Source organism: Natronobacterium haloterrestre (assembly GCF_900112205.1).
GTDB classification, from domain to species: Archaea; Halobacteriota; Halobacteria; order Halobacteriales; family Natrialbaceae; genus Natronobacterium; species Natronobacterium haloterrestre.
Window position 1 is genome coordinate 1 of record NZ_FOKW01000008.1, and the last position, 114,812, is coordinate 114,812.

103 protein-coding genes, 1 tRNA gene and 2 pseudogenes (1 of these 106 running past the window's edge) are annotated in these 114,812 nt (G+C 66.0%); 51 read left to right on the plus strand and 55 right to left on the minus strand.

Annotated elements, in window-relative coordinates; genetic code table 11:
* Positions 1-97: 97 nt before the first annotated feature.
* A pseudogene (locus BM113_RS14940) lies at positions 98-298 on the plus strand (DUF7521 family protein); the annotation flags it as partial.
* A gap of 61 nt (positions 299-359) precedes the next feature.
* Here the strand turns inward: BM113_RS14940 and BM113_RS14945 are convergent.
* Entirely contained in the window at positions 360-1,460 is a 1,101-nt protein-coding gene (locus BM113_RS14945; protein ID WP_089788863.1) for a M48 family metalloprotease, read from the minus strand.
* A gap of 149 nt (positions 1,461-1,609) precedes the next feature.
* Here BM113_RS14945 and BM113_RS14950 point away from each other — a divergent pair, with 149 nt between their 5' ends.
* Complete coding sequence (locus BM113_RS14950; RefSeq protein WP_089788864.1) at positions 1,610-3,139, plus strand: replication factor C large subunit; 1,530 nt, start codon at positions 1,610-1,612, stop codon at positions 3,137-3,139.
* A 76-nt stretch (positions 3,140-3,215) separates the two neighbouring features.
* Positions 3,216-3,428: a hypothetical protein gene (locus BM113_RS14955; RefSeq protein ID WP_089789072.1), complete on the plus strand. Its 213-nt coding sequence runs from the start codon at positions 3,216-3,218 to the stop codon at positions 3,426-3,428.
* A 58-nt stretch (positions 3,429-3,486) separates the two neighbouring features.
* Here the strand turns inward: BM113_RS14955 and BM113_RS14960 are convergent, their stop codons facing one another.
* Together BM113_RS14960 and BM113_RS21940 are read right to left on the minus strand one after the other, a co-directional pair.
* Positions 3,487-4,713 (minus strand): aminotransferase class I/II-fold pyridoxal phosphate-dependent enzyme, encoded by a 1,227-nt coding sequence (locus tag BM113_RS14960; RefSeq protein WP_089789073.1) that lies wholly within the window; start codon positions 4,711-4,713, stop codon positions 3,487-3,489.
* Positions 4,714-4,909: 196 nt separating this feature from the next.
* Positions 4,910-5,701: a twin-arginine translocation signal domain-containing protein gene (locus BM113_RS21940; protein ID WP_143095846.1), complete on the minus strand. Its 792-nt coding sequence runs from the start codon at positions 5,699-5,701 to the stop codon at positions 4,910-4,912.
* Between the two features lie 489 nt (positions 5,702-6,190).
* On the opposite strand from BM113_RS21940, the gene BM113_RS14970 reads away from it, so the two are divergent.
* Complete coding sequence (locus tag BM113_RS14970; protein ID WP_089788866.1) at positions 6,191-7,153, plus strand: hypothetical protein; 963 nt, start codon at positions 6,191-6,193, stop codon at positions 7,151-7,153.
* A gap of 295 nt (positions 7,154-7,448) precedes the next feature.
* Here the strand turns inward: BM113_RS14970 and BM113_RS14975 are convergent, their stop codons facing one another.
* From BM113_RS14975 to sucC, 3 genes are all read right to left on the minus strand, one after another.
* On the minus strand, positions 7,449-7,898 hold the full coding sequence (locus BM113_RS14975; RefSeq protein ID WP_089788867.1) for a universal stress protein: 450 nt from the start codon (positions 7,896-7,898) through the stop codon (positions 7,449-7,451).
* Positions 7,899-8,076: 178 nt separating this feature from the next.
* Complete coding sequence (gene sucD / locus BM113_RS14980) at positions 8,077-8,949, minus strand: succinate--CoA ligase subunit alpha (protein WP_089788868.1); 873 nt, start codon at positions 8,947-8,949, stop codon at positions 8,077-8,079.
* A complete protein-coding gene (gene sucC, locus BM113_RS14985) occupies positions 8,946-10,097 on the minus strand; it encodes an ADP-forming succinate--CoA ligase subunit beta (protein ID WP_089788869.1) in 1,152 nt (383 codons plus the stop codon). Before sucC ends, sucD begins: the two co-directional genes overlap by 4 nt.
* Before the next feature lie 304 nt (positions 10,098-10,401).
* Here sucC and BM113_RS14990 point away from each other — a divergent pair, with 304 nt between their 5' ends.
* Entirely contained in the window at positions 10,402-11,274 is an 873-nt protein-coding gene (locus BM113_RS14990; RefSeq protein WP_089788870.1) for a UbiA family prenyltransferase, read from the plus strand.
* A 21-nt stretch (positions 11,275-11,295) separates the two neighbouring features.
* On the opposite strand, the gene BM113_RS14995 is transcribed toward BM113_RS14990, so the two are convergent.
* Entirely contained in the window at positions 11,296-11,523 is a 228-nt protein-coding gene (locus tag BM113_RS14995) for a DUF5795 family protein (protein WP_089788871.1), read from the minus strand.
* Between the two features lie 174 nt (positions 11,524-11,697).
* Here BM113_RS14995 and BM113_RS15000 point away from each other — a divergent pair, with 174 nt between their 5' ends.
* Positions 11,698-12,015, plus strand: coding sequence for a hypothetical protein (locus BM113_RS15000; RefSeq protein WP_089788872.1), 318 nt, complete (start codon positions 11,698-11,700; stop codon positions 12,013-12,015).
* A gap of 72 nt (positions 12,016-12,087) precedes the next feature.
* Here the strand turns inward: BM113_RS15000 and BM113_RS15005 are convergent, their stop codons facing one another.
* On the minus strand, positions 12,088-12,342 hold the full coding sequence (locus tag BM113_RS15005) for a DdfA family disk-determining factor (RefSeq protein WP_089788873.1): 255 nt from the start codon (positions 12,340-12,342) through the stop codon (positions 12,088-12,090).
* Positions 12,343-12,574: 232 nt separating this feature from the next.
* On the opposite strand from BM113_RS15005, the gene BM113_RS15010 reads away from it, so the two are divergent.
* On the plus strand, positions 12,575-12,784 hold the full coding sequence (locus BM113_RS15010) for a DUF7979 domain-containing protein (RefSeq protein ID WP_089788874.1): 210 nt from the start codon (positions 12,575-12,577) through the stop codon (positions 12,782-12,784).
* A 210-nt stretch (positions 12,785-12,994) separates the two neighbouring features.
* The gene (locus tag BM113_RS15015) at positions 12,995-13,399 is read left to right on the plus strand and encodes an SPW repeat domain-containing protein (protein ID WP_089788875.1); all 405 of its coding nucleotides are present in this window, start codon (positions 12,995-12,997) and stop codon (positions 13,397-13,399) included.
* A gap of 213 nt (positions 13,400-13,612) precedes the next feature.
* Here the strand turns inward: BM113_RS15015 and BM113_RS15020 are convergent.
* Positions 13,613-13,687: transfer RNA gene (locus tag BM113_RS15020), tRNA-Glu, on the minus strand.
* 278 nt (positions 13,688-13,965) lie between these two features.
* Here BM113_RS15020 and BM113_RS15025 point away from each other — a divergent pair.
* Positions 13,966-14,703 carry a fumarylacetoacetate hydrolase family protein gene (locus tag BM113_RS15025; RefSeq protein ID WP_089788876.1) on the plus strand — a complete coding sequence of 246 codons (738 nt, stop codon included), beginning with the start codon at positions 13,966-13,968 and terminating at the stop codon, positions 14,701-14,703.
* Between the two features lie 41 nt (positions 14,704-14,744).
* Here BM113_RS15025 and BM113_RS15030 read toward each other — a convergent pair whose 3' ends face one another.
* Both BM113_RS15030 and BM113_RS15035 read right to left on the minus strand, forming a co-directional pair.
* Entirely contained in the window at positions 14,745-15,845 is a 1,101-nt protein-coding gene (locus BM113_RS15030; RefSeq protein ID WP_089788877.1) for a CNNM domain-containing protein, read from the minus strand.
* A 147-nt stretch (positions 15,846-15,992) separates the two neighbouring features.
* Positions 15,993-16,280, minus strand: coding sequence for a DUF357 domain-containing protein (locus BM113_RS15035; RefSeq protein ID WP_007143520.1), 288 nt, complete (start codon positions 16,278-16,280; stop codon positions 15,993-15,995).
* A gap of 182 nt (positions 16,281-16,462) precedes the next feature.
* On the opposite strand from BM113_RS15035, the gene grxC reads away from it, so the two are divergent.
* On the plus strand, positions 16,463-17,836 hold the full coding sequence (gene grxC, locus BM113_RS15040; protein ID WP_089788878.1) for a glutaredoxin 3: 1,374 nt from the start codon (positions 16,463-16,465) through the stop codon (positions 17,834-17,836).
* 48 nt (positions 17,837-17,884) lie between these two features.
* Here the strand turns inward: grxC and BM113_RS21945 are convergent, their stop codons facing one another.
* Together BM113_RS21945 and BM113_RS15050 are read right to left on the minus strand one after the other, a co-directional pair.
* Positions 17,885-18,469 (minus strand): DUF4352 domain-containing protein, encoded by a 585-nt coding sequence (locus tag BM113_RS21945; RefSeq protein WP_143095847.1) that lies wholly within the window; start codon positions 18,467-18,469, stop codon positions 17,885-17,887.
* A 903-nt stretch (positions 18,470-19,372) separates the two neighbouring features.
* A complete protein-coding gene (locus tag BM113_RS15050) occupies positions 19,373-22,021 on the minus strand; it encodes a BGTF surface domain-containing protein (RefSeq protein WP_089788880.1) in 2,649 nt (882 codons plus the stop codon).
* 427 nt (positions 22,022-22,448) lie between these two features.
* Between BM113_RS15050 and BM113_RS15055 the strand changes: the two genes are divergently transcribed.
* From BM113_RS15055 to BM113_RS15110, 12 genes and pseudogenes are all read left to right on the plus strand, one after another.
* Positions 22,449-24,044: a COG1361 S-layer family protein gene (locus BM113_RS15055; protein ID WP_089788881.1), complete on the plus strand. Its 1,596-nt coding sequence runs from the start codon at positions 22,449-22,451 to the stop codon at positions 24,042-24,044.
* 10 nt (positions 24,045-24,054) lie between these two features.
* Entirely contained in the window at positions 24,055-26,985 is a 2,931-nt protein-coding gene (locus BM113_RS15060; protein WP_089788882.1) for an efflux RND transporter permease subunit, read from the plus strand.
* A 106-nt stretch (positions 26,986-27,091) separates the two neighbouring features.
* On the plus strand, positions 27,092-28,267 hold the full coding sequence (locus BM113_RS15065) for a sugar phosphate nucleotidyltransferase (RefSeq protein ID WP_089788883.1): 1,176 nt from the start codon (positions 27,092-27,094) through the stop codon (positions 28,265-28,267).
* A 3-nt stretch (positions 28,268-28,270) separates the two neighbouring features.
* Positions 28,271-30,073 (plus strand): glutamine--fructose-6-phosphate transaminase (isomerizing), encoded by a 1,803-nt coding sequence (glmS, locus tag BM113_RS15070; RefSeq protein ID WP_089788884.1) that lies wholly within the window; start codon positions 28,271-28,273, stop codon positions 30,071-30,073.
* 866 nt (positions 30,074-30,939) lie between these two features.
* On the plus strand, positions 30,940-31,518 hold the full coding sequence (locus BM113_RS15075) for a VanZ family protein (protein ID WP_089788885.1): 579 nt from the start codon (positions 30,940-30,942) through the stop codon (positions 31,516-31,518).
* Between the two features lie 28 nt (positions 31,519-31,546).
* The gene (locus tag BM113_RS15080) at positions 31,547-32,173 is read left to right on the plus strand and encodes an OB-like fold-containing membrane protein (RefSeq protein ID WP_089788886.1); all 627 of its coding nucleotides are present in this window, start codon (positions 31,547-31,549) and stop codon (positions 32,171-32,173) included.
* 6 nt (positions 32,174-32,179) lie between these two features.
* Positions 32,180-32,665, plus strand: a complete 486-nt coding sequence (locus BM113_RS15085; protein WP_089788887.1) for a metal-dependent hydrolase — start codon at positions 32,180-32,182, stop codon at positions 32,663-32,665.
* A gap of 112 nt (positions 32,666-32,777) precedes the next feature.
* Complete coding sequence (gene aglF / locus BM113_RS15090) at positions 32,778-33,542, plus strand: UTP--glucose-1-phosphate uridylyltransferase AglF (RefSeq protein ID WP_089788888.1); 765 nt, start codon at positions 32,778-32,780, stop codon at positions 33,540-33,542.
* A 154-nt stretch (positions 33,543-33,696) separates the two neighbouring features.
* Entirely contained in the window at positions 33,697-34,755 is a 1,059-nt protein-coding gene (locus tag BM113_RS15095) for a DUF4330 family protein (protein WP_089788889.1), read from the plus strand.
* 340 nt (positions 34,756-35,095) lie between these two features.
* A complete protein-coding gene (locus tag BM113_RS22665) occupies positions 35,096-35,623 on the plus strand; it encodes a hypothetical protein (RefSeq protein WP_245758071.1) in 528 nt (175 codons plus the stop codon).
* A gap of 601 nt (positions 35,624-36,224) precedes the next feature.
* Positions 36,225-37,421, plus strand: a pseudogene (locus BM113_RS23030) (Cdc6/Cdc18 family protein).
* Positions 37,422-37,863: 442 nt separating this feature from the next.
* Positions 37,864-40,860 (plus strand): DUF1508 domain-containing protein, encoded by a 2,997-nt coding sequence (locus BM113_RS15110; RefSeq protein ID WP_245758073.1) that lies wholly within the window; start codon positions 37,864-37,866, stop codon positions 40,858-40,860.
* Between the two features lie 34 nt (positions 40,861-40,894).
* Here BM113_RS15110 and BM113_RS15115 read toward each other — a convergent pair whose 3' ends face one another.
* From BM113_RS15115 to BM113_RS15130, 4 genes are all read right to left on the minus strand, one after another.
* Positions 40,895-41,689 carry a VOC family protein gene (locus tag BM113_RS15115; RefSeq protein WP_007143505.1) on the minus strand — a complete coding sequence of 265 codons (795 nt, stop codon included), beginning with the start codon at positions 41,687-41,689 and terminating at the stop codon, positions 40,895-40,897.
* A 101-nt stretch (positions 41,690-41,790) separates the two neighbouring features.
* Positions 41,791-43,578, minus strand: a complete 1,788-nt coding sequence (locus BM113_RS15120) for a Na+/H+ antiporter NhaC family protein (protein ID WP_089788891.1) — start codon at positions 43,576-43,578, stop codon at positions 41,791-41,793.
* A 135-nt stretch (positions 43,579-43,713) separates the two neighbouring features.
* On the minus strand, positions 43,714-44,826 hold the full coding sequence (locus tag BM113_RS15125) for an OBG GTPase family GTP-binding protein (RefSeq protein WP_089788892.1): 1,113 nt from the start codon (positions 44,824-44,826) through the stop codon (positions 43,714-43,716).
* Positions 44,827-44,960: 134 nt separating this feature from the next.
* Entirely contained in the window at positions 44,961-45,383 is a 423-nt protein-coding gene (locus BM113_RS15130; RefSeq protein WP_089789075.1) for a nucleoside deaminase, read from the minus strand.
* A 271-nt stretch (positions 45,384-45,654) separates the two neighbouring features.
* Between BM113_RS15130 and BM113_RS15135 the strand changes: the two genes are divergently transcribed.
* Together BM113_RS15135 and BM113_RS15140 are read left to right on the plus strand one after the other, a co-directional pair.
* Positions 45,655-45,858 carry a VNG_1110C family protein gene (locus tag BM113_RS15135; protein ID WP_089788893.1) on the plus strand — a complete coding sequence of 68 codons (204 nt, stop codon included), beginning with the start codon at positions 45,655-45,657 and terminating at the stop codon, positions 45,856-45,858.
* Positions 45,859-46,056: 198 nt separating this feature from the next.
* Complete coding sequence (locus tag BM113_RS15140) at positions 46,057-48,054, plus strand: hypothetical protein (protein WP_089788894.1); 1,998 nt, start codon at positions 46,057-46,059, stop codon at positions 48,052-48,054.
* A 110-nt stretch (positions 48,055-48,164) separates the two neighbouring features.
* Here the strand turns inward: BM113_RS15140 and BM113_RS15145 are convergent, their stop codons facing one another.
* Positions 48,165-49,472, minus strand: a complete 1,308-nt coding sequence (locus tag BM113_RS15145; RefSeq protein WP_089788895.1) for a tRNA(Ile)(2)-agmatinylcytidine synthase — start codon at positions 49,470-49,472, stop codon at positions 48,165-48,167.
* Between the two features lie 198 nt (positions 49,473-49,670).
* Here BM113_RS15145 and BM113_RS15150 point away from each other — a divergent pair, with 198 nt between their 5' ends.
* A complete protein-coding gene (locus tag BM113_RS15150) occupies positions 49,671-50,654 on the plus strand; it encodes a transcriptional regulator (protein ID WP_089788896.1) in 984 nt (327 codons plus the stop codon).
* A gap of 204 nt (positions 50,655-50,858) precedes the next feature.
* Here the strand turns inward: BM113_RS15150 and BM113_RS15155 are convergent, their stop codons facing one another.
* Together BM113_RS15155 and BM113_RS15160 are read right to left on the minus strand one after the other, a co-directional pair.
* Positions 50,859-51,104, minus strand: coding sequence for a glutathione S-transferase N-terminal domain-containing protein (locus tag BM113_RS15155; protein ID WP_089788897.1), 246 nt, complete (start codon positions 51,102-51,104; stop codon positions 50,859-50,861).
* A gap of 86 nt (positions 51,105-51,190) precedes the next feature.
* A complete protein-coding gene (locus tag BM113_RS15160; protein WP_089788898.1) occupies positions 51,191-52,618 on the minus strand; it encodes an NCS2 family permease in 1,428 nt (475 codons plus the stop codon).
* Positions 52,619-52,871: 253 nt separating this feature from the next.
* Between BM113_RS15160 and BM113_RS15165 the strand changes: the two genes are divergently transcribed.
* On the plus strand, positions 52,872-53,534 hold the full coding sequence (locus tag BM113_RS15165; protein ID WP_089788899.1) for a potassium channel family protein: 663 nt from the start codon (positions 52,872-52,874) through the stop codon (positions 53,532-53,534).
* Positions 53,535-53,766: 232 nt separating this feature from the next.
* Here BM113_RS15165 and BM113_RS15170 read toward each other — a convergent pair whose 3' ends face one another.
* From BM113_RS15170 to BM113_RS15180, 3 genes are all read right to left on the minus strand, one after another.
* Positions 53,767-54,843: a DNA methyltransferase gene (locus tag BM113_RS15170; RefSeq protein ID WP_089788900.1), complete on the minus strand. Its 1,077-nt coding sequence runs from the start codon at positions 54,841-54,843 to the stop codon at positions 53,767-53,769.
* 140 nt (positions 54,844-54,983) lie between these two features.
* Positions 54,984-55,259 (minus strand): DUF7513 family protein, encoded by a 276-nt coding sequence (locus tag BM113_RS15175; protein WP_089788901.1) that lies wholly within the window; start codon positions 55,257-55,259, stop codon positions 54,984-54,986.
* A complete protein-coding gene (locus BM113_RS15180; RefSeq protein WP_177209188.1) occupies positions 55,256-56,827 on the minus strand; it encodes a Na+/H+ antiporter NhaC family protein in 1,572 nt (523 codons plus the stop codon). The genes BM113_RS15175 and BM113_RS15180 overlap by 4 nt, the downstream gene beginning before the upstream one ends.
* Positions 56,828-56,991: 164 nt before the next feature.
* On the opposite strand from BM113_RS15180, the gene BM113_RS15185 reads away from it, so the two are divergent.
* Both BM113_RS15185 and BM113_RS15190 read left to right on the plus strand, forming a co-directional pair.
* Positions 56,992-57,975 carry a calcium/sodium antiporter gene (locus tag BM113_RS15185; protein ID WP_089788903.1) on the plus strand — a complete coding sequence of 328 codons (984 nt, stop codon included), beginning with the start codon at positions 56,992-56,994 and terminating at the stop codon, positions 57,973-57,975.
* Between the two features lie 202 nt (positions 57,976-58,177).
* Complete coding sequence (locus tag BM113_RS15190; protein ID WP_089788904.1) at positions 58,178-59,182, plus strand: glutathione S-transferase family protein; 1,005 nt, start codon at positions 58,178-58,180, stop codon at positions 59,180-59,182.
* A 224-nt stretch (positions 59,183-59,406) separates the two neighbouring features.
* On the opposite strand, the gene BM113_RS15195 is transcribed toward BM113_RS15190, so the two are convergent.
* The 3 genes from BM113_RS15195 to BM113_RS15205 form a co-directional block, all read right to left on the minus strand.
* Entirely contained in the window at positions 59,407-59,706 is a 300-nt protein-coding gene (locus BM113_RS15195) for a DUF7535 family protein (RefSeq protein WP_089788905.1), read from the minus strand.
* Between the two features lie 66 nt (positions 59,707-59,772).
* Entirely contained in the window at positions 59,773-60,585 is an 813-nt protein-coding gene (locus BM113_RS15200) for an NAD-dependent epimerase/dehydratase family protein (protein WP_089788906.1), read from the minus strand.
* Between the two features lie 443 nt (positions 60,586-61,028).
* Entirely contained in the window at positions 61,029-63,353 is a 2,325-nt protein-coding gene (locus BM113_RS15205) for an IGHMBP2 family helicase (protein ID WP_089788907.1), read from the minus strand.
* Positions 63,354-63,470: 117 nt separating this feature from the next.
* Between BM113_RS15205 and BM113_RS15210 the strand changes: the two genes are divergently transcribed.
* Together BM113_RS15210 and BM113_RS15215 are read left to right on the plus strand one after the other, a co-directional pair.
* A complete protein-coding gene (locus BM113_RS15210; RefSeq protein ID WP_089788908.1) occupies positions 63,471-63,851 on the plus strand; it encodes a 2Fe-2S iron-sulfur cluster-binding protein in 381 nt (126 codons plus the stop codon).
* Positions 63,852-63,919: 68 nt separating this feature from the next.
* The gene (locus BM113_RS15215; RefSeq protein WP_089788909.1) at positions 63,920-64,357 is read left to right on the plus strand and encodes a thiol-disulfide oxidoreductase DCC family protein; all 438 of its coding nucleotides are present in this window, start codon (positions 63,920-63,922) and stop codon (positions 64,355-64,357) included.
* A gap of 13 nt (positions 64,358-64,370) precedes the next feature.
* Here the strand turns inward: BM113_RS15215 and BM113_RS15220 are convergent, their stop codons facing one another.
* On the minus strand, positions 64,371-65,747 hold the full coding sequence (locus BM113_RS15220) for a nicotinate phosphoribosyltransferase (RefSeq protein ID WP_089788910.1): 1,377 nt from the start codon (positions 65,745-65,747) through the stop codon (positions 64,371-64,373).
* Between the two features lie 151 nt (positions 65,748-65,898).
* Here BM113_RS15220 and dps point away from each other — a divergent pair, with 151 nt between their 5' ends.
* Together dps and BM113_RS15230 are read left to right on the plus strand one after the other, a co-directional pair.
* Positions 65,899-66,555 carry a DNA protection during starvation protein gene (dps, locus tag BM113_RS15225; protein ID WP_089788911.1) on the plus strand — a complete coding sequence of 219 codons (657 nt, stop codon included), beginning with the start codon at positions 65,899-65,901 and terminating at the stop codon, positions 66,553-66,555.
* A 141-nt stretch (positions 66,556-66,696) separates the two neighbouring features.
* Positions 66,697-67,170, plus strand: a complete 474-nt coding sequence (locus tag BM113_RS15230) for an SRPBCC domain-containing protein (protein WP_089788912.1) — start codon at positions 66,697-66,699, stop codon at positions 67,168-67,170.
* On the opposite strand, the gene BM113_RS15235 is transcribed toward BM113_RS15230, so the two are convergent.
* The gene (locus BM113_RS15235) at positions 67,167-67,826 is read right to left on the minus strand and encodes an HAD family hydrolase (protein WP_089789076.1); all 660 of its coding nucleotides are present in this window, start codon (positions 67,824-67,826) and stop codon (positions 67,167-67,169) included. The two genes, BM113_RS15230 and BM113_RS15235, sit on opposite strands and share 4 nt — an antisense overlap.
* Positions 67,827-68,073: 247 nt before the next feature.
* Here BM113_RS15235 and BM113_RS15240 point away from each other — a divergent pair, with 247 nt between their 5' ends.
* Complete coding sequence (locus BM113_RS15240) at positions 68,074-68,736, plus strand: DUF6735 family protein (protein WP_089788913.1); 663 nt, start codon at positions 68,074-68,076, stop codon at positions 68,734-68,736.
* Between the two features lie 20 nt (positions 68,737-68,756).
* Here BM113_RS15240 and BM113_RS15245 read toward each other — a convergent pair whose 3' ends face one another.
* Positions 68,757-70,580 carry a MutS-related protein gene (locus BM113_RS15245; RefSeq protein WP_089789077.1) on the minus strand — a complete coding sequence of 608 codons (1,824 nt, stop codon included), beginning with the start codon at positions 70,578-70,580 and terminating at the stop codon, positions 68,757-68,759.
* A 125-nt stretch (positions 70,581-70,705) separates the two neighbouring features.
* On the opposite strand from BM113_RS15245, the gene BM113_RS15250 reads away from it, so the two are divergent.
* Positions 70,706-72,346 carry a long-chain fatty acid--CoA ligase gene (locus BM113_RS15250; RefSeq protein ID WP_089788914.1) on the plus strand — a complete coding sequence of 547 codons (1,641 nt, stop codon included), beginning with the start codon at positions 70,706-70,708 and terminating at the stop codon, positions 72,344-72,346.
* A gap of 37 nt (positions 72,347-72,383) precedes the next feature.
* Here BM113_RS15250 and BM113_RS15255 read toward each other — a convergent pair whose 3' ends face one another.
* A complete protein-coding gene (locus tag BM113_RS15255; RefSeq protein ID WP_089788915.1) occupies positions 72,384-72,938 on the minus strand; it encodes a molybdopterin-dependent oxidoreductase in 555 nt (184 codons plus the stop codon).
* 111 nt (positions 72,939-73,049) lie between these two features.
* Here BM113_RS15255 and BM113_RS15260 point away from each other — a divergent pair, with 111 nt between their 5' ends.
* Positions 73,050-73,835 carry an MOSC domain-containing protein gene (locus tag BM113_RS15260; protein ID WP_089789078.1) on the plus strand — a complete coding sequence of 262 codons (786 nt, stop codon included), beginning with the start codon at positions 73,050-73,052 and terminating at the stop codon, positions 73,833-73,835.
* Between the two features lie 60 nt (positions 73,836-73,895).
* Here BM113_RS15260 and BM113_RS15265 read toward each other — a convergent pair whose 3' ends face one another.
* Positions 73,896-74,243: a rhodanese-like domain-containing protein gene (locus BM113_RS15265; RefSeq protein ID WP_089788916.1), complete on the minus strand. Its 348-nt coding sequence runs from the start codon at positions 74,241-74,243 to the stop codon at positions 73,896-73,898.
* Between the two features lie 9 nt (positions 74,244-74,252).
* Positions 74,253-74,552 carry a sulfurtransferase TusA family protein gene (locus tag BM113_RS15270; RefSeq protein ID WP_089788917.1) on the minus strand — a complete coding sequence of 100 codons (300 nt, stop codon included), beginning with the start codon at positions 74,550-74,552 and terminating at the stop codon, positions 74,253-74,255.
* 246 nt (positions 74,553-74,798) lie between these two features.
* Here BM113_RS15270 and BM113_RS15275 point away from each other — a divergent pair, with 246 nt between their 5' ends.
* Positions 74,799-75,902, plus strand: coding sequence for a PLP-dependent cysteine synthase family protein (locus tag BM113_RS15275; RefSeq protein ID WP_089788918.1), 1,104 nt, complete (start codon positions 74,799-74,801; stop codon positions 75,900-75,902).
* 7 nt (positions 75,903-75,909) lie between these two features.
* Here BM113_RS15275 and BM113_RS15280 read toward each other — a convergent pair whose 3' ends face one another.
* Positions 75,910-77,190, minus strand: a complete 1,281-nt coding sequence (locus BM113_RS15280; protein ID WP_089788919.1) for an RNA ligase — start codon at positions 77,188-77,190, stop codon at positions 75,910-75,912.
* 119 nt (positions 77,191-77,309) lie between these two features.
* Here BM113_RS15280 and BM113_RS15285 point away from each other — a divergent pair, with 119 nt between their 5' ends.
* The 3 genes from BM113_RS15285 (at position 77,310) to BM113_RS15295 (ending at position 79,321) form a co-directional block, all read left to right on the plus strand.
* On the plus strand, positions 77,310-77,753 hold the full coding sequence (locus tag BM113_RS15285; RefSeq protein ID WP_007143472.1) for a hypothetical protein: 444 nt from the start codon (positions 77,310-77,312) through the stop codon (positions 77,751-77,753).
* Between the two features lie 167 nt (positions 77,754-77,920).
* Complete coding sequence (locus BM113_RS15290) at positions 77,921-78,595, plus strand: HTH domain-containing protein (protein ID WP_089788920.1); 675 nt, start codon at positions 77,921-77,923, stop codon at positions 78,593-78,595.
* A 51-nt stretch (positions 78,596-78,646) separates the two neighbouring features.
* Complete coding sequence (locus BM113_RS15295) at positions 78,647-79,321, plus strand: RNA ligase partner protein (protein WP_089788921.1); 675 nt, start codon at positions 78,647-78,649, stop codon at positions 79,319-79,321.
* A 43-nt stretch (positions 79,322-79,364) separates the two neighbouring features.
* Here the strand turns inward: BM113_RS15295 and BM113_RS15300 are convergent, their stop codons facing one another.
* From BM113_RS15300 to BM113_RS15315, 4 genes are all read right to left on the minus strand, one after another.
* Positions 79,365-79,940 (minus strand): diadenylate cyclase, encoded by a 576-nt coding sequence (locus BM113_RS15300; protein WP_007143469.1) that lies wholly within the window; start codon positions 79,938-79,940, stop codon positions 79,365-79,367.
* A 162-nt stretch (positions 79,941-80,102) separates the two neighbouring features.
* Positions 80,103-80,369 carry an elongation factor 1-beta gene (locus tag BM113_RS15305; protein ID WP_007143468.1) on the minus strand — a complete coding sequence of 89 codons (267 nt, stop codon included), beginning with the start codon at positions 80,367-80,369 and terminating at the stop codon, positions 80,103-80,105.
* A gap of 6 nt (positions 80,370-80,375) precedes the next feature.
* Positions 80,376-80,555 carry an HVO_2753 family zinc finger protein gene (locus tag BM113_RS15310; protein ID WP_007143467.1) on the minus strand — a complete coding sequence of 60 codons (180 nt, stop codon included), beginning with the start codon at positions 80,553-80,555 and terminating at the stop codon, positions 80,376-80,378.
* A gap of 371 nt (positions 80,556-80,926) precedes the next feature.
* Complete coding sequence (locus BM113_RS15315; RefSeq protein ID WP_089788922.1) at positions 80,927-82,774, minus strand: cation:proton antiporter domain-containing protein; 1,848 nt, start codon at positions 82,772-82,774, stop codon at positions 80,927-80,929.
* A gap of 101 nt (positions 82,775-82,875) precedes the next feature.
* Here BM113_RS15315 and nreA point away from each other — a divergent pair, with 101 nt between their 5' ends.
* Entirely contained in the window at positions 82,876-84,216 is a 1,341-nt protein-coding gene (gene nreA / locus BM113_RS15320; protein ID WP_089788923.1) for a DNA repair protein NreA, read from the plus strand.
* Positions 84,217-84,455: 239 nt separating this feature from the next.
* Complete coding sequence (gene arcD, locus BM113_RS15330; protein ID WP_089788925.1) at positions 84,456-85,892, plus strand: arginine/ornithine antiporter ArcD; 1,437 nt, start codon at positions 84,456-84,458, stop codon at positions 85,890-85,892.
* Positions 85,893-86,299: 407 nt separating this feature from the next.
* Here arcD and BM113_RS15335 read toward each other — a convergent pair whose 3' ends face one another.
* Entirely contained in the window at positions 86,300-87,442 is a 1,143-nt protein-coding gene (locus BM113_RS15335; RefSeq protein ID WP_089788926.1) for an AI-2E family transporter, read from the minus strand.
* A 185-nt stretch (positions 87,443-87,627) separates the two neighbouring features.
* Positions 87,628-88,092: a DUF302 domain-containing protein gene (locus tag BM113_RS15340; RefSeq protein ID WP_089788927.1), complete on the minus strand. Its 465-nt coding sequence runs from the start codon at positions 88,090-88,092 to the stop codon at positions 87,628-87,630.
* 167 nt (positions 88,093-88,259) lie between these two features.
* Between BM113_RS15340 and BM113_RS15345 the strand changes: the two genes are divergently transcribed.
* Both BM113_RS15345 and BM113_RS15350 read left to right on the plus strand, forming a co-directional pair.
* The gene (locus tag BM113_RS15345; RefSeq protein ID WP_089788928.1) at positions 88,260-88,589 is read left to right on the plus strand and encodes a hypothetical protein; all 330 of its coding nucleotides are present in this window, start codon (positions 88,260-88,262) and stop codon (positions 88,587-88,589) included.
* A gap of 71 nt (positions 88,590-88,660) precedes the next feature.
* Positions 88,661-89,821: a DUF7345 domain-containing protein gene (locus BM113_RS15350; RefSeq protein ID WP_089788929.1), complete on the plus strand. Its 1,161-nt coding sequence runs from the start codon at positions 88,661-88,663 to the stop codon at positions 89,819-89,821.
* 79 nt (positions 89,822-89,900) lie between these two features.
* Here the strand turns inward: BM113_RS15350 and BM113_RS15355 are convergent, their stop codons facing one another.
* On the minus strand, positions 89,901-90,848 hold the full coding sequence (locus tag BM113_RS15355) for a bile acid:sodium symporter family protein (RefSeq protein WP_089788930.1): 948 nt from the start codon (positions 90,846-90,848) through the stop codon (positions 89,901-89,903).
* Between the two features lie 312 nt (positions 90,849-91,160).
* On the opposite strand from BM113_RS15355, the gene BM113_RS15360 reads away from it, so the two are divergent.
* Positions 91,161-92,072 carry a hypothetical protein gene (locus tag BM113_RS15360; protein ID WP_089788931.1) on the plus strand — a complete coding sequence of 304 codons (912 nt, stop codon included), beginning with the start codon at positions 91,161-91,163 and terminating at the stop codon, positions 92,070-92,072.
* A 131-nt stretch (positions 92,073-92,203) separates the two neighbouring features.
* Here BM113_RS15360 and BM113_RS15365 read toward each other — a convergent pair whose 3' ends face one another.
* From BM113_RS15365 to speB, 4 genes are read right to left on the minus strand one after another with little or no spacing between them, the layout of a single operon-like run.
* On the minus strand, positions 92,204-92,908 hold the full coding sequence (locus BM113_RS15365) for a CPBP family intramembrane glutamic endopeptidase (protein WP_089788932.1): 705 nt from the start codon (positions 92,906-92,908) through the stop codon (positions 92,204-92,206).
* A 6-nt stretch (positions 92,909-92,914) separates the two neighbouring features.
* Complete coding sequence (locus BM113_RS15370) at positions 92,915-93,199, minus strand: DUF5789 family protein (RefSeq protein WP_007143457.1); 285 nt, start codon at positions 93,197-93,199, stop codon at positions 92,915-92,917.
* 55 nt (positions 93,200-93,254) lie between these two features.
* Complete coding sequence (locus tag BM113_RS15375) at positions 93,255-94,433, minus strand: pyridoxal phosphate-dependent aminotransferase (RefSeq protein WP_089788933.1); 1,179 nt, start codon at positions 94,431-94,433, stop codon at positions 93,255-93,257.
* 5 nt (positions 94,434-94,438) lie between these two features.
* A complete protein-coding gene (gene speB / locus BM113_RS15380; RefSeq protein ID WP_089788934.1) occupies positions 94,439-95,473 on the minus strand; it encodes an agmatinase in 1,035 nt (344 codons plus the stop codon).
* A gap of 251 nt (positions 95,474-95,724) precedes the next feature.
* Here speB and BM113_RS15385 point away from each other — a divergent pair, with 251 nt between their 5' ends.
* Positions 95,725-96,831, plus strand: a complete 1,107-nt coding sequence (locus BM113_RS15385; protein WP_089788935.1) for a DUF128 domain-containing protein — start codon at positions 95,725-95,727, stop codon at positions 96,829-96,831.
* On the opposite strand, the gene BM113_RS15390 is transcribed toward BM113_RS15385, so the two are convergent.
* Genes BM113_RS15390 through BM113_RS15405 form a run of 4 tightly spaced genes read right to left on the minus strand, consistent with a single transcriptional unit; the run spans position 96,828 to position 101,758 of the window.
* Entirely contained in the window at positions 96,828-97,655 is an 828-nt protein-coding gene (locus BM113_RS15390; RefSeq protein WP_089788936.1) for a nitrilase-related carbon-nitrogen hydrolase, read from the minus strand. The two genes, BM113_RS15385 and BM113_RS15390, sit on opposite strands and share 4 nt — an antisense overlap.
* Complete coding sequence (locus tag BM113_RS15395; protein WP_177209189.1) at positions 97,652-99,553, minus strand: ABC transporter permease subunit; 1,902 nt, start codon at positions 99,551-99,553, stop codon at positions 97,652-97,654. The genes BM113_RS15390 and BM113_RS15395 overlap by 4 nt, the downstream gene beginning before the upstream one ends.
* The gene (locus tag BM113_RS15400; protein ID WP_089788937.1) at positions 99,554-100,654 is read right to left on the minus strand and encodes an ABC transporter ATP-binding protein; all 1,101 of its coding nucleotides are present in this window, start codon (positions 100,652-100,654) and stop codon (positions 99,554-99,556) included.
* 3 nt (positions 100,655-100,657) lie between these two features.
* Positions 100,658-101,758 carry an extracellular solute-binding protein gene (locus BM113_RS15405; RefSeq protein WP_089788938.1) on the minus strand — a complete coding sequence of 367 codons (1,101 nt, stop codon included), beginning with the start codon at positions 101,756-101,758 and terminating at the stop codon, positions 100,658-100,660.
* 219 nt (positions 101,759-101,977) lie between these two features.
* Between BM113_RS15405 and BM113_RS15410 the strand changes: the two genes are divergently transcribed.
* Positions 101,978-102,946 (plus strand): cell division protein CdpA domain-containing protein, encoded by a 969-nt coding sequence (locus BM113_RS15410; protein ID WP_089788939.1) that lies wholly within the window; start codon positions 101,978-101,980, stop codon positions 102,944-102,946.
* A 53-nt stretch (positions 102,947-102,999) separates the two neighbouring features.
* Entirely contained in the window at positions 103,000-103,914 is a 915-nt protein-coding gene (locus BM113_RS15415) for a phosphatase PAP2 family protein (RefSeq protein ID WP_089788940.1), read from the plus strand.
* A 129-nt stretch (positions 103,915-104,043) separates the two neighbouring features.
* Here BM113_RS15415 and BM113_RS15420 read toward each other — a convergent pair whose 3' ends face one another.
* The gene (locus BM113_RS15420; protein ID WP_089788941.1) at positions 104,044-104,529 is read right to left on the minus strand and encodes a metal-dependent hydrolase; all 486 of its coding nucleotides are present in this window, start codon (positions 104,527-104,529) and stop codon (positions 104,044-104,046) included.
* A gap of 161 nt (positions 104,530-104,690) precedes the next feature.
* The gene (locus tag BM113_RS15425) at positions 104,691-105,233 is read right to left on the minus strand and encodes a CinA family protein (protein ID WP_089788942.1); all 543 of its coding nucleotides are present in this window, start codon (positions 105,231-105,233) and stop codon (positions 104,691-104,693) included.
* Between the two features lie 153 nt (positions 105,234-105,386).
* Between BM113_RS15425 and BM113_RS15430 the strand changes: the two genes are divergently transcribed.
* A complete protein-coding gene (locus BM113_RS15430; RefSeq protein WP_089788943.1) occupies positions 105,387-106,487 on the plus strand; it encodes a pyridoxal phosphate-dependent aminotransferase in 1,101 nt (366 codons plus the stop codon).
* An 18-nt stretch (positions 106,488-106,505) separates the two neighbouring features.
* Here BM113_RS15430 and BM113_RS15435 read toward each other — a convergent pair whose 3' ends face one another.
* Entirely contained in the window at positions 106,506-106,703 is a 198-nt protein-coding gene (locus BM113_RS15435; RefSeq protein ID WP_245758074.1) for a DUF7501 family protein, read from the minus strand.
* 143 nt (positions 106,704-106,846) lie between these two features.
* Here BM113_RS15435 and BM113_RS15440 point away from each other — a divergent pair, with 143 nt between their 5' ends.
* The 3 genes from BM113_RS15440 (at position 106,847) to BM113_RS15450 (ending at position 110,323) form a co-directional block, all read left to right on the plus strand.
* Positions 106,847-108,034, plus strand: coding sequence for an ArsA family ATPase (locus tag BM113_RS15440; RefSeq protein WP_089788945.1), 1,188 nt, complete (start codon positions 106,847-106,849; stop codon positions 108,032-108,034).
* Between the two features lie 191 nt (positions 108,035-108,225).
* Entirely contained in the window at positions 108,226-109,842 is a 1,617-nt protein-coding gene (locus tag BM113_RS15445; protein WP_089788946.1) for an MATE family efflux transporter, read from the plus strand.
* A 163-nt stretch (positions 109,843-110,005) separates the two neighbouring features.
* A complete protein-coding gene (locus BM113_RS15450; RefSeq protein WP_089788947.1) occupies positions 110,006-110,323 on the plus strand; it encodes a helix-turn-helix domain-containing protein in 318 nt (105 codons plus the stop codon).
* Positions 110,324-110,477: 154 nt separating this feature from the next.
* On the opposite strand, the gene BM113_RS15455 is transcribed toward BM113_RS15450, so the two are convergent.
* The 4 genes from BM113_RS15455 to BM113_RS15470 all read right to left on the minus strand — a co-directional run.
* Positions 110,478-111,806, minus strand: a complete 1,329-nt coding sequence (locus tag BM113_RS15455) for an FAD-dependent oxidoreductase (protein ID WP_089788948.1) — start codon at positions 111,804-111,806, stop codon at positions 110,478-110,480.
* A 348-nt stretch (positions 111,807-112,154) separates the two neighbouring features.
* Positions 112,155-113,084, minus strand: coding sequence for an SDR family oxidoreductase (locus tag BM113_RS15460; protein WP_089788949.1), 930 nt, complete (start codon positions 113,082-113,084; stop codon positions 112,155-112,157).
* Between the two features lie 60 nt (positions 113,085-113,144).
* Positions 113,145-113,978: an endonuclease V gene (locus tag BM113_RS15465; protein WP_089788950.1), complete on the minus strand. Its 834-nt coding sequence runs from the start codon at positions 113,976-113,978 to the stop codon at positions 113,145-113,147.
* Positions 113,979-114,102: 124 nt separating this feature from the next.
* Positions 114,103-114,812 carry the 3' portion of a rhomboid family intramembrane serine protease gene (locus BM113_RS15470; RefSeq protein ID WP_089788951.1) on the minus strand. It continues 256 nt past the right edge of the window, so the window shows 710 of its 966 coding nt (coding positions 257-966); its start codon lies off the right edge, out of view; it ends in the stop codon at positions 114,103-114,105.

Here is a 114,812-nt window from a genome sequence, read left to right on the forward strand (position 1 = left end):
AGACGCTCAGAAGATCCACAAGCAACGACCGATCCTTCAAGAACAGCTCGCTACCACCATCCAACCGACCGCTGAGGCTTAGCTAAAGACCAATGCCCTCATCAGTTTCCAGTCCTACCGCAAACAGCCCTCGAAGCGCCTCGAGTCGGCGTTCATCGGGTTCGCGTTCCTCAGCATGGGCGTCGGGCTCACGACGATCGTCTCGCAACTGCCCTCTCCCTCGACCCCGTTTTACATCGTGGAGACGGTCCCGTTCATCGTCGGGTTCGGCATGCTCTATCTCTCGCTGTATCGCTGACGCTCGTCGTCGTTTCGGATTGTTCTCCTCGTCCGTCACGATTGTGTCCGACGATCAGTCATCAGTCGCCGCCGATCGTCGCGGACGCCCGGAGTCGCTCGATCCGTACGGCCAGCGGCGGGTTCGTTCCGAACCAGGCGCGTTTCGGTGACGTCTCGAGATCGAACCCCGACTCGTCGGCGACCCGCTCGAACGCGTCGGCCAGCGTTCCCGGCCCGACCCGCTCGGCAGCACGTGCGTCCGCGCGCAACCGGAGCCGTCGGGAGAGGGCGAACCCGACGAAACCCAGTACTGCCGTCGCTCCGATTCCGGCGGGCAGTTGCAGTTCGCCGGTCAGGCCCGCCAACAGTGGCACGGCGGCACACACGAAGACGGCCGCGGAGACCAACCGCTCGCAGTGGGCTGCCTGCTCCCGCCGAGCCGCGACGACGCCGGTCAGGGCCTCGTCTGCGAGCCCCGACAGCGCACCCTCGCCGACGAAGAGCGTTCGGCCGCCGGGCGCTCCCAGCACTTCGACGCCAGCGTACCGATCGCCGGCCTCGACGACGCGTACGCGTCGTGGCTCGAGGTCCACCGCCTCGAGGATGCCCTCGAGACGGCCCCGCTCGGGGCCGGTGGGCGGTCGCGTCCCGATCGTCAGGTCTCGGAGGAAGGGACTACCCGCCCAGAGGCCCGCGAAAAACACCAGCAGTAATCCGGCGAGTGCGAACGCCCCGGCCTCGATCGCCGGCTCGAGCAGGGAGGCGAAAAGCAGGGTAACGACGAACAGGCCGGACACGTACCGGAAATAGTGGTTTCGGGCGCGAGACGGAGCGTCCATCCCGGGCAGGTCGTACTGGCGGACGATCCCGGCGACCGTTCCCGCCGCGACACACCCTGCGGCGACCCCGCCGGCGACGGCAGCGAGGACCACGGTGCCGACGCCGTCGCCGCGGAGTAGGTCCCCGACGCTCGCGCCGGCATCGACGACGACCCAGACGGCGATTCCGACGACCGCTGACGGACCGACCGCCACGACGTTCGCTCCGCGAACGGCCCGTTCGTCGCTCCAGTTGCGAGCCAGACGGCCGTAACTGTAGCCGAGACCGACGCCGAGAACCGAGGCAGTTCCGACGCCGAACGCAAGGAGGAGCCACAGGAAAGACGTGATCAGCAGGGACATATATCCGAACTTTTCAGTTAAATACAATATATTTTCGGTCGAGCGCTCGGTGAATCGCGTGGGCCCACGAGCACGCGGCGGTGCGGTCGGCGAGCGCGAAGAGTGACGCTCCGCAACCACTAAACGCGGCTCGCACCAACCACGTCCCAATGAGCGACTGGACCGAGAAGTACCGCCCGACGACCCTGTCGGAGGTACGCGGAAACAACAAGGCCCGAGACCAACTGAAGGAGTGGGCCGAGACGTGGGACGAGCACCGGGACGCGGTGATCGTCCACGGCAGCCCCGGCGTCGGGAAGACCTCCGCCGCCCACGCGCTGGCCAACGACATGGGCTGGCCGGTCATGGAGTTGAACGCCAGCGACAACCGCCAGGCCGACGTCATCGAGCGCATCGCCGGCGAAGCCTCGAAGAGCGGCACCCTCACGGGCGGCGGTGCGGGCCGCCGACTCGTCGTCCTGGACGAGGCCGACAACTTCCACGGGAACGCCGACTACGGCGGCTCGAGGGAGGTCACGCGGGTCGTCAAGAACGCGAACCAGCCCATCGTCCTCGTGGCCAACGAGTTCTACGACATGAGCCAGTCGCTGCGAAACGCCTGCGAGACGATCGAGTTTCGCGACGTCTCGAAGCGGTCGATCGTTCCGGTCCTGCGGGACATCTGCCGGCGCGAGGGCGTCGAGTTCGAGGAGGAGGCCCTCGAGAAGATCGCCGAGTCGACCAGCGGCGACCTGCGCTCGGCGGTCAACGACCTCCAGGCGGTCGCCGAGGAGGCCGAGCGACTGACCGTCGAGGACGTCGTCACGAGCGAGCGGGACACGACCGAAGGCATCTTCGACTTCCTCGATACGCTGATCAAGGAGGAAGACGCCCAGGGCGCGTTGCAGGCCTCCTACGACGTCGACGAGACACCCGACGAGATGTTGAACTGGATCGAGGACAACGTCCCCAAGGACTACGAGGGGGGCGAACTCGCGGACGCCTACGAGTTCCTCTCGAACGCCGACCGATGGCTCGGCCGCGTTCGTGCCACCCAGGACTACTCGTTCTGGCGGTACGCGAGCGACAACATGACGGCGGGCGTCGCCGCCTCCCGCCGCGAACCCAAGGGCGGCTGGACCCGCTACGGGCCGCCGAGTTACTGGCGAAAACTCGGCAGCAGCAAGGGCAAGCGCAACACCCGTGACGCCATCGCCGAACGAATCGCCGAGCGCGAGGGGACGAGCGTCGCGACGGCCCGCCGCGAGATCCTGCCGTTCCTCTCGGCGATGACCCACCACTGCAAGAACCGCGATCTGACGGTCCGGATGACCGCAATCTACGAACTCGACGAGAACGAAGTCTCGTTCGTCACCGGCAGCGGGAAAGACACCAACAAGGTCCAGTCGATCGTCGAAGACGCGGAGGAGATGCGAACCGAAGCGACCGTCGAGCACTCCGGCAGCGCCTTCTTCGGCGGGGGCGAAAGCGAGGACGGGGACGAAACCGACGACACCGACGAGACGCAAACGAAACCGGAAACCGCCGACTCGAGCGGCCAGGTGACGCTCGCCGACTCGAGCGACTCGAGCGACGGGAGCGACGCCGAGACGGAAACCGGATCGGCGTCCGAATCCCCGGACACTGCCCCGAGTGCAGAACAGGACGAGGATCAGTCGGGGCTAAACGACTTCCTCTAGGGCGAGCTGTCAGTATTATTACCACCGGTAGTCTTACATCGGTCAACGTCGTCACTACGCCACGGTGAACGGCGAGATGACCGACCAGCAGCGATGCCCGCTCTGTCCGAACCGGTACGATCAGCGAACGGATCTCCGAGTGCACCTCGAGGTCGAGCACCGGAAATCCGAGATCGTATCGTGGCTGCTCGACCGCGAGTCCCGGGAAGCGGGGAAGTTGCCGTCCCGCGAGGGCGGGGCCGACGAGTCCGCCGTGCTCGAGCAGGATCGGGCGGCGACGTCCGCTTGACTTCTTTCAGGCACCGAACTCGAGACTCCTCGAGAGCCGACCGGGACCACGGGCCCGGCTACAGAACCCCGACTTCCTCGCCGGCCGCCTGAATCGCCTCCAGGCAGGCGACCACGTCGTCCGGCTCGTGGGTCGCCATCGGCGTGATCCGGAGCCGCCACTGAGCGTCCGGAACCCGGATCGGCTCGACCGCCGGAACGACGACGTCCCGCTCCCGAATGCCGTCGGCGACCGCGACCGCGTCCGAGCGGTCTCCGACCGGGACGGTGAGGATCTGCGAGTCCCCCAGCGCCTCGACGCCCAGCGTCTCGAGGCCATCTCGCAGGTGGGCGACGTTTTCCCAGATCCGTTCGCGCGCGCTTCCATAGCGCGCGCGGTGAAGCGCCTCGCTCGCGGCCGCGGCCGCCGTCGGCGCGAGGCCGTACGCGGCGGCGAACGATCGGCAGTCCCGTACCAGACACTCGATCAGAGCATCGCTCCCGGCGACGTACCCGCCCTGGCTGGCCAGCGCGGTCGAGAGCGACCCCAACTGGACGTGGATCCGATCCTCGAGGCCCTCGGCCTGAACGACCCCGCCGCCGCCGGCGTAGAGGCCGGTGGCGTGAGTCTCGTCGACCGCGATCCAGGCGCCGAACTCATCGGCGAGGTCACAGATCGCCGACAGCGGTGCGACGGTGCCGTCGACGCCGAAGACGGTGCTGGTGACGATCAGCCACGCGTTCTCGGCGGTCCCGTCCGCCTCGGGTGAACCGGCTGCTCGCGCCCGCTGCTCGAGCGCTGCCTCCAGGCTCCCGGGATCGCAGTGGTCGTACGTCACTCGCTCCGCGCCCGCGAGCCGGCAGCCGTCGACGAGGCTCGCGTGGATCGCCTCGTCGGCGAAGACGACGTCCGGCTCGAGGGCCGTGATCGTTCCGACCGCGGCGGCATACCGCGAGGAGAACGCGAGCACGCGGTCGGTCCCTTCCGTCTCCGCGAGTTGTCGCTCGAGGTCGTGGTGAACCAAGGTGTCCCCGGTTCGGAGGCGGCTCGCGCCGGCCCCGGTGCCGACGGCCGCAGCGGCCTGTCGCACCGCGTTCTGGACCCGCTGGTCGTCCGTCAGCCCCAGGTAGTTGTTCGATCCGAACACGAGCGTCTCCTCGGACTCGAGTACCGGAAGGTCACCGCCGGCCGGTGGGGCGAAGTAGCCGCGTTCCGCCACCCGGTCGGCGGGCGACAGCGCCCGCCTGTGCTCGTCGCCCTCGAGAGACGCCACCCGACCCTCGAGGTCGAACCCGCGGTCTTCCATTCGCGTGAACCGAGTCCGCGGGTTGGTTTTACTCTCACGGTTCCGCTCGAGGGTGAGTGTTCGGCACATACCCCTCGCGATGACCATCGATTCCGCTGGATCAGTAGAACAGAACGGTGATTAACGTCCGCGGCTCGAGACAGAAAAGTCGGAACGATCGGTGGATACCGGGTCCGAGATCGATTCGTATCTTTGTTTATTTTTTGTGCTTTTCGTCCTTTCGGTCTTGTTGACCGAATGGGCCTGCCGGTTCGGATTGGCTCCAGGCGAAGGCATCACCACTGGTAGCGTCGCTCACCGTCTCCGAGTTTTGGACGTTCGTGTTCGACTGGTTCAGATCGACGCTTGTACGAGCATCGCCGGATTCGATGGTCTGGTCGCCGACGTCTACGTCAATATTAATCTGATCCTCCTCTACGACCGGTTCGTCGATTAAATCGTCATCATCGGTGACTCCTTCACCATCTCCTCCGTTCTCACCGTTTTCGCCGTTCTCACCGTTTTCGCCGTTCTCACCGTTTTCGCCGTTCTCACCGTTTTCGCCGTTCTCACCGTTTTCGCCGTTCTCGCCGCACTGGTAGAACGTTGCGTTGCTGATGTCCGGCGCCTCCTCTGGTACGCAGAACGTCGTGGTCCCGTTTACGGGGGCGATGTAACAGTTTTGTCCCGCTTTGAGCGTTATGAAGTCGGCGCCGTCCGGAATCTGTTCTGGGGTAAAACAACGAGGGTTCCCAGGTACGTTGGGCGTACCGACGGGGATGATTAGCTCTCCCGGGCATTCCGTTATGACACAATCGATGCACTGCCCGATCTGTGCGCCTCCTTCGAACTCACCGCAGAATTCGGCCGTGACCGTGTTCTGTGCGCCGGCTGGTGCCGTGCCAAGCAGGCCGACAGCGCCGGCTGCCCCGATTCCTTTCAGTACCTTTCTGCGATCGATTGTCGATTCTCCAGGCGCGTCGTCTCCATTTGGCCCGTCTTCTGTCATGGTTATAGTTTCCGTTGAATTCCGTTTCTCGTTCGGTCCCTCTCCTCTCCTATCGCCTACGTACTCCGACGGAACACGCTCGAGATGGTATCTCCGGCCCAAAATGAAGTCGAGTGGTTGTTCGTCACGTTGGTTCGATATTACGATAAATTACGAAGGCCGTACGAGTCACCGGTCGACTCGAGACGGCAGGTCCGGAATCACCCTCCCCTCTTGCCTGCAAGCGGACCGAAACGACACCCTACAACCAGGAATCGGAGGTATAGAACCCGCCGTCGGACGACTCCGGAGTCCCACGAACAGCTTGTCGTTTCTCTTCTTGTTGCCGATTTTCGAGAGCGTTCGAAAAATTTGAACGTGTGTCCACCCGTATCAGCGGCACTGTCGAAAACGGCCGACACGCTAATATGTATCTACTCTCGCACGCCGGCCGTGCAAAAATTCCAAAAGTTAAATAGCTGTGAAAATGTATTTCAACGAAATCGACCTATGACCGACGGCACAATCGAGGACGACGCGGGGAAGCCCGGTGGCGTGGGCGGTGGTGGGATCGAGTTCGCCTCGAGCGCCGACGAACTGTTCGGCGGCATCGCGGACGAGTCCCTCGGCGATCCGTCGATCGAGGATCGTTCCGGGGGCGGAACGGACGGCGACGGGGGCGATGACGATGCCGACGACGCCGACGACGAGGTCGAAGACCGGACCGCCGCATCGGTCTTCGGCGAACTCAAGGATACGGTCGGGGACGACGCCGATACCGACGGGTTGCTGGAGGGCGAGACGCCGGACGATATCATCGCGAGCGCCGACGAACCGGAACCGGAACCGGAGCCAGCACTGGAGACCGAAGCGGACGACGACATCCTCGCGGACGAAGGGGAACTCGAGGACCTCCTGTTGACGGGCCGAACCGAGGGCCAGGAGTTCCTCTGGGTCGACACCGCGAGCGAGGGCGACGACGAGACCGACGGCGAGTCGGAGGCGAAACTCGACTGGGAGGCAAACGTCGAGACGGCGACGGATACGGAAGCCGAACCGACGCCGGTCGAAAGCGACGGCGACGGCGACGGCAACGGCAACGGCAACGGAAGCGCCGACGGAACCGCCGACGGCGACGAGGGGACGGCAGCGAACGAGCCAGCCTCGAGCGACTCCGATCTCGAGGACACCGCCGAGGAGCGGGCGGAACCGCTCGAGGATACCGGAGACGAAACCCCGAGCGCGGAACCGGAGGAGAGTGAGGGAGAGAACGAAAGCGAGAGCCCCGTGACCGACGCAAGCGTCGAGGCTCCTGACGAATCCTCCGGGACGAACGGCGGGGGTGAGAGGGAAGATGGGGACCACGCAACTGGCGCAACTGATTCCGACGCCGGCCCTGACCCTGATCCCGATCCCGATTCAGCCACCCCCGGACTCTTCCGCCGATTGCTATCGAAACTCAACCCGTTCTGAGTTCCCCGGACGACGCGCTCACGGATCGCTCGGGTGCCACCCGAGCCCCGTTCGGCGTACCGTGTACGATCCCGCACCACACTCCGGACAGCCGGTCCCGCCCGTATCCGCGCCCGAACGCATCGGGCGGTCCGGGATGGTGTGAGTTGCTCCGCACTGATCGCACTCGAGATGGACGGACATCGTGGTTCGATTTCCGACGGACGGCCGGATAGGAGTACTGCCGGAATCGGCCAGGAACGTGGCGCCAGTACGACCCGTTAGAGGCCACTCGGAGCCACGGCTCGTGGCACGATCAGGCGCTGTCGTCTTCGTCCACGTTGACCGTAACGACCGGCACCGGCGAGGACCGGACGACCCGTTCCGCGACGCTCCCGATCAACTCCCGGGAGGAGCCGGTCCGCCCCGAGGTCGCCATGACCACGAGATCGACGTCGTTCTCGTCGACGTACTCGAGGATCGTTTCGTGGGGGACGCCGCGGACGACTGACGTTTCGACCTCGAGGTCGGCCGTCTTCGCCCGGTCGGCGACGGCGGCGACGGCCCGGTCGCCGGCGTCGAACAGCGATCCGTAGATTTCCTCCTCGGTTTCGCTGTCTATGTTGTTGCCGAACGCCGGCGACGACTCGACGACGTACTGGGTGTGCAACGTCGCGTCGTACTGCGTCGCGAGGTCGATCGCGTGCTCGAGGGCGACTTCCGATCGCTCGGAACCGTCTGTCGGCGCGAAGATCGCGTCGTACATAGCCGTGCATTCGGATAAGCGGTTTGAAGGGTTTTCGGCCCCTTTCGCCGACCGACACCGGGGAGTCTCGAGCGGACTCGAGAGGGTAGCACTCGAGCGGAGAACGGAAATCGAGTCGAAAACCGAAACCGCGGACGGGATCGGGGATCGAGGATCGGGCGCTATCGGCGGCGCCGAATCAGGCCAGGAACTCTTCGATGTGGTCGGCGACTTCCTCCGGAGTGTCGCCGACGGGGACGCCCGCGTCGTTCAGCGCCGAGATCTTGCTCTCGGCGGTGCCGGTGCCGGAACCGGAGACGATGGCGCCGGCGTGGCCCATGCGCTTGCCCGGCGGGGCGGTGCGACCGGCGATGAACCCGGCGACGGGCGTGTCGACGTGTTCGTCGATGTACGCGGCGGCCTGTTCTTCGTCCTCGCCGCCGATTTCGCCGCACATGACGATCGCATCGGTCTCGAGGTCGTTCTCGAACAGCTCGAGCGCGTCGATGAAGTTCGTCCCGATGATCGGGTCGCCGCCGATGCCGATGGCGGTGCTCTGGCCGAGGCCGCGCTCGGTGAGGTTGTCGACGACCTGGTAGGTCAGCGTCCCGGAGCGGGAGACGAGGCCGACGTTCCCCTCGGCGAAGATGTTACCGGGGAGGATGCCCAGTTTCGCCTCGCCGGGCGTGATGAGGCCGGGACAGTTCGGGCCGACGAGTCGCGTGTCGGTCTCGGAGAGGCGCTTGTTGACCTTGGCCATGTCCTGGGTCGGGATGCCCTCCGTAATCGCGACGGCCAGATCGAGGTCCGTATCCAGCGCCTCGAAGATGGCGTCGCCCGCGAACGCCGGCGGGACGAAGATGACCGACGTGTCGGCGTTCTCTTCCTCGACGGCCTCGTGGACCGTGTCGTAAACGGGGACGCCGGCGGCCTCCTGGCCGCCCTTGCCGGGGACCGCACCGGCCACGACGTTGGTCCCGTACTCCATCATCTGTTCGGCGTGGAACTTGCCTTCCCCGCCGGTAATACCCTGTACCACGACGCGCGTGTCGTCGTCGACTAGAACGCTCATTGTTCGTTCACCTCCTCGGCGTACTCGACGGTACGCTCGACCGCGTCCTCGAGGGTCTGTTCGACCGTCACGAGGTCCTCGTTCAGAATTTCCATACCTTCCTCCCAGTTGGTGCCCGCCAGTCGGACGACGACCGGTTTGGGAATCTCGTCGAACGCCTCGAGCGCCTCGTTGATACCGCGGGCGACCTCGTCGCCGCGGGTGATGCCGCCGAAGATGTTGAAGACGACGGCGTCGACGTTCTCGTCGGAGAAGACCATATCCAGGGCGTTGGCGATGCGCTCGGCTTTCGCGCCGCCGCCGACGTCCAGGAAGTTGGCGGGTTCGCCGCCGTAGTGGTCGACGAGGTCGAGCGTCGTCATGACGAGGCCCGCGCCGTTGCCGATGATGCCGACGTTACCCGAGAGACGGACGTAGTCGAAGTCGTACTCGTCTGCCTTCCGCTCGAGTTCGTCACCGCCCGCGGCTTCCTCTTCCATCTCCTCGAGGTCGGGGTGTCGGAAGAGGGCGTCCTCGTCGACGTTCATCACGGCGTCGGCCGCGATGACCTCGTCGTCGTCGGTGATCATCAGCGGGTTGATCTCGACGTCGGAGCCGTCCTTGCTTTCCCAGAGGTCGTACAGCGTCTTCAGGATGCTCGAGACGTCGCGGGCGACCGCCCTGTCGACGCCCGCGTCGTAGACGGCCTTGCGGGCCTGGTAGGGGTGCATGCCGAAGGAGGGGTCGATGTGCTCGCGCGCGATCGCGTCGGGGTCCTCCTCGGCGACTTCCTCGATGTTGACCCCGCCTTTGGTCGAGACCATCGCGACGGGCTTGCCCTCGCCGCGGTCCATCGTGATCCCGACGTAGAGTTCGTTCGTGAAGTCGACGGCCTCCTCGACGAGGACCTGGTCCACGTGGTAGCCCTTGAGATCCATCCCCAGAATCGAATCGGCCGCCTCGCGGGCTTCCTCGCTGTTCTCGACGAGTTTGATCCCGCCGGCCTTGCCGCGGCCACCGACGTGTACCTGCGCCTTGACTGCGACTGGATACCCGATCTCGTCGGCCGCGTCAACGACCCCGTCGACGTCGGAGGCGAGTTGTGATGCCGGCGTCGGGATGCCGGCGTCGGCGAAGACCTCCTTCGCCTGATATTCGTGTAGTCTCATATCCATTCGAACGGCCGTTCCGGCCTTGCTTAAATCCTGCCAGTTTCCGCTCGGGACGGAGTAGCATCCGGGCCTCGAGGGGGACGTCTCGGCGGACGATCTACCGTCCACTGTTCCCGCGACCGAAGCGTTTGACTCGAGGGAGTCCATAGCACGTCACACGGACGACGGACCGTCGACCGCCGCGGCGCACGTTCGACGCCGCTCACGAGACGACGGTTCCGGAGGGCCGCGGCTCCACACGTCGATCGGCCACGGTCCGCGCCAGCCACGCCGACCACGTCACACGCCAGGACAACGACCGGTGACCCATCCGACTGTCACGCACCGAACGCGGCGGTTGATCGCCTCCCTCGAGCGCGCACTCCGCGGACTCGTCCACAGTAACCTCTTCATCTCGCTGGCGACGATGAGCGTCGTCGTTACGACGGTCATCCTCGCCGACCTCCCGCTCGAGCCGTTGCCGCTGTTTATCGTCTTCGCGGCGACGCTGTTCGTCTACACCGTCAACCGGTTCACCGACCTCGAGGAGGACGAGGAGAACGTTCCCGACCGGGCGTCGTTCACCAAACGCTACGGCCGGTACCTGCTCGCACTCGGCATCGGGCTGTACGTCGCCGCCATCGCCGTCGCAGTGGTCCTGGGACTGCCGGGAGCAGTCTACCTCCTCCTGCCGCTTGCCGTCGCGCTCCTGTACTCCGTCGGCGGAATCAAGCAGGTCTTCCTGGTGAAGAACCTCTTCGTCGGCTTCGCCTGGGGCGTGATCCCCCTCGGGGTCGGCTACTACTACGGCCAGCTCTGGACCCTGGAGATTCTCGTGATCACGGGATACGTGACCGCGATGATCACCGTCGCCGCGGTGATCTTCGACGTCAAGGACATCGAGGGCGACCGCGAGGAAGGGATCGCGACGGTGCCCAACCGCCTCGGGACGGCCGCGACCAGGCGGTACGCGCAACTCGCCAACGTCGCGATCGCGGCCGCCGTCGTCGCCATCGTCGTCGGCACGTCGCTGTCGCTCGAGTTTCTCGCTTTGCTCGCGATGAACGGCTACGTCGCCGGCTACATTCCCTTCGCTCACCCGGATCGGACCGTGCTGTACTACGGGTTCATCGTCGACGGCGAACACGTGTTCCTGGCCGTCGTAGTCGTGGGACTCGAGTGGCTCGTCTGGTGACGCCGCCGGCGTCAGTCCCGGTCAGTCCCGGTCGGTCTCGCTCCAGTCACAGTCCTGGCACTTCCAGCCGGTGACGAACTCGGTGACAGAGGGCATGTAGCCGACTTTCAGGACGTCGCCGCCGCAGTCTGGGCAATCCCTGTCGGCTTCCTCGATCGATTCGGCCTCCATGACGGAGTCACCCTCGACGAGTTCCGCGAGTTTTTCGGCCGTAACCATACGTCCCTGAACGACGCGATTTTGGCTCACGTTCGCGCTCCGTGCGCGATCACCCTAAGCGTTTCCGGGCCGGGCCGCCTAACGTCGTCCGACCGCGCGACCACGCCCTCCACCGCCTCTGGGACCGGATCGAACGGGGTAACGGAGAAGCGGCCTGTAGCTGCGGGCCCAACGGTATAGGGGGGCCGAAGCCAAGACCTGACCATGGAAACGCGATGGGCGACCGTCGACGGCGTCCGGGTACGCCTACCCGAGAACGTGACGGCCGATCAGTTACGAGACGCCCTCTACAAACCCGAGGACGCCGTCCTGATCGGCGTGACGGGCGACCTCGTAACCGTCGTTCACGAGGAGGAGCGGCCGCTGTCGGAGCTGATCGCCGGTTGTGCCGACACCTACTACTTCAGGCGGGACGGCGAACTCGAGCGCACGGACATTCCCGCCATCTCCGAAATCGAAACGGCGACCGACGATCCGACGCAGGACGAGACGACGTTCCAGCGTCCGGACGTCAACCCCTGAACTGGTAGAATCCGTTCCCCCGTAGGCTTCGTAATCGGAGCGATCGACAGTGGCCGGGCCCCAACCTCTCTACTATTCGCGCTCGACGGTCACGACCGGTTCGTCGTCGAACTCGACGGTGATCCGATAGCCCGCGTAGGGAAACTCGACCCGTCCCGTCCGGGTCGTCCCGGACTCGGTCGTCGAAAAGACGGCCGTCAGCGCGTCGGGATCGACCGCGTCGAACAGCGGCGGTAACTCGGCGGGGTCCGCGTCCTCGAGCGTGGCAACCGCTGTTACGATCCGTTCGCACACCCCGTCGGCATCGTCCTCGAGGGTCTGTCTCATTGCTACGGTTGGCTACGCTCAATCGTTAATATATTTCGGTATCAAAATAACCTTAACTCATCACTTTCGGTTATATCTACTCACCCTATCGATCACCTCCGCGAGTCCTACACTCTTATAGGGAAAACGTATGTCCAATTGAATTCGGTTTCTACAGACTCTAGTAGACGATCGTTATCGACACCGGGAAAATATTGAAGTGTCTGCACACCTTTTCGTGGTACACAATACCATGAGTGTAGATATCACTCTCGAGCGAGTCGACGATGTCCCCGCCGAATCCCGGATCTGCCACTACGACGAACTGGGCGAAGCAGCGAAGGAACGCCTCCCGGCACTGACGGAGGATCCGGGTACCGCCGTCGACGGGACCGTCGCGGATGGATTCCAGGACTGCGACCTCGTCAAGTTCACCGAGTACTACGAAGTTTCCCTGCACTGACTGCGTTCGGTCGAATCCTCGGTTTCATCACCCGCCAGCGACCGCGCAACTCCGCTACTGCGCCACTCCGCTACTCCGCCACTCCGCCACTCCGCCACTCCGCTACTCCGCCACTCCGCTACTCCGCCACTCCGCTACTCCGGAGAAGACGACTCTCACCGGCGTTTACACGGTCGTACCTTTAGTGACCTCGAACGCGTACGTGTAGTCATGACCACGAGCGACTCGCGATCGATCCGCAGGGCCTCGCCGACGGCACAGCGCGCAATCGGGCTCGCGGCCGGCATCGGCGCTTGGACGGTGTTCTCGGGCGTGTTCTTTACCGGCACCGGATGGATCGTCCCGCACAACCTGCTGGTCGGGGTCGCGATCGCGACAACCGCTGCCTTCGCCGCGGCGTTTCCCGGCGGCGGGCCGCTCCCGGTGCCCGGACTCGTCCCGCGGCTCCTGACCGGACTGCTCGGAGCGTGGTTGCTTGCGTCGGCGTTCGTCTTCGGCCTGTCAGGGATTCTGTTCTGGAACAACGTCGTGGTCGGCGCAGTCGTCGCCGTCCTGGGGATCGCAAGCGTCGTCGCGAACCGTGGCACGGCGGACGTCTCCGCGACGGCGACCTGATCGGATACCGTCCGATTTCTCGAGGGTGGAAAAGGACCGAGCCCGGGACAGTACGGTAGCGACAGCCATCGCTACCGAACGCGAATAACAGGGAAGTGTTCCGTCTGGGATTTGACCCACGCGAAGGCGGTCGCCTCGCCACGCTCGGCGCTGCGACTTCTCTCGTTCAAATCAGAATCGCATTCTTGGCTCACGAAATTGTTCGCGAAGAAGTGCTCCGTCTGGGATTTGAACCCAGGTCATCGGCTCGAAAGGCCGAAATGATTGGCCGGACTACACCAACGGAGCGTTCACGTCTTCACGCACCGCACCGGGCGGCGCGTCCTTCGAACGTATTCCTTCGTTGCTCGGGGCTAGTAAAAAGCGTTCCGTTCCGACGCCGTCGTGGGACGGTCTGACGCACCGCGGTCGCCGGCCGCAAACGACGACCCCCTCTACCGGTTGGCCGTCTCCCGGTTCCTTGACCGGTTATCCCTCGAGAACTGGCAACGTGGTCGAACAGCAGCGACCAGAACCGCCGTCTTCTCAACGTTTTTGACCCGCCAAGACGACCGAACAGCCAGACGATGAAATACGTTCGATTCCGCGATCCGGCCGGCGCCGTCCGACGCGGCGAGTACGAGAGCGGCCACGTCCACTTCGCGAACGAGAGCTACAGCCTCGAGGGCGACGAGATCGACGTCCTGCCGCCCTGTGATCCCTCGAAAATCGTCTGTATCGGGCGCAACTACGCGGACCACGCGGACGAGATGGGGTCGGACGTACCCGACCGACCGCTGCTGTTCCTGAAACCGCCGAACGCCCTCGCGGGCCACGGCGACACCGTCACTACGCCTGCCGGCAAGGACCGCATCGACCACGAGGCGGAACTCGCCGTCGTCATCGGCGAGCAGTGCCGCCACGTCCCCGAGGCCGACGCCATGGACGTCGTCGAGGGCTTTACCTGCATGAACGACGTCTCGAACCGCGACGACCAGCGCCAGGAGAAAAACTGGATCCGCGGAAAGGCCTTCGACGGGGCGGCACCGCTCGGGCCAGTACTCGCGACGCCGGACGAGGTACCCGAGGACGCGGCCGTCCGATCGCGGGTCAACGGCGACCTCAAACAGGACGGCTCCCGGGAGCAGTTGATCTTCTCGATCCCCGAACTGATCGCCGAGATCACGACCTACCTCACCCTCGAGCCCGGCGACGTCATCGCGACCGGAACCCCGGAAGGCGTCGGACCGCTGTCCGACGGCGACGAGGTCGAGATCGAGGTCGAGGGCGTCGGGACGCTCGAGCACACGGTTCGAATTCCCTGACCGTCCCCGCTGGAAGTTTCTCCGACGGTCGACCCGCTCAGTCAGTGGCGAGCGCTCTCCTGTGTCCTTCTTCCTTCCTGCTCCCCGTACTCGAGATCGAGGGGATCGTCGATTTCGCCCATTACCGCTTCCAGGGCGTCGGTCGCGGTGAGCAAGCCGACGACCTCCGTTCCGGACTCGTCGTACACCAATGCGAGTTCCTGGTGGTTCTCCTGAAACCGGTCGACCGCTTCGCTGATGGTCACGTCCTCCCGGATCGTCATCGGCGGGGCGGCGACCGCTTCGAATCCGACCTCGCCCCGCCGGAGGTCGTCGAGTCGATCGATAACGGCGGGGACGTAGACGATTCCCCGAAAGTCGGCCGGTTCATCGCCGATCAGCGGAAACCGCGTGTGGGGACTGTGTCCGATCCGATCGAGGTTCTCCCGGAGGGAGACAGCCGTCGAGAGGAAGACGATGTCCTCGCGGTCGGTCATCACGTCGCTGACGGGGATCTCGCCGACGGTGAAGGCGTTGATGATCTCCTCCTTGCGCTCCCTGGAGAGGCCGCCACGGTCGAGTAACGACCCCAACCGGTGGCGAAGTTCCGCCCGTGACTCGACGCGGTCGGTCTCGGTCTCGAGCCACGCTCCGGTCATCTCGATGCCGAAGCGCCGGAGCGTCCACTTCGCGACGCTGTCTCCGATCAGGATGACGGGATACAGCAGCTTCGCGAACCAGTACAGCGGTGTCGCGCCGTACCGGGCGACGAACTTCGTCTGCTCGACGCCGAGGTACGTCGGCGTCTGTTCGCCGTGGGTCAGGTGCAGCAGGTTGATGATGACGAACGCGACGAGCCCGCCGGCCCCGATCGACGCGAGAACCGTGTTCTCGAACACCGGCGCGAGCAGCGACTTCAGCGCCGGCTCGGCGACGATGCCGACGGCGATGCTCGTCGCCGAGATGCCGACCTGACAGCTCGTGAGATAGATCTCGAGGTCCTGGGTCATCTCCCATGCCCGCCGAAGTCCGGGGGCGTCGAACTCGGACTGGGGGTACTGTCGAACGCGAGTGAGCGCGAACTCGATCGCGACGAAGAACCCGTTCGCCAGGATGAGCAAGGCCCCCGCGAGCAACCGGACCGACAGTTCTACGGCCTCCATACCTGCACTCTAGTAGCTATCGTTATGAATGTCGGCCGGCGGTCGGGTGCCAGACTCCCGCTGGCAGGTTGGCTCCGCGACCGGAACCCGGGCCCAAAGCACGCGACGATGCCCGACGGTCGACGCCCATCGAACGACTCGAACGACTCAGTCGACGGTGAACAGGTGCCCCTCGGTAGGGACATCGAACAGTCCGACTCGCGCGCCCGCGTCCAGCCACGCGTGCCCGTAGGAAAACGATGCCAGCGCGTTGACCGGATCGTCGTTCTCACGGAAATGTCGCCCGTCCTCGAGATAGGACTCGGCCATCTCGTAACACTCCGCGGCGGCGTCGGCCATCGGCGTCCCCTCCGGCGGGGCGATCGTCGCCTCCGCGAGCGCCTCCGCGAGCAGTTCCCCGTACCGGTCGGTCTTCTCCTCGAGATCGGCGGCCATACCGGATCGTCGGGGCTGACGGCCCTAAACGCGTCGACACGATGCCAGCGGACGGGACGACAAACTGGATGACTACCCCTGGACACGCCCTCTCGCCTATCCCGGGCGACCCTCGCTCACCCGACGACCCTGCAGGGAACGCAACTCGTATACGCCACGTTTCCGTACACGAAGACAGACAAATGAGCGACCAGCCTCGAGTCGAGATCTATACGAAGGAGGACTGTCCCTACTGCGAGAAAGCGAAGGACCTCTTCGACAACAAGGGCGTCGAGTACGAGGAGTACAACGTCACTGGCGACGAGGAACTCTTCGAGGAGATGGTCGAACGCGCAGATGGCCGCAAGACCGCACCCGAGGTCTTCATCGACGACGAACTGATCGGGGGCTGGGACGACACGAGCGCCCTCGACGAGACGGGCGAACTCGACGAAAAGCTCGGACTCGTCACCGACGGCGGCGACGAGATCGTCGAACACCGTCCGCTGCTCATCGCCGGCACGGGAATCGCCGGCCTCACCGCCGCGATCTACGCCGGCCGTGCGAACAACGACCCGCTGGTCATCGAAGGCGACGAACCCGGCGGCCAGCTCACGCTGACCACCGACGTCGCGAACTACCCCGGCTTCCCCGAGGGGATCAGCGGCCCCGAACTCGTGAACAACATGAAAGAACAGGCCCGGAAGTTCGGCGCCGACCTGAAAAACGGCGTCATCGAATCGGTCGAGCGTGTCGAACAAAGTTCGACTGCAAACCAGAACGCGTCGCGTTCCGGTGACGACTCGAGCCGACCGTTCCGCGTCGAACTAACGAACGGGGACGTCTACACCGCCGACGCCGTGATCGCCGCCTCGGGTGCGAGCGCCCGCACGCTCGGAATCCCCGGCGAAGACGAACTGATGGGCTACGGTCTGTCGACGTGTGCGACCTGTGACGGCGCGTTCTTCCGCGGCGAAGACATGCTCGTCGTCGGCGGCGGCGACGCCGCGATGGAAGAAGCAACCTTCCTCACGAAGTTCGCCGATACCGTCTACATCGCCCACCGCCGCGAGGAGTTCCGCGCCGAGGACCACTGGGTCGACCGGGTCCACGAAAAGGTCGAGGACGGCGAGATCGAGATCATGAAAAACACCGAACTCGTCGAGGTCCACGGCTCCCAGGAAGAGGGGGTCGACCACGTGACGCTCGTCGAAAACGAGAAGGGTCACCCCACCGACCGCCTCGACGACCCCGAGACCAACGAGTTCGAGTTCGACGTCGGTGCCGTCTTCCTCGCGATCGGTCACACCCCCAACACCGAGTACCTCGAGGACACCGACGTGAAGATGGACGACGAAGGGTATCTGAAGACTCAGGGCGGCGAGGGCGGCGGCCAGACCGAAACCGACGTGCCCGGCATCTTCGGCGCCGGCGACGTCGTCGACTACCACTACCAGCAGGCCGTCACGGCCGCCGGGATGGGGTCGAAGGCAGCGCTCGACGCCGACGAATATCTCGAGGACTTAGAGCGCGCGGAGTCGGCGGGTGAAGTCGAAGCGGCCGCGGCGGACGACTGATACGGACGCCCATACAAGATATGCACATCTCTGACTAACCGACCCGACTTACTCCGTCGTACTTGAGAACCGCCATTCTACGGTGAGGCCGACCGGTTCATCCGAATCACGACGTCGATCCAATCGCTCCCATCGGAGACGGGACCGATCGATCGCAACGCTTGTTTCCGTCCGAAAGAGTATCCACCCGGATTCGGTCTCGCCCGGGGCCAATTCACCGTCGTCGTACGCCGCAGCGGTTATCGGGCGGACAAATTCGGCGTCGGCAACCGACGACTCGGCCGGATACACTATCGAAAGATCGTGGCTATTTCCATGCTCGTCGAGCAGTTCGAACGCTTTCGGTGATGGCGGCGTCCGATCGACCTGATCCTCGTTCGTGACGGCGCATTCGATCATGAGAAGCTGCCCCCCATCAGCTTCGTAGGTTCGGGTCCCGTCTGCATCGGTCAGTTCCCGCTCGACAGTTTCGGGAAGGAGGTAAAACTCGACGCCAACCGAAAGACCGTCCGGACCGACGTAGCGCTCACCCACGTCTCGAATCGGAACATCGTATTCGACCGTCGTCCGTCGGTCGCCGAGAACGAACGTTGCCCTGTCGACGGGCGTTTCGTTGTCGATCGGCTGGGCCACCGTGACCGAAACGGACTCCGTTTCGCCCGGTTCGAGTTCGGCCCTGAGCAGCCGTTCCTCTCCCGTCGGCTCTATCACGATCGGCTGCTTGAATTCACCGGCAGTTCCCCCACGGTTCTCGAGTTCGATCTCGAGGGATACAGACTCGTGTCGTTCGACCGACGATGGTGCGGTGAACGTCTTGGGGCGAATATCCGGTACCGAATCTGCACTAGAGTCGAGTTGGAGATGCCAGTAGCGTGGACTCGGGTCGCCACGAGCCCAGGAAAACCGAGCCACGTCGGTGTCGATAGGAATCTCGAACGCCACCCACCCCGACGTTCGGATCTCGGGACGAGCACGATCTATGCCTTCGTATCGAGTTCCCTCGACCGGGTCGGCGTACGCTTCGACCGACCCTCCAGCGCCGTGTATCGGTTCGTACTGATCGTTCTCGACGCTGAGCCGGAACTCCTCGACTCGAGCCAGGTCCGCGACTCCGTCGCCACGGTTCCGGGACGTGACGTGGAGGAACACGAACATCGACCCGATCTGCGATCGGCGGGTCACACCCCGGGCACTTTCGAAGCGGATCGCCAGTTGCAGTTCGTCCACGGTCAGGGCTACGGACTCGAGGTGGTGTGATTCGCCGAGGCCGATCGCTTCGTCGTCGGTAGAAAGACAGCCGACGACGATACCCATTGCCACGGACCCCGTCGTCAATAGCTGGCGACGGTTCATATCGATCTCGAGGAGTGTCACAGTGATGAACGTATCGGCTGTCCTCGAGGCTGGCCCATCTTGCGGAGTGGGGCGTGTGAGTGGCGTCGTGACGGGTCTGCGAGTACGAGCGCCGTTACGTCCAAAAGAAAAGCGGGATGCGGCGGAAACTGCAGGCCGGCGTGAGCCGGTAGTTAGTCGGCGTTAGTTCTGACGGCGCAGCGCGAGCATGGCGGCGGCGAGCAGCGCGACAACAGCGACAGCGACGCCGAAGCCGGGCGTACCGTCTTCTTCGCCGTTGTCGCCGTTCTCGCCGTTCTCACCGTTTTCGCCGTTCTCGCCGTTCTCACCGTTCTCACCGTTTTCGCCGTTCTCACCGTTCTCACCGTTCTCACCGTTCTCCTTCTGCTCGGAGACGGTCAGAGTACCGGTGGCTTCCTCGTCGCCAGCGGAGACGCTCCACTCGATGTCACCAGCTTCCGAGGTGTCGAAGTCGAAGCTCTCGCTCCACTCGTCACCGGGCTCGATAGTGACGTTGTCTTCGCTGTAGGTGTTCTCGTCGTCGATGACGACGCCGATGTCGATCGTGTCGGCGGCGCCACCGTCGTTGGCGACGGTCACGTCGAGCGAGGCGTCTTCACCGACCTGAGTTTTCTCAGGTGCGGAGGTGTCGAGGCTGATGAGCGCTTCCTCAGCGTCGACGAGCGTTGCCTCGAGTGTGGCGGTGTCAGCGTCGCCAGCTTCGCTGGCTTCGAAGTCAACGGAGGTGTTGGCGTCGTAGTCGCTGAAGTCGAAGGTGGTGCTCCAGACGCGGTCACCGTCTTCGACTTCGACTTCAGTGGAGTTGTCCGTCACGAAGTTCCCGGTGGACTTGGCCCAGACGGTGACGTCCGTGCCAGGTGCGACGGTAGTGTCGCCAGTTACTTCGGCGTCAGCCGCGTTGGGGACTTCTTCGTGCTTGTCGTTGATCGAGATCGTCCGTTCGGTGATTTCGAACTCACCGTCGACCTCGACGGTTTCGTCAGCGTAGGCGTAGTCGTCGTCGATCTGGAACGTCCAGTCGTAGCCAGCGTCGGCCTCGAAGTCTCCCTCAGTGTCGTAGGGGACTTTGAGGATCAGCTGGTCGCCCTCGTAGTCGTCGAGGTTGACGAGTTCGAGGTCGATGTCTTCGTCACTGGTGTTCCAGGTCTGGGGATCGACGTTTGCAGGCGAGTCCTGCTCTTCGAGTTCGAGCGTGACGCCTGCGTCGGCGAGGTCGCTACCGACGGAGCTGTCGTCAAGCTGGTCGATGGAGCCGGTGGCACCGAAGTCGTCGACGGTCAGGAGGAGGTGGTCGTCCTCAGCGATGGCTTCGGTCTGGGTCACCGTTGCGTCCTCGAACTCTTCGAGGGTGGTGAGGTCTGCGGCTTCGGGCGCCGTGTGAGTCAGGACGTCACCGGCCGGCGTGGCTTCGGTGAGCGTCAGCAGCGAGGAGTCGTCCTCGTTGTTCATCTCGGGGTCGTCACCAGTCGTGGTTTCGTCCCACTGGTCGCCGATGGTCAGTTCGTAGTCGCCATCAGCCAGCGGGTTCGAGAAGATCGGTGCGTCGTCCGCAACGACCCACTCACCATCCTCGTAATTAAGGATATCTTCACTGGGGATGGTACCGTCTTCGTAGGTATCACTGTCTTCAGTTACGTTGAGGAACTCAACGTTGGCGTCGACCTCGGTCGAGGTGTTGTGTTCGTAGACGGTGACGACGTTGCTCTCATCCCAGTCATCTGCGTTGGCTGGGGTGTCGTCGTTTTCAGGGTCATCAACTAGTTTGTTGATGATTTCTTCGTCACTGTGGCCACCAGCAGCAGCCGTGTGGCTGTTGAACTGGACGGTGACTTTGTCACTGTCGATCTCGTCGTCGAGTTCGAGACCGAGTTCGTAGGCGACGTCGTCGTATTCACCGATCTGGATCGCGGCATCGTCGGTCTGGGTCAGCTCGACCGTAATGTTGGCGAGGTTGCCGCGTTCTTCGACGACGGAGTCGATCTCACGGTCGGAGTCAGCAGCTTCGGTCACGTTGACCGTCGCGCTGGACTCAGCCGCCGTGTCCACGACATCGAAGTCGAACTGGTACTCACCAGCGTCGATGTCCGTGAAGTTCAGTTCGTACGTACCGTCGTTGTAGTTCTCGAGGGTAGCGACGTCATCTTCGTCGTCGACATCAACGTCGTCGTTGTCCTCAGCGTTGAAGATCTGCTCGAGGTCAGACGCACCGAGGCTGTCGACCTCGTCAGCCGTGACGTCGATCGTGTACGTGCCACGGTTGGAGTCGAGTTCGAGTTCGAAGTCGTCAGTGTTGTCCGTAACTTCGTCGGACTCGAACTCAGCGTCGAACGACTGTTGGGTGATCTCGAAGGCTGCGTCATCAATGTCACCCTCGGAGGGGCTTGTGAGTTCCGAGTCGACTTCGCCGTCACTGAAGTCGAGGACATTGCCATCATCGTTCTCGATGACGTATTCGCCATCGAGATCTTCGCTATCGATGGTAGTCCAGTGGATACCCGTACTGTCGTTTTCAGTCAGCGTAAACTGCGTCTCGAGTGAACCACTGTCGTCATCGTCGAGTTCGCGCAGTTCGTAATCATCGGTATCTGACGGGCTAGACTCCGTATCTTCGAAGTACAGAGACTGTCCTTCCCAGAAGGTGCTTCCGGAGTCAAGTTTGTCGTCAGCATCCGAGTCGTCGTAAATGTCTTGGTTAACAGCCGCTGCCGCTCCGCCCGCGAACGCTGCGGACATGGCGACAACGGAAAGTACCATAATCGCGGCCAGGAACACTGCACGTCCCTTTTCACGATATGATGATTCGCTTGTCATGTGTTAGTGTTGTGTTGTCGTTGTATTCGGTTGTTTAGTGTGCGATTCGTGGGAGGCAACCGCCAGCGATCCGGCCGTCCAATCATCGATTACCAACTCGACCACCCAGGTAGGGGTATCCGACACTACCGAAAGGCCCGGCATAAGTTTTGTGTTTTGATAGATGGCCGAGACGTAATCCTCTATAGAATTGCCACAGCCAAGTAAAACGCTATTATTCCGCTTCGGGTATAGTAATCCCTCTTAGTCTGTGATGGAATCTTGTCCGAGACCCTGGAACTTGCTGGTCTTCAGATCCCTAATTGAACGTTCAATCATAAGACCTATATTAAAATAGTCCTACAAGACCAGTAATGAGATTTTACAGTGTGATTTCAGGAGACCCAAAAAATAGTACCGGTCAAAAACCTTCTAAGGAGAGTTTTCAATGAGTCGGACTGTTCAAGTACTTATCGGTATAGCAGTAATTGCATGTGTCGTTCTTGCAGCACCTACAATAGTAAGTGGGCTAGAAAGTGGAGAACCGAATCTAACAATCCATATTTCTGACAATGAAGTGGCGCCAGGTACCGAAGAAACAGTCGAATTAGACATACAGAATGATGCGGAACGAAGTAGTGGAACTGGGACAGAAGTTCTCACTGCTCGAGCGGTTACAGCTCAAATTGACGATCCAGGCCCATTTGAGGCATCAGGAGGGGAAACAGCTCTGGGTCCTATCCGGGATGGAGAAGTAAGATCGTTCGCACACCAAATAAGCGTTCCCTCCGACATTGAGCCCGGGGAGCATGAAATTTCTATCCGTATTGATTATGCATACACGGACAGGATATCTGATCGATCAGGGACCTCCCAGCGTAAGAGTGTAAGCGAAACGTTTGACGTCACTATCGTGGTGCCCGAGGAGCCCAGATTCGAAGTGTCTAACATCTCGACTGGCGTTGAACCAGGTGGCTCCGGTGAAGCTCTCCTTGAAATCGAAAATACCGGTCCCGGGACCTCGAACCAGACACGAACGAGCATCACGTCCGGAAATGGCATCACTGTCGACGGCAGCACGCCCGAAACACCGGCCGAACAGATCATCGGCGACCTCGAGCCGAACGAATCGACGACGATGACCGTCGACGTGGCAATCGACGAGAGCATCAGCGGCGGCGAGCGCCCCCTCAAGATCGACTTCACCTACGAGGACGAAAACGGCATCGAGCGACAGGCCAACAGCGTCACAGCGTCACTTTCGCCGGCCGCCGAACAGGCGTTCGCCATCGACGACCTCGAGAGTACTCTCGCGGTCGGCTACGACGGAGAAGTGACGGGGACGCTCACCAATGAGGGGCCACGAACCGTCGATGACGCGGTTCTCGACGTCACTCCCCAGAGCGAGTCGCTGTTCATCGAGGATACCCGGTACGCCTTGCCCGAACTCGAGCCGGGCGAATCCACGGAATTCCGCTACCCGACGGACGTCAGCGGACAGGCCGACGCGGGACCGCGCCAGCTCCAATTTACGGTCGAGTACGGCAGCGGTGACCGGACGACGGCCACCGACGGCCCGATTTCGGAACGCGTCGTGATCGACGACAGGTACGAGGAGTTCTCGATCGAGACGGTCGCGGCCGACGTCCGCCAGGGCGAGACGAGCGAAGTCTTGCTCGAGATCACCAACGAGCGGCCGGAGACGCTGTCGAACGTGGACGCGAAGCTCTACGCGGACAGCCCCCTGGATGCGCCCAACAGCGACGCGTTCGTGAACGAACTCGAGCCCGGCGAGTCCGCCGAGATTCGGTTCGAGATCGCGGCCACGGCGGACGCGGCACTCGAGACGCACCCGGTCGAACTCGACTTCGAGTACGACACGGAACGGGGCGACACGGTGGTCTCGGACGTCTACCAGCACCCGATCGACGTCGGCGAGAGCAACGGCGACGACGGCGGAACCACAGTCGGCTCGATCGTGACGGTGATGGCGCTGCTTACGGGTGCGGGGCTCGGAATCGGGCTCTGGTGGCGACGAGCGTGACTGGTCACCGATGAGTGATTTCGACGCGCCGGGTGACGAAGCGGAGAGCGAGGAGTCGAACGGCTCGGACGACGTGTGGGCAGCCGTCGAGGGAGATGGAGAGGTCGACGCCGACGGGAACCCGTCTCGAGACGCGAGGAAGACGGAGTCGGAAGCGGGAGCGGAAGCAGGCTCCTCGAGCAGCGACGTGAAAGGGGCTGGCGAACGGGAAGGGAGTTCCACGACTGGTCCCGGAACGGAAACCACGACCGCGACCGCGACCGCGACCACGAGCGCGAGCGCGACGAAAGCGATCGGAGCGCTCGTCTCACGGCTCGGCTCGCGATTCGGGAGAGGAACCGACGATGCTGGCGCGAACACCGGGCCAGCAGAACGTGACGGGAATCGCGACTTCGGGAGCGGTGGAGCCGCTGGCCTCTCCGATAGTACCTCCAAAGCCGGCTCCGAGTCCAGCCCCGACGGCGGGAGCAAGGACCCGTTCACTCGTCGCATCAACCCTCTGATCACCGAACGGACCTGGACCGTCGTGCTCGTCTTTCTGCTCGTGACGGCCGTCTTCCTCGGTGGGGCGGTGGCCGGCGGCGGCGAACAGCAGGCGGGTACCGACCAGTTCACCGAGGATTCGGAGGCGCAGGAGGCGTTCGATGAAATGCAGGAGAACTTCGACCGCTCCGGTCGGGACGCCGGCGGCACCACCGCCCAGCTGTTCGTCACCGATCGGAACGACGGGAACGTCCTCTCGAAGCCGAACCTGTTGCGAATGCTCGAGTTCCAGGATCGGGTCGAGAACGAGGACGGTCTGCGGGTCGCCTCGACGACGAGTCCGGCGTCGCTGATTGCGACGCAACTCGATCCGGAGGCGACGACGGCCGAACGGCAGTACCGGGCGATCGAGCGAGCATCCCCGCGTCAACTCGAGGACGCGATCGCTCGAGCCGACGAGCGGATGGGGATCCCGGTAAGCACCGACTTCACCCGTGAATCGGCGCGCGCGGACGTCGCACAGGTAGCGATCACCTACGACACGCCGCCGATGTCGGAGACGAGCGATCACGCCCACCTGCAGTTCGAGACCCAGGAGATCGCCGACGAGATCGAGGGCTTCGATACGGACGACAACGTCGTCATCTTCGGCGATGCCGTGATCGAGGAGGAGACCGTCCAGTTGCTGGGGGATACGGCCATCGTCGTCTTCCCGGCGGCGATCGTCCTGATCCTGTTTTTCCTGCTGGTCGCGTACCGCGATCCGGTCGACCTCGCGCTGGGACTGGCGGCGCTGGTGATGACGATGATCTGGACGTTCGGATTCATGGGGTTCGCGAACATCCCGTTCTCGGACTCCCTGATCACCGTCTTCCCGCTGTTGCTCGCGGTCGGGATCGACTTCGGGATCCACATCATCAACCGCTACCGGGAAGAGCGGGGTACCGGAAAGTCGATCGGTGACTCGATGGGGATCACGACCGACCAGTTGACGACGGCGCTGCTGATCGTCACCCTGACGACGGTGTTCAGCATTATGGCGAACCTGGTCAGCGACATCACGCGGGATTTCGCCATCGTCGCGTCGGCGGGAATGGTCTTTACGTTCCTCATCTTCAGCGTGTTTCTCCCTGCGGGAAAGGTCGGCTTCGACCGCCTCCGGGAGGGGACGCGGTTCCCGGAGTTCGGCTCCACCCCGCTCGGTCAGGAGAACTCGTGGATGGGCCGTGTGCTGCCGGTCGGCGTTCACGTCGCCCGGGCGGTCCCCGTGCTCTTTCTCGTCGCGATGCTCGTGCTCGGTGCGGGTGCCACCGCGTACGGGACCGGCGTCGACACCGAGTTCGATCAGGAGGCGTTCTTCCCCGACGAGGACCGGATCGAACAGTACCAGTCGTTGCCCGGCCCGCTCCAGCCCAGCGACTACACGTTCATGACGGTGCTGAACTACCTCGAGGAGGACTTCGATCAGAGCATCGACGGTTCGGTGACGATATACGTCGACGACAGCGATCTCAGGTCCGACCGCGGACTCAGAGAGGTCGACCGCGCGGTCCGGAACCCGCCCGAGGCGTTCAAATCCGACGGCCGGGAGGCCGACGCCGACACCATCCTCGACGTCATCGACTCCCAGGCCGCGACGGATCCGGAGTTCGCCGCGACCGTCGAGCGGTACGACTCGAGCGGCGACGGGATCCCGGATCGTGACGTCGACGCCGTCTACGACGCGCTGTTCGCCTCCGACGGGGCGGACGAGGCCGCCGATCGGCTGACGACCGACCGGAGCGCGACCCGGATCGACGTCCAGATCGACGTCGACGCCGATCAGGACGAGGCCGTCGCCGCCGCCAGAACCGTCGCCGACGGGATGGAACTCGACGCGACGGCGACGGGGCAACTGGTCATCTTCGAGGCCGTGATCGAGAAGACGACCGAATCGTCGATCAACAGCCTCGTCGTCGCCTTTCTCCTGACGATGATCTTCCTCGTGCTTTCCTACTGGTGGCTCGAGGGCCGGGCGATCTACGGCGTCCTGAACCTGGTTCCGGTGTTGCTGGCGGTTGCCCTGCTCGCGGGCTCGATGCGGCTGTTCGACGTGCCGCTAACGCCGATCAACGCGCCGATCCTCTCGGTCTCGATCGGGCTGGGCGTCGACTACACCGTCCACTTCATGCACCGGTTCGTCGACGAGTACGAGAACACGGGCGACGTGCACGAATCGCTGCTCGTGACCGTCCGCGGGACCGGCGGCGCGCTCACCGGGAGCATGCTGACGACCGTCACGGGGCTGGGGGTGCTGTACCTCGCGTTGATCCCCCTGATCATGGAGTTCGGCCTCCTGCTCGCGCTCGGCGTGTTCTACGCGTGGCTGACCTCCATCCTCGTGTTGCCGTCGGTGATCGTCGTCTGGGATCGCCTCGAGAGCGGAGACGGCGTTTCCGTCGGAGTTCCGGGTCGCTGATCCCGCCTTCGGGAGTCGAGGCAGTCCCGATCGGCCACTACCCTTACGGGTTCCAGCGGGAGACATACCACAAGACGTACACTGGATGCCACGAGAAACGCGCTCGATGTCCGTCCGATCCGCTATCGTCCTGGCCGCGGGAGAGGGGAAACGGCTCCGGCCGCTGACGCGACACCGGCCGAAGCCCATGCTTCCCGCCGGTACCAAACCGATCCTCGAGCACGTCTTCGACGAGCTCGTCGCGGCCGGAATCGAGGAACTGACAGTCGTCGTCGGCTACGGCCGGTCGGCGGTCCAGTCCCACTTCGGCCCCTCCTACCGGGACGTGCCGATAGAGTACGTCGTACAGGAACACCAGCTGGGCAGCGGTCACGCCCTCGCCGTCGCGGCATCGACGGTCGAGGAGCGGACGCTCGTCGTAAACGGCGACCAGCTGGTCGACCGGAAGATCGTCGGCGACGTGATCTCGACTCACGAGACCGATCCCGACGCGGTCGCGACCCTCGGCGTCATCGGTCACGACGACCTCGCGGAGTACGGCGGCGCCATCGTCGACGCCGACGGAACGGTCTCCGAGATCGTCGAAAACCCGACCGACGACCGAACGTACCGACTCAACGCGGGCGTCTACGCGCTCGAGGCCGAGGCCGTCGAGGCGATGACCGGCGTCGAACCCACTGCCGGCGAGTTCTCGCTGATCGACGGCCTCGAGGCGCTGGTCGACGAGCGAACGGTCAGGGCGGCGGCGAGCGAGGGGATCTGGATCGACGCGACCTACCCCTGGGACCTGCTCGAGGTCGCCGAGACGCTCTTCGAGACCGGAACGGTGACCGGATCGGTCGCGTCGTCGGCGCGCGTTCACGGAACGGCGACGGTCGTGGAACCGGCGGTCGTCGGCCCGGACTGCGTGATCAACGCCGGTGCCGTCGTCGGGCCGAACGTCTGTCTCGGACAGAACGTAACCGTCGGCTCGAACGCGACGGTCCGGCGCAGCGTCGTCGACGCCGACTCGCGGATCGGGGCGAACGCGACCGCGATCGACTGCGTGACCGGCCGCGGCGTCCGGATCGGTCCCGGATCGGCAGTCGTCGGCGGCCCGGGTGACGTCCGCGTCGACTCGACGGTCCACCGGGACGAACGCCTGGGAGCGTTGATCGCCGATCGGACCCGGGACGAGGGGGGCGTCACCTACGCACCTGGAACGATCGTCGGCGCGGAGGCGACGATCAATGCCGGAGCGACGGTCCGGGGCTCGGTCGACTCGGAAACGGAGGTCCGGTAAGCGATGTGTGGAATCGTCGGTTACGTCGGCGTCGACGGCGGTGCGGACGCTCTCGAGGTCCTGCTCAACGGGCTCTCGACGCTCGAGTATCGTGGGTACGACTCGGCAGGGGTCGCCCTCGCGAACGCGTCGCTTTCGGTCCACAAATCAGAGGGCGAGCTGTCCGAACTCCGGTCGACGCTTCCAGAGGAGTCCCTCCGCGGAGAACGGACCGGTATCGGCCACACCCGCTGGAGCACGCACGGCCCGCCGTCGGACGCGAACGCCCACCCCCACACCGACGCCGAGGGTCGCGTCGCGGTCGTCCACAACGGGATCGTCGAGAACTACCAGGAACTCCGGGACGAACTGACCGACGCGGGCGTCTCCTTCGACAGCGAGACGGATACCGAAGTCGTGCCGCACCTGATCGCCTCCCATCTCGAGACCGGCGACGATCCCGAACGGGCGTTCCGGCGGGCGATCGACCGGCTCGAGGGAAGCTACGCGATCGCGGCGGTCGTCGCCGGCGGGGACGAGATCTTCGCCGCGCGAAACGAGTCGCCGCTGGTCGTCGGCGTCGGCGACGATGGCCACTACCTCGCGAGCGACGTGCCGGCGTTTATCGACCACACGGATCGAGTCATCTACGTCGACGACGGCGAGTTCGTCCGGCTCTCGGCGACGGGACGGCGGATCACCGACGCCGACGGGGAGGTCGTCGAGAAGCCGGTCGAAACCGTCGACTGGGACGCCGAGGACACCGGCAAGAGCGGCTACGACCACTACATGCTCAAGGAGATCCACGAGCAGCCGACCGCGCTGCGCCAGTGTCTCCGCGGCCGGGTCGACGAACTAGCGGGCGAGATCACGCTCGAGGACCTCGACGGGCTCGAGCACGACGGCCCGATCCAGTTCGTCGCCTGTGGGACTTCGTATCACGCCGCCGTGCACGCGGCGACCATCTGTCGCGAGCGCGGCATGCGAGCGAACGCGTACGTCGCGAGCGAGTACGCGGCCGACCGAATTCCGGTCGACGGGGAAACGCTGGTCGTCGGTGTCACCCAGAGCGGCGAGACCGCGGACACCCTGCGGGCGCTCCGGGAAGCGAAGCGCTCGGGGGCCCGGACGCTCGCCGTCACCAACACCGTCGGCAGTTCCGTGACGCGTGTCTGTGACGACACGCTGTACATCCGTGCCGGCCCGGAGATCGGCGTCGCGGCGACGAAGACCTTCGCCAGCCAGCAGATCGCGCTCACCCTGCTGGCCGGGCAGTTGAACGGCGGCCTCTCTTACGACGCGATCGAGGCGCTCCGGTCGGTTCCCGATCAGGTACAGACGGTGCTCGATACATCGGACGCGAAGGCCGTCGCGGAGGAACTGGTCGGCTCCGACGCCTTCCTGTTTATCGGCCGCGGGCTGGCTTACCCGGTCGCCCTCGAGGGCGCGCTGAAGTTCAAGGAGATCACGTACGAACACGCGGAGGGATTCGCTGCTGGCGAACTGAAACACGGCCCGCTCGCGCTGGTGACGGACGAAACGCCAGTGTTCGCGGTCGTGACTGGCGACGGGGAGACCGCACGGAAGACGATCTCGAACATCAAGGAGGTCGAGGCACGCGACGCGCCGGTCGTGGTCGTCACCGACGGACGATCAGAAGCCGAACGGTACGCCGACTACGTGCTCGAGATTCCGGCGACCGACGACGTCGGTGCGGCCGTCGTCGCGAACGTCCAGTTGCAACTCGTCTCCTACTGGGTCGCCAATCTCATGGGACGGTCGATAGACAAACCACGGAACTTAGCGAAGAGCGTGACAGTCGAGTGAGCGGCAGCGGGGCGACCGTCTCCGACGGAGCGTCGATAGTACTTGTCGGAAGAGAAATTGAGTGAGTTGGCGATTCGTCTCACGATATTGTGTTCCCACGTCACTTGACTTCAAATATAAGCCCCCATGAAAATTCTCTGTAAGGTTGATCCCTATTGATTCGTTCTTCGTCGTTTCGTCCATCTTGTACCGTATATAGCTGTGAGACAGTATAAGTCGTTGACTCGATACAAGTCTGATCAAATGCTTCATGATCTCCGATAACACTGACTCTATCCGTTGCAGAATCACCCGGTTCTAGGGTAGTGCCTCCCACCGTAGCCCTCTCAAACGATTCGATCGTTAGGCAACCGGCCGAATGGACTCCAGCAGGGTCTCGAGTGTCAATAGTTTCGCGATGGCGCTCTGAAATCAGTTTCAGGCCAGGCGGATTACTTTCCGTATCATCAATGATTGCATCAGACCAACCACTAACTGTAACACTCGTTTCTCCGTCATTAGAGAGCGTGACGATTATTTCTGGAAGCTTTACGGGATCTAATATCGAAGAATTCTGTTCGACCTCAAACGATATATCAATATCTTCGGGGACATCGAATACTCCACTAACCATTCCCCCCTTCTGCTATTTGGATCATGAGACGCGATACAGCCTGTTAGGCCGACCGTCGTTCCGGATCCGACCGTAGAAAGGATCTTGCGTCGATTCATGAAATGTATATTGCCGTTAGTGATTGAATACTTTGGATCCTAGCTATCAAACGACGTGAAGAAGGGATGGATCATATATCTAATAACACGGAAATCACCGCCTGAACGATCGCAGTTCGTTCTTTACTAATTCGATAGGAGAAGCCACGACGTACGTGGCGGTCAGGTTCCCGCTGTTCCCACGATCCGTGCGCTGGGCGGCGACCGGCGTCGTCGCCGCGGTGATCTGTTACTGGTCTCTCGTTACGACGCCGCCCGCGTTCTCCTGGCCCCGAACGGGAGCGTTGGTCCCCGGTCCGGCGGTCGCGACCAGCGGATTGCACGCGACTGGACTCGAGCGGCTCCCACGCTCTACCCACCAGCACGCGCTGGCGTACGCGACGCTGGCCGTCACCCTCGGTTACGCACTGATCGACGAGCGAGGGTTGGAACTGCGACTGCGAGAGGGACTGTTCGTGGTGCTCGTCGTGACTGGGTTCGGCGCGGCACTCGAGGTCGCACAGCTCTCGCATCCGGCCCGTGTCGGTTCCCCGATCGACGCGATCGTCAACGGACTCGGCGCGACTGCCGTGTCGGTCTGGTACGGCCTCGACCGTCGGATGGAGTTCGTTCCCGTCACCGTCCTGCCCTTCCTTCGGGAACGCCCCGGCACGGCGGCCCGTTTCCTCGAGCGGTCGGCCGACGACCCCGGATCGGCGGGCAGTGGGGAAACGGAAAACGGAACGGTCAAGTGAGAAATCCGCGAGCACGTAGACGAACGGAATGCGTCTCGCAGTCAGAGCGACCGTCGCCGTCGTCCTGCTCGCCGGAGTGGTAGGGCTGTGCGTTCACTACGGAGCCACCTACGAGGAGAACTGGCCGCACCCGACCGGGGAGCAACTCGACGCGGAGTACGATCGCCACGTCGACGATCAGGTGCTCCTGTTCGGCGAGGTAAAGGACGTCAACCCGGACGAGACGGTGGAGGTTCACGTCACCGACTCCGCGGACGAGGTGGTGGCGGAACTCGAGGTCGACGTCGGACCCGGCCCGGAGGAGACCAACGCCGATTCTCCCGGGACCGATTCGATCCGGGACGAAGCGACGCCGCTCGATCCGTCCGCCGTCGAACCGGGCGGAACCGTACAGGTCTACGGCGAACTCGAGGAGGATCGTTCGATGACGGCCGACGAGGTCGTCGTGGTCAACTCGGGCCCGGACGCCGCGACGTACAAGCACGGCGTGTCGCTGCTCGGAATCCTGCTTGCGGTGGGGTACTTCTTCCGGCACTGGCGGCCAGACGGTCGACGGCTCGGGTTCGAGCCGCGGACCGCAGGGAAAACGGAACGTATCGGGGCGGATGCGGAACTTGAACAGCGACCGAACGGGAGCCGGAACGGGAACGGGTGAGACCCCATGGCTGAACTCCTCTCCCACGTTCTCGTGGCCTACGTCTGTTTTACCGTCGCGAGCTGGAAACTCGACTGGCTCACGAAACGGTGGGTCGCCGTCGGAACGATCGGCGCGCTCTTGCCCGATCTCAATCGGATCGGACTGTTCGTCTCCGACGCGACGCTCGAGGCCGCGTTCGGCGTGCCGTTTCGTATCGGCGCGATTCATACCCTCGGGGGAACGCTCCTGCTGGCGGGTGTCGGAGCGGTCGTCGTCGCCGACGAACACCGGCGGGCGTTCGGCGTGTTGCTCGCCGGGGGCCTCTCGCACCTGCTCGTCGATGCCCTGAAGATGTATGCGGACGGGGTGGCGGGTACGTGGCTGTATCCGATTACCTGGCTTCGGCACCCGACGCCGAACCTCTACGTATCGTCGGACCCGTTGGTATTCCTGTCGACAGGAGCGCTCGCGGCCGTCGTGTACTTCGTCGACCGCCTTCGAACCCGATGATATACCGCCCTGTGGCGATCGAATCGGTCGTCCCGGGTGGGGGAGGGGTGTGCGATCGAACTGGTTCGCCAAGCAAGAAGACATATGTAACTCCAGTTGGTCGAATCGAATTATGCAAGCTGTCGTACTCGCAGCCGGAAAGGGGACGCGGCTGCGGCCGCTGACCGAGGACAAACCGAAGGGAATGGTCGAAGTCGACGGAAAACCCATTCTCACGCACTGTTTCCAGCAAGTCGTCGACCTCGGCGCCGAGGAACTCGTCGTCGTCGTCGGCTACGAAAAGGAGCGAATCATCGAACACTACGGCGACGAGTTCCAGGGCGTGCCGATCACGTACACCCACCAGCGAGAACAGAAAGGACTGGCCCACGCCTTGCTCACCGTCGAGGACCACATCGACGAGGAGTTCGTGCTCATGCTCGGGGACAACATCTTCCAGGCGAACCTCGAGGACGTGGTCAACCGCCAGCGGGAGCAGCGAGCCGATGCGGCGTTCCTCGTCGAAGAAGTCCCCTGGGAGGACGCGTCCCGATACGGGGTCTGTGATACCAACGAGTACGGCGAGATCACCGACGTCGTCGAGAAACCCGACGATCCGCCCTCTAATCTGGTGATGACCGGGTTCTACACGTTCACGCCGGCGATCTTTCACGCCTGTCACCTGGTCCAGCCCAGCGACCGCGGCGAGTACGAACTCAGCGAGGCGATCGACTTGCTGATCCAGTCCGGTCGGACGATCGATGCGATCCGGATGGACGGCTGGCGGATCGACGTCGGCTACCCGGAGGACCGCGAGGAGGCCGAACGTCGGTTGCAAGACGAACGAGAAGGGGCCCAGCCTTCGCCCGAGAGCACGTCCGAGGCATCCGAGGGATGAAGGGGAGAGGAGTCGTTGGCACCGACGCCGAAAGGAAACCGTTCGCATCGATCGCTCGAGACGAGACGGAGGTCGTACGTATCGATACGGTCGCACCGATGAGCCAAACTGCAGCCTCGAATCGATCCGCTTCGATCACGACCCGGGGGGAGCCATGCCACTGATCGACGAGGAAGGAAACCTGTTCGGCGTCGTCAACGTCATCGACGCGCTCGTCGTTCTGCTGGTTCTCGCGGTCGTCGTCGCGGGGGTTGCGGTCGTCGGCGTCCTGGGGGACGACGAAGACCAAGAACCGGAATCCGACGTGGAGCCGGTCGAGCAGCCGGAGACGAAGTACCTCACGCTCGATCTGGGGCACCAGCCCGACTACATCGCCGAACGCGTCGAAGCGGGTGATTCGTTCGCGGTAACCGACGAGGAGTCGAACGTCGACGGGACGTTCTCGATAACGGACGTCCACGTTACTTCCACAGTCGACGACGAGCGGAACGCCCACGTCGTCGTTCGGGCGGAGGTCACGGGCGACTACCCCCGAATCGGGACGGACCTCCGGATCGAGACCGACGAATACGTCACACAGGGCAAAGTGACTGCCCTCGACGACGACGGAACGTCGCTCGAGACGACGACCACGCCGGTCCTGCTCGAGACGACGGTCTCGGAACGAACGGCTACCGGGATCACCGAGGGCGATACGGTAACGTTTGGAAACCACACCGCGGCAACGATCACGAACGTCCGACTGTACCCGGTCGGGCCGGACCAGTACCGCGTACTCGTCGGCGCTGACCTGCACACCCACTCGAAAGCGTCGGCGCCGACCTATGCAGGAACGCCAGTATCGACCGGAACCCAGTTTATCCTGCCGTTCGACGGCTACGAACTCGTCGCCGAGGTGGTCGACCCGGCGACCGACGAACTTCCGGGCGAGCCGTCGACCGCGACCGCCGACGTCGAACTCGAGGACGTTCCGCCGGAGATCGCGGACGGGCTCGAGGCGGGACTCACCGAATCCATTCGGGGAGAAACGCTCGCAACGGTGCAGTCGGTCGACCGCGGGGACGAAGGAAACGTGACGCTAACGGTCGAACTGCAGACACGGCAGACCGAGACCGGGCTGCAGTTCCACGGAGAATCGATCCGTGACGGCGACAGAATTATCCTCGATTTCGAAACGACGCTGATCGAGGGAACCGTGACACGACTCGACTGATATGCTCGAGAGCGCACGCGAACGATCGACGGCGGTCCGAACGCTCGACGAGGCAATCGCCCGTGTTCGGACCGCATGGGAGCAGTCACGAGCGGGGTCGATCGTGCGTGGGCGTGGTTCCGGTCCCGGATCGCGGTCCGAATCCCGCGACTGTGAGTCTGATCAGTCGGAAAAAGCCCATCGACCGGGTCGGTCACGGTCTCCGACCCACGAGCGACTCGAGGCCGTCCGGTCATCGTCGCGGGTGTGGTCGGTGGGGACGGCCGTGGCGGAACGGGTCCGGACTGCGGGCTCGCAGTCCCGCGTCGCAGCGGCGGGGCGGACGTTGCGTCGATACGTGATGGCTTCCTCCCTGTATCGATGGCTCACAGCCGAACCGGACCCGGACGTGATCGTGATCGACCTCCGCGAGACGTGGACGGTCGGTCCCGTCATCGCAATACTCGATCGCGTGGTAGCGACCCTCGAGCGGGGCGTTCCGGGGTCCGCCGCCGTCGCCACGGGAGAGGATGCCGCCGCGGTCGTTCGTGGGCGTCCGATCGCGGTGCTTTCGATGCTGGTACTTCCGGTCGTCGCGCTGTCCGCGATAACCAGTGCGCTCGCCGCGTCACTGACGGCGAGCTCGTTCGCCATCCACCTCGTCGCCGCCGTGCTCTCGGCGCTGGGCACTCGTTCGGAGCGGAGCTTGGCGGAACTCCGGGAGACGCGTCTCGGTCGGCTGCTCGTTGCTGCGTTCGAACCGCCGGAACCACCGGCCTCCGCTCGAGAGACCGACGAGCCGACTGCACCCCTGTCGTCGAAGGAGGCGCTGACGAACGGTTCGGACGAAGACGAGACGACGAACGAACCGACTGACGAACGGCGGTGACGACGCTCCGACCGGTAGGCGGTTTCCCCAAGACCGTACGAGCGGGAAACCGCTGGTCGGATGCACGAGGTATCCATCGGTGGGGGAGAGTGGATTTCGTGTGCTTTTGGGGTCTGTCGCCAGGGGGTCGAAACGGCTTCCGACCGTCGGGCTATTCCAGTTGACTGTCGCGGGTTCGACTGCAACTACGATTTCACTCTGGTCGGTCGACCGAAACGGATCAACGACGGGGACGGAACGTGAATGCCCTTGTCCACTCCAAGTTTCCACGGGTCGCAAGCGTCGGCTACCCCTTCGCACACGATGACTCTCCCCCTAGACAGCGGAGGGGGAAGGGGAGGGGATTTCGTGTGCTTTTTGCCCCCGAAGGGGATCGGGTAGGGTGGATCCTCGAGCCCGCTTTGCGGCATGGACATCCTCGGAACGAAGCGGGGGAGACGAGAGATACTGACGGAGAGTAGGTTTCGTGTGCTTTCGAACAGGGAATGTACGAATCCCCAGATAGAGCGGGTCTCAGCAGCAATATTACTCTACGGGATTAGCAGACGAAGCCGACGAAAAGAGGTTTTAAGTTTATGCAGTAACTGGTCGTGAGTACCGAATGTCTGGCCCGTTTAGTGATCTTACGGAGACTATTTTTACCGACAAATCGGTCCTCAGCGAGAGCTACCAGCCGGAAGAGATCCTCGAACGGGACGAAGAGATCGAAGCGTTCAGTCACGCGCTCCAGGACGTGCTGTTCGGCCGGGAGCCCGAGAACATCTTCCTCTATGGAAAAGCCGGACTCGGGAAAACTGCCGTCACCACGTACATGATGGAGGAGTTGAAGGCCGAAGTCGACGTTCGGGAGGAGGCGGACGACCTGCACGTCCACGAGATCAACTGCAACGGCAAGACGCTGTTCATGGTCGTTCGACGGCTCGTCAACGAACTGTTGCCGCCGGACGCGAGTCCGTTCCCCAAGCGCGGACTCGGTACCGGGGACGCCTTCGATGAACTCTACAGCCAGCTCGACCGGCTCGGCGGCACCCACCTGATCGTCTTCGACGAGATCGATCACCTGGACGACGTCGATACGCTGCTCTACGAACTCCCTCGAGCGCGCTCGAACGGCCACATCACTGATTCGCTGGTCGGAATCATCGGCATCAGCAACAACTACACGTTCCGCCAGTCGCTGTCGGCGAAGGTCAAGGACACGCTCATGGAGACCGAGATCTCGTTCAGCCCGTACGACGCGGGAGAACTCCGGACGATCCTCCGCGACCGGGCCGATCGGGCATTCGTCGACGGCGCGTGCGACGACTCCGCGATCGCGAAGGCTGCGGCACTGTCTGCTCAGGACATGGGAAACGCGCGCTAGGCGATCGACCTGTTACGCGTCGGGGCCGAAGTCGCCGAGCGCGAGGGCCACGAGGTCGTCGACGACTCGCATATCGAGGACGCACGAACGCTCGTCCAGCGGGGCCGGCTGCGAAACAAGATCCGCGATCAGACCGAACACGCCCAGTACATCCTCGAGACGATCGCAAAACTCGAGGAACGAGGGGAGGTCCCGGCTCGATCGAAGGAGATCCAGGAGGGGTACGAGCGGGTCGCGGACGCCTATGGGGCGACCCCGCTGACGACCCTGAAGAGCATTCAGGATCACCTCTCGGATCTACACATGCTCGGCTTTCTGGTCCGTCACGAGCGGAACAAGGGTCTCAGCGGCGGCCAGTACTACGAGTACGAACTGGACCTCGATCCGGCGATCGTCCTCGAGACGAGGGAGGAGATCGTCAAGGCCGCCGACTGAAAGCACACGAAATCTACTCTCTTTCTACTCTATTCTGCCTCTCCCTCTCTACTCTACTCTACTCTAATCTGCCTCTCCCTCTCTTTCTCTCCGCTGGCCCCCCTCGTCCCCGTTTAGCGATCAGGTAGCCGTCCTCTTGTCCAGCTTTTTCGATCTACTGGTCGTCTCCTCTCTGCCCCCATTTTCTTCTCCTCACTTCCCTTCCCAACACTGGAGCACACGTGCGAAAAGCACACGAAATCCACTCTCTCACCCCCATCTAGCGGAGTGAATGCCGTAACCCAGTCGTATCGCGTTAGTCACGAACTACACGGCACGCTGAGTCCGGAGTTGCCGTGATTCGGGCGGTGTCCAGTATCCGCGACCGAACCGACTCACCGCTCGAGAGCACCGGATACGTCGCCCATAATAATGGGTTCGCTCCCCTTTGGCACTGGTATACATGTCACTCCCGCGGGCCGTCCGCCGACGCCTGCGCCGGATCGGGGTCGACGGGAGCCGGCCGAAACCGTGGCCGCTCCGCTGTGACCGACCACAGGGAAGTTCACTCCGCTCGCGATTCACGAACTCGAGTTCCCCCGCGTTCGGGGTCGTGCCGGCCGGTACGATCGGGGGGGTTCAGTGGGGGGAACGCGGCCTCGAGATGAGTCCCGGGGCCGCCGTCGCGGTCGGCCTCCTGTTGTTCGCGGGCGTGGCCGTCGTCGTCGCGGCGCTCACCGGGGGAAGACCCACGAGTGGAAGCGGGGACCCCGACAGCCGAGAGACGAACAGGAAAGATGCCGAACCCGCGGCCGATGCCGACACTGAAACCCTCCCGTCGTCCGATCACCCGCCGATTCCCGACGAGGGCGCACGGGTCGCGCTCTTCCGCGAGGACGGTGACTGGATCTGGCGGGTGTTCCACCTCGAGGCGCTCGGCGAGAGTTCGTCGGGAGCCACGACCCAGTCGGCGGCTACTGCACGGATCGAGCGGGTGCAGGAAGCCGCCGACGGCGCTCGAGTGCGGGAACTGACCGAGGGCGAGGAGGCCTTCCGCGTATATGCGGACGGCGACGGCCGCTGGCAGTGGGACCTGATCCGGGCCGACGGGCACCGAGTCGGAACGAACGCCACCGAGTACGACGAGCGGAGCGCTGCGACGGAGGCAGTGGCCGGTCTACAGGATCACGGGCCCGATTCCGATTGCATCGCGGTCGAACGGGCAGCGTTCGCGATCGACGACCATCACGACGGGTGGCACTGGCGGTTAGTCGACGACGAACGCGAGTCACTGGCCGAAAGCGCCGACGGCTACAGGAGTCCGGAGGAGGCCGAGCGCGCTGCACAGACCTTTGTCGAGGAGAGCGCGGCGGCGCGGTTCCCGGAACTCGAGGCCGAGACGGACGAACTCGAGGCAGAGATGGACGGTTCGGGAGCAGCGGTCGGCATCGAACTGTACGAGCCGAGCGACGATGGGACGGACAAAGGCGACGATCGCAGCGAAGGCGAGGCTGACAGCGAAGGCGATACAGGCGGCAACTGGTCCTGGCGCATCGTCGACGACGTCGACGAAGTGGTCGCCGACGGAACGACTGCGTTCGACGGACGAAAATCCGCCGAGGACGAGGCGATGGCGGTCCTCGAGTCCCTCGAGGAAGCGGCGGTGACCGTTGCCGGACGGCCGGCATACGAACGATATCGGACGGACGCGGGCGACCGCTACCGCTGGCGGTGGCGACTCGTCGACGAAACCGACCGGGTCGTCGCTCGCTCGACGGGAGCCGACTCCGAAACGGGAACGCGACGGGCGGTCGACCGGTTCGCGGAGGCGGCCCCGGACGCACCGATCCGAGAGATCGACGGGGCGGTCTACGAAGTCCATCCCGCGACCGATGACGGCGAGACCGACGCCGATCGTGCGGCCGCGGAGGAAGGCTCGAGGGGGCCGTCGGAACACCGCGATTCCGCCCCCGAACCGGAGGGGGAAGCCGTCGCGGACGGTGCCGGACTCGAGGTGGACGACGCGGACCCGGAGCCATCGACGACGGGCGGCAGACGGTGGCGCTGGCGTCTCGTGGTCGAAGGCCGGGACGTCGTCGCCGCGAGCCCGCGGGACTACGACGATCCGGAGACGGCGACGGAGACCATCGACCGAATCCGGGCACAGGCCAACGACGCCGAGGTCACCGAGTTCGAAAGCGCCGCGTTCCGTGTCTACGAGAGCGCGGCCGGTGAGTGGCGCTGGCGGTTGCTCGACGAGCAGGGGGCGGTCCTGGCCGACAGCACCGCGGAACACGACACCCGGAACGAGGCAGCCGAGGCGATGCTGACGCTCAAGGAGCAAGCGCCCGACGCCGACGTGATCGAGATCGAAACGGCCGCGTTCGAACTGTTCGCCTCGGACGGGGAGTGGCGCTGGCGGCTGATCGACAGCGCCGGACGCTGCGTCGCCGAGGCCCCGTCCACCTATCCCGACCGTGCGGGCGCCCGCGAAGCGCTGGATCGTGTGCGGGACCATCTGGAGGCCGACGCCCGAACGATGGACGGCCCGGTCTTCGAACCGTACGCGGACGGCGACTGGTACTGGCGGTTCGTCCTGCCGACGGGCCAACCGCTCGCCGTCGCCGCCTCCGGGCGTTCGACCCGGGACGACCTCCTCGAGGCCCTCTCGGACCTGCGGGAGACGGCGGCCACCGCCCAGAGCTACTCGACCGGAGCGACGACGGTCCAACTCTCCTGCGGCGACGGGTGGCGCTGGCGGGTTCTGGATCGCGACCGCGACACTGTCGTCGAATCGGCCGGCGTCTACGCCGACCGCGAGGCGGCGCGGCGGGCCGTCGACGTCCTCGAGCGCACTGGGACGGACGCGCCGGTGTTCACGGCCGCGGAGCCCGTGATCTCGCTCGAGCGGATCGACGGGACCGACAGTAGCGCCGATACTGATGGCGAAAGCGAGGGAGAAGACCGCCGACGCTGGCGGTGGCGACTCCTCGACGCCGACCGAAACGAGGTCGCGGTCGGTACGGAGTCACTCGCTCGAGCCACCGTCCCGGATGCGATCGAGGAAGTTCGCAGGCTCGCGCCGCAGGCCGACCGGATCGACGTCTCCGGCACGTCGTTCGATCTCGTTGCAGACGAGGGGCGCTGGCGGTGGCGATTCCTCGACGAGGGGAACACCCCGATCGCGACCGGGACCGTCCGCTACGAGTCGAAGGGCGCGGCCCGGGCGGCGATCGACGAGGTCCGTGGTTCCCTCGAGAGTGCGAACGTGTTCGAACTCGAGGGTGGAACGTTCGAACTCTACGAGGGAGGCGGCGAGTGGGGGTGGCGGCTGGTCGACGAGTGCGGGGAGACGCTGCTCGAAAGCACGGAGACCTACGAGACGCGTGCGGCCGCACACGAGGCGCTGGCGGCAGTACGGGCACACACGCCCCAGGGCGAGGTAACGGTCGTCGAGTGAAACCCAAACGGCGTTCCGGAAGCGGGCGGGCGGCTCAGAACGGGAACAGCGACTCGGCCTCGAGGTCGCGCTCGAGCAGTTCGATCTCGTGACCGTCCTGATCCTTCGTAAACGCGTACATGTTATCGTTGCTCTCGGGGTCCCGGTAGTCCGGCGCTTCGCGTTCGACGAGCGTCTCCCAGTCCTCGGCGAGGTCGTCGACGCGGACACAGAGATGCCCCCAGGCGTCGCCCATGTCGTAGGTGCGGCCGTCGTAGTTGTAGGTGAGTTCGACCGACATCGCCTCGTCGGCGGCGTCGCGGGGCTCGACGAAGTAGTTCGCGAAGGTGTCGGCCTCCCAGCGGCCGACCTCGTCGTACTCGAACTTGCGGGTCCAGAAGCCAAGCGCCTCGTCGGCGTCCTCGACGCGGATCATGGTGTGATCGAGCGACCACAGCGCGCCCTCGTCGGGGTCGCGCTGGACGATCTCGATCTCGTGGCCGTCGGGGTCTTTCACGAACGCGTAGCGCCCGCCACAGGACTCGGGGTCCCGGTAGTCCTCGACGCCCTCGTCCATCAGCTGCTCGTAGTACGCTTCGAGTTCGCCCTCGGGGACGCGGACCGCAACGTGCCCCCAGGCGTCGCCGAGTTCGACGTCCTCGCCCTCGTTGTGGGTCAACTCGAGCATCGCGCCCTCCTCGTGCATGTCCTCCGGCCCGAGGTAGACGATGGTGAAGCCGTCGCCCTCGTAGCGGTCCTTTTCCTCGTACTCGAGGTGGGTCCGGTACCAGTCGAGCGACTCCTCGAGGTCCGAGACGCGCAGCATAACGTGGTCGAGCGTTCCGTCCATATCCGTCGAAACGCCCGGAAATAGCAAAAGGGTGGCGGAACCGGCGGATTGCCGGGCATTCACCGGTTGCCGGCTGTCGGTTGCCGGTTGCCGGTTGCCGGTTACTGCTCGCTACCGCCGTCGCGTTCGGGACCGCGGTCGGAGGCGTCGTCCGCTCGAGCGGAACCGGATCGGGGCCCGACTCCGGAGCCGTCCGCCTCGGCTTCGGCTTCGGCTTCGACCCTCCCGAGGTCGACTTCGACCGACGAGGGCTTCGGATCGACGCCCTTCCGGCTGGCGTCGAACTCCGAGAAGGCGTAGACCAGCCCGACCAGCAGAACGACCCCCACCGGGAGGAAGACCGCGGGCGGCACCCCGACGAAACCGTAGAGCGCGTAGCAGACGATCACGACGAGCATGACCGTGCCCGCGTAGTACAACTGCGTGCGGATGTGATCGATGAGGTCGGCCCCGGTGAACGTCGAGGACAGCACCGAGGTGTCCGAGATGGGGGAGGTATGGTCGCCGAAGATCGCGCCGGAGAACACCGCCCCGACCATCACCGGCATGAGTTCGAACGTACCGGTGAGGTCGTAGGCGACCCGGATCGCGATCGGCGTAACGATCCCCATCGTCGCCCACGACGAACCCATGGTGAACGCGACGAACGCGGACACGAGCAGGACGACGATCGGGAGCACCGCCGGCGAGACGACCCCCTCTGCGACCCCGGCGACGTAAGTCCCCGTCCCGAGTTCGTCCGCGACCGCGCTGATCGCCCACGCGAGCACGAGGATCGTCACCGCGGTCAGCATGAGGTTGAACCCCTCGAGCACGGTATCGACGCCGTCACCGAGATCGAAGAGGTCGTAGGCCAACCCGATGAGAATCAGGGTCGCGACCATCGCGAACGAGCCCCAGACGAGCGCGGCCGCGAAGTCGCCGGCGCCCACGACGTCGACCAGTACCTGTACGGTCCCGTCCTCGCTCATCGCCGCGCCGATCGACGTCGGCGCGTCGGCCTCGGCCTGGTCGGCGAGCCACGACTCGTAGCCGGTCCAGAACGCGCCGGCCAGCGTGACCGCGATCAACACGACGATCGGCACGAAGAACGTCCGGAGCATCGGCCGGTCCTCGATCGGCGCGCCGAGGTCCTTCTCGACTTCCTGAAGCGGCTGTGCCTCGTCGCGGTTGACCTTTCCCGTTCGCCAGGATCGGTGTTCGGCGTCGAGCATCTCGCCGTAATCACGCCGCGTGAGGACGATGAGCCCCACCATGACGATCGCGAGCAGCGAGTAGGTGTTGAACGGGATCGAACTGACGAACGTCTCGAAGATGCCCGGTAGGTCGGCCTCCGCGACGTTGTGATCCTCGCTCTCGACGAGGCCAGTGTACCCCTCGTCGATCATCGAGAGCTGGAAGGCGACCCAGCTCGAGAGCCCGATCGTCGCGACTGGCGCGGCCGTCGAGTCGACGATGTAGGAGAGCTTCTCGCGTGACATCCGCATCTGGTCGGAGATCTCCCGCATCGTGGAGCCGACGATGGCCGTGTTGGCGTAGTCGTCGAAGAACAGGAGTATTCCGAGCACCCACGTCGCGAGGCCGGTGTTTCGCTGGGTCTCGAGGCGGTCGGTCGCCCAGTTGCGGACGGCGGTCGCGCCCCCGAGCCGCCAGATCAGCGCGACACCCGACCCCAGCAGCAACGTAAACACGAGGATGTTCGCGTGGAAGACGTCCCCGATGGACTCGGTGATCCACGCGAACGTCTGCCCGATACCGATACTTCCGGTCGCGATCACTCCCCCGGACCAGATCCCCAGGAACAGCGAGAGGATCGGCCGGCGCGTCACGATCGCGAGTACGATCGCGAGCAACGGCGGCACGAGCGATAGTGCTCCGAATTCGGACATACTTGAGAAGATTTTTTCCAGTTTAATAACGTTACTCGTTCTCACGGGAACGGTAGGCACAGCCACTGCGGTCCTCGTGGGTGAGCCGGCAGGACGGCGTCTCAGAACGATCGGACGACACCTGGCCGAAGACGTCTATCGACGCAGAATCAGCTTGAGCACGTCCTCGTCCTCGAGGACGTGATCTTCGCCGACCTGCTGTTGGTCGTGGGTCGCGCTGGGGCCGGAGACGCGGGCGAATCGGAACCGCTCTTCCATCTCGCCGCCGAGTTTCTCGATCGCTTCGCCGACGGTCGTCCCCTTCTCGACTACGAGGGGTTCCTCCCAGTCGATGCCCCGTCCGGGTTTGTCCATGTAGACCCGAATGAGGCCCAGGTTCTCCCAGATGCGGTCCTTCAGCGCGTCGAGGCCCCGCTCCTTCTCGGCGCTGATGAACGTCACCTCCTCGGGATCGAGGTCGCGCTCGCGGAGTTCCTCGTCGACCGTTTCCTTGTAGTCGGGCTCGATGAGATCGACCTTGTTGACGCAGGTAATCGATGGGATGTACTCCCGGTTGTCCATCAGTCCGTCGACCAGCCGGTCGATGGTAACGTTCTCCTGGAGGTTCAGGTCGGCGTTGACGTAGCCGTGCTCGCGGAGGACGTCCTTGATCGTCTTCTCGTCTAGGTCCTGATCGGTGCTCGAGGTGATCTTGATGCCGTCCTTGTGCTTGCGGCGGACGGTCACCCGCGGGGGCTCCTGGTCGACGCGGATGTTGATGTCGTACAGTTCCTCCCGGAGCCGATCGTACTGTTCGATCTCGAAAACCGAGAGGACGAAGACGATCAGGTCGGCGTTGCGGACGACCGCCAGTACCTGCTGGCCGTCGCCCTTGCCCGAGGCCGCGCCCTCGATCAGGCCGGGGACGTCGAGCATCTGGATGTTCGCCCCGCGGTGATTGAGCATCCCGGGGTTGACGTCGAGCGTCGTGAACTCGTAGGACCCGGTCTCGCTTTCGGCGTTGGTCAACGAGTTCAGCAGCGACGACTTGCCGACGCTCGGGAACCCGACGAGCGCGACCGTCGCGTCGCCGTGTTTCTCGACGGAGTACCCGCCGCCGCCGCCCGACCCCGACTGTTGCTTCTCCAGTTTCTCCTTTTTCTCCGCGAGCTTCGACTTGAGCCGGCCGATGTGGGCCTCCGTCGACTTGTTGTAGGGCGTATTGGCGATTTCTTCCTCGATCTCCTCGATCTCCTCCTCGAGCCCCATTTGATTGTATCCAACCGTCCGCGCCGAAAAACACTTTCGAGAACGGGGCGGCGAGCGGCAACGGGGGTCGGACGGAAAAGCCGCGTACGGGACTGATCTCCCCCTCGAGGTCCCCGATCCAGCTCCTCGGTGGGTCACCAGTCGAAGTCGCGGTGTATGCGCCGCCCTTCCTCGTTCAGTACGGGGCCGACGACGTCGCTGACGCCGTCGAGGATCTCCGCCGATCTGACCGACGGCTCGTTCCCCGTGAACTCCGCGATCTCCTCGCTCGAGACGCTGTAGACGACCCGGGCGAAGCCGGCGCTGACCATCCCACCGGCACACATCGGACACGGTTCCGTACTCGTGTACATGACCGTCTCGGCGCGTTCGTCCGGCTCGAGTTCCCGGCAGGCCCGATACGCGAGGTGCAGTTCGGGGTGACGACGGACGTCGTCTTCGGTGACGACACGGTTCGAGTCGGCCATGATTACCGCATCGTCCCGGACGAGCACCGACCCGAAGGGCCGGTCGCCGCGGTCGGCTGCCTCGCGAGCGAGTTCGAACGCCCGGCGCATGTGTGCGTCGTGGTCGAAATCGTCGAAGTCGTCGAAGTCGTCGGAAGTCGGATCGGACACGTCCACACAGTTAAGCGAGATTCCCAATAAATCGGGGGGCGACGTTTCGGACGGAGTCCCGACGACCATCGGCACTTCGATCAGTGGTGAGAACCCGCAGATTCCGCCGCTTCCACCGTTTAATATCCCCTCGTACCACGGCGTGCATTACCGTTGATAACGGAATTTCGACACACATAAACGACGGGCAGATGAACCCCAAGACAGACGAATGCCTGACCCCGCGCGGCTGCGAGACAGTACCCAGATCGTCCTCCGCCAGGAGGCACTCGAGCAACTCGAGCAGCCGTTAGACGACGAGTTCGCCGTGACGGTTTTCGAGGAGGAAGAAAACCGCTACCGGATCATCGGCAGTCCGGTCGAGATCAAGGAAGCCAGCGAGTTTCTCGCCCGCCGGGGCGTCGCCGTCCTCTGATCGGGTTCGCCGTCCAGTCCCCCAGTTCTTGCTCGAGACCGCTCGAAACTCGCCAGAACCCTCCCTCATCGTGTCCACGGCGGACAGTCAATTCTACCATGGAGATCGAGTTTGTATATTTATATGTGGGGGGTGAGAACGGTAGCTCGTATGCCCTCTCCAACGGGACGAACGACCGCTATTCACGGGACGAGATCGATGGCACTCGCGCTCGCCGCACTCGTATGCCTCTCGATGCTCGCCGTGGGTGGAACGTACAGCGTATCGGCAACTGACGGCGACGAAACGGAGTACGACGTCGAATCGTACGCCGACGTCGAGGAGGCGGACGCCCTGGAACCCGCCGACGAACTCTACATCAACGACGACGGCAGCGGCGTGCTCGTCTACACCGAGGATACCGACGACGAAATCGACGAGATGAAACTCGGTGCCGACGTCGGCGAAGGCCTGGCGCACATCCTCGTCAGCGGCGAACACGACGGCGAGGAGGACGTCGAAGGCCAGATGAGCGCCGTCCTCGAGGACGATCGGTTCACCGCCGACGGCGCCCTGACGATGGAGCAGCCGCCCGAACTCGAGGAACTCGACGTCGAAATCGTCGGCAAGCAGACCCAGGAGACCAGCGAGTTCGATGCGGACGTCTACGCGCTGATCGGCGGCGAGGACGGCGGCATCCAGCAGGTGTCGACGGCTGGCACGGGAGCAGTCCAGACACAGACCCAGGCACAACAGCAACGCCTGTTCGAGTCCGCCAGCACCGCCGGTGACATCGAGGTCACCGGGGACACGTTCTCCTCGTCGGGGACCGTCGACGTCGACTTCGGCACCGCGCCGATGACCGACTCGCCCGACGAGACGTTCGCCTTCGACCTCTCCCAGACCGGGACGGGGTACGAGATCGAGGTCACCGAGCGGGAGACGGTCTTCAACTCGATGTTCGCCGACCCGGTCGAGGAGTGGGAGACCGAGGCGAAAGCGAAGGCCACGCTCGAAGAGCAGTACGCCGGGACTGCCGCCGACCTCGGCGGCGACGTGACAGTCGAAATCACCAGTCACGAGTTCAAGGAACTCGATCAGCAGCGTGACACCTACCTGAAGGACGTCGAGTACACGGTCACCTACGAGGGCATCGAGGACGGACTCGAGGACGCGCTCGCCGAGGAACTTGCGGACGATCCCTCGACCGACCTCTCGGAAGACGACGCCGAGCGGATCGCGGGCCAGCTCACCGAGATCGAAATCGAGACCGTCGAGTTCGACATGACCACGGGTGACGAGGCGCTCGAGGCCGCCTGGAACGTCCAGATCGCCGAGTATGCCCCGGTCATGGAGGCGATGATGGAAATCAGCGAGGCCACGCTCGACGACGAGCAGGAGAACACGTTCGACGACGAGTTCGAGGACGTCGACGAGATGCTCGCGGCCCAGCAGGCCGCCGACCTCCGGACGACCGTCGAGTGGGACGTCAACGTCGCCTACACCGACGACAACCGGATCGAACTCGAGGCCACGGCCACGGGCGATACCGAAAACTACGACGCATACACCGACGAACTCGCCGACCGCGGCATCGACGTCGCCGATCAGGAGACGACGTTCGAGTTCAACGCCTACACCGAAGACGGCGAAATCAACGTCGACGGCAACGTCGAGGTCGGTATGGACGACCTCGCGGAAGAGTTCCTGACCTCCGTCACGACTGCCATGCAGGACGAATCCGACGAGCTCGGGAACTTCGCCTCGACGCTCGAGGACAGCGAACTCGAGATCGCGAAAGTCGACGTCGACGTCGACAGCGAGACGGTCGAACTCGAAGCCGGTGCCAAGTTCAACGACACCGAGTCGCTGATCGAGGACGGCGTCCTCGGCGACAACGTCGCCGTGACCCAGATCGTCGGCGAGAACGACGACGATGCCGAGGAGGTCGCGACTTACGTCTACGTCCAGGACCTCGAGACGGACGACGAGATGTCCGAGGACGAACTCACGGAACTCGGTCTCGTCGACGACGATACCGAGGTCTACGAGCCCGGCGAAGGCGACCGCGAGTTCCCCGAGATGGACACCGAGGCCGCCGCGAACTACCTCGGCGTCGATCTCGAGGACGAGGACGGCATGCCCGGCTTCGGATTCGCCGGTGCGATCGCCGCGCTCGGTGCAGTCCTCGCAGTGCTGATCGCGCGTCGCGCGTGAGAACCACCTGATCGCCTGATCGGTTCGTAATCCGGTACGAACCGTCGGAGAACTGCGCTTCGTTCTTCGGTTCTCGTTCCGACCGTCGACAGCGAGAGCTCCCCGTCTTACTATCGCTCCGGATGCGTCGGCGCGTCGAATCCGCCCCGAACCAGCGGTTTCGCGACGTGGCGGCGTGCACACGGCGGCACCTCGTACCACCCTTCTTCGAGATCGCGGTCGATCGGAACCTCGCGTTTCGTCGCGGCGGTCGTCTCGCAGTCCCGACAGCGATACCCCTGGTTCCGGCCGGCGCTTTCCATCGTCCGCTCGCAGTCCGGACAGATCGGCGTCGCGAGTTCGGTCTCCACGAGGTCCCGGACGGCGAACTTCTCGAGTTTGAGGGTGCCGTTTGCGACTTCGCCGCAGACGGTGATCCGGTCCCCGACCCGCAGCGCGCGAACGCGGTCGCGAAAGCGTTTGGTGGGTTCGAAGGCGGCACACTCGAGCCGAGCGGCATCGTCCGACCCCGTCGCGCCCGGATCGACCACCTCGAAGAAGACGTGTCCGCCCCGGCGGGTTTCCGGCTCCGAGGCGACGCGGGCCTCGAGACGGTACGCACGACCGTCCCGGACGTCCGCAACCGAGCAGTCGTCGTCGACGGCACGAACGTGGGCGTCCGTCCCCTGGTTGGTGACGAACAGCTGGCTCTCGGCGACGGGTTCGGCGTCGATCCGGTCGGCGACCGCCCGAACGGTCTCCGGGTCGTCGCCCCGGATGCCGTGGAGGATCGGGCCGGGCGTGTGGGGAACGCAGACGGTTTCGCCCTCCTCGCGGTCGACCGTGTCCCAGGCCTCGGGATAGCCCCAGTCGGCGGCCGCGAAGACGCTCTCGTCGTCGACTTCCCGTGGCGTTCCCCACCGCTTGGGTTCGCGATAGGAGATGTACTCGTAGGTCCACTCGTCGACGGCTGCCCACGCACCGACCGCGGCGAGCGCGCCGATACGGCCCCGGCCGTTGCCCGCGTGCCAGGTGCGGAACCCGTGACGGTCACAGCGGGCCGTCGCGTCGGCGAGGGGCAGTTCCTCCCCGACCGCCCGCCGAGCGAACCCGGCGACGTCGTCCGGCACCGCGCCGGGATCGCCGTCCGCCACGACGAGTCCGGGATGGGTCCGCTCGTCGGCGGTCTCGGCGAGCGACTCGAGACACTCCCGGGCGATCTCGAACGCGCGGTCGGGATCGCAGTCGGCGTGGATCGCGAGCGCGGCGTTGCCACGCGTCTTGTACTCGACGGCGGGGTTGAGCCGCACCAGCAGGAGCCGTTCGACCGACGCCCCCTCGATCTCTCCGCGCAGCCGCTGAGCGACGCGTCTGGCGACGTAGGTCGTACACATCCCGCGCTCGCGGGAGTCGGTATCGTCGAGCCCGACGACGGTCATCGACCCGAGGTTAGCGCGGCGGCCTGTAACGCCTTTCGGGACGGACGCCAGGAGGGGCGATTTCGGGCCAACGGATTCCCGGCCCTGCCCCGTCGCCACTCTGTAATAAGTATACTGCCGGTACGAAGGGAAACCGCTACAGGGCGACCGGACATCTCGGGGAAAGGCTATTATAGGAGGAATAGCTTACATCCCCCTATGTCCCGCTCCGCACTGGTCGGTAACGTGACCGCGATGTTAGAGGACGCGGGATTCGCAGTCAGCGACCGGTGTGCGATCCGGCCGAAGAGTTTCGACGTCGCTGCGCGCCGCGGTAAAGATCTGATCCTCGTGAAGATTCTCGGAAACATCGACGCCTTCAACGAGGAGACCGGCCACGAGATGCGCCGGCTCGGGACCTACCTCGAGGCGACGCCGCTCGTCATCGGGCTTCGCAGTCGCGACGAGGACCTGAAACCCGACGTCGTCTACTTCCGACACGGCGTCCCGGTACTCAGTCCGGACACCGCGTACAACCTGTTCATCGAGGACGTCCCGCCGCTGATCTACGCCGCGCCGGGCGGGCTCTACGTCAACATCGACGGCGACCTGCTCGCCGACGAGCGCGAGCAGCGCGACCTGAGCCTCGGCCAGCTCGCGAGCGAACTCGGCGTCTCCCGGCGGACGGTCTCGAAGTACGAGGACGGCATGAACGCCTCCGTCGAGGTCGCGATGGAACTACAGGAGATGTTCGACGCGCCGCTGACGAGCCCGGTCGACGTCCTGGACGGGGCCGACGACGTCCACGAGACCGACTCCACCCCGGAGGACCCGGAGGCCGACCCCGACGACGAACAGGTCGTCGCGGTCTTCACCCGGGCCGGCTACAAGGTTCATCCGACGCTTCGCTCGCCGTTCAAGGCGGTCAGCCGCGAGACCGAAGAGGGAGACGACGACGGGGAAGAAGACGTGGTCCTGACGGGCCACTCCGAGTTCACCAAGGCCGCCGAGAAGCGGGCCCGCATCATGAGTTCGATCGGTCAGGTCACCCACACCCAGTCGGTGTACGTCGTCGACCGTGCGAAACGCGACTCCGTCGACGGGACCGCCCTGGTCGAACGCAACGAACTCTCGGAGATGCGCAACGCGGAGGAACTCCGGAAAGTAATCCGCGAACGCGCCGAACGAGAGGAAGCGGCCTGATCGTCACGCCGGGCTCGATCAGGAGTAGTAAGGCGAAGGTATCCCGCGTCGATGACGTCGTACCGCGCTTATGCGTATCGCTCGAGAACTGCGAGCGATGCCTGTCGTCCGCCAGCGGCTCCGTAGGGGGTCCCGAGAAACGACTGGCGGACGTAGGGTACGGATCGAACGGGAGAACGAATCGAACGTAATCGACGGCGCAGTTTAGGCGTAGGTTTCCTCGAGGTACTCGACGATGTCGTCGCTTTCGTTCATCCCCTCGACGCCCTGGGCCTCGTCGGTGATGACCGGAACGCCGGTCTGCCCGCTCACTTTCTCGACTTCCGTTCGGTCGCCGTGGGACCGTGGCACCTCGATCACGTCGTACTCGAGTTCGAGTTCGTCGAGCTTCGAGCGGACTTTCGCACAGTAAGGACAGCCGGGGAGTTCGTACAGCGTGATGTCGGACATACCCGGGGTAGACGACTATCGCCTAAGAGGCCACCGGTCGGCTGTCGCTTTGCCGGAACTCGAGTCGCCACCGACGGCGAACGGGGTCAGAACGTGACGTTGCCGGCCTCGACCGTGAAGTAGATCGCGAAGTAGATCACGAACGCGAGAGCGAGGGCCCACTGGCCGAGCGAGACGTCCCGCGGTTCGCCGGTCGCGGCCTTGACGAGCGGGTAGCTGACGATGCCGGCGGCCAGCCCGTTCGAGATGGACGCGGTCAGCGGCATGACGGTGATCGTCAGTCCGCCGGCGATCGCCCAGGCGGGGTTCTGCCAGTCGATGTCGGCGACGCCACGCAGCATGATGATCCCCACGACGACCAGGGCAACGTAGGTCGCGTACTGTGGGATGGCGCTGATCACCGGAACGATCAACAGCGACAGCAGGAAGAGGATGCCGACGACGAGGGCGGTGAACCCGGTTCGGCCGCCCTCCTCGACGCCGGTCGAGGATTCGATGTAGGTGGTCACCGTCGAGGTGCCGATCATCGCGCCGACAGTGGTCCCGACGGCGTCGGCCATCAGCGGCTTCTCGATCTCGGGGAGGTCGCCCTCCTCGTCGAGGAAGCCGCCGACCTGGGAGACGCCGATGAGCGTCCCGGCGGTGTCGAAGAAGTCCACGAAGAAGAACGTGAAGACGACGATCACGAAGACGAGCGGGTCCTCGGTGATCATCCCGAGCCCGTCGACGAAGCCGGCGACGAGCGGCGTGAAGTCGTACTGGACGTTCGCGATCATGTTCGCCAGCCCGTCCTGGGTCACTTGCTCGTAGCTTCCCGGCGGCGTCAGCGTGCCGGGGGACGTAACGCCGAAGAGCGTCAGCAGCCAGCCGGCGGCGGCGGTCGCGAGAATGCCGATGACGATCGATCCCCGGACGCCGCGGGCGTGAAGCATCAGCATCAGCGCCAGGCCGGCCAGCGACAGCGCGGCGACGGGGCTCGTCGCGACGTTCCCCATCGCCACGAGGGTAGCGGGATCGGCGACGACGATCTCCATCTCCTGGAGGCCCAGAAAGAGCAGGAAGAGGCCGATACCGGCTCCGACGGCGAACTTGACCGGCTCGGGAAACAGTTCGATGACGTACCGCCGGGCGCCGACCGCGGTCAGGAGGATGAAGATCACGCCCTCGACGAACACCGCCGCGAGCGCGACCTCCCACGGCACGCCGAGGCCGAGTACGACCGTAAACGCGAAGAACGCGTTCAATCCCATCCCCGGCGCGAGTCCGAACGGCCTGTTCGCCCAGAACGCCATCACGCCGATGGCGACGACCGACGCGAGGATCGTCGCGACGGCGATCATCTGCTGTACTTCCCCCTGACTGTAGCCATCGATCGTTATCGCCTCCCCGAGAATGAGCGGGTTGACGACGATGATGTACGACATCGCCAGAAACGTCGTCAAGCCCGCGATGATTTCGGTCTCGAGGTCAGTATCGTGTTCGTCGAATCCGAAGTGTCGGTCGAGGATCCCCATCTTGGATAACCGAGCATAGATACAGCTCCCGTTTAAGTTTTCCCGTCTTCTCTCGCCCCAATATAAGCATGTTCGTGCACATCTAACCTGTACGGTAGCCGGAAGTAACCCGTCCTCGAGGGACCGCTGCCGTTCGCGGTCGGCGACGACAGTCCCCGCGTGAACACGGTCAAAGACCGCCCATCGCAGGTTCCGAGATGGGGCCGTGTTTACCGGACAAACGTATTTCACCCCGGACCGCATACCTCGAGCCATGCAGTTTGTTATCGTGGGGTACGGACGCGTCGGATCGCGGACGGCACGCATCCTGCGGGAGGAGGGTTACGACATCGTCGTCGTGGACATCGATCCCGATCGGGTCGAGCGTGCCACGAACGACGGGTTCGAGACGGTCACCGGCGACGGGGCCGAGGAGGACGTCCTGCTCGAGGCCGGCATCGACGAGGCCGACGCGATCGGCGCGTTCTCCCCCGACCTGAACGCCAACTTCGCGGCCTGTATGGTCGGCAAACACCACGGCTGTCGGACCGTTCTCCGTATCGACGAGGACTACCGCGAGGACATCTACGAGAAGTACGCCGAGGACGTCGACGAGATCGTTTACCCGGAGCGACTCGGCGCGGCCGGCGCGAAGACGGCCCTGCTCGGGGGCGACTTCAACGTCGTCGCGGACCTCGCCTCGAACCTGCAACTCACCGTCCTCGAGATCGGGGAGGACTCGCCGGCGGTCGGGAAACGGGTGAGCGAACTCGAGTTGCCCGCGTCGGCGCGCGTCTACGCACACGGACGCGAACACGAGTCGCTCTCGATCCCGCTCCCGGGGACCGAACTCGAGGCCGGTGACGAGGTCGCGGTCATCACGGAGACCGACCGCGCGGACGATGTCCGTGCGGTGTTGTCGTCACCGAAAGCCTGAGTGGCCTGTCGGGACCGGGGACTCCGGAACGGTCCGCTGAAGTGGGGGAACTGGAGCGAAAACGAGGGGGAAGGGGATGACGCGCAACCGATCGTCCGTTGGGGATGGGGGGAGAGGGGATGAGTCGTGCGCGCCGAGTGAGTGATCGAACCGGATACTCATAAAATCCCGTCAGACGACCGAATGACGACAGTCAGACGGCCCCGGTCGGCCGGTAGCGGCCGTCTGTCGGTCAGTCCTGTTCGTCTCCGGCCTCGCTCTCGCTCTCGAGCCGAAACACGAGCACGTTCTGGTGGACCATCGACGGCACGAACGAGAACGGGTAGCCGTAGACGTGCAGGTCCTTCGTCGGGTCGTACCAGATCAGGTTCGCCGCGAGCGTCAGCGGAGCCGCGGATTCGATCGCCCGCGCGAGGTCGGCCGAGAGGAACTCGTAGGACTGATCGCGGTACATGTCCCCGATGAAGACGACGACGTGGCCCGTCGGATCGACCGCGTCGGCGAACCGGGCGAACTTCTCGCCCATGTCCGCGAGCCACTCGGCTTTCGTTCGCTCTTCGTCGGCGACCGGTTCCCCGTCGGTCGACTCTCCCCCGTCGTCACCGGCACCTCCGTCGAACGACCCCAGTTTGCTCTCGCGGGTCCGGCGTTCGTTGCGCGTCTGCTCGAGTTCGTCCATGTGCCAGTAGGGGACGTCAGTCAGCAAGAGGTCGATCGAGTGCTCGGGCACGTCCTCGATCAGGTCGGCACAGTCCCCGTGACGGAGTTCCTGGGGCTCGAGTGGGGGATCACCCCGGGCGCGTCGCTCCTCGTTTTCGTGCTCGAGGACCGTCTCGTAGACGTCGACCCAGCGCTCGTTGCGCTCGAAGCCGATCGCCTCGCGGAGTCCGGTTCCCTCGTGTTCACAGAGGCTCGCCCCAAGCAGCGTGCCGCCGACCCCGGCGAACGGATCGAGTACGGTGTCGCCGGCCTTGCTGAACCGGCCGATCAACTCGGCGCAGAGCCGCGGGGGTTTCTGTCCGCCGTGTTCGCTGCGCAGGTCGTGCTGGAGGTCCGGTGGGTATCCCTCCGCGATCACCGACTTGGTCGCGTACTTCCACTCCTTGCCGGTGAGATCGTTGAGCCGGTTGCGCTCGTCGTAGATCCCGCGGCCCTCGACGTAGCGCTGGTGATCCGCGAGTTCGTCGGTGTCGATCACTTCGCCGTCCTCGACCGGCAGCGACTCCTCGCGGGCGCGGTCGGCGTCGAACTCCCCCTCCTCGGTCGTAAACAGTCGGCTCTGGCGGTGACCGTGTCCGTCGTCTCCCATCGGTCTCTATCCCTCGAGTGAGACCGGCGGATCATAAATCCGCGTCCCTCGTCGGCGGTCCCGCGTTCGACGTCGCGGCGCTGGGGACCGAGAGCCGCCGCTCCAGGTCGTGGAACGAACCGCGAAAAGCCGGCTACCGATCAGCCGGTGTAGGAACTCTCGCCGACGATCTCGACGAACTCGCCGCGTCCCGTCGCCGAGGTCTCGTCGAACTCGGTGACGCGGACCTTGACGCGTTTCTCGACGGTTTCGGGGCCGGCCCCCTCGACGATCAGGTGCGTGTCGCCGATGTAGGCGTGGCCCTCACGGTTACTGTTCGACTCCGCGATGAAGACGCTCAACTCGTCGCCCGTCGACAGCGACGGACTCGAATCGCGGAAGTGCCATCCTTTGAAATACTTGTCAAAGACGCTCATATTCGTGCCACCTCTTCGCTTTCACGGTCGATAACGTATTCGCGTCCGAACCCGGTCAGCGCCGCCACGACGAAGACGGCGACCAGGAGCCAGCCCTGGAAGACGAACGGGACGACGTCGATCGGCGTCACCAGCATCCCGGTTTCGAACCACTCGTATTCCCCGGGCAGAGTCTGCATCGCGGTGAAACCGGCGAGAACGCCGCCCGACCACGGGAAGATATATCCTAGCGCGGCCGTCTGGCCGTCCAGGATGTTCGCCCGGCGGTAGCCGTTCAGGTTGAACCGTTCGCCGATCTTCGAGATGTACGGTCCGATCGCGACCTCCGCGGCCGTGTTGATGGTAATGACCGCGTTGATCAGCGCCGCGGAGCCGACCATCGTCAACTCGGCGTTGCGAACGTTCGTCGCGAGGTTCTCGATCGACCAGTCGAGGATCGCCTGGAAGGCTCCGCCACGGATCATGATCTGTGCGGCCGCGATGATCAACAGGACGAGGATCGCGAGCTCGAAGAAGCCAGCGGCCCCGTTTATCAGACTGCCGCCGACGCCGACCGCGTTCGCGTCCTCGACGACCGTGAGCACGGGGAGGAACTCGAGCGGTTCGGCCAGCGGCGCGTCCGACGGCGCGTTGAACATGACGATGTCGCCGATGCTCGTCAGGCCGAAGATCAGGCTGAACCCGGCCGCGAAGACGATCCCCCACGAGATCGCCTCGACGATGTGACGGCCGGCGACGGCGGTCCCGATCACGACGCCCATCGAGATGAGATGGACGAGGCCGACCGGTTCGCTCTGGGCGACCAGGACCTCCTGGGCGTCGCCCGCGATCTCGAGGCCGCCCATGAACTGACCGGCGAAAACGTAGCCGACGAACGCCACGACGGCCGCGATGATCACGTACTTGAATCGGGAGGCGACGACGCCGCCGATGTCGGAGTCCTGCGTGACGGCGCTTACGATCGTGGTGTCGCTGACGGGCGCGAGGTTGTCGCCGAAGATCGCGCCCGAGAGGATCGCGCCGAACAGCAGGATGGGGTTCGCTCCCAGCAGGATCCCCGCGGGGAAGAACAGGGTGACGAACGCGATGGTCGCGCCGTACCCCGTCCCGATCCCCGTGGTGAAAAGCGCCGCGAGGACGAACGTGATCGCGGGAAACAGCGCCGCGCCGATGCCGGCGACGTCGGCCAGCCAGACCAGGCCGTCGACGAAGCCGCCGTCCTGGAGCAACTCGGCGAACATCCCCGCCCAGATCCAGGCGACGATCGCCGTCACCGCGACGGGCTGGGTCATCCCTTCGAAGATCGTGTTCGCGTACGTTTTCCAGTCGCCACGGACGAAGAACATCCCGACGATCAGCCCGACGAGGATCCCGACGATCAACCCGGCTGTGTCGGAGATTCGCCAGAGTGCAGTCTGTGCAACCGCCCAGAGGATGAAAAACGCGATCGGAAACGCGCTCATCCCCCGGCCGCCGTAGAACGATATTTTCGGCCCATCATCCCCAGTTTCCTGGGTGAATGAGTCGGCCGGATCCGAGCCGGCCGAGTCATCACTGCCATCACTCATCTTGATACACGATATCAACACTCCCTCAGTGGGTGATAAATCTTGCCGATACTCCCGACGCGCACCACTGACTGCGGGCCTTCGTGGCCGAAGATCCCGATCGTCGTCGCCCAGTTACACGAGCGGTAGCGAGCCTCTATGGGAATCGAGCCGGTAGCAAAGGTATGAACGTCGTGTTGGTCGGCGTGGGGATACTCGCCCTGTGGCTCGGTGCGCGCTGGCTGGTGGAAGGAGCCGCGAACATCGCCGGGGGCGTCGGCGTTTCGCCGCTCGTCGTCGGGCTTACCGTCGTCGCTTTCGGTACGTCTTCGCCCGAAATGGTCGTGTCGGCGAGCGCGGCGTTCTCCGGGGGCGCGGACGTCGCGGTGGGGAACGTCATCGGCTCGAACGGGTTCAACGTCGCGATTATCCTCGGCGTCGTCGCCGTTCTCTCGCCGTTTCGCGTTACGGAAACGCTGCTCCGTCGGGACGTCCTCGCGATGGTCGCGACGACGGCGATCGCGACCGTCGTTCTCGTCGATCTCTCCGTGACCCGCCTCGAGGGCGGAGTGCTCGCCGCGTTGCTGGTGAGTTACCTCGCGGCGCTCTGGATCTCGGTCCGCGGGAGCGACGGGCCGGCCAGTGATCAGCCGTTCGTTGAGGGGACGTCCACCGAATCGAAGTCCGCCGGGGCAATCGATGGCACGGATCCTGACGCCGTCCGAATCGACCTCGGGCGCGACGGCGGCCGTCTTCTCGTCGGGCTCATCTCCGTCGTCGGCGGCGGCCGGCTACTGGTGGAGTCCGCAACCGCGGTAGCGCTGTCGCTCGGCGTCTCGCAGTGGCTCATCGGCGTGACCGTCGTTGCTGCCGGGACCTCGCTGCCGGAACTCGTCACGTCGGTCGTGGCGACGCGACGCGGAGACGTCGCGATCGCGGCCGGCAACGTCGTCGGCTCGAACGTCTTCAACTTCCTCGGCGTGCTCGGCGTCGCTGCGCTCGTCCGACCCCTGTCCGTCGACGGCGCCGTACTCGGCGGATTGCTCTGGGTCGGCGCGCTCACCCTGGGCGCGGCGACCGTCCTCGCCACCGGCCGACAACTGACGCGTCTGGAGGGCGTCGCACTTCTCCTCGCCGGAATCGCTTACTGGATCGCGAGCGCGCTCTGATACTACTGTCCGTCAGTTCCGGCGCTACCGCGGCCCGGGTCGCGGTTACGCCGGTACATCGGTGCGGGGATCCGTGTGAGTGGATCCGACATCGATCCCGCCGCCGACGCGAGCAGCTACGGCCGGGTGACCGGCCTGCTCGAGTCCCCGGTGACACGAGGGTTAGCGAGCGCCTTTGTATCTGCCACCGACTAGGAGAGGTATGAACAAACTCGTCGACGGCGAATGGCGAACGGACGCGTACGAGACGACCAACGAGGAAGGCGAGTTCGAGCGCCAGGAGACGACGTTTCGCGACCGGATCCGTGACGACCCCGACGCTCGGTTCCAGCCGGAGGCGGGTCGGTACCACCTCTACGTCTCCTACGCCTGTCCGTGGGCCCACCGGACGCTCGTGATGCGGGCCCTGAAAGGCCTCGAGGACGCCATTTCGGTGTCGGTCGTCGACCCCTACCGCGACGACGACGGCTGGCAGTTCACCCCCGAGAAGGACGGCTGTACGCGCGATCACGTCCACGACGCCGACTACCTCCGGGAGCTGTACGTGAGTGCCGACCCCGACACGACCTGTCGAGTGACGGTCCCGGTTCTGTGGGACACACAGGAGGACACCATCGTCAACAACGAGTCCGAGGAGATCATGCGGATGTTAGACACCGAGTTCGACGAGTACGCGACTCGAGACGCGGACCTCTACCCCGAGGGCTACCGCGACGAGGTCGACCGGATCATCGACGAGATCTACGAGCCGATCAACAACGGCGTGTACCGGGCCGGCTTTGCGACCGACCAGGGGCCCTACGACGAGGCCGTCGACGACCTCTTCTCCGCGCTGGACCACTGGGACGAGGTCCTGGCGGACCAGCGCTACCTCGCCGGCGACCGGCTCACGGAGGCCGACGTCGCGATGTTCACGACCCTGGTCCGATTCGACAACGTCTATCACACACACTTCATGTGTAACGTCCAGTACATCCGCGAGTACGAGAACCTGTGGCCGTACCTCCGGGACCTGTACCAGACGCCCGGCGTGGCCGACACCGTCCGGATGGACCACATCAAGGAACACTACTACACGACCCACCCGGACGTGAATCCACACCGGATCGTCGCGCGCGGCCCGGATCTCGAGTTCGAGGCCCCTCACGACCGCGACGAACTCCCGGGCGGCCCGCCGGCGGATCTCTCGGTGGCGGCCGACGATTGAGACGGTCTGCCTACCGATTTCTCGGCCGACCGCAGGTGTTCGCGGTCGGGCCAGCAACGACGACGCCAGTCCGTACGAGGGTCGCGGTCTCGAGCGGCGACTCGAGAGTCGACCGGAAACGAACGTAGAGGAAGGGACGAAATCGGGGAGAAAGAGCGAACCGGAACGAACCGGAACGAAACGAACCGGGACGGGACGCAGACGACGCAGGACCGAGCGTCGGTTTAGGCCTCGGCTTCCGCCTTCTCCTCGGCCTCATCGGCGTCCGATTCCGCTTCCTCTTCCTCCTCGTCGAGGCCGGCGACCGATCGTGCCCAGTCGGTGTTGGCTTGCTCCCGCCAGGTCTCGTAGCTCGGTTCCGCCGGTTCCTCCGCGATGAAGGCCCGCCAGACGATCCAGGCCAGCGCGATGATCGGAAGGACGGGCAGCATGACGATAACGAGGATCGCCGCCATGACGTACCCGAACGCGGACATCTGTACGTTCGGGACGTACCCCGTCGACTCGGATACTTTCGTGGACATGTGTTGCGCTACGAACGTCCCGATATTCGGTCTTTCGATCCCGAGACCGGCGTCCCCGGCCGATTGTCAGCCCGTCTCGAGGCCGGCACGCCCCTCTCCGTCGCCCTCCAGGACGTCTTCCGCGTCGTCCTGCGGCTGGTAGCCGAGTTCGAGCATCGTCTCCGACAGCGAGAGGAACCGCTGGGAGTTGTTCGAGATACCGTGTGCGGTCAGTGGGGTGGCCGAAAGTGGCTTCGTGGCGGCCGCCTCGATGACGCGCCGACAGTCTCCCGGGCTGAGCCACATCGCCCTGGCGTATCGCTCGCCGGCCCCGTCGCGGTCCGCGACCTCGGACCGCAGTTCGTCGCGGGTGAGCAGCCAGCCGATCCGGAGGTTGACCACGTCCAGCCCGTGGCGCTTGGCGTAGTAGGATCCCATCGCTTCCCCGAAGACCTTGGTGACGCCGTAGTAGGTGTCGGGATCCCCGGGCTCGTCGGGTCGGACGACGTCGGGGTCGCCCACCGTCGATTCCGGCCGGATCGGCGAGACGGTGTTGTCCATGTTGACGGCGTGGTTCGAACTCGCGAAGACGACCCGCTCGAGGTCGTTCTCGACGGCGGCCTCGTAGGCGTTGTACAGGCCCTCGACGTTCGGTCCCGAGAGCGCGTCCCACTCCGCGCGCGGGTCGGGGTTTGCCGCCAGGTGGATCAACACGTCCTGGCCCTCGAGGACGTCGACGAACGTCTCTCGGTCGGCGACGTCGATCGGCGTCGTCTCGAGGTCCTCGGTCTCGCTGTGAGAGAACAGCGTCAACGAGGCCTCGCGGTCGGCGAACGCCTCGATCGCCTCCCGTCCCACGTTGCCGGACGCGCCGGTGATCGCGATGTCGGTCTCGGCCATGGGGGCGTCCACATCGACCGCGGTGAAATAGCTCGGGCCGGCGCGTTCCGGCCGATTCTCCGGTTGGTCGCCGGTCGGAGCCGATGACTGCCCACGAGACCGTGCCGCCGCCGCGGTTCGGTCAGCCGATGGCCGGACGATTACGCGGTTGTAGCGGGGTCGCTCATCAAGGATCGGACAGTGTACAGGATAGGTAGTTCTAAGTGGGATGGTATCCAACCACGAATCGCACCGGACGGTGTCGGACGTGGACACGCACCACCTACCCCACCAAACCACACGTTGCATCCCTACGTCCGACGGCCAGCGATCCGGTGCCCGTCGATTCTCCCGCGCGGTCGCTCCCGGTAGCGCTCGGTCTCCATCCACTCGAGCGAACCCAGGGCGGCTACCGGTGGGATAGCAGTGCCGGTGGCCGTTTCAGAACAGCGCCGGAATCGGCGTCACGCCGCTTCCACGGGGGCGACGACCGAACCTCGCTCGCGGGCGTACGCGAGGAATTCGTCGAGCACGTCGGCCTCGGCGACGGTGTCTCCGTCGCCGACGACGACGGCCTTCCGCCGGGCGCGGGTCAGGGCCACGTTGAACCGGCGGGACTCCTCGAGGAATCCGACCTCGCGGCGGTCGTTGCTCCGGACCAGCGAGACGAGGACGACCTCCTTCTCGCGGCCCTGGAAGCCGTCGACGGTGTCGACCTCGAGCGCGTCCGCGTCCGCGTCCGCGTCCCCGTCGGGTACCACGTCCGCGAGTTCGTCCTCGATCCGTGCGACCTGGTCGTCGTACGGCGAGATCACCGCCAGGTCGGCTGGCTCTATGCCCGCCTCCAGCAACCGCCGGGCGTAGGCGGCGACCCGCTCGGCCTCGAAGGGGTTCTCCCTCGAGGGCGATCCCTCGCGGCTCCGCTCGGGGGCGTCGGCGTCGCTCGTGTCGACGAAGACGACCGGCTCGTCGGGCCGCAGCGCCGGGTACTCGTCGCCGAGTGCGGTCGTCTCCGCGTCCGGGAGCAGTCCCGCGAGGGTGTGGTCCCGAACCGAGGCGTGTGCCTCGAGCGCGCCGTCGTAGAACCGCTCGCTCGAGAAGTCCTGGATCCGTTCGTGCATCCGGTACTGGGTGGTCAGGGGCGAGCGGATCGGCCCGGTCCCGTTTTCGTTCGCGTACCGCTCGGCGAGTCTCTCGAACAGCGTCTCGTCCAGCCCCTCGCGTTCGGCCTCCCGGCTCCGGATCGTCGGCGGAAGCTGGCGGTGGTCGCCGGCCATGACGACCCGGTCCGCCTTCACCAGCGGGATGAGACAGGAGGGTTCGGTCGCCTGCGTGGCCTCGTCGATCACCAGCGTGTCGAACCGGTGGTCCGCGAGCAGGTCGCTCCCGGCCGTCGAGTTCGTCGTACAGACGACGTCGGCCCGCTCGATCTCCTCGGCGATGGCCTCGTTCTCGAGTCTTTCCGCACGGTCGAACAGTTCGTCGGCCCGCTCCCGGAGTTCGAGCCACTCGGCCATCTCCTCGATCTTCTCCGGCGGGATACCCCGCGAGCCCCGTCCTTCCTCGGCGAGTTGCTTGATACGCTCGTCCGAGAGACCGCGCCGCCAGCGGCCCGACGGGGCCGTCAGCTCGTCTTGCTCGTCCAGCAGGTCGAACGCCTCGTCGCGGACCTCGCGGGATTCCCGGTAGGTCTCGTTGTCCTCGAGGCGCGCGTCGAGCGTGTGCTCGCGCAGCGTCGGCGTCACCCGCGCGGGGTGGCCGACCCGGAGCGGTTCGTGGTCGCCCGCGGCGAGGAACTCGACGACGTTGTCGACCGCGGTGTTCGACGCCGCGGTCGCCAGCACGGAGTCGCCGCGGTCGACGGCCTGCCGGATCGCCTCGACGGCGGTCGTCGTCTTGCCCGTCCCCGGCGGGCCGTGGATCAGGTGGACGTCGTCGGTCGCGACGGCCCGTTCGACGGCACGGCGTTGCGAGTCGTTGAGCGCGTCGTCGTGCCAGTCGTCGATCTCCGCACGGAGCGGCGCGGCCGCGACCGCCCCCGGATCCTCGAGGCCGACGATCACGTCCCGGAGGTGTTTCCGCGGGACGTCGTCTTCGGGACGCTCCTCGGCCTCGAGGAGGCGCTCCAGCGCCTCGAGCATCCGCTGGTAGGTGACGTCGTTGACGTACAGATCCAGCCGGACCCCGTCGTCGAGCAGCCAGCCCGGCGGCTTCGTCTCGAACGAAACCGTGACGGAGTGGTTCGTCACCTGCGTCACCGTCGCCGTCGGGTTGTCGTCGCGCAGCGGGTCCTGCTTCGAGACCATCACGAGGTCGCCGACGCCGATCTCCGTGTCGGGGAGGGCGTCGCCGTCCCGTTTCGTGAACTTGACGAGGTGGCCCGACAGCCCCTCGCCCCCGTCGCGACCTCCCATTCCGAGCAGGGCCCGTCCCTTCGACTCGCGTTCCCGACCCGATAGCTGGCGGATCTCGCGCTCGTGGCGCTCCATCTCGGCCTCGCGCTCGAGTTCGACGAGCCGCGACCGGTACTCGACGTACGCCCGCACGGCCCGCGTCTCGTCGTCCAGCGGCGTCACCGACACCTCGGAGCGACCGACGCGATTGCCGTCCATGCGCTCGACGAACTCCCCGAGTTCGTCGTCGGGGAGGTCGAGGTCGACGCGGGCCTCCTCGCCCTCGATCTCGATCTCCCCGATACGGTCGGGATCGACGTCCGCTTCACCGGCGAACGCCCCGACGACGTCGCCGGGTCCCTCATCCGCGAGACCGCGAACCAGCACCGTCGGCATACTCGCGCGACGGTAGGGGATTCGACGCCGTAGGTGCAACGGTTCGGGACGGCCCCATCGGCCGACGGCTGCCCGCAGCAGGCTTTTCGGTCGTCGCTTCCGACCCACACACGATTCGTGACAGCCTCGACGTCGACGACCTGGACGGTCGAACTCCGCGTCCCCGAGGACGCCGACCTCGAGGCGGCCGGCGAGAGCCGGACCATCGAGGTCCAGGAGAACCAGTCGATCCTCTCGGCCGCCCGCGGGGCCGGCCTCTGGCTCTCCGCGGACTGCCAGCAGGGGTGGTGTATCACCTGCGGCGCACGGCTCCTCGAGGGGGAGGTCGACCACCCCAACGCCAAGCGGTACTATCCCGAGGACGAGGCGGCGGGGTTCGTGCTCACCTGCGTCGCCCAACCCCGCTCCGACTGCGTCCTCGAGGTCGAGCGGTACGACGAACTGCTGGAACACCGGGCGGAGCACGACCGGCCGCCGGGCCGGTCGAAACTCGGGTGACCGGCACGGGCATTGATGGCCCGCGGCGTCGAAGCGGGGTCTACCGCCGATCCGATCTACTCGCCAGTATGACCGATACGAACGAGTTCACCGGCATCCTCATCTACGACGGCGACTGCCCGTTCTGCTCGGCCGCCTCGACCGCCATGCGTCAACGCGAGGACGTCGGCGTCGTCCCCTGGGACGACCCGAGCGCCCAGGCGTTCCTCGAGGCACAGTTCGGCGAGGCCCCGTTCGCGCTGTTCTTCGCCGACCGCGAGGCCGGGCGGATCCGGGCCGGTCGCGCCGCGGCGAGCGAACTGTGTCACCGCGCGGGGATGCCGGTCCTGATTCAGGACGTCGTCGGCGAGAACTACGAGCGGATGGCCGACGCGATCCGGTTCGTCTCGGGGATCGACCGCGAGATCGATCCCTACCACGGCGACTACCCGCTCGCCGACGGGGCGAGAGCGCGGTTCGACGAACTGGCCGCCAGCGGGGCCGCCACGCACGTACCGACGGACTGACGCCGGATCCGTATCAGACGTCCATCCGCGTCTCGAGCGTCCGCCGCAGGTCCTCGGTTTTCGCCTCGAGCGCGTCGCTGATCCGCACCTCGTAGGGCTCGGGGTCCTCGATCCGCCGGTGTTCGACCGGGAGCCGCCGCCGGCGGTCGGCCGCGCGCTCGCGGATCGTCTCGAGGTCGGGGAGGTCGACGACCCGCTCGCCGTCCTCGACGACGGTCTCGAGCAGTTCCTCGCCGGGGAGGTCGTCGCTCTCCTCGCGCAGGCCGACGACGTCGCCGGCGTACTCGCCGCCCTCGGTCGTCCGACGGACGCTCTTGGCGCCGGGGTAGGTGACCTTCCCCGTGGAGAGTTTCATCGTCGGTTGCATCTCGCCGTCGCGTTCGACGGCCACGAGTTTGTAGACGCCCTCGACCTTCGGCGAGTCGGTGCTCGTCACCAGCGCCGTTCCCGGCCCGAAGCCGGATCCGACGCCCTCTCGCTCGAGGAACTCCCGGATCGCGTACTCGTCGATCCCCGACGAGATGAACTCGTCGACCTCGGGGAACACCTCGTCGACGGCCTTCGAGAGCGCGGGCAGATCCCCCGAATCGAGTCGAACGCCGCGCAGGTCGACGCCCGTCTCCTCGGCGACCGCCTTCGCCGTCTCGGCCCCGGCGACCGTGTCGTAGGTGTCGATCAACAGGACGCTGTCCGGCCCGTACTCGTCGACGAACGCCTCGAAGGAGTCGCGTTCGTGCTCGAAGCTCTGGACCCACGAGTGGGCCATCGTCCCGAAGACGGGGACGTCGAAGGCCTCCCCCGCGGCGACGTTCGACGTCCCGTCGAAGCCGCCGACGTAGGCCGCCCGCGCCGCCTTGATCCCCGCGTCGGTGCCGTGGGAGCGCCGCGAGCCGAAATCGACGAGCCGCTGGCCGTCGCCCTCCCGGTCGATCACGTCCCGCATCCGGGCGGCCTTCGTCGCGATCAGCGTCTGGAACCCGATCTGGTTGATGACCGCCGTCTCGAACAGTTGCGCCTGCGAGATGGGGGCCGTCACCTCGAGCAGCGGCTCGTTTTCGAAGACGGGTGTCCCCTCCGGCAGCGCGCGGATCTCGCCGGTGAACTCGAACGACTCGAGGTAGTCCAGAAACGCCGGGTCGAACTCGAGTTCGGTCAGGTACTCGATCGCCCGGTCGCCGAACTCGAGGGTCTCGACGTAGTGCAGCGCCTGCTCGAGGCCGGCGGCGATCATGTACCCGCGGTTCGCCGGCAACTCGCGGGTGAAGAGGCTGAACGTCGCCGTCGGGTCGTGTCCCTGATTACGGTAGGCCTGCATCATCCGCAACTCGTACAGGTCGGTGAACAGGGGGAGGGTCTCCGGGGTCAGGTAGCCGAAGCTGGGCTGGGACATGTCAACGAACGCTACGACGTTCTCCGGCAAAGGTGTTGCATCAAATATCGCATGTATTCAAGGGCGAACGGAACCGATCGCTCGCGCCAACGGTCTGGAAATCGTGTAAACGCCAAGCACTTTACGTGGAGTTATGGCAGTCCACTGGTGCATGTCCGATGATAAACCGCACGCGGCTGGCAACGTCGACACGGGAGATACGAGCGAGCGAGTCGGGATGGCCGTCCTCCGCGAACGCGGTCTCGAGCCCGAAGAACTCCGGGAGAAACTCATCGACGCTATCGGCGCCGAGTTTACGACGTACTACTACTACACGAACCTCCGGATGCACCTCGCCGGCCACGAGGACTACAAGGAGATCACCGAGGACGCCCGCCTCGAGGACCGGGCCCACTTCGAACTGGTCGCGCCGCGGGTGTACGAACTCGGCGGGAGCCTCCCGAACGACATCCGCGAGTTCGCCGACCGGGCGTCCTGTCCCGACGCGGAACTGCCGGTCCCCTACGAGACGGAGGGGCCGGAGCTCGACGAACTCTCGGCCGAGGCGATCCTCGAGGTACTGCTCGAGGCCGAACGCTGTGCCATCCGGACGTGGTCCGAGATCTGTGACATGACACACGGGGTCGATCCCCGAACGTACGATATGGCCCAGCGGATCCTCCAGGAGGAGGTCGAACACGAGGCCTGGTTCGTCGAACTGCTCTCGATGGAACGCGACGGCGAGATCAACCCCGCCGGCCACTTCGTCCGGGGCGAACCCGGCGACGCGCCGTACTCGACGAACCGCCGGTTCAACGACAGCGCCTGAGCCTCGCGGCTACGGTCTCGCGGCCGGGGAGCGGACACAGCCGTTGCCCGTCGCAGCGACCCGGTTTTCGCCGACTCGCGACGTTACGGCGGGGACGGCCGACCGACACAAGGATACACCGGCGACACGTCAGTTGGTACCATGGAACACATCGAAACGTTCGAGGAGATCGACGCCCCGCCCGACGTCGTCTGGGAGGTGTTACTCGAGTTCGACAGCTACCCCGAGTGGAACCCGTTCATTCGGGCGATCGAGGGCGCCCCCTCGACCGGCGAACGGCTCCGGGTTCGGATCGAACCGCCGGAGTCCCGCGGCATGACGTTCCGGCCGACGGTCGTCGCCGTCGAACCGGGGCGTCGGCTCGCCTGGCGCGGACGGCTGGTCGTCCCCTTCGCCTTCGACGGCGCCCACGAGTTCCACCTCGAGCCGATCGACGGGGACCGCACGCGGCTGCTCCACCGGGAGACGTTCCGTGGCGCGCTCGTTCCGCTGTTGCTCGACGGGCGACGGATCCGACGCGGGTTCGAGGCGATGAACGCGGCGGTCAAGGAACGAGCCGAGGGACGGGTCGCGACCGAAACGTCCGAAACGTCCGAAACCGCGGCCTCGAGCTAGAGGATCCGCTCGAGGGCCGTCAGCGACTCGATCTCGTAGTCGGGGTCGGTCGGCAACTCGTATCCCCGTCGGTGGTCCCGTCGCAGGAACGCCGCGTCGATCCCCGCCGCCTCGGCCGCCAGGACGTCTACCCGGCTGTCGCCGACGTACAGCGGATTCGAGGCCGCGAGGTCGTCGATCGCCGACTCGAGGTAGTAGGGGGTCGGCTTCTTTCGCTCGACGCCGCGGATCGTCGGCTCGCGACCGTACCACGTCTCGAACCCGTACTCGGTCAGTTCGCAGTGTTCGAGGACGTTCTCGATCGTGCGGTGCTGATTGTTGCTGACGATCGCGGTCGGGGCCTCGAGACGCCGTAGGGCGTCGATGTCGTCGTACGGTCGTTTCCGGCCCGCGCGCATCTCTTCGAGCTGGACGGCGATCGCGGCTTCCTCGCGTGCGGTCCACAGGTCTCCCGGCTCGAGGCCGTGTTCCTCGGCGACGCGATGCACGGCGTCGACGGTCGGCCCGAGCAGCGTCTCGACGTGGTCCCTCGGCGGGTCGGTCACGCCACAGGTCGCGAACGCGTCGCGGATGGCCTCGACGAGGACGTCGCAATCCGTCGGGGTCGTCAGTACGCCGTCGTTGTCGAAGAGGACGGCGTCGTACTCCGTTGCCATTCGAGTTCGGAGAACGGTAGGGGTCGCGGGGTTTTCGTCGTTGCGTTCCTCCGGGCTCGAGTCCGCCGTCACGTCTCCGTGGGTTCAAATACGGATACGGGGCCAAGCCCGGCGATGGCTTGCCACTGCTGTCACTACTCCCACCGCCCTACCCCCGACCCACATCACCGTCACCGCCGTCGCGGCGCGAGCGACATCGGCGCCCGAACTAGCGCCCTCGACCGGGACGACGCCTGCGGGGGGACGGATGGGACATAGAGCCCTCGTCGCCTACCGCCGCCCGGATCGGCTCTACGACCTGCGGTACAGCCACTGGGGCGGGGCCGACCTCTCGCTCGCGGAGGCGATCGACGACGGGTCGCCCCTCGCCGACGGCACCGTCGACGCCGGCCTGCTCGCGGACTCGATCGCGCGCGAGCGGATCCTCACCGGCTACCTCGACCCCTGCATCTACGAGGCGCTGTACCTCGTCGCCCCGGGACGGGAGTACGCCGTCGACGCCTACCGGGTCTGCTGGCTCGAGTGGGGCGACGGCCGCGACGGCGGCCGGGGTGCGATCGTGGCTGCGGATCCCTCGGCGGACGAGCCCCGGATCCGGACCTGGTTCCGCGCCACCAAGACGACCCTCGGCGACGCCGTCGAGATGGGCGCGCTCTCGCGGCGGGCCGCGCAGGCGTACCTCGAGGCCCGCGTCTGCGAGGACGAGGACGGGACGGTGTACACGTACACGGGTCGCGGAACGGAAAACGGGACCCGCGACGGGTCGGCCGGCGACGGGGACGCGTACGAACCGACGCCCGACCGCTGGCTCGAGCGCGACCGCGGTCCCGAGGCCGACGTCGATCGGGAGTTCGGCGACCCCGACTCGAACGGGGACCGGGACGACCGCGACCGCGACGGCGTCGGCTGAGTGCCGGGGCAGGACGGTCGTCAGTCGGTGCCCGCGTTGCCCTCGCCGGACCAGCGCGCGTCGGCGAGCGTCCGCTGGACCACGTCGTTGCCCACGGCCTCGCCCAGCGTCTCGAACCCCGCGCGTTCGCGTCGGTCCGAGGCGTTCGCGACGAGTCGCGAGACGATGAACTCCGGCGTCGACCGGCCAACGGTGTCGAACCGGGGCTGGTAGTCGACGCGCAACTCGAGGTCGGGATCGAGCCCTTCCGCGAAGATGCCGTCGACGCGGGCCTCGGGCGGCAGGGGCTCGAGGTCGTCCGCGAGGTGAGTGACGAACACGCCCATCGCGTCCCGGTCGACGGTCAGGGTGACCAGCCCGTGCAGCAGGTCCGCCGCGCTGCCCGGTTCGGTGATCGCCTCGAACTCGTCGACCAGCATCAGCGTCCGCCCGCCGGAGGTCAGCGGCGGTACGATCGACCGCAGCGTCGACTCGAGGACCCCGGCGTTGAAACTCGCGTGCCGGCGGTGGAAGACGAGCGAGTCGACGGGCGTGACCTCGGCCCGCTCGGCGGGGACGGGCAGCCCCATCGAGGCTAGCAGGACGACCTGGCACAGCGTCTCGAGCAGCGTCGTCTTCCCGCCGCTGTTGGCGCCGGTGAGGACGGCGACCTGCTCCCGACCGGGAGCGTCGAGGTCGGGATCGGCCTCGTCCGGGACCGACGTCACCCCGTGATCGCCAAGCGCGTAGGTCACCGGCTGGACGGACTCGTCGTCGCGGGCCGCGAGCGTGAGGTTCCGCGCGTCGACGACCGAGACGGCGGCGTCCCCGCCGTCGGGTTCTACGAACTCCGGGCGCGTGCAGTCGTACTCGAGGGCGAAGCGCGCGAGCGACAGCTGGAGGGCGATGTCGTCGACGGCCTCGACGGCCCGATCGACGGCCGTTCGGGCGTCCGCGAGGGTCTCCTGGAACTCCTCGGCGACGGTCTCTTCCCGCTCGTCGATCGCTTCCGTCAGGTCCGACCTGAGCGCCCGGAGGGTCCCGCCGACGAAGTCGGTCGCGTCGGCGGCGTTCTCCGGCATCGCGGCGCGTACCCGGTCGATCGTCACGTCGGTCTCCGAGAGCAGGCGATCCTCGAACGCCTGGCGGAACGCCGCCACGTCGCGAACGCCGTCGTCGCGCAGGTCCTCGATCACCTCGAGCGCGTTGGCGTCCATGTCCTCGACCGCGCCCAGGGTCTCCCGCAGGCGGTCGAGTTCCTCGTCGGCACCCTCGCGGACGCGAACCCGGGAGCCGGTTTCGTACCCCTCGAGCGCCGCCAGCGCCTCCGCGGCCGCCTCGAGCCGATCGCGCTCGAGGTCGGCAATCGCGGCGAACGGGCCGGAGTCGACTCCGGCCTCGAGCAGGGCGAGCGCGGCGTCGACGGCCGCGCGTTCGCTGCCCTCGCGCTCGTCGTAGCGCTCGTAGGCCGCGAGCACGGCTTCGCGGTCGTCCTCGGACAGCCCGGCCCAGGCGTCCCGGGCCGCGAGCACGTCGTCGAGCCGTTCTTCCATCTCCTCGCGGGTCGACAGGGGCGTCAGCACACGGATGCGGTCGGCCGCTCGCTGCGTGACCGCGTGGTCGCTCGCCAGCTCGAGCAGGTCCTTGTACGCCGAGCGGGCGTCGCTCGTCGCCAGCGTGTCGATGCCGTCGCCGCCGGTCGCGCGACGGAGGATGCGCGTCGCGCGGCCGCGGGCCAGCCCCGCGTCCGCGAGCGCCCGGACGTTCCCGTTCTCGATGGCCCGGATCGCCCGCTCGCGCCCGAGTTCGTCGACCAGCGTCTCCCGCGTCTTCGGACCGACCCCCCAGTACTCCTCGAGTCGCATATCCAAGGGGTTCGAGCCGACGTTCTTCAAGACTTCGTCGTGCAGTTCCACCCCGTGTCCCGAGAAGAGAGAGCATCTGTGTATTCGTCGGTAGAATTATGCGGGAACGTGTGCCGATATAACATATGGCAGGATACGATCAGACGCTCCGACCGTTCCTCTGGCGCGCGGAACGGCTCCACCCGGACCGGGAAGTCGTCTCTCGAACACACGAGGGAATCGTCCGCAACACCTACGAAGAGTACGCCGATCGGACGCGACAACTGGCGAACGCGCTCGAGGACGCCGGGATCGGTGATGGCGACCGCGTCGGGACGTTCTGCTGGAACCACCACCGGCACGCCGAGGTCTACTTCGCAGCGCCGAACGTCGGGGGACAACTCCACACGATCAACCCGCTGCTTCCGGCCGAACACATCCAGTACATCGTCGAGAACGCCGCGGATCGACTGCTGTTCGTCGACCAGTCGCTGCTCGAGGCGCTCGAGGGAGCCCACGACGCGGCGGCCTTCGAATCCGTCGAGCAGTACGTCGTCATGGGCTCGGAGGTGCCGGAGACGGACCTCGAGCCGGTTACCGACTACGAGTCGTTCATCGGCGCCCACGGGACGGAGTACGACTGGCCGGAACTCGACGAGGACCAGCCCGCGGGGATGTGTTACACCTCCGGGACGACGGGCAAGCCGAAAGGGGTCGAGTACACCCAGCAGATGCTGTGGTCGCACACGATGGCGAGCCTGACGCCCCAGGCGCTCGAGATCGACGAGGACGACGTCGTCATGCCGGTCGTCCCGATGTTCCACGTCAACGCCTGGGGGATGCCGTTCGCGACGACCGCTGCCGGTGGGAAACACGTCTATCCCGGCCCCTCGCCAGAGCCCGAGGACCTGGTTCGACTCATCAGGGAGGAGGAGGTTACCCTCACGGCCGGCGTCCCGACCGTCTGGCTCGGCGTCCTCGAGTACGTACAGGAACACGACGTGGACCTCGACTCGCTCGAGCGGGTCGTCATCGGCGGGAGCGCCGCCCCCGAGAGCCTGATCCGCCAGTACGACGACCTCGGCGTCGAGGTCGTCCACGCCTGGGGGATGACCGAACTGTCGCCGCTGGGGACCGTCGCCCACCTCAAGAGCGACCTCGAGGATCGCTCGCCCGAACAGCAGTACGCGAAGCAGGCCAAGCAGGGCCTGATCGTCCCGGGACTGGAGTTCAAAGTCGTCGACGACGACGGCGAGGAGGTCCCGTGGAACGGCGAGGACTTCGGCGAACTGTGGGTCCGTGGCCCCTGGGTCACGGACTCGTACTTCGAGCGGCCCCAGGCCAACGAAGTCGACTTCGAGGGGTCGTGGCTCAAGACCGGCGACATCGTCACCGTCGACGAGGACGGCTACATCCAGATCGTCGACCGGACGAAGGACGTGATCAAGAGCGGCGGCGAGTGGATCTCCTCCGTCGAACTCGAGAACAAGATTATGGCTCACGAGGCGGTCAGCGAGGCCACCGTCGTCGGTGCCCCCCACGAGAAGTGGCAGGAACGGCCGGTCGCGTTCGTCGTCCCGACCGACGACGCCGGGATGGACGAAGACGAGTTCCTGGCCGAACTCGAGGCGTTCATCGCAGAGGACTACCCCGACTGGTGGACGCCCGACGCCGTCGTCCACATCGACGAGGTTCCCAAGACCGCGACGGGCAAGTTCGACAAGAAGACGCTCCGCGAGGAATACGCCGACGAGGACCTGCTGGTCACGGAGGAGTCGGACGACTGACCGAGCGGAGACTGCAAGAGACCGGCCTCCCTCTCTCTCACTCGAGTCGCGACAGCGCCCGCTCTTTCGCGGTGTCGTCCCCGCCGAATGGACCGTCGCCGATCTCGATCGCCGACACCCACTTGACGCTCTCCCAGCAGTCGTCGTCACCGTCCAGCGGTACGAGGCGGGCCGGGCCGCCGTGCTCGAGCGGGAGCGGTTCGCCGTCCAGTTCGAGGGCGAGCAGCGCCGTCGACAGGCGCTCGAGCGGGAACGAACACGCGTAGTCCCCGTCGAGCGCACGAACGAGCGCGTGCGATTCGTCGGCGACGGGGCGGGCCCGCCCCAGCACCCGTTCGACCCGGACCCCGCGCCACGCGAGGTCGTCGGCCCGCCACCCCTCCACGCAGTCGAAGTCCTCCGTCGCCGTCTCGAGCGGAAACGACTCGAGGTCCCGCCGGGAGAGACGCAGGGGGTCCGCCACGGCACCCGAGATCTCGAGTCGCCACCCGTCGTAATCGACGGTGTGGGGACCGAACGCGCCCGAACCCTCCTCGAGACCGAGCGCCTCGAGGACCGCGTCGGGCACCGCGTGGGGTTCCAGGTCGCTCATCGTCTTCCGTACGACGCGACCGGCGGAAACCGTTCGGCCGAACGTGTGCGGCGACCGCGCGGTTTCGCTGGAACGAACACCTATATCCCGTCCGCCGGCCACGGCACTCCCATGGCACGGCTCGAGCGCATCCGAACGTATCCCGTGAAGTCCCTCGACGGCGTCGACCGCGAGGAAGCGACGATCCGCGAGAACGGTACCCTCGCCGGCGACCGGGCGTTCGCCATCTTCGACGCCGACGGCGACGCCGTTACCGGAACCCGGACCGACCGCGTACACGACGTCAGGACCGAGTACGACCCCGGGACGGGAACCTTGACCGTCGACGTAACCGGGACCGGCGCGGACGGCCCACAGCAGTTCGACCTCGAGAGCGACGGCGGGCGAGAGCGTGCGGCGGCGTGGTTCTCCGAGGTCTTCGACTTCGGTGACCTCACGCTCGTGCGCGACGAGGGCGGCTACGTCGACCGGGACGGAATGGGCCCGTCCGTGATCAGCACCGCGACGCTTGAGACGGTCGCCGACTGGTTCGACGACCTCACCGTCGACGGCGTTCGTCGGCGGATGCGGGCGAACCTCGAGGTATCGGGCGTCGAACCGTTCTGGGAGGACCGGTTCGTCGGCCCGGACGCGCCGGCTTTCGCCGTCGGCGACGTCCGCCTCGAGGGGGTCACGCCCTGTGCGCGCTGTGTCGTCCCGGAGCGGGATCCGGACACTGGCGAGGCACTCCCCGAGTTCCGCGAGCGATTCGTCGAGAAGCGCCGGGAGACGTTCCCCGAGTGGGCCGACGAGGCGGCCTTCGACCACTACTACACGCTGATGCTCATCGCCGACGTCGTCGAAGGAGACCGGGGGCAGACGGTCGCCGTCGGCGATCCCGTGGAAACGCTCGACTGACGGACTCGGCGCTCGAGGCGTCGGAAACGGATAGAGAACAGAACGGGCGAGTCGCTCGCGTCAGGCTTGCGCTTCCGAATCGGATTCGGATTCCGTGCCCGTCTCGAGTTCGTACTCCCACTCCCGGTAGCCGCCCTCCATGCTCGCGACGGCGTCGCTTTCGGCGTCCTCGTAGCTACCGATCAGCCGGGCCGCCTGGATCGAACTCTGGCCGATCGGACAGGCGACGACCACGTCGTCGCCCCAGTCGTACTCGTCGATCCGGGAAGGCAGTTCGCTCATCGGGATGTTGATCGCGCCGGGGATGTGGCCCTGTTCGAACTCCGATTCCGGCCGGATGTCGACGACCTGTACGTCGTCGTCCTCGAGCTTTTCCTTGACTTCGTCGGGGGTGACTTCGTCGACCATGGATGTGGATTACTTCTTGGAGAGGAAAATACGATACAGTCCCGACCCGCTCTTCCAGACCTTCGCGTCGGCGAGGTCCTCGACCGCCTTCGGGACGTTTTCGGTACTCGGTACGTGGTCGGTCTCCTGGACGAGCAGGTCGCCCGACTCAAGCCCCTGGATCGCCTTCTTGGCTTCCAGTTGCGGGTACGGACAGACCTCGCCCGTCATGTCCTGGAGTTCGTCGGCCTCCTCGTAGAGCTGTTCGGCCGTTTCGTCGTCGAGTTCGTCCGGCAGGTCGACGACGTCGTCCCAGGTCGGTTTGCTCATGTGGTCTCGCTTCGAGTTGGTGTCGGAGCCCGTTAACCGCTTTCGGTCGGGTCAGTTCTCTCTCGTATCTGCGACGCCCGGCCGGCGCTCATCGTCTCCACGCCGACCGGCAAACGGCCCTCGAGGCCCACATACGGCCGTCGCGTGGCCGATCCGCTCGAGCCTTCGGGACGACGTCAGAACCGAGATTCCTGCGGAGACGTCCGGTTCCGTCGGACCCATATTCGGTCCGGGGAAAGGACCGCTATGACCGACGAGCGGATGCCGGACGAGTCGGCCGGCGGGACCGAGACCGGGACCACCGGGACTGGGACTGGGACCGAGACCGGGACCGAGACCGGGACCGGGACCGGGATCGACGAGTCGACGATCTTCGAGACCCCGCTGCTCGAACTCGACGTCGACGTCCCCGGCACCGTCTACGGCAAGGCCGAGTGGTTCAACCTCCCGGAGGCACCCCACGGCGGCGGCTCCATCAAGTCCCGCATCGCCAAGGGCATGCTCGACGGGGCCGAGGAACGTGGCGAACTCGAGGCCGACGTGACGATCATCGAGCCGACCTCGGGCAACACGGGCAGCGAGATCGCCCGGCTCGCCACGGCGCGTGGGTACGACGTGGAGATCGTGATGCCGGACAATGCAAGCGGCGGCAAGATCGACGCGGTCCGGGACGCCGGCGCGGAGATCCACTTCGTCGACGCCGACCTCGGCTACGACGCCGTCATCGAGCGTTGCGAGGAACTGATCGCCGAGAACCCCGACGACTACTACCGGCCGAACCAGTACGAGAACCCCGACAACCCGGGCACCCACGAGCGGACGACCGCCCGGGAGATCCTCGAACAGACGGACGGGGAGGTCACCCACTTCGTCGCGGGGGCCGGAACCGGCGGCACCGTCACGGGGACGGGCCGGGGACTCCACGACCGCGGCGACGACGTCACCGTCGTCGGCTTCGAGCCGAAGGAGGCGCTGCACGCCATCGACGGCCTGAAATTCCTCCGGACCGGCGACCACTACCACCCCGAGACGTACGACGAGTCCGTCCTCGACCGCAAGGAGTACGTCTCGACGGGCGACGCCTACGACCGCGCCCGGGATCTCCGGGATCGCTACCAGGACGCGGCGGTCGACGTCCACGATCCGGGCCAGCACGACCCCGAAACGGTCGAGCACCACCTCCGGGTCGACGGCCAGTTCGTCGTCGGCACCTCGAGCGGGGCCGGGATCCAGGCCGTCCACCAGTTAGCCGGGGACGGGGCGCTCGACGAGGACTCGGTGACCGTCGTGATGCTCTGTGATCGGGGCGACAAGTACGCCGACATCCCGCTGTGGGAGGAGTACCTCTGACCGCCGGTCACTCCCGGACGACCTGCCCCTCGAGGTAGTTCCGTGTCTTGTCGTTTGTCGACTGCGTTCGCTTGCAGAACGTAACGACGCGGTCGCCGTCTTCCCGTTCGTCGGATTCGACCTCGATCCGTAACCCCTGTCCTCGGAGGTGCTCGAGCAGGGCATCGACTGCCTCGGGACTGGCCCGGACGGTGTGGCGCTCGCCGACGCTCTCCCCCTCGGCGACGGTCTCTATGGTGTCCCGCATCGAGATCAGGATCGCCTCTCCGAGGTCGTGGGCGCGCTCGCGGGCCTCCTCGTCGGACTCGTTCCACTCGACGGACTGGAACGCCTCGCGGATGAGCCGGCGGAACATGAACGCCTGGCCGTAGTCGAACGGCAGCGAGAACGCGTAGGCGAGGTCCCCGACGTTGGCGGCCGACGTCGTGTACTTGAGTTGTTCCCGGCCGTCGAGGGACTTCATCACGACGCCCTCGCGGCCCCGTTCGTCCAGTCGCTCGATGATCCGCCGTACCTCGTCGGCGGCGGTCGGCTCCCCTTTCGGCGAGTCGCCGCGGTCCTCGCGCTCCGAACCGTCCGTGGTCGGCGATCGGCCGCTCTCCGCGACGTCGTAGATGCCGAACAGCCGCGTCTGCGGGACGTCGAACCGCTCGTATCGCTCCCGTCGTTCCCGCACGGGGAGGGGATCGCCGGACTCGCGATCTCGCCAGTCGAACGCGCGAAACGCAAGCGAGTCGACGTCCGCGTACTCGTGGGCCGTGTAGGGGTTCTCCGGCCCGATCATCTCCCCACAGACCATCGCGTCGGGGAATGCGTCGAACAGCGGCTCGAGATCGACCAGCCGCTCCAGTACCCGGGTCGTGAACGGGCAGATCAGGCCGCTTCGGGTGAACGCGAGGACGTCGCCGTCGTCGCCGTCGTCGCCGTCGTCGCCGTCACCGACGATCCGCGCCACACGGACGTTGTAGCCGTTGAGCTTCTCCTCGACCGCGACGGCGTCGTGATCGGGGAACCCCTCGGGGACGCCGGTCTCGAGGACGAGCGTCCGGGGAACCTTCGGGAAGCCGCGGACGACCGTCCCCTCGATCAGGACCGTCCCGCGTTCGATCCCCCGGCGGTAGTCCGAGACGTGCCAGTAGGGCCGGCCCTCGTACTCCCGGCGCTCGAGGTACTCCGCGAGCTGGCGGAACGCGGACTCCCCCATCCCGAGTCGCCTGTGGTACCCCTCCGCCAGCAGAGCGTCGGGATCGGGCGGCGCTCCGTCGGCCGGCCGGTTGCCGTCGGCCATACGGGCTCGTACGATATCGGGGGCAAAGAAACCGCACGGACGGGACGGAAGGCGACGGCGATGGGACGGCGGGTCGGGAAACGGAATTCTCATCGGCCTCGAGCGACAACGGACGCCTAATGCGACTCGAACTCCGTGTCTGCCAGCACTGTCTCGACGGCGACCACCCGGGCCACGAGGACAAGACCGCTTTGCTCCAGGACATGGTCGCCTGCGCCGAGCGGATCGAGGAGTACAAGGAGGTACTCGACCTCGACGCGGTCCACATCCGCAAGGTCCGCGACGACGAGCCCGGCAAGCCGGCGGCGCTGCCGGTCGTCTCGGCGACCATCCAGAACGACCAGGTCGTGTTGAACGACACCCAGCTCGTCGCCGAAGGGCAGGACGGGACGATGCTCCTGTACGCGAACCCGGACGACATCCTGACGGTGCTCGCCGGGAACGTCGACGAGATCAGCAAGGCCGTCCCCGAAGACGTCACCGTCGACCTCTCGGAGCCGGGTGCACAGATCGTCTCGGAGGCGGACCTCGGGGCCGACCCCGATCGACAGCCGGACCAGTAACACCGTTTCGTCCCCTCTTTTCGGCCGGCGTCGGGCCGCCTGCTTCGTCGGCTCGTTCTCTCGAGCCGACCTGAGCGCAGCTGCGAGAGTCGGACGCACTGATAAACTGATACTTTTAACCACGGCGGCAGTGCCCGCGCTACTACCGACGCCGTCTCACTCGAGCAATGACAGACTCCGAATCACCGCCGCGAGAACCGCTCCGCGTAGATCTCTACCTCCGCGGGCGGGCACCGGCCGAAGCCGTGGACCGACTCCTCGCAGTGGTCGAGCGGGCACGCAGGCTGGAGGAGATCGATCGCGTCTCGGACGTAACGGTGACGACGTGGAGTTCGGTCCGACCCGTGCTCGAAACGATCGCCGACGGCCCCGCGTCGGTGACTGCGACCGTCGCGGCCTTCCGGTCGTGGGCCGACAGCGAGGGGTACAGCCTCGAGCCGGCGTTCGGGCGTCGCGAGGTATCGTCGATGCTCGAGGTGGGGGGCGCGACGGAGACGGGGACGGAGACGGGGACAGGGACTGGGACGGAAAGTCACCCGTTCCCGGGCTCAAACTCTGCCTCCGATCCCGACACCGACGCCCTTCGAGAGCTTCGCGTCCCGACCGTCTGTGCCGCTATTTACGCCGACGAGACCCTCGAGTGCGTCGTCCCTTGTTCGGACGACGAACGCACGTACTCCGTCGAGGAGTGTTTGCAAGCGCTCGAGACTGGGGTCCTCGAACACCTCCCTGGACCGATGACGCATCGGGAGTGGGCACGAGGGGCGAACCCCGACGCCTCGCGGGACGGCTCCGACGTCGTTTCCCGCGAAGACACCGAACCGTCCACGTCCGACGGGTAGGTACCCCGCGGACGGCCCACTTATTTCTCCGTTCGCCCCCAATCTCGCACCATGTCCACGGAGACGTTCAAACAGCGGTTCGTCCTCGACACCTCGCTGTTCGTCACCGAGGAGATCCGCCGGGCGGACGAGTCGCTCGAGGAGGCCGTCCTGCGGCTCCTCGATCTGATCGCCCACGCACGGCTCAACCTCGACATCTCCTGTTACGTCCCGCCGACGATCCACGACGAACTCACGACGATGCTCGAGGCCCGCGGGGTCGACGAGGAGGTCTACGCGAAGCTCAACACCTGGGTCGTCCGCAAACACCCCGACCGGTACGGACTCGAGATCCCGGCCAACGTCGTCTACAGCTTCGTCGACGAGATGAGCGACCGGGTCGACCGCGGGCTCCGGGTCTCCGAGGAGGCCGTCCGCCGGGCCGAGCGGGCGTCGGACGAACCGCTCGAGGACCACGAGCACAAGACGGAGGTCGACGCGGTGATCTCCGACCTGCGCGACAAGTACCGCGGCGCGATGCGGACCGGGGTGCTCGACTCGCGGGAGGACTTCGACCTCCTGATCCTCGCCCGCGAACTCGACGCGGGGGTCGTCACCGAAGATCGGGGGATCATCGACTGGACCGAGGACTTCGGCCTGCGGTACATCCGCGGGCGGGAGTTCCCGGACCTGCTCGAGCAGTACCTCGCGACGGTCGATCCCGAGGAGAAGCGAACGATCGATTGATCCCCCGGCCGTCACTATTGCGCCGAACCGCCTTCGATCCCTGTCAGGAATCCGCCCGCCAGACGCCGCCGATCTCCTCGCGCTCGAAATCGACGTAGTCGCCGTCCTGGAAGATCGAGACGCGGCCGCTCTCCTCGCTGAGCGTTACGGTGGCGACCACCTCCTCCCGCGCGGAGGTGTCCATCGCGCTCATGTGGCGTGCTCCCATCCACTCGGCGTAGGAGTGATCCGCACTCACGGGCAGTGCCTCGAGTTCGTCCGCCGAGAGGTCCTTGAGCCGAACCATCTGCTCGTGGATCGTCCCGTCGACCGTGACGACGACCGCGCCGTCGCGCTCGAGCGCGACCGACCGGGCGACGTCGTAGAAAGACTCCAGCCGTCCGCTGACCGATGGACACTCGTCGGTCGGCCACCGGTTCTCGCCCATCGGGTCGGCGTACTCCTCGATCGACGTTCCGGCGACGACCACGAAGTACAGACCCGGCCCCTGCACGTAGGGTTCGTCCCACCGATCGAACGAGAGACTGATCCCTTCGACACAGTACGTGATGACGTCGATGAGTTCCGTGACGGCTTCGTGGTCGATGTAGTCGATCGAGAGCGTCTCGTCGCTCGCCATACACCCCCGTTCGTCGCCACTCACAAAGGCCTTCAGTCACCCGGTCGACCCCGGAGGATCCAGCGAGTCGAGCGTACCGACCGCCGTCCGGCAGAGCACGCTCGAGACGCGTCGCTTCGCGGTTCGACTCCGAAAAACCGCAAGTCGCGACCGCGAGTGGGTTCAGATACGGCCGACGTTATCGACGTCGACGCTCTCGACGCCCTCGACGTCCGCGAAGTTCTCCTCGACCGTCTCCGTGCCGCCCGCACCGTCCGGGACGATCACGGTCGGGTAGAGCGCGGTGAGGCCGAACGCGACTTCCTCGCGCTCGACGCCGTTGATCTTCGCACCCTCGGGGAGCGCGCTCTCGAGGCGTTCCTGGAGCGCGTCGAGGTCCATCTCGGGGCTGTCCGGCATGACCTTGATCTTGGCTGCTACTTTTCCCATGGTGTATCAGGGTCCGGTGAATCCGCAGTCCGGGCACTCGTAGAGGTTGCTCTGCTTGCGACACTTGGCACAGCGGTAGATCTGCTGGCCACAGTCGGGGCACTTGAACGACGCGGCGTTCGTTCCCGCGATGTTGAGCCCACAGGAGACGCACGAGCGCGTCTCTCGGTCGTTCGTCGTACTCATACCCCTCCTTTCCCGCCCGGCGTTTTTAACGGTTGTCTTTCGACTGCTCGCCTGCTCGCCGGGGAGCCGTGGAGTCCTCTTGCGCGCGAGTCGATGCACGTGGGGGCGTTTTCTCGTTCGGAAAACGCCCTGACGGCTATTTTATGCCCCCCGAGGTATAGACGAGTGCGGCCCACCGTCGAGTTCGACGGAGTGCCCGACGCCGGTGGGGCCGTGCCTCTGACAACAGTACGGACAGCCGCGGACGCCGGGACGACACGGCGTCCGCCAGTCCGTCCGCTCGGCCGATTCTTGTCACGAACTCGAGACGCGAGCGTCCAGTCCGGCGATCCCGTTCGGCGGCCGACCGCGAGCGTTCGACTCGCCAGTCGTCAGTCGTGCGGATGGAACCGCCGAACCGCGTCACGAACCGCCTCCTCGCGGCCGAGGAACGTCACCTTGTCCTCCTCCTCGAGAACCGTATCGGCCTCGGGAACGTGAGTCTCGCCGTCGCGAGCGATAACCCCAACGATGACGCCGTCCGGGATCTCCGCGTCGAGTTCGGCGATCGTCGAGCCGACCAGATCGGTCGCGGTGACCGTGATCTCCTGGGCGTCGTGGCCTTCGCCGAGTTCGTTCATCCAGTGGGCCAGCGCGGGCCGTTCGATCTCGTTGTCGAGCGACCAGGCGGTCGCGCTCGCGACGTCGATCGCCTGCACGTCGAGTGCCTCGAATGAGTCGACGTTGTCCGGCTGGTTGACCCTGGCGACGACCGTCTCGACCCCGAACTTGGTTCGTGCGAGCTGGGAAACGAGCAGGTTGGTATCGTCGTCGGCCGTCGTCGCGGCCACGATGCAGGCTCGTTCGATGTCGGCCTCCTCGAGCGTATTGGCGTCCGTTCCGTCTCCCTCGACGACGGTGTACCCGTCCTGGCGTAACCGTTCGACTTCGTCCTCGGATTCGTCGATGATGACGACGTTTTCGCCCCGGTTCTCCAGTCGCGTGGCGAGAGCACGGCCGACGCGGCCCCCGCCGACGATGATCGTTGGCATTGGTATCACTCCGAAGTATTCGGCGATCTGGCGGGCGAATCCCGCCTGAATGACGACGGTGATGAAGATCACCAGAAAGACGGTCCCCGCGAGCGTCTGGGCGGCCTCGAACTGGCCCGCAGTCTCCAGTTCGATCGCGAACAAGGTCGCCACGGAGGCCGGGATGATGCCGCGAGGACCGACGAACGAGAGGAAGAGCCGCTCCTCGCGGCTGAAGTGGGGATCGGTCGTCGAGAGCGCGACGAGGATCGGGCGGACGAACAGCGTGACCGCGACGACGACGGCGATACCGCCGGTGCCCAGCCCGATCAGCGAATCGAAGTCGATCAGCGCCGCGAGCGAGATGAACACGAACGCGAGAACGACAAGCGTCAGGTCGCGGTTGAACGCGAGGATCTCGTCTCTGTGTGGAAGGTCGACGTTGCCGAGGATGAGCCCGCTGGTCGCCACCGCGGCGACGCCAGTCTCTGGAAAGATCGACTCCGCGAGGCCGAACGCGACCAGCGCCCCCGTCAGCGTCACCAGCCGCGCCATCTGCGGGGCGTCGCCCGCCGGCGGCCTGACCCGTACCAGGAGAAACCAGACGACGGCCGCGACGACGACGCCGATCCCGATCCCGGAGACCAGCCGCTGGAGGAACTCCACGGGCACCGACTCGGGGGAGTTCCCGACGACGACGGCCTCGAAGATAACGATCGCCAGCACGGCCGCGGTCACGTCGTTGATGATCCCTTCCGCCTCGAGCGCGGTCTCGACGTGTTCCCGGACCGTGATCACCTCGAGGATGGGGGTAACGACGGTCGGTCCGGTCGCCACGAGCAACGCGCCCACGAGGAAGGCGATGTCCCACTCGGTGCCGAGAAACACCCGGACGGCGACGGCCGTCCCGGTGAACGCCAGCGCCGCGCCGACCGTCGTCAACCGCCCGACCGATTGGAGCGCCGTCTCGAGTTCGTCCCGGCGGAGGTGGAATGCCCCGTCGAAGATGATGATGGCGACGCTGACGCCGACGATCGTCTCGAGTCCGTCGCCGAACGTCTCGATCGTCACGAAACCCAGCCCCTCCGGACCGACGATGACACCGATGATGATGAGAAAGAGAACGCTGGGAATCCTGAGCCGCTTCGCGACTATCTGCACTCCGATTCCCAGCGCGAGAATCCCGATGACGACTGGCAGAACGTCCACAGTTATAGTTTGAGCGGAATGACCTATAAGTAACGCCTCCGTGACTCGGTTTCTGGACCGAAGCTCAAGATTCAAGCCCGCCCGATCCGTACGCCCGGTGAATGCGCCTCGACGAGTACATCGAGGATCTCGAGCCCGACGAGGAGGCCGAGCGTCGCCGCCTCGCCAAGGAGAAGTCCTACGAGATCACGGACCACCTCGAGGAGTTCGAGCGCCGGTTCGACGACGCGCTCTCCGGGGACACCCTCGTGGGCTCGACCTCGCCCTCGATCTTCGTCGGGCGGTCGAACTATCCGGACATCCCCGTCGGCCTGCTCTCGCCCGTCGGGGACGAGGACGACGCCGAGGAGTACGTCACCGACGGCGACTGGTATCGGCAGGGGTACGCGATCGACGACGTGCTCCAGCGGCGGACGAGCCTGCTGAACTCGAACAAACGCGCGAACGTCGACTCGCCGTCGATCGCGAGCCGGTTGACGCCGTCGGTACACGACGCCTGGGAGGGGTTCGTCGGCGTCCAGCGCGAGGTCGCCATCGCGGATCGACCGGTCGACCTCGAGATCGGGCTCGACGACACGCCGGATCTCGGGATCGACCCCGGAACTGACGTCGCGACCCCACGGGGGCCGCGGGCCAACGCCCGCAACGCCGAACTCCGGGAGAACCCCTACGTCCCGAAGCCGGTCAAGAAGACCCTCGAGGACGACGACTGGCAGGCACAGGGGGCGATGACATACCTCTATCGTCGCGGGTTCGACGTCTACGACATCAACTCCATCCTCTCGGCCGGTGCGCTGGGTGAGACCGAACAGCGCCGGCTCGTTCCGACTCGATGGTCGATCACGGCCGTCGACGACACGATCGGCCAGTTCCTTCGGGGTCGTATCCGGAACGAGCCGAGCGTCGACGAGGTCCAGGTCTGGGTCAACGAGTACATGGGCAACCGCTACTGGGTGATCCTCGCACCCGGCAGCTGGGAGTTCGAACTCGTCGAAATGAAAGCGCCCGGCAGCATCTGGAACCCCAACCCCGAGGACGACGTCTGGCTCCAGAGCGCCAGCGAGGGGTACGACGGCCGCTCGAGTTACGTCGACGAAACCGCGGGCGCGTATTACGCCGCCCGCCTGGGCGTCCTGGAACACCTCGAGTCGATCGGCAGACAGGCGAAGTGTCTCGTCCTGCGGGAGGTGAGCGACGACTACTGGGCACCGGTCGGGGTCTGGCAGGTCCGTGAGAGCGTCCGTAACGCCTTCGACGGCGTTCCCGGAAACGCTGGCGGCCGGGAATCGCTCGCCGGCGAGTACGGCGAGGCCGAGACGTTCCACGGAGCGGTCGCACAGGTCGCGAAACGGCTCCCGGTTTCCTACGAACGGCTGCAGCGAAAGTCCGAACTCGCGGCGGGGTTGCAGTCGAATCTCGACGCGTTTTCCCGCTCGAAGTGAGCCGGTGAGTGCCGTCAGCGACGGCTGTTCGGGGGCCGTGTCCACTTGCTGGCGGACCGATGTCGCGACGGTCGCATTCGCGGTGATACTTCTCAGGGCTGCCGACTCCGTACTGGCACTCGAGTCTTTCATCGGCTCCGATCGTATGCCTCGTGAGGCCATGGTTCTCGGTACCGGATTGCATGCCCTCTAGTAATGAAACGCCAAATATTTATTCTCCATATGCATAACCCGGAGTGATGACACTGGACTTTACACCGACGACGATCGACGACCTCGATCCGGATCGGCGCCCCTCGTTCCGTCTCGCGCTCGTTCCGGTGCTCGCGGTCGTTCTCTTTCTCGGGATCGGGTCCGCACTCCTCGGGCTCGACCCCCACGTACCGCTGCTGTGGAGTATTATCGTAACCGGTGCGTTCGGCCGGTATCTCGGCTATACCTGGAACGACCTCTCGCAGGGGATCACGAACGGGCTCCTGATGGGGATGCAGGCCCTGCTGATCCTCTTTACGATCTACGCCCTGATCGCGACCTGGGTCGATGCCGGCACCATCCCGGCGATGATGTACTACGGCCTCGAGTTGCTCTCGCCGCAGGTGTTCCTGCCCGCGGCGGCGATCCTGGCGGCCGTCGTCGCGTTCTCGATCGGCTCCTCGTGGACGACGGTCGGGACGCTCGGCGTCGCGTTCGTCGGGATCGGCGCGGGGCTCGACATCGACCCGGCGATGACCGTCGGTGCGGTCATCTCCGGCGCGTACGCGGGCGACAAGCAGTCGCCACTCTCGGATACCACGAACCTCGCTGCCGGCGTGACGAACACGCCGCTGTACGAGCACATCTACCGCATGCGAACCGGGACTGCCGTCGCCTTCGGCCTCTCGGTGCTCGGCTTCGCCGCGCTCGGGCTCCGGGCCAGCGGCGCCGTCCCGGCCGGGCAGGTCGCCGAGATCCAGACCGCACTCGCGGGGACGTACTCGCTGTCCCTGCTCGCGTTCCTGCCGCTCGTGGTCACGTTCGGCCTCGCGCTTCGCGGCTATCCCGCTTTGCCGACGCTGGTCTCCGGCGTCCTCGCCGGCGTCGGCACGTCGATCATCGTCCAGGGAACGGGTTTCGTCCCGGCCTGGGAGATCTTCATGTACGGCACCGCGCCGGAGACGGGTTCGGAACTCGTGAACGATCTCCTCGGCACCGGCGGGCTCACGGGCTCGGCCTGGACGATTACCGTCGTCGTCGCGGCGCTCGCCCTCGGCGGCCTGCTCGAGAAAACCGGCGTACTCGCCGTGCTCGCTCACCGCCTCTCCCAGGGCGTCAGTAGCTCCGGGAGCCTGATCGCCGGCACCGGCGCGTCCGCGATCCTCATCAACGCGCTCACCGCCCAGCAGTACATGAGCATCGTCCTGCCGGGCATGACGTTGCGCAACCTCTACGACGAGTTCGGGCTGAGCAGCGACGAACTCTCGCGTGCGGTCGAGGCGGCCGGTACGCCGACCGGCGCGCTCCTCCCGTGGCACGCCGGCGGCGTCTTCATGGCGTCGGCGACCGGCGTCCCGACGCTCTCGTACGCCCCGTTCTATCTGTTCGGCTTCCTCTCGCCGCTCGTGCTGTTCGCCATGGCGAGCAGCGGTCGCGGGATTCCGACGACCACGCGCGCCGAGCGTGCACAGCATGCCGACTGACGTGTCCGACGTTCCGGTCGAGCGGTAGTCGTTTCACTATCTTTCTTCAAGGAGAGAATCCCGTCCTTCAGGACGGGCGTGAATCCGACACCGCCGACACAGTCCATGTTCGGTAACAATACGGATATTTAAGTAGAATCGCAACATAGTATGACGTACACCGAGGCGGCTACACCGCCCACTCAAATGCACAATATCGGGACTCCGAGACCCAGAACGTTCGAGACACCCTCTCGAACCGCTGTGGTGTCTCGGTCAAGATAACTCCAAGTCCCTTGCCGGGATAGGAGTAACGGCGGTGTGGCCCCGCCATCGGCCTGTCATGCCGACAGGTCGTGAACCAGCAAATATCCCAACTCAACGGCACGGTGCCGTGGGAAGACTCGCCGTTTACGGCGAGGAGGAGGTCACTCTCCGGCGCTCGCCCCTGTCCCGGACCCAGTTCCTGCCCCAGTTCCGGCTCCGCTCTCGCCTTCCGCCGTCCCGTCGAGACGGCGACCGCCGCGTCGCGACCCCGGGCGTCCCGTCGGATCCTCGCCGTACCCGTTCACCCGGCTGAAGACGGTCACGCCCGCTTTGAACACCGCAAGCAGGACCGGGCCGAGGAACAACCCCATGATTCCGAGCAGGTAGATGCCGCCGATAACGCCCACGAGGACGACCGCGGGATGGAGTCCCGATCCCCGGTCGACGAAGATCGCCCGCAGGTAGTTGTCGACCAGCGAGAGCGCGGTGATCCCGTACAGGAACAACACCGCGGCCTCGAGTAGCGTCCCCGTCGTCGCGAGATAGAGAACCGCTGGCCCCCAGATGAGCCAGACACCGACGGCGGGCAGGAACGAGGCGACGATCATCACGACCGTCCAGAACGCCACGTTCGGGAGTCCGAGCAGGTAGAACCCGAGCCCGCCGAGCAATCCTTCGACGAGCGCGACGAGGACGTGACTCCGAATCACCGCCCAGGTAACGACCTCGATCTCCGCGAAGAGTTCGTCGCGCACCTCGTCGGAGATCGGCACGACGGCCTCGATCCAGTCGATAAACGCGTCCCCGTCGACGAGCATGTAGTAGAGGACGAACACGAGGACCAGCAGTCCGACGCTCATCCGGATACTCGCGTTCAACAGCCGCACCAGTTCCATGAGGACGAGCTCGACGGCGTTACCGAGCGTATTTTCGATCTCCGCGAGGAGTTCGGCCTCGATCGAGGCGAGGACGTCTTCTTCGATTCCGGCCTCGAACGCCGCCTCGCGGAGCGCCTCGATCGCGGCCAGTTCGTCGAACGAATCCAGGTATCCGAAGACCGACTGGAGGATGACGACCGAGAAGTAGAGGATCGGAACGACCGCGCCCGCGACCGCGAGGGCGGTGAGCACGATCGCGGCGAGTCGTTCGGGGACGCGTTCCTCGAGTCGCACCTGTGCGGGGTAGAGGACGAACGCGAGCAGCCCGGCCGCCAGCACGTACTGTAACAGCGGCGCGACGAGCAGGGCGGCGATCGTACCCAGGGCGACGAGCAACAGCCCGAAGAACGCGGTGCGGACGTCCATGGCCCGATGTGATCCGTCCAATACGTAAGTATTGACATTTCCTGCCGTCGACCGTGCCGCCGCGTTCGGTCGGTTGCCGATGGCCGGGACGCTACCGGGAGGAAATCGCGGCGAGAACGGGACCTCGAGCGCCACGACCGCGAACCGACGGCGAAACGGGAACGGGGCGCGACTCGGGTCGACGGTCAGTCCGTGCTCTCCGTCTCGACCGAGTCGAAGCGTTCGAACGCTTCCTCGACGTAGTCGCCCGTCTCGTCGATGATCTCGGCCCACGCCTCGTTGTCCGGAGCGGTTCCGAGCAGTCGCGCGATCTTCATGATGGAGACGTGGTAGACGCGCTGTCGGCCCGGTTCTTCCTCCCAGACGATCATGTTACAGGGGAAGAGGCCGCCGATCTTCGGCGTTTCCTCGAGAGCCCGGTCCGCGATTTCGGGGTTGCACGCGCCCAGGACGTAGTACGGGTCCCGATCGGCGTCGACTTTCTCGTTGAGCAGTTCCGAGGGCGAGAACTCGACGGGGATGCCGAACCCGACGTCCGTACAGACCTCGCGGACGTGTTCGATCGCCTCCTCGTGGTTCATCTCGAGGACGGCCTGTTTCTCTCCGTACTCCTCGGGGTCGATCGTCGCGGGGTCGATCGGGAGACTCATGGATCGGCGTTCGTCGCGGGGACTCTTAGTCTGTCCGCTGTCGCCCGCGCCGGTTGCCGCGACCACTCTCGAGCGACGAAAACGAGCGAAAATGGACGCCAAGTCGACTCAAACCGGCGATACGGCCGCCCCGATTGAATACCGTGACTGTCACAGTGACTGATGCAATGGTTCGACGCGCACTGCTCGTCGTGACGATGGCAGCGGTCGTATCGATCGGCGCAACCGGCGCGGTAGCCGCGGTCCCGGGACAAGGAGAGGGAGACGGACAGGGAGGCGGTCCCCCGACGGACCTTCCCGATCAGGTCCCGGACTTCGTAACGGACATCCACGAGGCGATCAACTCCTTCGTGGACGACGCTGCTGAGACGACGACGTCGCTGGGCGACACGGTCAGCGACCTCACGCCCGACGACGACCCCGATCCCAACGAATCGAACGACGGGGACGAAGACGATAGCGGTACCGACTCCCGGGCCAGTCTCGGTGTTCGGTAACGACAGGACAGTCAGTCGATGAACACTTTCCGTTTCGCACGTTTTATGCGCCCGAAGTCTCTGCAACCAGTATGAATTTCCGGGTCGTCTCTCTGGTTGTGCTCGTGCTGACGGCGACGCTTGCGGGCGCTGCGGTCCCAGGCGCGGGCGCGAGCGGGGCGGACGGCGACGGGGTCGAGACGGAACCCCTGTCGGCCCAGTTCGACGACGCCGACGCCGACGACGTTCGCCTCGAGGTCGCGCTCCAGCCGGACGGGTCGGCCGAATGGACCGTCGAGTTCTGGATGCGACTCGACGACGACGAGAGCGTCGAGGCGTTCGACACGCTCGAGGCCGACATCGAGTCGGATCCGGACAACTACACCGCGGAGTTCGCCGGTCGCATGGAGGAGACGGCGGCCGCAGCGAGCGACGCGACCGGCCGCGAGATGGCCGTCGACGAGTTCCGGGTCGACACCGAGCGCCAGACGCTCGGGCCGGAGTACGGCGTCGTCAGATACGAGTTCCGGTGGGACGGGTTCGCCGCGGTCGACGGCGACGAACTCCGTGCCGGCGACGCGATTTCGGGGCTGTACCTCGACGATCGGACGCAACTGCTGATCAGCTGGCCCGAGGAGTACGAACTCGTCTCCGTCTCACCCGAGCCCGACGACGAGCGCGACCGGACCGTCGTCTGGCAGGGGACCGACACCGACTTCCTCGCCGACGAACCCCGCGTCACCGTCTCGAGCGGCGGTATCGGCGGCACCTCGACCCTCGGCGCGATCGCGGGGGCGATCGCCGTCGCGACGCTCGGTCTCGGCGCAGCGTGGTGGGTTCGTCGGGGCCGAAACGGTTCGGACGACACACCGGCCGGAAGCCCCGGCGCCGACCCCGACGTGACTACGGAGGCGGATGCCGCCGACGCGACGGGAGCCGAAGCGGGAGAGGACGACGCCGCCGACGACTCCGACCGACCGGATCCGCGCGACGAACTGCTGAGCAACGAGGAACAGGTGTTGCTCTTGCTCGAGGAGTACGACGGCCGGATGAAACAACAGACCGTCGTCGAGGAACTCGACTGGACCGACGCCAAGACGAGCAAGGTCGTCAGCGGCCTCCGCGAGGAGGGCGAACTCGAGTCGTTCCGGCTGGGCCGGGAGAACGTGCTCTCGCTGCCGGACGAGGACCCCCCGTCCGAGTCGGGCACTCTCGGCGACAAACCAGACGACGGCGACGACGCCGAGGAGTAGGCCCTCGGTCGGCCGATTCGGATGCGACCGACAGTGGTGACTCCGCGGTTCCGTTTCTTCCCTCTCGACTCCTAACCCGTTAGTCGCCCGGCTGGCTCGCTGGAAGCGCCTCCGACGTCTCCGCCGGGCTAGCGGCGAGCCGCCGCACGAGGGAACTGCTCACGAGCTGCTGGGTGACGTGAAACGCGGTGATTGCGGCGATGATCGCCCCGCCGCCGAACATCGCTCCGACCATCACGGCCACGCTCAAATTCTTCATCGAACTCGAGAACAGCACCGAGATGCAGTCGTCGTCGTGATACCCGCGGGCGGACAGCGCGTAGGCGAGCCCCACGCTGAGGCCAAGCGCCGCGACTGCGATGCCGACGACGAACGCGAGGCTGGAAGGGGCGATCGAGAGGGTCGATCCACCGACCCCGACGTAGATCAGCGCGCCCATCGTCGCGACGGAGAACCCGTCGAGCTGGCGGTCGGAGACGGTTCCGCCCGGGACGAGGACCGCGAAGACGGCGGCGATCACTACGATAGCGCCGAGCTCGAGGAACAGTTCGCCGGCGGCGATGTCGGCCGCGGAGTCGCCGAGGACCGAGATGATCGCCGGCATCACGAGCGGCGCGAGCAGCATCGACGCGAGGACGATCACCGTCGACAGGAGCGTGTTCCCGCCGCTCAGGCGCGTCCAGACGATCGAACTCCCGGCGGCTACCGGTGCCGAGAGGACGACGAGGACGCCGAGCAACAGTTCGCCGGAGAGGGCGACGGTCGCGACCGGGTACAGCACGAGGGGGACGAGCACGTACACGCTGGCGAGCGAGACGAGGATCGGCGTCGACAGGCGTCTCATCTCGAGGCCGACGTCGGCGAACTCGAACCCGTAGAAGGCCGTGAACACCAGGCCGACGACCAGTGCGGGGATCGTCGGTTGCAGGGGTGAGGCGAGGGTCGGAAACGCCACGCCCGCGACCGTGGCGGCGACGACGACGAGCAACGACTGCTGTGATTTGACGGTTTGCCGGAGGGAGACCATGTATCGGGCGATGACCGCGAGTATTCGAAACCGGACACATAGGTCTTTTCAATGGCGGATTACTCGGGATCCGTGGACGCTCGGAACGCCACAAGGCGAGGGGCCGGCGATCGGATGTCCCCGACGGACCGTGCCGACCGATCGTCCGCGAAACGGGATCGGCCCGACGGGGAACCGTTCCGATTCCGGTCTCGAGGCCGAAACCGCAAGAGGGAACCGGGACGAAAATCGCGTAAACGATCGTTGATAGTCGTTGAATCGGGGCTATCGTCTCGAGCGTATATGTGCCCGGAACCCTAGAACTCAGGTGAGATGAAACGAAACACGACGATCGCGCTGGTCGGCGTACTGGTCGTCGCCCTCGCGGCGATGCCGCTCGGTGCGGCCAGCGTGGGGACAGCCCTGCAGGACGAAACCGACGATACCGACAACGATGAAATCGCCCCCGGCGAACGTCTCTCCGGCGTCGTTGCGGTCCAGGACGCCGAGCTTTCGGGCGAGGTGAGCGAGCGGGCCTACGGCGTGAAACTGGCTCAGGCCGAGACCGACGAGGCGAAAGCTGCCGTCGTAGACGAACAGGTCGAGGACGTCGACGAGCGGCTGACGGCCATCGAGGAGCGCCTCGAGGAACTCGAGGCGGCCCGCGAGGCCGGCGAGATCAGCCACGGGCAGTACCGCGCCGAGGTCGCCAAACTCGCCGCCGAGCGAGCGACGGCCGAACGGCTCGCCGAGGGCGCGAACGCGACGGCGAGCGACCTGCCCGCCGACCTCCTCGAGGAACGCGGCGTGGACGCCGAGGCTATCGGCGAACTCCGCGAGCGAGCCGACGAACTGAACGGCTCCGAAGTTTCCGAGATCGCCCGGTCGATCGCCGGTGAGGGCGTCGGACAGCCCCCGGTCGCGGACCGCGAGCCGGGCGCGCCGCTCGAGACACCCGGACAGAGCGGGGACGAGACGCCCGGTGACGGGCCGGCGGCATCCGGCAACGAGTCCGACGATCGGCCCGGGGCTGGCGATCCGGCGGACGCGCCGGGTAACGGCTCCGACGGCTCGTCCGGTCACGGCGGTCCGGACGGTGATTCCGACTCCGGTCCCGATGTTGACGACTCCGATGCTAACGACTCCGATGCTAACGACTCCGAGAACGCCGGCGCTGAAGACACCGAGAACGACTCCGCCGGGGAACCCGAGGAACCCGAGGAATCCAGGGACCACGAGGCGTAATCCACTCTCCCGCTGATTCGCACTCGAACGTCGACTTCTGGGACAGGACACTCTTTCTCGTCTCGAGGTAAAACCCGGTCGCAAGCGCAGTGACTCACTCCGGCCGACTCGGTCACCTGCACTGAACGCCGTTAGATGGGGACCGGCAGCCACTCGAGGAGCCGCAGGAACGGCGTCGGATCGAACAGCGGATCGTGGAGGACGAGCCAGTCCAGGAGGACGAGCCCGGCCCCGTGAGCGATCACCGACGGCAGGATCGAGCCGGACTCGTAGTCGACCGCGCCGAAGAGGACGTCCGTCGGCCCGGACAGCAGGAACTCGACGGGCGGCTTCGTGGAGTGGTGCAGCATGTAGACGACTGGGCTGATGAACACGGCCTTGAAGCCGATCTCTCGGACGCCGACACAGAGCAGCCCGCGGTAGTAGGTCTCGGCGGCCAACGCGAGGACGAACAGCTTCAGCGCGTGCGGGACGAACTCGCCGGGGGCCGCCGTGGTCTCCCACATCGGGTAGAACGCCCGGATCGTCGGCAGGGTCGACCCGACCAGGTAGAACGGCAGGACGAAAAGCGCGAGTAACACGGCGTTACGGACGGCAGTGCGGTTGATCGTCCACCCGATCCGTCTGCCGTGGGAAAACCCCAGCGTGAGGGGCCCGCCGATCAGGACGACGGCGTCGACGATCGCCCGTCCAAACAGATCGCCGGGGACGTACCGCATCCATATCAGCGTCAGGACGGCCCCGGTCAGCAGCGACTTCTGGACCCAGGACAGCCGATCGAACTGGTCGCGGAACCAGCCGAGATCAGATCGCGTACGGCTCTCCTCGGTTGCCACAGGTAGTTATTCGTCCGCGGTCGGGATCGGTCCCGTGCCGATGACCTCCCGGACGTGCGTTTCGAACTCCTGACGACGCTGGAAGTAGGTCTCGTCGACCTCCTCGAGGACGGCCGACAGTTCCCGCGGACCGTCGGGCGTCCGGATGGTGCTGTCACCCTCGAGGCGGTCGACCTCGCTTTTCTCCTTGGGCCAGGTCAGCCTGGACGTGACCCGGGCAAGCGGTGCGCCCTCGACGGGGGTTCGGTCACCGAGCGTGACGGCGGGCTCCTCCTCGTCCTCGTCGCTCATGGGCGGGAGTTGGCCGGCCCGTCGATTCAAGGTTTCGTTTGGGCGGCGATCGGTCTCACCACCAGCGGTTCTCGACCAGTCGGTCGACGGCCTCCCGGATCGTCGACTCGCTGCGCGAGAAGGTAAACCGGACCCAGTCGGCATCGGCGTCCGGATCAGTGTAGAAGCTGCTGCCCGGGACGGCAGCGACACCGGCCTCCCGGATCAGCCGGTAGCAGAACTCGAGGTCGTCCTCGTCGGTCGGATACCGGGTCATCACGTAGTAGGCCCCGTCGGGCTCGACGGGATCGAGGCCGGCCTCGCGCAGCCCCTCGACGAGGACGTCCCGGCGGCGCTCGTAAGAGTCGGAGAGGTCCTCGTAGTACTCGTCGGGCAGGGAAAGCGCCTCGACGCCGGCCCGCTGGAACGGCGTCGGCGCGCAGATGCTCGTGTAGTCGTGGACCTTCCGCAACTCCTTGGCGAGGTACTCGGGCGCGAGACAGAAGCCGATCCGCCAGCCGGTGACGCTGAAGGTCTTGGACATCCCCGTACAGACGACGGTCCGTTCCGCGAGATCCCCGACCTCGACCGGGCTGACGTAGTCGTCGGTGTAGACGATGTGCTCGTAGATCTCGTCGGTCAGTACGATCAGGTCGTGCTCGAAGACGATCTCCTCGATGCGCTCGAGTTCCGTCCGAGTGAACACCTTCCCGGTCGGGTTCATCGGCGTGTTGAGCACGATGATCCGGGCGCTCTCGGCGGCCGCCTCGAGCGCCTCGTAATCGGGCTCGAGCCCGTCGGTCATGTCCAGCGGGACGGCCTCGGCCCCGGCGAACTGGCTCGCGGGGATGTAGCTCTCGTAGACGGGTTCGAAGTAGATCACCTCGTCACCGGGGCCGGCCAGTGAGAGCATCGTCGACATGATCGCCTCGCTGGTGCCGCTGGTGATCGTCACCTCGCGTTCGGGGTCGTACTCGATCCCCTTCCACTCGGCGTACCGTTCGGAGACGGCCTCGCGCAGTTCGGGCAGCCCCCAGGTAATGGTGTACTGGCTGTCGGTGTCGATCGCCTCCTTCGCGGCGCGTTTGATCTCGGGCGGGGTCTCGTCCTCGTCGGGAATCCCCTGCGAGAGGTTGATTGCCCCCTGATCGATCGCCTCGCGGGTCATCTCCCTGATGACCGACTCGGCGACGCCGTCGGTACGTCCGGTCCCGACCGCGCCTTCCGGCAGCGGTCCGTTGCTCGTGTGTTTCATAGTAGTTACTCCGCGAACGCTCGTTCCAGCAGCGTGACCAGCAGGTACGCCGCGAGTCGCTGTGTCCCCTCCGTCGAGTCGTACCGCGGCGCGACCTCCATCAGGTCCGCCGCGCCGACGGCCTCGTGGGCGCCGACTACCTCCATGATCTCCAGCGCCTGGTGGGCCGACAGTCCGCCGGGCGTCGGCGTCCCGGTGCCGGGTGCGACGCTCGGATCGACGCCGTCGATGTCGAAACTGACGTACACCGCGTCGGTGTCCTCGGCGGCCGCGGCCACGGCGTCCTCAATCACCGGACGGACGCCGCGGTCCTCGATCTCCCGCATCGTATAGAGGTTCAGGCCCGTCTCGTCGGCGAACTCGAAGAACTCGGGGGACTCGTAGCCGCGGATGCCGACCTGGCTCACGGAGTCGTAATCGACGTACGGCGAGTCGGCGATCCGTGCCGTACTCGAGCCGTGGAACTCCGAGCCGAACACCGGACTTTCGGAGACGGTATCGGTGTGGGCGTCGATCTGGACGAATCCGACGCTGTCGTGGCCTGCCCCCTCCGCGAACCCGCGGACGGCGGGGAACGTACAGTAGTGGTCGCCGCCGAGGGTGACGGGGAACGTCTGGGCGGCGACCGCGGCCAGGTGGGCCGTGATGCTCTCGGCGGTCGTCTCGCGGTCCATCGGGAAGACGGGGACGTCGCCGCAGTCGGCGACCGAGAGGTCGTCGAAGTCGACGGTCTTCCCGGTCTGCATGTTCGTGAGTCCGCCCTTGTAGTCCGAGAGGTAGGCCCACCAGCCGCTGGCGTGACGGATCGCCTCGGGGCCGTACCGCGCGCCGGGCCTGTTCGAGACCGCGCCGTCGTATGGGACGCCGACCACCGCCGCATCGACGTCGTCGACGTCGTCGACGTCGCGCCGGTCGCCCTTCATGAACGTCTTGATGCCCGCGTACGCGAGTTCGACGTTCGCGCCGGTCACCGACTCGCGAAAGGCGGCCGCACGGTCACGCTCCCGTTCGGGGCCAGGGCCGGGGCCGGGACCGCTCATCGCGTTCCCACCTCCTGCGCCGGCGAGACGCGCTCGCCGCGGGGCTCAACTCCCAGGTCCTCGATCCGTGTCGTGTGGAATGCCATACAGTAACAATCCGGCAATCTATTGCCACCTGTTCGGTTGACGGACGGAGCACAAAAGCGTATCTCCGAGCCCCGACCGCGCGGCCCGATCGTCGACCCTGAGTTCGATCCCTCGAGCACCCCAAACGTTACCGTTACGCCCGTCCGCTCCTAATCGGAGATCGAATGCCACCGGACCTCGATCGGCGGATGTACGACATCCTCCGGCTGGTCGACCACCACGGCCCGATCGGGAGCATCCAGCTGGTCGAACTGATGCAGCTCCACGGGTACGACATCAAGGATCGCACGATCAGGCTGGCGCTCTCAGAACTCGACGAACTCGGGCTCACCGAGAAGGTCCCCGGCCAGGGTCGCCGACTCACCGAGCGCGGCCGCCGCGAACTCGAGCAGGGCGACGTCAACGCCCGTCTCGAGCGAATTCGGGCCCGCATCGCGACCCTCTCGAGCCGCGTGACCTACGACCCGGGCGAGGACGGGGGTGACGTCATCGCGTCCTGCGTGTTCCTCGAGGAGGACATCGTCGACGACGCGCTCGACCTCGTCGCCCGGCTCGACGCGCTCCCGCTTGGCCCGGTTCCGATCAGGCTCGAGGAGAGCAACGCCGAGGAGCCCGGCGACCGCCGGCTGCTTGCCCCCTCGAGCATCACGCTCGACGGCGTGTTGCTCACCCGCGGGATCGACGCGCGCCTGACCAACGCCGCGGTCCTCGAGTACGAGCCGGTCGAGAGCCGGTCCGATCCGAGCGGCCCCGCGGACGCGCTCGACCCGGACGCGAACCCGCCGTCCAGCGCCGGCGGTCGTATTCTCCGGCACGTCGACGTCATCGACGGCGAGGGGTCGTCGATCGACGTCGTCACGCTGTTGATCGAGGCCGGACGGAACGATGTCGCGGGGATTCTCGAGGCCGACGGGGCGGACGGAGAAGCCGACTCCGAATCCGACCGACCACGCGGAACCGGCCTCCTCGTCGGCGACGACCGGGAGTTTCCGATCAACCGGCTCGAGGAAGCCCGCGACCTGACCGTCGCGACCCGGGACGCGCTGGGGGGCGTCGTCGACTTCCAGCGCCCGCGGGAACGCGATCGGCTGCCCGGCGGCGATCCGACCTGGGCCTTTGGCTCGGTCACCCACGTCGGCAGCGGCGAACTGTTGCTCGCTGCGCTGGACGAGTACGGGCTCGCGACCTCGTGGGAGACGTTGTACGGAACGATGCCGCGGCGAGAATTCGAGTCGGTGACGCGGGTGACGACGGAAACGGCCGACGACTAGCCCAGGTCGTAGACCTCGGGCCGACGATCCGCGAGCGCGTCGTCCCGCGGGGTCAGTGACTTGTCCCGCGCTCGAGCGAGGTCGCAATCGACCGCGAGCACGTGCTCGCCGTCGGCCGGCGCGGGACCGGCCGCCGGCACGCCGTCGGGCGCGACGACGACGCTCTGTCCTTCGAACGCGGTCCCGCGCTCGGTGCCGGCGCGGTCCGCGCAGGCGATCCACACGCGGTTCGCGTCGGCGTGGGCGACGGCCTGGTGGACGCCGGCCGTCCAGTCGCCCGGCCGCCCGTCGCCGTCGGGGTTCGGCACCCAGTTCGTCGGCACGGCGATCAGGTCGGCGCCCGCCCGAGCCTGCGTGATCGTCGCCTCGGGGAACCACTGGTCGTTGCAGATCTGGACGCCGAGCCGGCCGAACGGCGTCTCGAAGACTGGCAGGTCCGATCCGGCGGCGAACCAGCGTTTCTCCTCGTTCCAGGGGTGGACCTTCCGGTAGACGCCCTCGAGGCCGTCCGGGGAGACGACGAGGGCACTGTTGTAGTAGCTTGCCCCGGCACGCTCGGCGACCCCGCCGACGATCCAGGTGCCGGTCTCGGCCGCCGCCTCGGCCCAGGCCGACGCCGTCTCGCCGTCCCGGGGCTCCGCGAGGTCCGCGAGTTCGCTTTCGGACTCGAAGACGTACCCCGTCGTCGCGAGTTCCGGCAACACGACGAGGTCGGCATCGGCGTTCTTCCGGACGATCTCGAGCGTCCGGCGCCGGTTCCGGTCGACGGCCCCGAACTCGGGGACGGTCTGGGCGACCGCGACGCGGACGCTCTCGGTCGTCACTCCCAGATCCCCCCGGACATGCGGTCGATCGAGGTCATCACGACGACGGTCAGCGCGATGAAGACCACGCTCGCGGCCGCGATCGTCGGCGAGTAGCCGTACCGCAGCGAGTTGAAGATCTGGATCGGGATCGTCTCGACTAAGAACAGCGACAGGAGCCACGCGATGATGTACTCGTTCAGCGAGAGGATGAACGCGAACAGGGCCCCGGAGACGACGTTGGCCCGCAACAGCGGGTACGTGACCGTCCGGATCGTCCGGCGGGGTGACGCGCCCAGGTTCATCGCGGCCTCCTCGTAACTGCGGTCGATCTCGCCGAGCCCCTGCGAGATCAGGATGAACGGGAACGGCGCGTAGAAGATCCCGTGGGCGACGATGATACTCAGCCGGGAGCCGGCGAGCCCGAGTTCCAGGAAGAACACGAGGAACGCAACCCCGACGATCACCGGCGGCACGAGGATCGGCAGGACGCCGAACGTGCCGAAGATCGCCCCCAGCCGGTAGTCGAAGCGATCGAGCGCGAACGCCAGGCTGCCCCCGATCGTCGTGCTCAACAGCGCGACCGCGGCGGCGATCCCGAGGCTGTTGACGAGCGCCAGCACCCAGTCCGGGTCGGTGAAGAACTCGACGTACCACCGCAGGGAGAACCCGCCCGGCGGGAACGTGAGGAACTGCTCGGGAGTGACCGAGACCGCGACGATGATGGCAAGCGGCGCGGCGATGAACACCATCACCGCCGTCGCGTAGGCCTTGCTGACGACCGAGAGGATCCGCTCCCGGGTCCGCGCATCGACGACGGTGACGGCCGAGCCGATTCCGGCGGCAACACGAGTCAGGCCGAGGGCACCGGCGAGCGTGCCGAGTCCGTTCCGGACTCGGCCGAAGACGCCGCTCGAGGGGCCCGTCGCGGTCGTCGTTCCGCCGTCGGTCGCGGCCGGTTCCGAGCCGCCGAGGCTCGCGGTCGTGAGGTTCGTGAACTGGACCAGCACCCACAGGAAGGCGACGACGACGACGATCAGGCCGATGCTCATGGCGGCGCCGAAGGGGTAGTTCGCCTCGCTCATGATCTGTTGTTCGATCAGTACGGGGAGGGTCCGTTCGGCGGAACTCCCGAGCAGCCGCGGCAGGACGTACGAGCCAAGCGCCAGGATGAACACGAGCGAGGAGCCGCTCATGATTCCGTTTTTCGATAGCGGTAGCGTCACGCGGCGGAACGTTCTGGTCGGGCCCGCACCGAGGTTCTTCGAAGCCTCGAGCAACTCGCCGTCGATGTTGCGGATGCTACTGTAGAGGGTGAGGATCATGAACGGCAGGAAGACGTACACCATGCCGACGATCAGTCCCCAGTAGCCGGGGTAAAACGACTGGGGTTCGGACAGGAGCCCCAGTGAGACCCCGATCGAACTCAGGATGCCGCCCGAGGCGAGGATCACCTGCCACGCGTAGGCGCGAATGACGTACGTCACCCACAGCGAGGAGATGATCGTGATCAACAGCACGCTGCGCAGCCACGCCCGCTTCATCTGCGCGAGGTAGTACGCGATGGGGTACCCGAGCAGCAAGGACAGCGCCGCCGTGACCAGCGAGATCTCGATCGTCAGCCACATCTGGCGGAGATAGAGTCGGGTGGTCAGGAACCGGACGTAGTTCTCGAGCGTGAGGCCGGCCTCGTACCGGCCACCGGGGATGTTCACGTAGAAGCTGAACACGAACAGCATCCCCAGCGGGACGAGGAAGATCAGCCCCAGCCAGAACATCGGGTACGAGACGATGTACCACTTCGCGTTGGCCTTCAGGCCGGCGCGGCCGGACTCGCCGGCCTCCGACTCCGGCCCCTCGGGGCCGCCCGCTCCCGTGCCCGCGCTATCGGCGTCCGTCGGTGGCGTTTCCGTCGCCATCTATGCCTCCACGATCCGGCAGTCGTCGGCCTCGACCCGGACCGACACGCGTTCGCCGGCCGTTCGTTCGTCGTGGCCGCTCCGCCGGACGACCACGAGTTCCCGTCCCTCGAGCGTCTCGAGGTGGTACTCGATGCTGCTGCCGAGGTGCCGCCGGAAGGTGATCTCGCCCTCGAAAACGTTGAGGTCGGCACCATCCGCCTCGGCGGTCGTCCCGCCGTCGGTCGTCGCGGTCGAGAGTTCGAACCGCTCGGGCCGGATCACGACGGAGACGTCGTCGCCCGTCTTGACGCCGCTCGCCGCTCGTGTCCGGAGCGTTACGTCGTCACACTCGACGGTCGCGCGGCCGTTCTCGACGGCGCGGACGGAGCCGTCGAAGATGTTGGCCGTGCCGAGGAAGTCCGCGACGAACCGGGTCTTGGGCTCGTCGTAGACCTCGCCCGGCGGGCCGACCTGTTCGAAGCGGCCGTCGTTCATCACGGCGATCCGGTCGGACATCGTCAGCGCCTCCTCCTGGTTGTGCGTGACGAAGACGGTCGTGATGCCGACCTCCTGCTGGATCCGCCGGAGTTCGACCTGCATCTGCTCGCGGAGCTTCTTGTCGAGGCTCGCGAGCGGTTCGTCGAGCAACAGCGCCTGCGGCTTCGGCGCGAGCGCCCGCGCCAGCGCCACTCGCTGTTGCTGGCCGCCCGACAGCTGGTCCGGCGTCCGGTCGCCCATCTCCGGCAGTTCGACGAGTTCGAGCATCTCCGCCACGCGGGCGTCGATCTCCTCGTCGGTGTAGCCCCCGTCGGCCTCCATTCCGTAGGCGACGTTCTCGTGGATGGTCATGTGCGGGAACAGCGCGAAGTCCTGGAAGACCATCCCCGTGTCGCGTTCGTACGGCGGCAGGTCGGTGACCTCCTCGTCGGCGATCGACACCGTGCCGTCGGTCGGTCGCTCGAAGCCGGCGATCGTCCGCAGCGTCGTCGTCTTCCCACAGCCCGAGGGGCCGACGAGCGTGACGAACTCGCCGCTCTCGATGTCGATATCGACGCCCTTGACCGCGAGTACGCCGCCCGGATACCGCTTCCTGACGCCGTCGAGTGTGATAGCGCTCATCGATTAGCCGATGATGAACTCTTCCCAGCGTTCGTTCACCCACTCTTCCTCCTCGAGGTAGAGTTCGTAGTGGGGGACGATCGCTTCCTCGGGGCCCGGACCGGCGATCTCCTCGTAGGTCTCGTCGTCGATTTCGGAGTGCTCGCGGTCGATCGTCGGCGCCGTATAGAGGCTCTCGGCAACGCGGTCCTGGACCTCGGGTCGGCTGGCGTAGTCGATGAACTGGCGGGCTTCCTCGGTCAACTCTGTAGTCTCGAGTGCCACCCACGAGCCGGAGTCGAGTACCGACCCCTCCTCGACGAAGTTCGACTGAACGGGTGCGCCGTCGTCCTGCATCACCTTCGTGATGTCACTGTAGAGCATCCCGGCCGGCACCTCGCCGTCCCGGAGCCGTTGCTGGAACTCCGCCTCGTTCTCGTACCAGAAGTTCGCCTGGTCGGTGACCCCCTCGAGTTGCTCGAAGACCTCCTCGACGCCTTCCCGGTCCTGCAGGGTCTCCTGGCCGTCGAAGTAGACCTCGGCGGTGATATCCAGCAGGAACGAGTTCGACGCGAGTCCGAGCAGCCCGAAGGTGTCCTCGTACTCCTCGTCCCAGAGGGCTTCCCAGCTATCCAGCGACTCCTCGATGACCTCGGTGTTCTGGACGAGGTTGATGTACCACGAGAGCGCGCCGACGCTGGCGATGCCGCCGTCGGCCTCCTCGATCAGGTCGTCGCTGATGTACTGGAGGTTCTCGAACTCCTCTTCGCTCTCCCAGATGTGCCACAGATCGGAGTTGAGTCCCCGCAGAACGCCGACCGTGGACATGATCGCGACGTCGACCGGCGCTTCGCCCGCGTCGACGGCGCTCTCGTACTGGGCCAGCGCCTCCTCGGCAGTCGGCTGTTCCTGGGAGGTCGCCTCGAAGTCGACTTCCTCGTTGAACGGTTCGAACAGTTCGTCGTCCAGTACGTCCTGGAAAACGCCGCCGTAGACGGCGACGGTCAGGCTCTGGTCCTCGAGGAATCCCGTACAGCCTGCGATCCCCCCGAGCGTCGCCGCGGTCCCGGTCGCCGCGGCAGTCCTCAGGAACGCACGTCGGTTCTGTCTCGATTGTCCTGGCATGTCATTGCCACCTACGCCTCATTATCCATGTGACCAGTATAAACCTTCGCACACTGTTCCCACACCGGATGACGACAGCCCCGGCCACGACCGCGTGGATCGGATGCCCGCTCCGGACAGCCCACCGACCGACAGTCGCCCTCGAGCCCGCGTCACCTCTCCGACTCTCGAGGTGTGTCTGACGTACCGTTTTGTGACGGGAGGTCGAACGGACCGGGTATGACAAGCCTGACGGAGGTCTACGAGGGGACCGAACGAGAGGTGACGAGCCTCCGGCGGCTGTACGCGGGCACGGCGCTCGTTCTGCTGGGGGCGGCGCTTGCGATCGTCGCCGTCCTCGTGGCGACGACCGATCTGTTCGCCGGCCTCGCGATCGGCGTCGTCGACTGGGGGATGGCCGACCAGTTCGTCGTCGTCCAGGTCGCCGGCGTCCTGGCGGGGCTGGGCGTCCCGGCCGCGCTCGTCGGCGTCTTCATCGTCCTGCCGGCCGGCCCGCGGGTCCGGGCCGCGGCCGCGATCAGCGCCAGCCTCTGCCTGCTCGGGGTCAGCCTCTTCTGGTACGCCTACCCCGAAAACTGGCGCTACGGCAGCGACCAGCTCACACTCGAGGTCTCCGCGATCTACCTTCTCGGACTCTTTACGGCCGTCTGGTGTCTGTTCACCGCCGTCGTCAACTTCAAGACGCGCAACGATCCCGGCGGAATGCTCGAGATGAACGTCACCCGGAAGAACAAGACGGTCCTCGAGGTCGACGAGAGCGAGGAGAGCGGCGGCCTGGGCGGGGTCGGCTTCCTCGGCTCGACCCCGGACGGCGACGTCGAGACCCAGACGAACACGGACACGGACGCCGAGTCCGGAAACGCCGGTTCGGTCGGTGGAACTCCCGGAGCCGGAACCGGTTCTGGGGGACCGATCGCCGACGCCGCCGGCCCGGCCACGAGCGACGGGGGATCGGCCGCCGCCGATATCACCTCGCCGATCGACGACGGTGCGGGCGGCGCGGAAATCGTCGGCTCCCCCGGTTCCGCATCGGAGGCCGAACCGGCCGACCGCTACTGTGGCAACTGCCGCCACTTCGAGTACGCGCGGTCGTCCTCCGGCATGGTCCCCTACTGTACCCGCCACGAGACCGCGATGGACGACATGGACGCCTGCGACGAGTGGGTTCCGAACCGGAACCGCGACTAGCCTGACGGCGAAATTACGGGCGGCTTTTTGTCTCCGGCTTCGTATCCGCTCGCATGTCCCGCGGTATCGGCGGAGTCGAGCTAGTCCAGCAGTACCTCCCCGAGTGGGGAGCCGTGGTCCTCGCTTTACTCACGCAACTGGGCGATATCTGGTTTCTCGCGACGGTCTTCGCCGCCCTCTACTGGTTCGGCGTGCCGAACCGCGACGACGTCGCCACGCTCGCGGGGGTCTGGCTCTCGGGCATCGGCTTCTACAACGGGCTCAAGGAACTGTTCGGGTTCCCGCGACCGGACCGGCCGCTGCTCGAGACTGAACTCCTGCCGCCGGTCGTCCAGCCCCTCTACGAGGCGACCGCCTTCGCGACCGGCTACGGCTTCCCCAGTGGGCACGCCGTCAACGCGACGATCGTCTACGTCGGCCTGGCGGCGCTCCTGCCTGTCGGAACGGCCCGAACGCGGTTCGGCGCGGCCGCGGCGGTCGTCGCGACGGTCTCGTTCACCCGCGTCGCCCTCGGCGTCCACTACGTGATCGACGTCGTCGTCGGCGCCGCCGTCGGCCTGACTCTGCTCGCGGGAACGTGGCTCCTCGTGCGCCGCCTGCCGGTCGACGGCGCGACGGTCTCGTTCGGCCTGGCCGTCGTCTTCGGGGGATTCTTCCTCGCGACCCTCGGCACCGACACCGCGGTCGAGGGCTTTGCCGTGCTGGGGGCCGCCCTCGGCGCGTTCGGCGGGTGGCAACTCGTCGCGCTCGAGCGCCACCTGGGCGCGGAGCCGCGTTCGACCCGTCGATCGGCGCTGAAGTCCCGGCCCGCCGCCGTCAGAGGGGGGCTCGCCGCGCTGGCGTTGCTCCCGCTGCTCGCGGCGCTCGCGCTGGTCGTGCTTTCGTCGGCGTACGCCGCGGGCGGCGCCGCGGGCCTCGCGACGGCCGCGGCCGTCTTCGTCCCGACCCGCTTCTCGAGTCGCCGATGACGAATCTTCGCCGCGCTCCGCGGGAGCCTCGCTGGACACCCCGGGGAGATCGGTACCGCTCCCTCGAGATCGCCTCGAGATCGCCTCGAGAACGCGGCCACGGATCGAGAAACGAGCGACGGCCCGACGCTACAGTCCGACCGATTGTCGAGCCATCTGGACCCCGTACTGCGGAACGTCGTAGACGACGAGCGCGGCGATGGCGAGTTCAAGCGCCGTCACGAACACCGTCATCAGGTCCGAGCGACTGCTGCTGACCGGGACGCCAAGCGGCAGCCCGAACTCCTTCTTCCAGACCGGGTAGAACAGCGCGATGCCGCGTTTGCTCCCCGCGACGTCGAGTACGTAGTGGGTGAGCACGCCGATCCAGACGTACTCGAGGTTGCCGAACAGTTCCGGGAAGACGACGAACCCGACCAGCAGCGGGAGGTTGTGCAGCGTCTTGCGGTGCTTGCCGAAGGCGGTGTCGACGTCGGGGACCAGCGCGCCGAGCGTGACGGGCACCCCGATCATGACGATCGTTCGGAACGTCTCGAGGTTCCCGGCGGGTTCGAGGAGATACCCCAGCCCGAGACTGAGGAGCACGGCGTTGAGAACGTGGCCTCGCTTGTTCATTATCCGCTACTGGAGAGTCGAGTTCCGAATAGTTTTCCTCTCGAGGGAAGGTCGGGCGAGGGTGAGAATGAGGGTGAGAGAGGCCTCGAGTACCCGACGGCCCGACTGCCCAGCGGTCTCGACGCTCTCGACGGAACGTCCCGACCACGTAGCGGCCAGCGTCAGTCGTCCGCGCCGTCTGCCTCCGTCGATCGAACCCGCTCGAGTTCCGCGAGCAGTTCCTCGAGCGCGCGGTCGACCGTCTTCGCGCGGACCGCGGCGCGGTCGCCGTCGAACTCGTAGCGGGAAACGGTCGCGTAGGAGGACTCGCTTCCCCACGGGCCGGCGTAGGCGACGCCGATGTAGACCGTGCCGACGGGGTTCTCCTCGGTGCCGCCCGTCGGGCCGGCGATTCCCGTGGTGGAGACGCCCCAGGTGACGTCCGCGACGTCGCGGACCCCGCGAGCCATCTGACGGGCGACGGGTTCGGAGACGGCCCCGTGTTCGTCGAGTGCCTCGCGGCTGACGCCCAGTCGGCGGCGCTTGGCGTCGTAGGCGTAGGTGGTCGACCCCGAGTGGAAGTAGTCGCTCGCGCCGGGGACGGCGGTGAGTGCCGCGCCGATCAGTCCACCCGTACAGGATTCGGCCACGGCGACCGTTCCGTCGGTCTCTCGGAGGGCGTCCGCGACGTCCATCGGGAGTTCCCGATCGATGTCGTCGTTCATACGCGAGCGAACGGGCCGGATCGTTGTCAAAGCGTGGACTGCAGGAGAGACCGCGGACTCGAGGCGATGGGAACGGGAACGGGAACGGGAACGGGAACGAGAACGGGATCGAGAACGGAAAGACCGACGTAGGACCGGCCCCCAGACTCCCCCATGGAGTACGAGACGCCGCTTTTCTTCCGCGTGATGGAGTACGCCTCGCAGGCCGAGGGAGACGTCATCGACATGGTCAGTGGCAACCCCGACTGGGAGCCGCCAGAATCGCTTCGCGACGGGCTCCGTGAGTACGCCGACCTCGAGCCCGACGCGTTCCAGTACCCGCCCAGCCCGGGCCTGCACGAACTCCGCGAGGAGATCGCCGCGCGACGGGGCGTGGACGCCGAACAGGTCGTCGTCACGAACGGGGCCGGCGAGGCCAACTACCTCGCGATGGCCCGCGCGTTAGAGCGCGACCGCGGCGACGAGATCGTTCTCGCCGATCCCGTCTACCCCTACTACCCCGGCAAGACGACGATGCTCGGGGGGACCCAGACCTACGTCTCGACCGCCGAAAACGGTCAACTCGATCCCGCGGCCGTCCGCGAGGCCGCAAGCGAGGACACCGCCGCGATCGTCGCCAACTCGCCGAACAACCCGACAGGCGCGGTCTACCCCGAGGAGACGGTTCGGGAACTCGTCGCCATCGCCGAGGAGTACGACGCCGTCCTGGTCAGCGACGAGGTGTACGACCACTTCGACCTCGCGGGGAACTTCTCGAGCGCGCTCGAGGTCGAGTCGGACCACCGGATCGTCACCAACGCCTTCTCGAAGTCGCTGGCGATCACCGGATTCCGTGTCGGTTACGCGATATTCCCGCCGGAACTGGTCGAGAACGCCAAGAGCCGGCACATGCTCGTCAACGTGGCCGGCAGCCGCCCCTCCCAGTACGCCGTCCTGCAGGCGCTGCGCGAGACCGACCCCGACTACTACGAGCGGAACCGCGACCTGCTCCGGGAACGCGTCGACGCCTTTACTGACGCCCTGGATGCCGCGGGAGCGTCCTACACCGAACCCGAGGGTGCGTTCTACGTGATGGCTCGCTTCGAGGACTACCCCGGGACCCTCGAGAACGTCTTCGAGTTGATCGACGAGGCCGGCGTCGCGGGGATGCCGGGCACCGCGTTCGGCGACTCCCGGTCGGACTGGATCCGCTTTGCCCTGGTCACCCCGCGGGTCGAGGAGGCGGCCGACAGGCTGGCGGCGTACTTCGAGTGAGCCGATCCGGGCGGGTCGCTACCCGCCCCACTCGCCCTCCATGTCCTCTCGAACCCGCTCGAGCCAGTCTCGGAAGCGTTCGTTACAGACCGACGTCTCGTCGACGTGGTCCATGAATCCACCGCCTCCGTCGGGGAGCGTCGCCCCGCAGAACGGACAGCAGTCGGGATTGTCCCAGTCGGCCGAGTCCCGCGGTGGGTGGGAATCCGTCGTCATGTCTCCGTCCCGATCCACGTCGGCGACCGGCGTATACGTTCGGAGGGGTCGGATCCCGTGAACGTTCGGGGCGTCGTCCCGTCCGTCTTCGCGAGTGACTCGAGACCGACGAATACTCGTGTGCGGCCCGGAAACGAGGTGGTATGAGCGGAATCGACGTCGAGCCGGTCGACGAGGAGGGGGATACCGGAACCGATGTGGACGCGGGCTCGGACGACAACACCATCGAAGTGACGCCGACCGAGTCGGTCGGCGACGAGCGGGAAACGATCGACGTCGAGCCCTCCGACGAGCCGATCGACGGCCCCGACTACGTCCTCTACGGCGGCAAGGGCGGCGTCGGGAAGACGACGATGGCGGCCGCGACGGCGCTTGACAGCGCCCGCTCGGGCGTTCGCACCCTCGTCGTCTCGACGGACCCCGCACACTCCCTGTCGGACACGTTCGAGACGGACGTCCCCGCCGAACCCGCGCGTCTCCGGGACGACGTCCCGCTCTACGGGGCCGAGATCGACCCCGAAGCAGCGATCGAACGCGGCGAGGCGGCGTTCGTGGGCGGCGACGGAGCGGAGTCGGGACCGGGACTGGGGTCCGGCGGCGGCCCCCTCGGCGGCCTCGGCGAAATGTTCGGCGACGACTCCCCGATGGACGCGCTGTTCGGCGGCTCCATGCCCGGCGCGGACGAGGCCGCCGCGATGCAACTCCTGCTCGAGTACATGGACGACGATCGGTTCGACCGGGTCGTCGTCGACACGGCCCCGACCGGGCACACTCTCCGCCTGCTCGAGTTGCCCGAGATCATGGACACGATGGTCGGGCGCATCCTCCAGTTCCGCCAGCGGATCGGCGGCGTGTTCGAGAACATGAAGGGGATGTTCGGGGGCGAACAGCCGGAGCCGGAGCCCGAGGAGTCGGCCGACCTCGAGGACCTGCAGGTCCTCCGTGAACGGATCGAACGGCTCCGCGCGGCGCTGCAGGATCCGACGCGGACGGACTTCCGGATCGTCCTGATCCCCGAGGAGATGAGCGTTTTCGAGTCCAAACGGCTGCGCGAGCAACTCGAGGAGTTCTCGATCCCGGTCGGAACCGTCGTCGTCAACCGGGTCATGGAACCGCTGTCGGACGTCACCGACGACGTGCAGGGTGCCGAGTTCCTCCAGCCCAACCTGGACGACTGCGAGTTCTGTCAGCGACGCTGGGACGTTCAGCAGTCCGCGCTGGCCGAAGCCCAGGACCTGTTCCGGGGCACCGACGTCAAACGCGTCCCCCTGTTCGCCGAGGAGGTCCGCGGCGAGGACATGCTCGAGGTCGTGGCGGCCTGTCTCCGGTAGTCGCGGCCGCTCGTCACCTCCCGCCCGGCTCGGGGCGGACCTTCGTTTCGAAAGAGCTTTACCGCCCGTAACTGACTACTTAGTCAGCAGGCGCGACCGGTCCCCGATAGGACGCAGTTGCTGGCAGTGATCGTTCGTGCCACGGATTTCCTGTCGGCGGACGTCGTCGGACCGACGCCGTAGAGTGAGAGATGAGTCCAGAGCAACCACCTTCCGGCCCCGACGAGGACCCCCTCGCGGACGACGAGTCCGCCGAGGAGGGGACGCCCAGCGACGGCGCTCCCGACGAAGGGTCGAAAGCGAATCCCGACATGAAGTCGGTTCCCGGCGGGAGTTCGATCACCCGCGGGAGCCTCGTGAAGCCGCTCTTTCACCTGGCCTGGCCGATCGTCGTCATCCAGTTGCTCCAGGTCACCTACAACGTCGTCGACACGCTGTATCTGGGGCGGCTCTCGGCGGAGGCCGTCGGGGCGATCAGTCTCGCGTTCCCGCTGATCTTCCTGCTGATCGCCGTCGCCGGCGGGTTCACTACCGCCGGAGCCATCCTCGTCGCCCAGTATACCGGCGCGACCGGCGACCGGTCGGCGGGTCTGGTCGCCGGCCAGACCGTCTCGTTCGTCGGCGGCCTCTCGATCCTGCTCGGCATCGCCGGCTACTTCTACACGCGGCCGGCGCTCGAACTCCTGCCCAGCGATCCGGAGACTTCCGCGAGCGTCATTCCACTGGCGGCGGACTACATGGAGGTCATCTTCCTCGGCCTCCCGCTGATGTTCGGGTTCTTCATCTTCTCGTCGCTGATGCGGGGATACGGCGACACGCGGACGCCGATGCTGGTGATGGTCGTCTCCGTCGCCGTCAACGTCGTTCTCGACCCGATCTTCATCTTCGGGTTCCAGGACAACCCCCTGTTCGCGTGGCTCGGGTTGACCGCCCTCGAGGAGAGTCTGTTCGCCGCGGTCGGCTTTACGGGGCTGGGAATCGAGGGTGCCGCCCTCGCGACGGTCCTCGCTCGCGGAGTCGGGACCGGAATCGGCCTCTGGCTGCTGTTCGGGACCGGACTGGGGCCCACGGTCGACCTCGCACACCTCCGGCCCGACTTCGGGTTCATCGAGGACATCGTCCGACTGGGAACGCCGAGCATGGTCGAACAGAGCACGAGCGCGCTGGCGATGATCGCCCTGACGGCGATCGTCGTCACGTTCTCGCCCCCGGTCGTCTCGGCCTACGGGCTGGGCAACCGGCTGATCTCGCTGGTCTTCCTGCCGGCGATGGGGCTGGGACGCGCGATCGACACGATGGTCGGACAGAACCTCGGGGCGGATCGGGCGGACCGGGCCGCCCGGTCGGCGTGGCTCGCCGCCTCGACGGGCGCCGGCGTCATGCTGCTGGTCGCCGTGATCGCCGTGGCGTTCACGGAACCGATCGTCAGCGCGTTCCTCGGGGACGTCCCCGACGCACCCGAGACGATCGCGCTCGGGGTCGAGTACGTCCGGATTCGGTCGGTCGAGTTCGCGTTCATCGGCGTCTCGCAGGTGATGCTCGGGGCGTTCCGCGGGGCTGGCAACACGAAGACCGCGATGGTCATCTCGATCATCACGCTGTGGGTCGGGCGCGTCGGAACCGTCTTCACCCTCGTATTCATCCTGGGCTGGGGCGAAACCGGGATCTGGGTCGGCATGGCCGTCGGCAACGTCCTCGGCGCGATCGTCGGCGCGACCTGGTTCGCCCGCGGGACCTGGAAGGAGAAGTACATCGACGAGGATCGCGTCGACGAACAGGAGCCGGTTTCGGACAGCGCGGCCGGATAGCGACCTCGCTCCTTTCCCGCCGTTTTGGAGGTCGGAGCATACATAAAATACCGTCATTTGACCTCCTGCCCGTACCGGTATCGGAGAACCGCACCACCACTCCCAGTAACTGAGAACGGCGACGCCGATTGATACCGGAACGCGCCAATACGTCTCACACCTGATGGCGACCGACGACCACCCCACGGAACCGGAGCCGGAACCGAACCGGTCCAGTCCGGACGACAGGACGCTTCTGGAGACGATTGCGGACACCGAGCCGACGACGATCCCCGAGCTCGCCGACGGACTCGGGGTCCACCCGGCGACGATCGAACGGCGGTGTCTCGAGTTGCAGCGACGCGGGCTGGTTCGGCAGTGTACCGGCGGCCATCTGACCGTCGCCGATTCGACCGCGGACGAACGGTCGAACGCGAACGCGAACGCGAACGCGAGCCTCAGCCCCGATGGCGGCTCGAGCGAGCCTGTCGCCGGCGACTGACGGCGCGTCGCCGCACGTGGCCGGTCTCGTCTACGGCATCGATGTCCTGGCCGTCGCTGTCGGAATCACTGGCTCTATTGAGATTCTCGAGTACGGACCGGTTTCAGTGTCGTGTTGAATAGAGAGCGACTATGCGGCGGACACTCCCTGTCCTCTATGATGTTCTCTTCGACTGTCTTTGCGAGCGAGAACGAAATCCCGTACCGATGTCCGAAGGGCTGGGTTTGAACACCCGCCAGACGATGCCGGGCCGCAGGAGCGTGGTCGGGGGCACCTCCATCGTGATGACGCGGTAGAAGGCTTCCCGCAACCCGGCGTCGGTGTGTGCTTTGCTGGTCAGCCGGGACAGATATCGGTTGAAGAAATCGGTCCCCCGGGGTTTCGGCCCCGTGGTTTGCGGAAACCCGAAGTCGGACCCCACGGCCATATTCCACGCGATGTCGATGACTTCTTCGGCCCGTTCGAAGAACGGGAGTGCGATATTCGTACGGTCGCCTGCCGCCAGCACGTGATGGAGTACGAGGGCCTCCAGGGCGGCGACCGACATACCCTGGCCGTAGATCGGATTGAAGCTGGTGATTGCGTCCCCGATGACGACCAGCCCGCTCGGAAACCGATCGAGTTTCGCGTAGCGGTACCGTCTGTTGGACGGGAAGGGGTAGTGATCGATCTCCTCGCCGATCCACGGCTGGGTGTCTACGAGTCGTTTCAGGTCGGGGACGGGGAGGGTTCCCGCGAACTCGGCGAACCCTTCGAAATCCGTCGGTGGATGATCACCATGGACGCCGTGCATGTTCACCAGCCAGCGATCCGCTTCCACCGGGAACACTGCGCCACCGCGCGTGCGCGGCGCGGAGGCTGGCACGAAGAACGTCCGCCGGTCGTCCGGTGGTCGCTCGAAAAGGGCCGTGCTGTAGGCAATATCGATACGCACCTCCTCGACGGAAGGGGCCTCGTACCCGTGCTCCTCTAACCAGGTGGGGGTCCGACTCGTCCGGCCGGTTGCATCGACGGTCAGGTCAGCGGCGATTTCCTCCCGGGTGCCATCGTCGGTACGGACGACGACGCCGTCGACGCTCGTCGTTGCGTCGTCGACGAGATAGTCTAGCCACTGGCAGTTCGACCGGATGTGGATCCCGTCGAGATCGGAAAGACGCCGCCGGGTGATCAACTCGAACAGCGGACGACTGGCAGCGTACATGGGTAATCGTGTCGACCCGTCGGCGAGGAAGTCTCCGTTCTCGTAGTGTCGAAAATCAGTCAATGCGTCGATCACTAACCCGCCGGCCGAAATGAGATCCTCGCCGTATCCCGGAAACAGGTCCTCGAGCGTGGCCCGGCCAGCCTCCAGCAGGGCGTGAGGGTGATCGGCTTGTGGGACCCCCTTGCGCGTCCGAAGCTGGTCGGATAGCGAGTCACGCTCGATGATCGTGACCGCTTCGAACCCGTCTGCCAGAACGCGGGCCGTCAGCAGTCCCGCCATACTCCCTCCGATTACCACCGCGTGTTCATCGCTTTCGGAGACGCGAGCCGGGTTATACCGCGACACGGTTTCCAGAGTCATGCGGGAACGCCCATCAGAGACTGTATAAAATCCGGCTCTAGGTGGTTCTAGGCACCACCGGGGGCGCAGTCTCGAGCGGGAGAAAACGGCGATTCAGAGGGGAAAACGGCGTCAAGAAGGCCCGAACGGTCCGGGATGGCGTCGCCGGAGCGGAACCATTCTCGGTCGAAACGATCACCTGGTGGGGGTCGCGGATCGGTAGAGGGGACGCTCGTTCCGGCTGGAAACGGGGCGACGGACCAGTACCGGCCCGGATAGCGGCATCCGTCAGACGAGTTTGCGAAGCAGCGCGTAGCCGGCGTCGCGCAGGCGATCCGGCAGGTACTGGGCGTAGACGCCGTACTGTGCGAGCGGCCCGACCGGATAGCGGGCCGGCGGATCCGGCGTCGTGCTCGCCGTCAGGATCGCCTCCGCGACGTCTTCGGGTTCCGACGCGAACGGGCCGCCCGTGCCGCCGCCGATCAACTGCATCTCGTCGTACAACTCGTACAGGGTCTCGTAGGCCGGGGTCCGCTCCGATTCGGGCAACTCCTCGTCGACGCGATTCGTGAAGTTGGTCTCGACCGGACCGGGCTCGACGACGACCACGTCGACCCCGAACTCCTCGACTTCCGCCCGCAGGGAGTCGCTCATCGCCTCGAGGGCGAACTTCGAGCCCGAGTACGCGCCGGACCCGGGCAGGGAGATACGTCCGGCGACGCTCGAGACGTTGATGATCCGGCCCGCGCCCTGGGCGCGCATGTGTGGCAGGGCAGCGCGGACGAGCCGGTGGGGGCCGTAGACGTTGACGTCGAACTGCCGGTGGAGATCGGCCGTCGGGACGTCCTCGAGCGGCCCCATCTGGGCGTAGCCGGCGTTGTTCACGACGCAGTCGATCGCGCCCCCGATCTCGACCGTGCGCTCGACGGCCCGCGCGACCTGGTCCGGGTCGGTGACGTCGAGTTCGAGCGTCGTACAGCCGGCGTCCTCGAGGTCCTCGATGTCGGCCGGGTTGCGGGCCGTGGCGAACACCTGCCAGTTCGACTCGAGGAACGCTTCGGCAGTCGCACGGCCGATCCCCGAAGAGCAGCCGGTGATCAGGACGGACTGTTTCCGGGTGTAGCGGTCGTCGGAGTCGGTCGTCGCCGTCGTACCCTCCGGATCGTCGCCGACGGAATCGGCGGCTCCGTCGGTGCCCTCGTCGTCAGCGGTAGCCATGTGCGATCCGTTCGTGAGACGATACCTAAGTATCGACGGTTTGTCGCGCAGAGCGTACCGTCAGTTCTCGTGATCGGTTTCCGGTTCGACGAGTGACTTGGCCTCCTCGGCGTAGCTGTCGGCCAGCCGTACGGGTTCGGGCAGTTTGTAGCTCGTGGCCAGCGCCTCGACCACGTCGGCGGCCGTCTCCGGTCCGACACGGTGGCCGGGACTGACGTACAGGGGGTTGATGTAGCGGTCCGGCGAGTCGTACTGGCGGGTCTGGAGAGCATACCCCAGCAGCGTCCCGTCGGGCGCGTCGACGCTCGAGTCGGCCTCGATGGGCACCCGCGTTCCGGCCGGAAGGTTCTCCGTGTCCTCGACCGGCTCCCCGCACAGCAGGCTCTTCGCGACGCCGACGCTCGGCACGTCCCGGACGACGCCGATGTGGGTGGCGATGCCGGCCTGCCGGAAGTGGATGCGGCCGCTGCCGTCGAACAGCAGGATGTCGGGGGAGACCGACAGTTCCTCGAGCGCCGCCAGGATCGGCCCGCCCTCGCGGAACGCGAGTAGCCCGGGAACGTAGGGGATCTCGAGGGGCGTCACGGCGTGGACGCGTTCGATCACCTCGCCGGCGCGAGTCGCGACGACGGCTGAAAGCGCCCGGTCGTCGTCGAGAAACGACTGGTCGACGCCGGCGACGATCGGGGGTTGCGATCGGTCGGCGGCCTCCGGGGTCTCGAGGTCCGACGCGGCGGCGTTCGCGCTGGCCTCGAGCGGGTTCGTTATCGTGGCCGGATCGAACGGGAAGTCGTCCTCGAAGACGGCGGCGTCGGCGATCTCCCGCTGGAGGCGTTCCATCTCCTCGCGGGAGAGGCCGGGTTCGGGTGCGAGGTCGGAACGGGGTGTGCTCATAGGGGCAGCGTTGGCGGCGCGGAAAAATCAGTGGTCGGGTTGCGATCGAGCGAACGAACGAGTGAACGAACGAGCGAGCGGTAAGCGGCGACTGGCGAGCGGCGACCGGTCCGATACCGACGGGTCAGAAGCGGCGGCGACCGCCACCGGGACCGCCGGGCCCACCCGGTCCGCCGGGGCCGCCCGGCCCGCCGCCCAGCTGGAACTGGTTCGGCGTACGGACGTTTTTCGTGCGTTTGATGTACTCGCCGTAGCCGAGTCCGACCAGCAGCCCGACGAGGTGGGCCGCGTGGGCGATGTTCCCGCCGCCGCCGACCCCGACGAAGAAGACGCTGACGACGGCGATGCCGGCGGTCAGCACCCAGAGCGGCATCGGGATCATGAACATCAGGTAGACCCGGAGGTTCGGGTTCAGGATCGTGATGACGCCCATGATCGCCAGTGCGGCACCGCTGGCGCCGAGGACGCCGCCGACGCCCGGTACCGAGGCGTATCCCTGCGTGATCTGGATCGCCGTCTGTGCGAGGCCGGCGAGCGCGCCGCTGACGACGAACAGGATCGCGAACTTCTTCGACCCGACGTAGCGCTCGACGATGGGGCCGAAGAAGAATATCACGATGCTGTTGAAGACGATGTGGAAGATGTTGCCCGGATCGTGGGCGAAGATGGACGTCACCCACGTCCAGACGTACTCGGGGTTCTGTGGCGCCAGGATGAACAGCGTTCGGTGGACGACCGCACCCCCGATCAGGAGCGTGACCCACTGGAGCAGGAACGTGACCCACATCAGCGCCAGCAGGGTATACGTCATGTTCCCGCGGAAGTACGCCAGCG

Bases quoted from the DNA above. Each gene is read 5' to 3' on its own strand.
- BM113_RS15150 (WP_089788896.1), top strand. From the start codon at position 49,671: ATGTCCCGCTCCGCACTGGTCGGTAACGTGACCGCGATGTTAGAGGAC.
- BM113_RS15180 (WP_177209188.1), bottom strand. From the start codon at position 56,827: ATGAGTGATGGCAGTGATGACTCGGCCGGCTCGGATCCGGCCGACTCA.
- BM113_RS15360 (WP_089788931.1), top strand. From the start codon at position 91,161: ATGAAACGAAACACGACGATCGCGCTGGTCGGCGTACTGGTCGTCGCC.
- BM113_RS15440 (WP_089788945.1), top strand. From the start codon at position 106,847: ATGAGCGGAATCGACGTCGAGCCGGTCGACGAGGAGGGGGATACCGGA.
- BM113_RS15290 (WP_089788920.1), top strand. From the start codon at position 77,921: ATGACAGACTCCGAATCACCGCCGCGAGAACCGCTCCGCGTAGATCTC.
- BM113_RS15255 (WP_089788915.1), bottom strand. From the start codon at position 72,938: ATGAGCGACCTGGAACCCCACGCGGTGCCCGACGCGGTCCTCGAGGCG.
- BM113_RS15275 (WP_089788918.1), top strand. From the start codon at position 74,799: ATGACCGACGAGCGGATGCCGGACGAGTCGGCCGGCGGGACCGAGACC.
- BM113_RS15055 (WP_089788881.1), top strand. From the start codon at position 22,449: ATGAGTCGGACTGTTCAAGTACTTATCGGTATAGCAGTAATTGCATGT.
- BM113_RS14955 (WP_089789072.1), top strand. From the start codon at position 3,216: ATGACCGACCAGCAGCGATGCCCGCTCTGTCCGAACCGGTACGATCAG.
- BM113_RS15095 (WP_089788889.1), top strand. From the start codon at position 33,697: ATGCCACTGATCGACGAGGAAGGAAACCTGTTCGGCGTCGTCAACGTC.
- BM113_RS15335 (WP_089788926.1), bottom strand. From the start codon at position 87,442: ATGGACGTCCGCACCGCGTTCTTCGGGCTGTTGCTCGTCGCCCTGGGT.
- BM113_RS15420 (WP_089788941.1), bottom strand. From the start codon at position 104,529: ATGAACAAGCGAGGCCACGTTCTCAACGCCGTGCTCCTCAGTCTCGGG.
- BM113_RS15385 (WP_089788935.1), top strand. From the start codon at position 95,725: ATGCCACCGGACCTCGATCGGCGGATGTACGACATCCTCCGGCTGGTC.
- BM113_RS15350 (WP_089788929.1), top strand. From the start codon at position 88,661: ATGAATTTCCGGGTCGTCTCTCTGGTTGTGCTCGTGCTGACGGCGACG.
- BM113_RS15170 (WP_089788900.1), bottom strand. From the start codon at position 54,843: ATGGGAGACGACGGACACGGTCACCGCCAGAGCCGACTGTTTACGACC.
- BM113_RS14970 (WP_089788866.1), top strand. From the start codon at position 6,191: ATGACCGACGGCACAATCGAGGACGACGCGGGGAAGCCCGGTGGCGTG.
- BM113_RS15415 (WP_089788940.1), top strand. From the start codon at position 103,000: ATGTCCCGCGGTATCGGCGGAGTCGAGCTAGTCCAGCAGTACCTCCCC.
- BM113_RS15405 (WP_089788938.1), bottom strand. From the start codon at position 101,758: ATGCCAGGACAATCGAGACAGAACCGACGTGCGTTCCTGAGGACTGCC.
- nreA (WP_089788923.1), top strand. From the start codon at position 82,876: ATGCGCCTCGACGAGTACATCGAGGATCTCGAGCCCGACGAGGAGGCC.
- BM113_RS15130 (WP_089789075.1), bottom strand. From the start codon at position 45,383: ATGCGCCGGGCGTTCGAACTCGCTCGCGAGGCAGCCGACCGCGGCGAC.
- BM113_RS15215 (WP_089788909.1), top strand. From the start codon at position 63,920: ATGACCGATACGAACGAGTTCACCGGCATCCTCATCTACGACGGCGAC.
- BM113_RS15410 (WP_089788939.1), top strand. From the start codon at position 101,978: ATGACAAGCCTGACGGAGGTCTACGAGGGGACCGAACGAGAGGTGACG.
- BM113_RS15175 (WP_089788901.1), bottom strand. From the start codon at position 55,259: ATGAGCGTCTTTGACAAGTATTTCAAAGGATGGCACTTCCGCGATTCG.
- glmS (WP_089788884.1), top strand. From the start codon at position 28,271: ATGTGTGGAATCGTCGGTTACGTCGGCGTCGACGGCGGTGCGGACGCT.
- BM113_RS15465 (WP_089788950.1), bottom strand. From the start codon at position 113,978: ATGAGCACACCCCGTTCCGACCTCGCACCCGAACCCGGCCTCTCCCGC.
- BM113_RS15460 (WP_089788949.1), bottom strand. From the start codon at position 113,084: ATGGCTACCGCTGACGACGAGGGCACCGACGGAGCCGCCGATTCCGTC.
- BM113_RS15140 (WP_089788894.1), top strand. From the start codon at position 46,057: ATGGCACTCGCGCTCGCCGCACTCGTATGCCTCTCGATGCTCGCCGTG.
- dps (WP_089788911.1), top strand. From the start codon at position 65,899: ATGTCCGATGATAAACCGCACGCGGCTGGCAACGTCGACACGGGAGAT.
- BM113_RS15135 (WP_089788893.1), top strand. From the start codon at position 45,655: ATGCCTGACCCCGCGCGGCTGCGAGACAGTACCCAGATCGTCCTCCGC.
- BM113_RS15400 (WP_089788937.1), bottom strand. From the start codon at position 100,654: ATGAGCGCTATCACACTCGACGGCGTCAGGAAGCGGTATCCGGGCGGC.
- BM113_RS15235 (WP_089789076.1), bottom strand. From the start codon at position 67,826: ATGGCAACGGAGTACGACGCCGTCCTCTTCGACAACGACGGCGTACTG.
- BM113_RS22665 (WP_245758071.1), top strand. From the start codon at position 35,096: ATGGCTTCCTCCCTGTATCGATGGCTCACAGCCGAACCGGACCCGGAC.
- BM113_RS15295 (WP_089788921.1), top strand. From the start codon at position 78,647: ATGTCCACGGAGACGTTCAAACAGCGGTTCGTCCTCGACACCTCGCTG.
- BM113_RS15065 (WP_089788883.1), top strand. From the start codon at position 27,092: ATGTCCGTCCGATCCGCTATCGTCCTGGCCGCGGGAGAGGGGAAACGG.
- BM113_RS14975 (WP_089788867.1), bottom strand. From the start codon at position 7,898: ATGTACGACGCGATCTTCGCGCCGACAGACGGTTCCGAGCGATCGGAA.
- BM113_RS15300 (WP_007143469.1), bottom strand. From the start codon at position 79,940: ATGGCGAGCGACGAGACGCTCTCGATCGACTACATCGACCACGAAGCC.
- BM113_RS15230 (WP_089788912.1), top strand. From the start codon at position 66,697: ATGGAACACATCGAAACGTTCGAGGAGATCGACGCCCCGCCCGACGTC.
- BM113_RS21940 (WP_143095846.1), bottom strand. From the start codon at position 5,701: ATGACAGAAGACGGGCCAAATGGAGACGACGCGCCTGGAGAATCGACA.
- BM113_RS15000 (WP_089788872.1), top strand. From the start codon at position 11,698: ATGGAAACGCGATGGGCGACCGTCGACGGCGTCCGGGTACGCCTACCC.
- BM113_RS15285 (WP_007143472.1), top strand. From the start codon at position 77,310: ATGCGACTCGAACTCCGTGTCTGCCAGCACTGTCTCGACGGCGACCAC.
- BM113_RS15430 (WP_089788943.1), top strand. From the start codon at position 105,387: ATGGAGTACGAGACGCCGCTTTTCTTCCGCGTGATGGAGTACGCCTCG.
- BM113_RS15270 (WP_089788917.1), bottom strand. From the start codon at position 74,552: ATGAGCAAACCGACCTGGGACGACGTCGTCGACCTGCCGGACGAACTC.
- BM113_RS14950 (WP_089788864.1), top strand. From the start codon at position 1,610: ATGAGCGACTGGACCGAGAAGTACCGCCCGACGACCCTGTCGGAGGTA.
- BM113_RS15005 (WP_089788873.1), bottom strand. From the start codon at position 12,342: ATGAGACAGACCCTCGAGGACGATGCCGACGGGGTGTGCGAACGGATC.
- aglF (WP_089788888.1), top strand. From the start codon at position 32,778: ATGCAAGCTGTCGTACTCGCAGCCGGAAAGGGGACGCGGCTGCGGCCG.
- BM113_RS15370 (WP_007143457.1), bottom strand. From the start codon at position 93,199: ATGAGCGACGAGGACGAGGAGGAGCCCGCCGTCACGCTCGGTGACCGA.
- BM113_RS15250 (WP_089788914.1), top strand. From the start codon at position 70,706: ATGGCAGGATACGATCAGACGCTCCGACCGTTCCTCTGGCGCGCGGAA.
- BM113_RS15260 (WP_089789078.1), top strand. From the start codon at position 73,050: ATGGCACGGCTCGAGCGCATCCGAACGTATCCCGTGAAGTCCCTCGAC.
- BM113_RS15445 (WP_089788946.1), top strand. From the start codon at position 108,226: ATGAGTCCAGAGCAACCACCTTCCGGCCCCGACGAGGACCCCCTCGCG.
- BM113_RS15050 (WP_089788880.1), bottom strand. From the start codon at position 22,021: ATGACAAGCGAATCATCATATCGTGAAAAGGGACGTGCAGTGTTCCTG.
- BM113_RS15340 (WP_089788927.1), bottom strand. From the start codon at position 88,092: ATGAGTCTCCCGATCGACCCCGCGACGATCGACCCCGAGGAGTACGGA.
- BM113_RS15240 (WP_089788913.1), top strand. From the start codon at position 68,074: ATGGGACATAGAGCCCTCGTCGCCTACCGCCGCCCGGATCGGCTCTAC.
- sucD (WP_089788868.1), bottom strand. From the start codon at position 8,949: ATGAGCGTTCTAGTCGACGACGACACGCGCGTCGTGGTACAGGGTATT.
- BM113_RS15185 (WP_089788903.1), top strand. From the start codon at position 56,992: ATGAACGTCGTGTTGGTCGGCGTGGGGATACTCGCCCTGTGGCTCGGT.
- BM113_RS15425 (WP_089788942.1), bottom strand. From the start codon at position 105,233: ATGAACGACGACATCGATCGGGAACTCCCGATGGACGTCGCGGACGCC.
- BM113_RS15080 (WP_089788886.1), top strand. From the start codon at position 31,547: ATGCGTCTCGCAGTCAGAGCGACCGTCGCCGTCGTCCTGCTCGCCGGA.
- BM113_RS15190 (WP_089788904.1), top strand. From the start codon at position 58,178: ATGAACAAACTCGTCGACGGCGAATGGCGAACGGACGCGTACGAGACG.
- BM113_RS15160 (WP_089788898.1), bottom strand. From the start codon at position 52,618: ATGGGGATCCTCGACCGACACTTCGGATTCGACGAACACGATACTGAC.
- BM113_RS14960 (WP_089789073.1), bottom strand. From the start codon at position 4,713: ATGGAAGACCGCGGGTTCGACCTCGAGGGTCGGGTGGCGTCTCTCGAG.
- BM113_RS15110 (WP_245758073.1), top strand. From the start codon at position 37,864: ATGTCACTCCCGCGGGCCGTCCGCCGACGCCTGCGCCGGATCGGGGTC.
- BM113_RS15455 (WP_089788948.1), bottom strand. From the start codon at position 111,806: ATGGCGGGACTGCTGACGGCCCGCGTTCTGGCAGACGGGTTCGAAGCG.
- BM113_RS15030 (WP_089788877.1), bottom strand. From the start codon at position 15,845: ATGGAGGCCGTAGAACTGTCGGTCCGGTTGCTCGCGGGGGCCTTGCTC.
- BM113_RS15305 (WP_007143468.1), bottom strand. From the start codon at position 80,369: ATGGGAAAAGTAGCAGCCAAGATCAAGGTCATGCCGGACAGCCCCGAG.
- BM113_RS15035 (WP_007143520.1), bottom strand. From the start codon at position 16,280: ATGGCCGCCGATCTCGAGGAGAAGACCGACCGGTACGGGGAACTGCTC.
- BM113_RS15345 (WP_089788928.1), top strand. From the start codon at position 88,260: ATGGTTCGACGCGCACTGCTCGTCGTGACGATGGCAGCGGTCGTATCG.
- arcD (WP_089788925.1), top strand. From the start codon at position 84,456: ATGACACTGGACTTTACACCGACGACGATCGACGACCTCGATCCGGAT.
- BM113_RS15125 (WP_089788892.1), bottom strand. From the start codon at position 44,826: ATGGGGCTCGAGGAGGAGATCGAGGAGATCGAGGAAGAAATCGCCAAT.
- BM113_RS15195 (WP_089788905.1), bottom strand. From the start codon at position 59,706: ATGTCCACGAAAGTATCCGAGTCGACGGGGTACGTCCCGAACGTACAG.
- BM113_RS15025 (WP_089788876.1), top strand. From the start codon at position 13,966: ATGAAATACGTTCGATTCCGCGATCCGGCCGGCGCCGTCCGACGCGGC.
- BM113_RS15435 (WP_245758074.1), bottom strand. From the start codon at position 106,703: ATGACGACGGATTCCCACCCACCGCGGGACTCGGCCGACTGGGACAAT.
- BM113_RS15395 (WP_177209189.1), bottom strand. From the start codon at position 99,553: ATGGCGACGGAAACGCCACCGACGGACGCCGATAGCGCGGGCACGGGA.
- BM113_RS15145 (WP_089788895.1), bottom strand. From the start codon at position 49,472: ATGACCGTCGTCGGGCTCGACGATACCGACTCCCGCGAGCGCGGGATG.
- BM113_RS15265 (WP_089788916.1), bottom strand. From the start codon at position 74,243: ATGGTCGACGAAGTCACCCCCGACGAAGTCAAGGAAAAGCTCGAGGAC.
- BM113_RS15155 (WP_089788897.1), bottom strand. From the start codon at position 51,104: ATGTCCGACATCACGCTGTACGAACTCCCCGGCTGTCCTTACTGTGCG.
- BM113_RS15220 (WP_089788910.1), bottom strand. From the start codon at position 65,747: ATGTCCCAGCCCAGCTTCGGCTACCTGACCCCGGAGACCCTCCCCCTG.
- BM113_RS15355 (WP_089788930.1), bottom strand. From the start codon at position 90,848: ATGGTCTCCCTCCGGCAAACCGTCAAATCACAGCAGTCGTTGCTCGTC.
- BM113_RS15015 (WP_089788875.1), top strand. From the start codon at position 12,995: ATGACCACGAGCGACTCGCGATCGATCCGCAGGGCCTCGCCGACGGCA.
- BM113_RS15205 (WP_089788907.1), bottom strand. From the start codon at position 63,353: ATGCCGACGGTGCTGGTTCGCGGTCTCGCGGATGAGGGACCCGGCGAC.
- BM113_RS15280 (WP_089788919.1), bottom strand. From the start codon at position 77,190: ATGGCCGACGGCAACCGGCCGGCCGACGGAGCGCCGCCCGATCCCGAC.
- sucC (WP_089788869.1), bottom strand. From the start codon at position 10,097: ATGAGACTACACGAATATCAGGCGAAGGAGGTCTTCGCCGACGCCGGC.
- BM113_RS15165 (WP_089788899.1), top strand. From the start codon at position 52,872: ATGCAGTTTGTTATCGTGGGGTACGGACGCGTCGGATCGCGGACGGCA.
- speB (WP_089788934.1), bottom strand. From the start codon at position 95,473: ATGAGCGGTCCCGGCCCCGGCCCTGGCCCCGAACGGGAGCGTGACCGT.
- BM113_RS15310 (WP_007143467.1), bottom strand. From the start codon at position 80,555: ATGAGTACGACGAACGACCGAGAGACGCGCTCGTGCGTCTCCTGTGGG.
- grxC (WP_089788878.1), top strand. From the start codon at position 16,463: ATGAGCGACCAGCCTCGAGTCGAGATCTATACGAAGGAGGACTGTCCC.
- BM113_RS15200 (WP_089788906.1), bottom strand. From the start codon at position 60,585: ATGGCCGAGACCGACATCGCGATCACCGGCGCGTCCGGCAACGTGGGA.
- BM113_RS15060 (WP_089788882.1), top strand. From the start codon at position 24,055: ATGAGTGATTTCGACGCGCCGGGTGACGAAGCGGAGAGCGAGGAGTCG.
- BM113_RS15120 (WP_089788891.1), bottom strand. From the start codon at position 43,578: ATGTCCGAATTCGGAGCACTATCGCTCGTGCCGCCGTTGCTCGCGATC.
- BM113_RS14945 (WP_089788863.1), bottom strand. From the start codon at position 1,460: ATGTCCCTGCTGATCACGTCTTTCCTGTGGCTCCTCCTTGCGTTCGGC.
- BM113_RS15450 (WP_089788947.1), top strand. From the start codon at position 110,006: ATGGCGACCGACGACCACCCCACGGAACCGGAGCCGGAACCGAACCGG.
- BM113_RS15010 (WP_089788874.1), top strand. From the start codon at position 12,575: ATGAGTGTAGATATCACTCTCGAGCGAGTCGACGATGTCCCCGCCGAA.
- BM113_RS15375 (WP_089788933.1), bottom strand. From the start codon at position 94,433: ATGAAACACACGAGCAACGGACCGCTGCCGGAAGGCGCGGTCGGGACC.
- BM113_RS15085 (WP_089788887.1), top strand. From the start codon at position 32,180: ATGGCTGAACTCCTCTCCCACGTTCTCGTGGCCTACGTCTGTTTTACC.
- BM113_RS15245 (WP_089789077.1), bottom strand. From the start codon at position 70,580: ATGCGACTCGAGGAGTACTGGGGGGTCGGTCCGAAGACGCGGGAGACG.
- BM113_RS15115 (WP_007143505.1), bottom strand. From the start codon at position 41,689: ATGGACGGAACGCTCGACCACGTTATGCTGCGCGTCTCGGACCTCGAG.